We start from the raw sequence: 115,343 nt of genomic DNA on the forward strand, positions 1-115,343 counted from the left end.
AAACTCATCATAAGGGAGCTGCTCTACTTGAACGACATTGATCTGTACGAAGGTGCGTAATTGGGCCGAAAAGTACGTTGTAAGATAGCGGGCAAAGTTATCATGGATGCGCGTTAGGCTTCGGATATGATCCTTTGAAAAGCGTACAGCCCGTTTGAAATCATAGGAGCGGATTTTTTCCTGAGTTTCTTCTTTTTTCAGCTCATCGGCATCCATTTCACCCGAAGAAAGTGCGGCAAGCAGAGCATCAATTTCATTTTGTGATAGTACATCAACCAATTTATTCACCCCCCCATCAAGGAATTATCCTGTAAGCAGCTAAATTGAAGTCATGATGAAGTTCGTTACTTCAACCTGGGTCAGCTTGCCTTCAGTTAAGGTCTTGTTTATCAGATTTACCAGCTTGCTGCTCAGCTGATCCTTGCCGTTGGCCCCGTTGAGCTCCTCCGGCTTCGTATCGGAAAGCGTCTTGATCAGCAGCGGCTTGATCTTGAGGTCTTTGATCTTTTCGAAATCTTCCTTGGCACTAACGCTATCCAGCTGGAATGCGAAATTTATTAAAACGATATAATCGGGGTCGGCAAGATTAGTTTTGATGTCCGTGATTTCTGAACTCAGCTCAACGATTTCATCTGCGCTCAGTTTTTTGGCTTCCACATTCTGGACAGCCGTATTTACATCACTTGCATCACTCGGAAAAATTTTATCCATCAGTAAAAAGGCGGCAACCACAATAAGCGTAATCGCCAGTAAAATCGTTATGAGCCACGGCAGCATTTTTTTCATGAAAGCTCCTCCATTGACTGGACTTTAATGGTGGCAGCATATGTGCCTATGTCCCTGTTATAATCCCGAATCTTTGTTATTACCTCTTCGGCCTTCTCAAGCACGATTAATCTTTTGCCTGTTACAAGGGTGATATACGTATCCGGACTTTCTTCTACCATTTCGACGAGCAGCGCGTTAAGCCACATAGGCGCCCCGTTCAATCTTGTTACCGAAATCATAACAGGCCTCCTAACAAAAAATAGGGGGAGGAGTTCTCCCCCACAGACTGTGCAATAACGGTACGCCGCGAGGCGAAACGTTATTGTTATACAGCAAGTTTATGATGCTGGTCCAAATAAATTAGCGTTTCAGGTTTACAACTTCCTGAAGAACTTCATCGGAGGTGGTGATGATCCGGGAATTCGCCTGGAAACCGCGCTGTGTTACGATCATTTCCGTAAACTCGCCGGTCAGATCGACATTGGACATCTCCAGCTGGCCGGCTACGATTGAGCCTGTGCCCACCTCGGCGTTATTCGCTGTTGTCGGAGCAAGCTCACCTTCAGCATTGGCATTCAGCGTCATCCGGAACAGGTTGCCGCCGATCTTTTCCAGACCCTGCGGGTTACTTACCTTCGCTACGCCAATCTGTACACCGGCCTCAGTAGTTCCGTCAGCCATTGTCTGCACAATAGTACCGTCACTGGAAATTGAGAATGCTGTTACATCCTCGCCCAGCTGAATGGCTTCACCATCTGAATCCAGGACATGCAGCCCGTCCGATGTGATAAGATTGCGGTTAGCATCCACATGGAAATCTCCGGCACGTGTCAGGAAAGGGGTTTCCTGATCGTCAGACAGCCTTACCAGGAAGAAGCCGTCCCCGTCGATCCGCAGATCGGTAGGATTGTTGGTAGTCATCGCACTCCCTGCCAGATGAAGGGTATCCACTGAACCAATGCTCACACCAAGACCGATTTGCTTGGCATTCACCCCACCCTGTCCGCCGTCTACAGGTGCAGAAGCGCCTGAGGTCGTCTGGCTCATAATATCCTTGAACATTACGCGGCTCGATTTGAAGCCGATTGTATTCACGTTGGCAATGTTGTTACCGATAACATCCAGCTTTGTCTGGAAACCGCGCATACCCGAAACGCCTGAATACATAGATCTTAACATTGTTATTGTCCTCCTGGATTAAGAGTCAGCTGACTCTTCGTATAGTAATGGAACGGATTCATTCAGTTATGGCCGCGTCAGTCGGTCGGCGGCCATTCCGGCTCTCCGGTTAGGACCGGCCGGTCAGGATATAATCACTGCACTGTCAATTTGCGTAAAAACATTGTCTTTCATAGAACTGCCGTCCATCGCTGTAACCACTGTACGGTTCGGCACACTGACAATCAGTGCCATGTCCTTCAACAGGATCAAAGATTCCTTGCTGCCTTTGGCGGCTGCCTTCTCTACTGCATTCGATATTTGATCCAGCTGGCGGCTGCCAAGCTCAATTCCCCGCTGCTCAAGCCGTTTGGCGGCATGATTGCTGAACTTAAGCATATTCTTTTGCAGCACGCTCTCAAAGCTGGCTTCAGTGCCTGCAGCGTTTTTAACCGTTTGTGATCTCTGAAGCACCTGAGGGTGGACTGTACCGGGATACAGCTGGCCTATAGTCAGCCGATCACTCATATACTCGCCCCGCTCTCCTCGCTGCTTCCTGATGACTCTGTGCTGTTAACAAGATCAGCTTTTGGAGCTGCGTTCTGAATTTGGATAATGTCGGTCAGAGCAATGCGCTCACTGCCAACAACCGCATAGTGTATTCCGCTGCTGACTACGATTGACTCAACGTTGCCTGACTTCGGCAGTTCTGTCGAAGCATCATTCCAGGTAATGTCCTTGCCGATCAGCCCGGAGACCGAACCCAGTGACTGATTCATTGCTGTAAGCTGAGTTGAAATATTCATTAGCTGTTCAACAGATGAGAACTGCGCCATCTGGGCTATGAATTCCTTGTCCTCCATCGGCTGCATCGGGTCCTGGTTTTGCAGCTGGGTGATCAGAATCTTCAGGAACTGGTCTTTACCGAGCGTAGAGTTGCCGGTTGTTTTGGCGGTTCCGGAAGTATTCGCCACATAATTCCACTGGTCATTGTTTGAGACCGGATTGGTTGATGCCATATTTCTTCACCTCGCTCTTCATTAAACTATGCTTCAGCCGAGAACCTTCCATCCGGGTTACGGATGTCCTGTCCACTGTTAGCAGCCCATTCCTTAAATTCACCGTTCAGCTCAGCTGCAAGCACTGCATCAGCTATATCCTCACGGCGGTCTCTGGAGTGACCGTTTTGTTGCCCTCCTGAATTCGGCTGGCGTCCCTGCTGTCCATTGAATTGTGAGAAAAGTGGCGTATTATTCTGTGTTACCTCAAGCTTTTCTACTTGAATTCCCTGCGACTGGAGAGCTGCCCGCAGCTGGCTCATCTGCTGCTCCAGCATTTCCTTTGCGCCGGAATGTGTAGTAGCGAACTGGGCAATCAGATTGCCGTTCTGCATAGTGAGCTTAACATCGACCTGTCCCAGATTTTCGGGGAACAAGGTTATAACGGCCTCAGCAACTCCGCCCTTGCGGACGATTTCCAGCTTGCCGCTTATGAATGTATCCATCTGCTGAGCAAATTGGGTGACCGGCACCCGGGCCGTTTCAGCCTTTAGCGGTGCTGTAAGGCCTTCTCTGATTGACAATTGTCCGGCAGTCACTACGTCATTGTTGTCTTCGGCTGTCCCCGCCTCAGTCAAGGTTTCCTCTGCTGTTGCAGATTGCTGTCTGCTTCCGGCTATAGCTGCTTTGGTCACCGGTGTGTCAGGTGTCTCTTCACCGGTCTTGGCAGCTGCGGAAGGATCAACCAGTACCGGGACTGTCTTATCAGCTGACTGCGTTTTAGCCCCAATCTCTGAATGCTTGCCTTGTACAGCAGCCTCCGCATTATTCAAGCCTTTACCTTTGGTTTTATTGTCAGGAACAATTGCTTCATCCAGGATTGCCGAAAACTGCTTGAGAAGTTCGGCGCCTTGGGTAGCCAACGCTTCGTCTCCATTCACTGCCGCCTGCTGCAGCATAGTGACCAGGCTGTTAAGCTCATCCTGCACAACAAAACGGATAGTCTCAGCGTTCTGGGCAAGCGGCGACAATGCAGCCGTCACAGTACCTTCAGCAGCTTTTTCTCCCTGTCCTGATGTGCCAGTAGCCGTAAGCATCTGGTCAAGCGCCGGCAATGCAGCCGTCACTGTGTCTTCACCGGATTCTCCTTTGGCTTGTGTCGCAGTTCCAGATAGCAACTGTGCAACCTGCATCAGCCAGCCCTGGAGAGCCGCCAGCAGAGCAGGATCAGCACTCAGACTCTCATCAAGCTTATCCATATCCTCTGTAAGACTCTTCAACAATTCTATATGCTTGACTTCAACCGTACCGCTTGTCTCTTCATCACCGGACTGCACTGCAGCCAGCAGACCTTGAAGCAGCGAAGCCATAGTTCCGGCCTGAGCAGTCGTTTCAGCATTGCCGGTTGCTCCGGTCATAGTCTGAATTAGGGTCTGAGCAAACGGCTGGGCTGTTGAAGCGCCTCCCGCGGAAGCTGTTGTTCCGGATGTCCCGGCTGCTCCGGCAGTCCCGTTAGTCTGTAGCATATTGCCGCCTGAAAAGGATGGTATAACTAAACTCATCTTTGTTTTCACCTCCTCTCAGGAACATTATTTACCGCCCATTAGACGGTTCAGAATTTTTGCTGTAAGTGCGCTGTCCTTTTTGGTCATCTCACCCAGGATCGATGATCTTACAGAGTCGCCCACTGTATTCAGCACCGTGATAACCTTGTCGGGACTGACACTGTACATCGAGCTCAGCAACGTTGCTGCTTCCGCAGCAGGCATTGAGGTGAACGTCTGGCTAAGCTTTTCCTGATCCAGATTAGCGGTAGCCGCAGGCGTTGTAGCCGTAGCTGCCTGGTCCTGTTTGAGTCTTGATTGAAGGGCTGCAATAGCCATATCGGTTGAATTTGTTGATTCTTTTAGCTTAATTGATACTTCTGCGGCTTTTTTCGGATCCATTTTTTCCAGAATGGCCGTTTTGCTCGCTGTATTCATTGCACTCAGGATCTGCACCTGCTCCTCAGCGGTCAAGTTCTCCATAATCGGCGCTGCCTTGGAAGCCTTCATCCCCGAATACAGCTTGGCCAGTTCAGTGACTTTATCCTGGTAGGGATCCTCTTCCTCCGTGGCTGCCTCTGCGGCGGCGGCTTCTGCCGTCATGGTATCAATCTGCTTTTGCAATGCTTCGACCTGGGTAGTCTGCGCCGTCTTTTCTTCGTTAAATTGCTTCAGCTGTGCATCCTTTTCGGCAAGCTGGGCCTTCAGCTCTTTGATCGTGGAATCCGAGCTTTTTGCCTGCTCCTCATTCGGGGAAGACGCATCTTCCTGTGCCGCTTCACTTCCGGGCTGGACAGCCGGATCAGGAATCCATTGATTCACTACGGGAATCTTGTTTGCCACTTCCAGCGCTTTGTTGCGGATATCCATATTAAAAAGAGTCAGCAGCACACCAAGCAGCACGAGGGTAAAAATAATAGGGATCATCAAAAATAAAAACCGCTCGAATTTGCTTGCTGACTCTTCGTTTTCAAGTTCCAAATCATTATTAGCCACTAGCGGAAACCTCCCGGGTTAGAGGGATTTCATCGCGAAGCGGACGGTAGCCATCTCATCCAGTTCGTTTTGTTCCCGTAAAATCATATTTTGCTGAAAAATCGTCTTCGCCTTGTCTCTGGCTTTTAGCCAGACCTTCTCATCCAGCACTTTCGTGCTAAGGTGATCCTGCTTATGCTGAACCTCCTGATGAGCCCTGTTAATGTCCGCATGCTTGCGGGCAATGCAGGTGTCGAGATACTGCACGTAATTCTGCATTTCAATAATTTTGGCCATAGGTGTTTTTTGCTCGGCTGCACTCTGAAGCGACAGCAGCAGCGAACTCCGCTGAATCAGTAGTTCATCGAGGCTTTTTTCCTGTGCCTGCAGTTCTCCAAGTGCAGTCGAGAGCATCCACTCCGCCTGTGTTTTCTCGTTGCCCTTTAAGTCCACAACTTTTTGAAAAGTATAATGGAACCTCATTGCCTATCAACTCCTTGAGAACTGTGAAATTAAAGATTGCTGAACTTCCGACAGAGTAACCTTCTCGTTCACTTTTTGTCTGGTGAATTCCCATATACTATCAATGTAGTGCATCGACTCGTCAATCTGCGCGTTAGAACCGCGCTGGTAGGCCCCGATATTGATCAGGTCTTCGGAATCCTTATATACAGCCATTAGCCGCTTCACATTCTCGGCTGCTGCAATCTGCTCCTCGGGAGCGATATCCTTCATTACACGGCTGATGCTGGCCAGCACATCGATAGCCGGAAAATGGCCTTTATTTGCAATGTTTCTGTTAAGGACAATATGGCCGTCGAGAATTCCGCGCACTGCATCGGCAATCGGCTCATTCATATCATCACCGTCAACGAGGACCGTGTAGAAAGCAGTTATAGACCCCGTAGGACCTGTTCCTGCCCGTTCCAGCAGTTTGGGAAGACTGGCAAAGACAGAAGGCGTGTAGCCTCTCATAGCCGGCGGCTCCCCGACAGCAAGCCCTACCTCACGCTGTGCCATTGCGTAGCGTGTAACCGAGTCCATCATCAGCATAACGTTAAGCCCGCGGTCGCGAAAATATTCGGCAATGGTAGTGGCGATCAGTGCCCCCTTGATCCGGATCAGCGCCGGCTGGTCCGATGTGGCTACAACGACAACCGACCGCTGCAGGCCCTCAGGCCCCAAATCCCGCTCAATAAAGTCAAGCACTTCTCTTCCCCGTTCGCCGATCAGCGCGATCACGTTGACATCAGCCGAGGTATTACGGGCAATCATCCCCATAAGTGTACTCTTGCCGACCCCTGAACCTGCAAAGATGCCGACGCGCTGTCCTTTACCAATCGTAAGCAGGCCGTCAATGGCTCTGACTCCAATGCTGATCGGCTCATGCACCCTTGGCCGGGTTAACGGATTGGAAGGAATATTGAAGGTCGAGCTATGCGGCATCCGTGCCGGAATCAGCGAGCCGTCCAGCGGCTGTCCAAGCCCGTCAAGCACTTTGCCCAGCAGCTCCGAACCTACCTGCACGCTAAGCGGTTTGCCGGTACCAACCACGTCACAGCCTGGACCAATGGCCTGCAATTCGCCAAGCGGCATCAGCAGTACCTTATTGTCCCTGAATCCCACTACCTCAGCCTGCAGAGGTTTGTTTCCTTTCGCAGGATAGATATAGCATACATCCCCGATGCTGGCATCCGGCCCCTCAGACTCTACCATCAACCCGATAACCTGGGTGACTTTTCCGTTAATTCTTACCGGATCAAAATTCCTCAAATATTCTTTATAGCGTCCACTGTCAAGCATCGGCTTCCCCATTTCTCTGCTCGTCGGAGTCCAGCGCGATTCTTACCAGCGATTTTTTGATTTCGGCAAGCTGCGTATCAATCCGGGCATCAATGCTGCCGAAGGAGGATCGGATGACGCATCCCATATCCTTCACAGTCGAATCCGGCAAAATCTGAAGCTCGGCCTGAGAATCTACAGCTAGTGCAAGCTCTTCCCTTGCAGCATTGACAAAGGCGAACTGCGAAGGTGAGACACACAGGGAGATAAGGCCCTGCTCACGTTTGCGCGCCAGATTCTTACGGATCAGATCCATGGCAAACTGCGGTTCAACGGTAAGCTGCTTGTCCACAATCTTCTCGGCGATGGAGCAGCTCAGTTCTACCAGAAAAGGCTCGGCTTCCTGAATAATCACGTCACGTGACCTGTAGGCTTCCTGCAATACCGCACGTGCCTCTTCCATCATTTCAGCCATACGTTTAGCCATTTCATGCCCGGCTTGTGTGAGGCCCTCCTGATACCCTTGCTGAAAAGCTTCAGATTTGACAGCCTCTATAAGATGCTCGTCCTGTTCCCGGCGCTGCCGCCACCATTCTTCTGCTTCCGTCCGTGCCGATTCCACAATATTTTCAGCTTCCAGAGATGCACTGCGTACCTGTTCTTCTGCAAATTGCTGAGCATCCTTCAGCATTTGCCTGCGGCTCTGCTCTGCCTCTTCACGGGCCGGGTCATGATAATGCACCTCACCTGCCGGTTCCTCCGCAGCGGAATGCTCGGCAATTCCGGCATTCTGTCTGGCCTGTTCCAGCCGCTTTAGCACATCTACCGGAACATATTGGGAGTGTTTAATCAGCTTAGACAATTATGTCATCTCCTCCGCCACGGGCGATGATAATTTCACCAGATTCTTCAAGTCTGCGGATCGTTCCTACAATACGGGTCTGAGCTTCTTCGACATCACGCAGCCGCACAGGTCCCATGTACTCCATTTCCTCGCGGAAGGTTTCGGCCATCCGTTTGGACATATTGCGGAAAATAACATCCCGCACCTCTTCGCTTGCAACCTTGAGCGCCAGCTGAAGGTCGGCATTTTCGATATCCTTGATGATGCGCTGGATAGAACGGTTGTCCACATTGACAATATCCTCGAACACGAACATCCGCTTCTTAATTTCTTCAGCCAGTTCCGGATCCTGTATTTCAAGCGAATCCAGAATGGTACGTTCAGTTCCGCGGTCAACCCCGTTCAGAATCTGGACGATAGACTCGATGCCGCCGGCATTTGTATAATCCTGAGTCACGGTAGCCGAAAGCTTCTGTTCCAGCACCCGTTCAATCTGAGTAACAACCTCAGGCGAAGTGCTGTCCATTATCGCAATTCTTCTGGCTACCTCCGCCTGCTTCTCTTGCGGAAGGGAGGACAGAATGCTGGCAGCCTGTTCAAACTGCAGATAGGACAGAACCAGGGCGATTGTCTGGACATTCTCATTCTGAATGAAATTCAGAATCTGGTTAGGGTCAGCCTTACGGGCAAAATCGAAAGGTCTGACCTGCAGCGTTGCTGTCAAACGGTTAATGACCTCAAGCGCCTTGGTGGAGCCCAGTGCTTTCTCCAGAATTTCTTTGGCGTAGTTGATACCGCCTTGTGAAATATATTCCTGTGCGAGACAGATCTGATGAAACTCGGACATGATCGACTCTTTTTCCACACTGTCCACCTTGCGGACATTGGCTATCTCCAGAGTGAGCTGTTCAATTTCTTCGTCTCGTAGATGTTTGAATATTTGCGCCGATACCTCGGGCCCTAGTGTAATAAGCAGGATTGCAGCCTTTTGGCGGCCGCTGAGACCCTGCTGGCTAGCTTTTGCCATTAGTTCACCTCTGTTCGTCTGCAAGCCATGTACGCAGCAGGTTTACGAATTCATCCGGCTTCTTCTTAGCGAGGCTTTCCAGTTGCTTGCGAACCTGACTTTCGTTAGTCACGCTCTCCAAGTTAATGGACGGGAATTCGGTAGGAACCTGCAGCGGAATGTCTTCTTCCACTTCTTCCTCTTGCTTGTTCTTGCGGCTCCGGTAAATCAGGAACCCTCCGCCTGCACCAACAAGCAGCGCAGCTGCTGCAATTGCCCAGATCATCCACGTCGCCAACCCGCCAGTCGCGGTTTCAGTCGCGGTGCCACCGAACTGTTGCGAGTACACCGAAACTTTTTTGGTCAAATCAGCGTCTGTATAAGTGACTCCTGAATCTGCCAGGGAAGCCCGAACAATGTTGACCAGAATATTCTGGATTGCACCTGAAGTCGCCTCATCCAAAGTTGTTTGTCCGGCAGGTGGTTCAACTGCGACGTTAATGGTTAAATCTTTAACAGTATATGGGCTTGCGATGATATCCTTTGTAATCCGGTTGACCTCATAGTTTCTGGTCTCCGAAGACTCTTCAGAAGTAGAGGTGCCTGTGTCCGTCCCCGCAGGATAACCCGAGACATCTTCCGACCCTGTACCTGCAACTCCCCCGGTAGTGTTACCCTGACCCGAATAGGTATTGCTGATGATCTGTGAGCTTATCTCAATCCCTCGTATATTCTCCGTATCCACAGGTGTAACGAGGTCTTCCTTCCGGCTTTCCTTATCAAAATTTAACTTAGAAAAGACCAGAACATCCACTTTGTCAGGGCCTGTTAATGTACTGAGAAATTGCTTGACATTCTTTTTGACTTCCTCTTCAAATTTTTTCTGAAGGGCAAAGTTTTCTTCAACTTGACTGGATACACCAGCTTGACCGCCCTTTGCAGTCGGCATTAGCTCAGTCTCATTACTGGTAATCGTAATGTTGTCCACCGGCAAATTCGGAACAGCAGTCTTTACAAGATTAAAATATCCGTCAATATTATCCTGTGACGGCCTGAATCCCGGATCAAATGTAAGCACTATAGAGGCATAAGCCTGCTCCTGGCCCTCCTGTGCGACGAAAACAGTCTCTTTGGGAAGGGTAACCAGCACTTTAACATCCTTGATCCCCTGCATCCGCCTCATCAGCTGCTCAACTTCCCCATTCAGCGCATTGTTGTATTTAACATTAAACTCGCTGTCTGTCGTTCCGATCATGGATGAAGACTCATCAAAGACTTTGTATCCGATCGAGCCCTCCTGCACAATCCCCTGAGAACCAATATCCACCTTAATGCGGTTTGCCTGGGTGCTTGGCACTGAAATGCTTCTGCCATCCGGACTCAGCCGGTAAGGAATGCCTGCGGAATCCAGGTAGGTCATGACTCCTGCAGAGTCCGTATTATCCAAATCCTGAAAAGCCACTTCGTATTCCGTTTTCGATAGCTGCATCGTCAAAACTACGACTATAATGATGATGATAAAAAGAGTAGAGAAAAATAGTATTTTTTGTTTACCGCTGAATCTGTTCCAATACTGGACTGCCTTCTCCCTGTATTGGGCAAATCTTTCATTCACAGTGTCACCCCATCCGAAACTAAGCTAGGATTATTTAGATCTGAGTTCTCATAATTTCCTGATAGGCTTCAATCACTTTGTTCCGGACTTGTGTAGTCAGCTGCAAACTCAGCAATGCCTGTTGTGAAGAAATCATCGCCTCATCGATATTGACTTCCCCCAAAACGAATTTGTTGCTCATATCCTTGGCCTGCCGCTCCTGGGCAGCCACCTGATTCAATGCATCCTCCAGATAAGAGCCAAAGCTCTGACCGGAACCGGTCACTGTTCCTGCCTGTGCAGTTGCGGACTTCATGGCAAGCGGCTGAACGGCTTGTGTTCCAATCATAAAATTCTGTATCAATGATTACCCTCCTAAATGTCAATTAAGCTTATTTTCCGATTTCGAGCGCCTTGCTTACCATTGCCTTGGATGCATTCAGCATCGTTACGTTAGCTTCATAAGAACGGGAAGCAGACAGCATATCCACCATCTCTTTGGTCAGATCGACGTTAGGCATGTACACATAGCCCTCAGCGTCCGCATCCGGATGGGACGGATTGTAGACCGGCTTCAGAGGTGAGGAATCCTCAATGATTGACTTTACCTTAACGCCCTCAGTCCCGTTACCGCTATTCATTTTTGAATTTAAAATATTCGAAAAGCTGTTATTTTGCTCTGTTCCGAGAACGACAAGCTTACGCTTGTAGGGTACAGCCTTACCGTCTACTACGGAGGCCCTGGTTGTCTCGGCATTGGCAATATTGGAGGAAATAACATCCATTCTGAGCCGCTGGGCGGTCAAGGCTGAAGCGCTGATTCCAAAACTGCTACCAAAGTTCACTATATATTACCCTCCCTGCACAACTGTACGCATCATAGTAATCTGGCTGTTCAGCTGCTCGATATACGAATTATATCTGAGCTGATTCTCCGCACTGAGCGCCATCTCCCGGTCCATATCCACATTATTGTCGTTATTGTTCATCGAAGTAGATACATCTTTGCTAACGACTGCAGATGGTACACCGGAAACATAACCGAATTGGAAGTGGCGGGAATCCGTTACCTTCGCACCCAGCGTCGGTTTCGCTCCGTTTTCCTGCGCGGCAAGTACACTTTCAAAAGAAACATCAGAGCGTTTAAATCCCGGCGTATCAGCATTTGCTATGTTATTAGCTAGGACACTTTGTCGTTTCGTGGCAGCCTCAAGACCGCCCTGCAATCTCTGAAAACTGACACTGTTCAGCAAACCCATGGTAACCCCCCTTCCAAAACTATCATAATGAAAAGAATTCCACAACTTTTTACGGATTTCCTGCTTGTTTCGACAAAAAAAGCTAATTTTCTTGCCATTCTTTCAATTAAGCAGTCGAAAGGTGTCGATGGATGATTTTATTAGCAATCTCACATACATTGATTCTCGTAGAATTTGTATATTATTACAATAAGAAATAAGCCCTATCTTTTCTGAAAAGAGAGGGCTTAAAGCATGGTTTTTCAATTTTCTACCATTTTTCATCCAAAATATTCTTTAATATGGCATTAAGTTACATGATTTGACCGTTTTTCCGGGCTTTTATGCAAAGAACTAATTCAATATACCCAAATTTAAAGTAAATGCAGTCGTTGCACTTTACAGGATGTATTGACTTAAATCGCGGTCCTGCGCGATTCCTGACAGTTTTTCGCGAACATACTCTGGCGTAATGACCATAGTCTCAAGCGTCAGCTCAGGCGCCTCAAAAGAAAGGTCTTCCAGCAGCTTCTCCAGAATGGTGTGCAGACGCCGGGCTCCGATATTCTCCATGTTCTGGTTGACAGAAGCAGCAATTCTGGCGATCTCCTGGATGGCCTCGTCCTTGAACTGAATCTCGATATTCTCTGTTTTGAGCAGATTTACGTATTGCTTGGTCAGCGCATTCTGGGGCTCGGTCAGAATGGATACAAAATCCTCCAGTGTTAGGCTGCTCAGCTCTACCCGGATCGGGAAGCGCCCTTGAAGCTCGGGAATCAGATCCGAAGGCTTGGCGATATGAAAAGCTCCGGCTGCGATAAACAGCACGTAGTCGGTCTTCACAGGGCCGTATTTGGTCATAACCGTAGAACCTTCAACGATAGGCAGGATATCGCGCTGTACGCCTTCTCTCGAAACATCGGGACCGGAGCCCTTCCCCTGGCTGGCCACTTTGTCAATCTCATCTATAAAAATAATGCCGGATTGCTCCGCACGGGCCACCGATTCCTGGATGACATCGTCCATATCAATCAGCTTCGCAGCCTCGTCCTGAATCAGCACCTTGCGCGCCTCCTTAATAGGCAGCTTGCGTTTTTTGGTGCGTTTGGGCAGAAGGCTTCCGAACATCTCCTGCATATTCATCCCCATCTGATCATTGCCCTGTCCGGCAAACATATCCAGCATCGTCGGAGCCGTATCCTCCACGTCAATTTCGATGATGTCTTCTTCGAGCTGTCCTGCCAGCAGCTTGAACTTGATTCCGCGGCGGCGTTCACTCAGACTGCCATCCTCAGGCTCTTCCTTGCTGTCTTCGGCATTGCCGCCGTTCCCGCCGAATATCATCTCAAACGGATTACGCTGGGATTTATTCTTGGAGCTGGACGGTGCGAGAATTGTGACGATCCGTTCATTGGCAAGCTCCTCAGCCCGGTCCTTCACCTTTTCCGTCCGCTCAAGCTTAACCATGCGGATAGAGGTCTCTACAAGATCCCGGACCATCGATTCAACATCACGGCCTACATAACCTACTTCGGTGAACTTGGTTGCTTCAACTTTAATGAACGGGGCATTAACCAGCTTGGCAAGCCGCCGGGCAATTTCGGTTTTTCCGACGCCGGTAGGACCGATCATCAGTATATTCTTGGGTACAATCTCATCACGCAGCTCTTCGCTGAGCTGGCTGCGGCGGTAACGGTTGCGCAGGGCAACTGCCACCGACTTTTTGGCCTGCTTCTGGCCGACGATATATTTATCAAGTTCAGCGACGATCTGGCGGGGTGTGAGCGATTGATTCACCATTACGACTTCCTCCCTCTTTCTGTGGCACCGTGCCTACAATTGTTCAACGATAATATTGGAATTGGTATACACGCAAATCTCGGATGCAATCTGCAGTGCCTCCCTGGCAATCTCGGCCGCACTCAGATTCGCCGCATGACGTTTTAGCGCCCGGCCCGAGGCTAACGCAAAATTGCCGCCGGAGCCGATGGCAAGCACATCGTCATCAGGCTCAATGATTTCCCCGTTGCCGGAGATAAGCAGCATGCCTTCCTTATCCATCACAATCATCAGCGCCTCCAGCTTGCGCAGAATGCGGTCCTGACGCCAATCCTTGGCCAGCTCGACAGCTGAACGCTGCAAGTTGCCGTGATGCTCTTCAAGCTTGCCTTCAAACTTTTCAAACAGGGTGATTGCATCGGCTACCGAACCCGCAAAGCCAGCGATCACTTGTCCTCTGTACAGCCGGCGCACTTTCTTGGCAGTAGTCTTCATAATGACACTCTCGCCAAAGGTAACCTGTCCGTCGCCTGCGATTGCAGCATGACCGTTATGTCTTACGGCACAAATAGTAGTTGCATGAAAGCTGGGTAACATAGTTTGGCAACCTCCTAGAATAAACTTAACGCTAAAATAAATAAACTTAAGAATGAAGTTCCTAGCATTCCTAAGTTCATCCTCTATAAATCATAAGCTTATGCTGTGCAAACTTCAAATTATGACAGTCCAGGCTCCGCAGTCTCCGGTTCTTTATAGGTAAGGCCTGTCCGGCTGGCAAATGCAGCCAGGCTGTCCAGCGCACGGTAGGCAAGCAGCTCATTCTTTTCTTTTTTGTTGCGGATCTTCTTTTCCAGCTTAGGCAGCAGCCCGAAGTTGGCGTTCATTGGCTGGAAATGCTCCGGATCAGCAGAAGTAATGTAGGCTGGCATACTGCCAAGCACACTGTCTCCTGGGAACACCAGCCCTTCCTCGCCTAGCGCCGCTCTGGCTGCGTTAATTCCGGCAATCATACCGGATGCGGCAGACTCGACATAACCTTCAACGCCTGTCATCTGGCCGGCAAAGAACAGTCTTTCATGTCCCTTCATCTGATAAGTCGGGTGAAGCAGCTTAGGGGAATTAATAAACGTATTGCGGTGCATTACCCCGTAACGGACGTATTCGGCATTCTCCAGGCCTGGAATCATGGAGAATACACGTTTTTGCTCGCCCCATTTCAAATGTGTCTGGAAGCCCACCAGATTGTAGAGTGTACCGGCAGCATTGTCCTGGCGCAGCTGAACAACCGCGTAAGGCAACTGCCCGGTGTGGGGATTCAAAAGTCCTACCGGCTTCATTGGTCCGAATAGCGCTGTCTGCTTACCGCGCTTCATCATAATTTCAATCGGCATACAGCCTTCGAAATAGATTTCCTTCTCAAATTCCTTGAGCGCTGCAGTCTCGGCAGTAATCAGGGCATCATAGAAACGGTCGAATTCTTCCTCATTCATCGGACAGTTCAGATAGGCCGCTTCACCCTTGTCATACCGGGACGCCAGATAGACCTTGCTCATATCGATGCTGTCCTTCTCGACAATCGGGGCTGCGGCATCGTAGAAGTAGAAATATTCTTCACCAAGCAATGCCTTGATCTCGGCGGACAATGCCGGGGAGGTTAGCGGGCCGGTCGCAATAACGACAATGCCTTCCTCCGGAATCCGGGTCAACTCTTCATTAACAACTTCTACCAGCGGATGACCGTGCAGGGTGCGGGTGATCTCTCCCGAGAATCCGTCACGGTCTACCGCCAGTGCACCGCCGGCAGGCACTGCATGACGGTCGGCGGCTCCAAGCACAAGCGAGTTCAGGCGGCGCATTTCCTCTTTCAGTACTCCTACTGCATTACCCAGTCCGTTTGCCCGCAGTGAATTGCTGCACACCAGCTCGGCAAACTGGTCGGTATGGTGGGCCGGCGTTTTAACCGCCGGTCTCATTTCATATAATTTAACGGGAACCCCGCTTGAAGCAATCTGCCAGGCAGCTTCACTGCCGGCGAGCCCCGCGCCAATTACTGTTACTTTTGCTGTGTCTTTCAAATTCATTTCCTCCTGCTAAAAATCTATTATTCTGCCAATTCTTCGCCCTCAATCACAGCTTCTGTATGATCACAGGAGGTGCATTGAAGCTTGGTGCCTTGTTTATTGCGCTTTTCTATCATCCAGGAGCCGCAAGCGGGACATGGTTTAAGCGACGGACGGTCCCAGGAGACAAAGTCACAGCCCGGGTACTGGTCACAGCCGTAGAACACACGCCCCTTCTTGCTGCGCCGCTCCACAACCTTGCCTTCGTTGCATTTAGGACAGGTGACCCCGATATCCTTCACAATAGGCTTTGTATTCCGGCAGTCTGGAAACCCGGAGCAAGCCAAAAATTTACCGAACCGGCCGAGCTTATAAACCATCGGTTTGCCGCATTTCTCGCAGAGCTCATCCGAAACTTCATCCTCAATCTCAATTTCTTTCATTTCTTCTTCAGCAAATTCCAGGCGCTTCTCGAAGGATTCGTAAAATCCGGCCAGTACTTTGACCCAATCCTCCGCACCTTCCTCCACATGGTCAAGATCACCTTCCATGTGGGCTGTAAATTCTACATCGAGAATTTCCGGGAAGAACTGTTCCATCTGCTCTATGATCAGCTCGCCAAGCTCTGTCGGCATAAACTTTTTCTCTTCAATTGCAACGTAGCCGCGCTTCTGAATCGTCTCCAGCGTAGGGGCATACGTACTCGGGCGGCCTATGCCCAGCTCTTCCAGCGTTTTGACCAGACGTGCTTCCGTGTAACGCGGCGGCGGCTGGGTAAAGTGCTGCTTGGGCTCAATTCCCTGCTTGTCGAGCTCGTCGCCCGCCTTAAGCGGCGGCAGGAATTTCTCCTCGTCAGTCGTTCCGTCATCATTACCTTCCACATAGACCTTCATAAACCCGGGGAAGGACACTTTGGAGCCGACAGCCCGGAAAATCGCTGTTCCTGCAGAAATATCCACAGAGAGGGTATCAAGAAGCGCCGAGGACATCTGGCTGGACAGTAATCGCTCCCAGATCAGCTTATACAGGCGGAATTGATCGCGGCTCATGAACTCCTTGACGAGTTCCGGCTCACGCAGTGCCGAGGTTGGACGGATCGCTTCATGCGCATCCTGGGCCCCCGCAGCTTTTTTGGAATACTGGCGCGGAGCTTCAGGAACAAATTTCTCACCGTATTTGGCCAGAATCAGCTCCTTGGCCTCATCCTGAGCCGTTGTGGAGATACGCGTGGAGTCGGTACGCATATAGGTAATCAGACCGACTGTACCTTCCTTGCCGAGCTCCACTCCTTCATACAGCTGCTGGGCCACTGACATCGTTTTGGCTGCGCGGAACCCAAGCTTGCGGGCAGCTTCCTGCTGCAGAGAACTTGTTGTAAACGGCGCGGAAGGATGACGCTGTCTTTCCTTTTCCTTAACTTCGGCTACCCGGAAATCAGCATTCTTAATCGCTTCCAGAACCTCCTGGACGTCGCTTTCCTTACCGAGCTCCTTTTTCTCACCGTTCAGCTTATGAAACTTTGCTTCAAAGTCAGTGCCCTTGATGCCCAGCTTCGCAGTGATACTCCAGTATTCTGTCGGTACAAATGCCGAAATTTCATTCTCACGGTCCATGATAATCTTAACCGCTACCGATTGCACCCGGCCGGCCGACAGGCCTTTTTTGACTTTCTTCCATAATAACGGGCTGATCTTGTAGCCTACAAGCCGGTCAAGAATTCGACGGGCCTGCTGGGCGTTCACAAGGTCCATATTAATTTTGCGCGGTGTTTTGAAGGCATCCTTGACCGCCTGCTTCGTAATCTCGTTAAAAACAACCCGGCACTCCTCAGTATTATCCAGATCGAGCGCGTGCGCCAGATGCCAGGCAATGGCTTCTCCTTCACGGTCCGGGTCAGCCGCCAGATATACTTTTTTTACTTTTTTGCTGGCGTCCTTAAGTTCCTTCAGAATAGAGCCCTTGCCGCGGATGGTGATGTACTTGGGACTGAAATCATTCTCTACCTCGACGCCAATCTGGCTCTTAGGCAAATCTCTGATATGTCCCATGGATGCCTTTACTATATATTTACTGCCTAAATATTTGCCGATTGTCTTCGCTTTGGCCGGCGATTCGACAATGACCAGTGTATCCGCCATAGGTTAATCCTCCTAAAAGTGATGTGAGCCTGGCCCTCATTCCGGTAAAAGGGATGGAGGGAATATGCTCAACTCTGTTCCTTCTATATTAAATTACCTTATAAATTGCACCCGGCAATTGTGTTACCGCTTTTTTTATGATTAAAGATAACAGAACTGAATGCAAATGTCCAAAATCCCAGCTTGTTCTGGAGAGCAGATCATCCAGTGTAAACGGGCCTTGATGCAGTATATGGTATAGGTGAGACTCCTCACTTGTCAATTTCTTTTCGGTGAGCCCGTCTCCGCGCCCGGGGTCAAAAGACGGATTTCCGCCCGTTTCCCCCTCCTTTACAGGCAGTATTGATATGTATTCTTCCAAAATATCTTCGGCGCCGGTTACTAGTTTAGCCCCCTGCTTAATCAGCTCAAGCGCCCCCCTGCTTTTGGGAGAGGTTACAGGTCCGGGAACGGCGAACACATCCCTTCCTGCCTCCAGGGCGGCATCGGCGGTAATCAGTGATCCGCTCCGGCTGTCCGCTTCCACAACCACCGTTCCCAGCGTGAGGCCGGCGATAATCCGGTTGCGCTGCGGAAAAAGTCCCGGATGGCTTTTGGTTCCCAGCGGATATTCGCTGAGGACAAGCCCTTTACGTGAAATTTCCCTTTCCAGCTCCCGGTTCTCCGGCGGGTAGACATTGTCGAGTCCTGTAGCCACTACCGCTACCGTATTTCCGCCGCAAGCCAGTGCAGCTTCATGGCAGATGCTGTCGATTCCGCGCGCCAGACCGCTCACTACAGCAAGACCGGACTGGCTGAGCTGCCCAGCCAGTATTTCTCCAATCTTCCGGCCGTAAGCCGTTGGTACCCGAGTCCCAACCATGGCGATAGAAGGCTGCGAAGCAAGCTTCAGGGAACCGCGGTAATAAAGCACCCAGGGTGGCTCAGCCGTTTCTTTGAGCATTGCAGGATATTCCTCATCCAGAATAGTGATCATCGCTGCACCGCTTTCTTCCATTAAAAGGCGGCGCCTTTGCACCCATCCGGCGTCGAACGTCTCAGCCAGCCACTGTGACATTTTCGCGGATAATCCGACCTCCTGCCAATCTTCAGCCCGGCAATGAAAGGCCTGATCCGACAAAAGTCCCGCTCTGCGGATTTTGTCGATGCTTTTCCAGCCAATCCCCTCCACTTCATTCAGCCCGAATAACAAATCACGTGTGTCCATGTGAACGCTCCCTTTAGATGGAAGGGTCAACCTTCCCTATTTTGTGATAATGCTGTAAAAAAAGCAAGCTGCCGCTGCAAAGAAGTGAAATCCGGGGACATAAACGCAAAAAAAGCAACCCTTTACCCTGCACGCAGGAATAAAAGGTTGCTTACCTTTAACAAATCATACTACTTGACAGATTAGAGCACAATGATTTTTTGAGCGAACCCTGATTGCCTTCAAATTAATGGGTGGTAAAGGCATTCAGAATACCGCGCTCCTCAAGAACACTTACAAGGGTGGAGCCCATTTCAGCAGGAGTTGGCGCTACTTTGATTCCGCAGGATTCCAGCACGGCGATTTTTTCGCTGGCAGTGCCTTTACCTCCGGAAATGATTGCCCCGGCATGGCCCATCCGCTTGCCCGGAGGTGCCGTAACACCGCCAATAAATCCAACTACAGGCTTCGTCATATTCTCTTTGATCCACAGGGCAGCCTCTTCCTCCGCCGTTCCGCCGATCTCGCCGATCATAATGACCGCCTTTGTACCGGGATCTTCATTAAAGAGCTTCAGTATATCAATAAATTCCGAGCCCTTCACAGGATCTCCGCCGATCCCGACAGCCGATGACTGCCCGATTCCGCGTTCAGTCAGCTGATGCACCGCTTCATAGGTAAGAGTTCCGCTGCGGGAGACCACACCGACATATCCAGGGGTATGAATGTAGCCCGGCATGATGCCGATCTTACACTCTCCAGGCGTAATAACGCCAGGGCAGTTAGGTCCGATAAGGACAGTGGACTTCCCTTCCATATAGCGCGAAACCTTGACCATATCCAGCACCGGAATGCCTTCTGTGATACAGATGACAAGGTCAAGCTCCGCATCCACAGCTTCCATGATGGAGTCAGCGGCAAAGGCAGGCGGAACGTAAATGACACTGGCCGTTGCACCGGTGGCTGCTTTAGCCTGAACGACCGTATCAAATACCGGCAGGCTGACCTCACTTCCATTTTCGAGCGTAATGTTGACAGAGGTTCCCCCTTTGCCCGGAGTTACGCCGCCTACCATCTGGGTCCCGTAATCCAGTGCGCCTTTGGTATGGAACAATCCGGTCGAGCCCGTAATTCCCTGTGTGATGACTTTCGTATTTTTATCTACAAGAATGCTCATCGTTTGGTCACATCCCTACTTAGTTTGTCGAATACGAGACTTGGGTTACACAAGAGAAACAATTTTACGGGCACCGTCCGCCATGGAATCTGCTGCCACGATATTGAGTCCGGAACCGGCGAGAATCTGCTTGCCGAGTGCCACATTGGTTCCTTCAAGCCGGACGACGAGCGGCTTGGTCAGTCCAAGCTGCCGGGCGGCTTCCACCACACCTTCAGCAATGACATCACAGCGCATAATGCCGCCGAAAATATTGACAAAGATGCCGTTCACCTTGTCGTCAGACAAAATAATTTTAAACGCTTCGGTAACCTTCTCGGTTGTCGCGCCGCCCCCTACATCCAGAAAGTTGGCCGGCTCGCCGCCGTAATATTTAATAATATCCATTGTAGCCATAGCCAGTCCCGCACCATTAACCATGCAGCCGATATTGCCGTCGAGGGCAATGTAGCTGAGATCAAATTTGGAAGCCTCAATCTCCTTCTCATCCTCTTCATCAAGGTCGCGGAGCTCTTGAATATCCTTATGGCGGAACAAAGCATTGGAGTCAAAATTCAGCTTGGCATCAAGCGCCATTACATTTCCGTCAGCGGTCACGACCAGCGGATTAATCTCTGCGATCGAGCAATCTTTATCCACAAAAGCCAAATAGAGCGCTTGCATGAACTTGACCGCTTTATTGACCAGTTCATTCGGAATAGCGATGCTGTACGCCAGCTTGCGTGCCTGGAAGGTCTGCAGTCCTACAGCCGGATCAATGATTTCTTTGAAAATCTTCTCCGGATGGGTTGCTGCCACCTCTTCAATTTCCGTTCCGCCTTCTTCAGAGGCCATCATGACCACCCGGCCGGAACTGCGGTCTACAACAATTCCAATATAGTATTCCTTGGCAATCTGGCAGCCCTCTTCAATGAGCAGCCGTTTCACTTCCTTGCCTTCCGGTCCGGTCTGATGGGTGACCAGCGTCTTTCCGAGGATTTCTCCCGCATAGGTGCGGACCTCATCGAGAGACTTGGCGACCTTGACCCCTCCGGCTTTCCCTCTTCCGCCAGCATGAATCTGAGCCTTCACTACCACCACCGGCGTACCGAGTGATGCTGCAGCCTCTACTGCTTCCTCCACTGTATAAGCAACTTTTCCGTTCGGTACGGCAACGCCGTACTTCTTAAGTACTTCTTTTCCCTGATACTCGTGGATATTCATACCGGAAGCCTCCTAAAGTGTTGCGGCGGCTTTTGCAGGCAGCCTGCAGCCATGCCGCATTCCGTTTTGATCAGCGGGGTACAGATTTGCACCTACCTATAGTATATAAAGTGAAACCCAGAATATTGTAACATGATTCAATTCCGCTTTCCTCAAAAACTTTCACTATTTATACATATATTTTCGCTTGATTTCATGCCGGAATGCGAACGGTTGCATTGACACAGGCTTGTACTTCTATTTAGTCGCATTATTATTCGCTTCGTGGATCCGGCCGAGCAGGTCCTTGAACTGGCCCAGCAGATGGACAAATTCGTCCGCCGAGAGCATTGCGCCTTCCGCCATCTTCGCCGGTATACAGACGGCTTCGTTTTTGAGCCCCCAGCCCTTCTCGGTCAGCGAGATGAGCACCTTGCGCTCATCCTGCAGGGAGCGTTCGCGAAGAATCAGGCCTGCGGCCTGCAGCCGCTTCAGCAGCGGAGTCAGCGTCCCGGAATCCAGAAACAAAGCTTCGCCAAGCTCCTTGACCGTGCACTGCTGCTTCTCCCACAGCACAATCATAACCAGGTACTGCGAATAGGTTAGTCCAATTTTGTCCAGATGAGGCTGGTACAGCTTCGTAAATTCACGCGAACACGCGTAGATCGTAAAGCATAGCTGATTATCAAGCATCAGTTCAGGGGTAGTTGTTGGTTCTTGCATTTCTTCTTCACCTGCCTTTATGTCGCTATTTTATCACAATTCATCTGCAATATCATGTTAATAGCAAAAAATATATTGACTATTATTTTTATTGTGTTAAATTAAATTGTGTACAATACATTTAATAAAACGAACGGGAGCGATTTATAATGATGACTATCCAGCAAAAAATGTATGAAACAACTGTAAAAGCAGTCGGCGGAAGAAACGGATATATTGAATCGGAAAGTCCAAAGCTGAACCTGACCATCAGCACCCCACGCGAAATGGGCGGAGCCGGCGGAGAAGGTACCAACCCTGAACAGCTGTTTGCAGCCGGATATTCCGCCTGCTTTGACAGTGCGCTGAACATGGTGGCACGGCTCGGCAAAGTGAAAATTGAAGGCAGTGAAGTTACCGCAACCGTAAGCTTCGGTAAAGTCGAAGACGGGGGCTTCGGGATTGCCGTTAAGCTGGATGTGCTGGTTAAGGGTGTCGACCGCGAAACAGCCGGGAAGCTGGTAGAAGCCGCCCACGGCGCCTGCCCTTATTCCCGCGCTACACGCGGCAACATTGCTGTTGAGATTAATGTACTTTAATCTTCATTCTTGCCGCTGAACCAGCGTTGCATAAAATAAGCCGTCCCGGTATACCCCCGGACGGCTTATTTGTTTGTGCAGTAATTTTTCATAGCTGTTAACAAGATTTTATAGGGATATATTATAATGAAGGAAAAGATTCAGAAAAAGGCTCCCCCCTTACTCTTCAGCCACAACCTGCCTGTCCAGATTGCGGTACTGTACAGCTTCTGCCAGATGGGCAGAGCTAATTACGGCTGCCCCTTCCAGATCGGCGATGGTTCTCGCGAGCTTAATAATCCGGTCATGCGCCCGCATGCTGAGGCCGAGACTCTCCAGGATCCCGTGCAGCAGCAGGCTGCTCTCTTTATTCAGAGCCGCATAGCGGCGCAGCGCTGCCCCGGACAGCTCACTGTTCCAGGAAATCGGCAGTTTGCTGTAACGCTCTGCCTGAATCTGCTGGGCTCTCAGCACATCCCTGCGCATTTCTGCTGAGGATAAGACTGGGCCCTGCCCGTTCCAGTCCGACGGTCGGGGAACATCCACCTGCATGTCAATCCGGTCGAGCAGCGGGCCTGAGATTTTGGCCCGGTACTGGGCAATCTTTGCCGGACTGCAAGTGCACCGCTGCTGCGTGCCTGTGTTCCCCAAGTATCCGCAGCTGCACGGATTCATGGAACAGGCGAGCAAAAAACGGGCCGGAAAGGTAAAGGCAGCACGGGCGCGGCTTATCGTAACTACGCTATCCTCCAGCGGCTGCCGCAGCACCTCCAGCACATTCCGCGAGAACTCAGGCAGCTCATCCAGAAAAAGCACTCCCCGGTGAGCCAGGCTCACCTCCCCCGGCTTCGGTATGCTCCCCCCGCCAATCAGCCCTGCCGCTGAAATGGTATGATGCGGGGCACGGAAGGGCCTGCTGCGTAAAAGCCCACTGGGGGTATCCGTCAGCTTGCCGGCCGCACTGAATATTTTGGTGACCTCCAGCGATTCGCTGTCATTCAGCTCCGGCATAATGCCGGGCAGCCGCTTGATCATCATAGTCTTGCCCGTACCGGGTGGCCCCGCCAGGATAATATTGTGCATCCCGGCAGCGGCTATCGTCAATGCCCGCTTCACATGGCTTTGGCCGAGCACATCACCAAAATCCTCCCTCAGTATCTCATCTGCCGTACCTGATAAACTGCGAATACTATACTGCGGGTGATACCGCAAATGTTCAAGATTAAGCGCCCTGACAGGCTGGTGATTACGGCCGGAATCGCCCTGGCCGCCCACTACAGTAACCGGAAACGGGAGCGCAGTTTGATTGTCCGGATGCCCAGCAGGAGCTTTCGGAATGTGCCGCTGTTTATCTGACACCACATCTGAATGGCCAGCAGATCCCGTTCCGGCATCAGCAGGATGCGGCAGCTCACGCAGATGACCGGCCGCATAGACAGCCATGCCGTTGATCAGCGCTGCCTCTGCCTCATTCCCGCGCGGCACCAGCACCTTGCTTAAGCCCGACCGCCGGGCAGCCTCTATCATCGGCAGCACACCGGTCACTGGCCTGAGGCTCCCGTCGAGGGCCAGCTCCCCGATCAGCAGCATCTCCTCAGCTGCCGGCATCATCAGCTGGCCGCTGGTCGTCAGAATACCCAGTGCAATGGCCAGATCGAAGGCTGAGCCTTCCTTACGCAGATCTGCCGGAGCCAGATTGACTGTAACCCGCTGCTGGGGATAGCGGTAGCCGCAATTTTTGACCGCTGCGCGCACTCTTTCCACCGCTTCACGGATCGCTGAATCCGGTAGCCCGATTATGCTGGTCTGGGGCAAGCCGTTGGCCAGATCTATTTCCACGCCGATCATCACGCCTTCAATACCGTACAGGCAGGCACTATGCATTTTTCCGTACATAAAAAAACACCCCTTCTCCTGAAATACGCCCCCCAATGGGCGTCATCCATTCAAGAAAAAAGGTGCTTCCTCATTTTCCATAGTCTGACTATCCCTAGTATACAGAGACAGCCGCGCTATTATCAAGCTTTTTGCAATCCATTACCCTTCCTCATTGACCACAACCGCATCCCTGATTGCAGCGAACGATAAAGGCTTATATCCGGTATGTTCAACGCAAATATTGAAATGATTGTTCCCTTCATATTTCTGGCCGTGAATATGACCATGCACATTTACGTATGGCATATGCTTGTTCATATACATGGGCTCATGGGAAAGGAAGAAAAAGTCCTTATACACCAGCGGGTATTCACTGACCTCATCGAAACCCGCCTCCAGCCACCAGCTCCGCCCGCGCCCGCGGTCATGGTTGCCGAGAATGAGTATTTTGTACCCGTTCAGGCGGCTGATAATGGCACTAGTCGCCTCAAGACCGAGAAAGGAGAAGTCCCCCAGATGAAAAACGGTATCCTCTGGACCGACCGCGGCATTCCAGTTTGCAATCAAGGCCTCATCCATCTCCTGCACATTTACGAAAGGCCGGGACTCAAAATCAATAATCAGCTTATGTCCGAAATGATGATCCGATGTGAAAAAGACATCCGGCATTGGATTTCCTCCCGTTATGTAATAAAAAATAGAACTTAAGAATCCGGCCGGCTGTGCGGCAGCCCTTCTGCAAAGGCACCGCCAGGCTCCCGGTAATCCTTAAGTTCAACCGGCATTAGCTTTAGCTTGGGCAGCCGTCATTTCGGCCATTCCCGTTTACTGGAGCGCTGATTGGCATCCAGATGGATCAATTCTGCCAAGGACGGGATTTCCTCATGCTCTACCAGCCATTTGCGCATTTCCTTGATGGCTTCGACCTGACCATTGCCCCTGTCGCGCCAGGTTAGCAGCTCAATCACCCGGATAACGAGATTCATCAGGCTGCTGTGGCTGCTCTGACTCTTTTCAGCCCTGATCTTCTGAATCAGCGCCTCATTCTCCCAGTCTATCAATATCTCCTCGGCAATGGCCGGGCGCATGATCGTAAAGCTTTTACTGCAATTACTGCAGCAGATAACGGCTGAAGGCCGAGCTCCCATATCCACTTCAATCTTGTGATCACAATATTGGCAAGCAAAGCTTACCTGTATATTAACCGGTTGGTTATTCACGGGAACCGCCTCCTCATGGTAGCATTAAAAGTCACAATAATGTTTACCCATTTACCAGGAGAAATGACCCAAAGTATGCAGTCCTGCCAAGGATAGAGGCTATAACTCCCCACCAAAGACAGGCTGAAATGACCATTGTTCAAAAAGCTTCACGGATATGGCGAAGGGCTGCGACGCTTAAATCCGGATTCAGCTGAACACTGATGACATCAAATGAAACGGTACGTTCCTGTTCGCCCTTCATATACAGATATACCTCTGCCGTGCTGCGCACCTGTCGGATTTTGCGGGTATCGACCGACTCCTCCGGCGTTCCCGGGAGCGGACTTCCGCTGCGGCTGCGCACCTCGATGAATACCAGAGCGCCCTGATATTCCGCAACCAGATCCAGTTCCCCGCTGCGGCAGCGCCAGTTGGCCTCCACTACAGTGTAACCCCTCGAAGCCAGATACAGTGCTGCTGCCGCTTCAGCCGCTGCCCCCTTTACCTTCCGGTTATAGGCTCCGCCAGCATGAGATTCCCTCATTGTATCTTCCGTTTCCCGGCCAATTTGTCGCTCTGATAGACAAAGCTAAGAATTTCCGCCACCAGATTGTAGAGCTCCGGCGGGATCTGCTGATCCAGATCCAGCTTGGAGAGAACCTCAACCAGGGCAGCATCCTCCTGTACAGCCACCCCGTTCTCTTTGGCCTTCTGCAGAATCATATCGGCAACCGCCCCCTGACCTTTGGCCACTACCACCGGAGCCTCGCTCTGGCCGGGGGTATATTTCAGGGCGACCGCTCTTTTCATCCGCTGCGATACTTCCTGCTTCTCCTGCTCACTCATATCCGGTAATCGACTCCTTTATAGGAATCTGGTGTATATTCGGCCAGTTTGGCTGCCACTGCGGCTGATCCGGACGCCGCCTTCATTTCCGGAAGCGGCTCGGTCCGCAGGCTCGACAGCTGGTACCCGATCGACTCTGCGGCAGCCGCCATTTCCTCCCGCCGCCCCTCCAGCAGCTCAAGCACCCACGGATCGTTATTGTGCAGCTTCAGGCTGACGATCCGGTCGACCACCTGGACATCCACCAGAGTCTGGCCCAGCTGCTTCATGTCCAGATCAAACCAGAGGCGGCAGTTCGCCGCATCCAGCTCACCTTTGCGGCCGCGCCGCGACTGAATATGCACCGAAGCTGTCTCTTCGCCGTCAGGTCCGCGCAGCGGCAGGAACAATGTGACCTGCGCGAACGGCGCCGTGCGGTCGGTGTTCAGCAGCAGCTGCTGGCCGGTCAGCTGCGCCACGATCTGGCCCGCGGCATCCTTGACCGCGGGCGGGGCGTCGCCGCTGCCCATGACCTGCAGCAGCACGCCCTTCAGCGTATCGGCGGCGGCCTCCGCCCCGCCGCCGGACGCTGCCTGCGCGGCCGCAGCGCCGCCGCGCACAGCCTGCTGCTCGTGCTCCGCACCGAGCAGCTTCAGCACCCGCCCGACCCAAGACTCCGTGTCTTGGGCAGGGGCGGGTGCCTGGCCCGGCTGCTGCGCAGCAGCCGGGCTGTCCCCGCGCGGCGTGCCGGCCGCGCGGGCTGGCTCTTGCCCCGCCGCGGCAGCGGGCGGGGCGCCCTCTTCAGGCTGGGCGGCAGCGCCAGCCTGATCTGTGAGCTGCGACAGGGTGCCGCGCAGCTCGGTGAGCACGCCCTGCAGCTTCGTGAGCAGGGCGCCTCCGGCCGCAGCCGCACCGGAGGGTGCCGGCTGGCCGTCGGCACTCTTCATAGCAGTGCCGCCTTTAGCAGCAACGTCCGCCGGCTCCTCACCGGCGGCCGGCTGCGGCTCCGCTGTGCCAGTATTTCCGGCGGTGCCGGCAGGCGCTGTATTCCCGGCTTTGGCAGCAGCGCTTTGCAATCCCGCTGTTTCCGTCGCCCCGGATTTGACAGGCACGCCAGTTGCCCCTGCAGTTTCTCCGGCATCCGCAGACTGCGGATTAACGGCTGCGCCAACAGCCTCTGCTCCGGCCCGGGCTGCCGGATTTCCAGGTGTCCCGGCCGCTGAAGGCCCTGAAGCCGGCAGTTCCTTGCCGGCCGCTCCTTTAGCAGCTGCCGGCTCTCCGGCTTCGTTCTCCGCTGTCGTTCCCCCGGCATTATCCTCCACTGCCATTTGCCCGGGATTATCCTCCACTGCCATTCCCCCGGCTGTACCCGCCATTGCACGCGCAGCGTGATCCGCAGCTGCGGTACCCGGCATCTGCGTGCCCGCTGATACCGTGCGGGAGCCGCTCTCAGCACCGGCAGGCGAAGCTGCGGTCTTGGATGTGCCGGCAGTTTCTTCCGGTTCTGCAGCCGCGTTGCCAGCCGCCACAGTTCCGGCAGTATGATCCACTGCCGGAGCCCCCGCGCCCTTATTCAAAGCCGGACCGCCAGCTTTTCCACTCTCCGCATCCCCTGCCTGCTGTGCCCATACACCAAGCTCCGTCTCAAGCTTGGACAACAGCTCATGCAGCTTCGGTCCAAAGACTGCCTGCTGAAGGCCCTTCACACTCTCAGCGGTTACCGGCAGCCCGCGCTTCACCGAGAGCACAGCCGCCTCAAGCCATTCTGAAGCCGGTACTCCCTGAGGCTTGGCGTTCATAATCGCGTCCAGTTTGGCTGCGGTTTCCTTGGTCAGCGGCAGTCCTCCGGACTGCATTGCTATTACAATCTCTTTACCGGCCTTCGCGTCTTTAAGTCCCAGTGATTCCAGCGCTTCCCCCATGCTTTGCGGAGAAACCAGCGCAGCTTCACCCGGCGTCAGCGGCTTCAGCACCGGCAGCCCGCCTTCCCCCGGAGGTTCGACCTGAAGAGTCAGCGACTGCCCCGGTGCAAGCGGTGTTTCCAGCTCAGCGCGGACAGGGGTTCCCTGAATCTGTACTACCGCTTCCTTGCCGGATTCCGAAACACTCAGCACTACACCCCGGACAACCTGACCTTCCTTCAGCTCCAGTGACTTGGCCTCCCCGGGTCTGCTGTCACCCAGCAGGCCGCGGAATAATGACCCGATATTCATGCCGCATTCCTCCTCTCTTCATATGCTGATATTTATTTTTATCGGCATTTACCATCCATTTTATAAAAGGTTACCGCCTCAAAATAAGGTCTGCTGCTCAGCCAGAATTTTTCCGATAAAGCTGCGCCGGTGCATCGGGGTTGGCCCCAGTGACAGAATCTGCTCCCGGTGCAGCTTAGTCGCATAGCCTTTATGTATTTTAATGCCATAGTCCGGATATAATTCCTCCCACAGGCCCTCACACAGCCGGTCCCGGGTCACTTTGGCGACTATTGAGGCTGCAGCGATAGACTGGCTGTTGGCATCCCCTTTAATGATTGCCTGCTGCGGCAGCGGCAAATCCACCTTTTCCGCATCAACCAGCAGATAATCGGCAGCTTCACCAAGTCCCTCAACCGCTTTTTTCATCGCCAGGCGTGAGGCTTGCTTAATGTTAATCTCATCAATTACTGCAGAGTCCACATGACCGACACAGACAGCCAGTGCCTGCTCCATTATGATCTCGTACAGCGCATCCCGCTTTTTCGCTGTCAGCTTTTTTGAATCGTCAACCCCGTCTATAATCAGGCCCTCCGGCAAAATCACTGCCGCTGCCACTACATCCCCAAACAGACAGCCCCTGCCTACTTCGTCCACTCCCGCAATCCTGCGGTATGACTGTTCCCAGCCCGCTTTTTCAAAACTCAGCATATCTATACTGCTCATCAATTTTCCACCGCCATGTCTATTTTTAAGGCCTTCTCTACTTGCCAGCTTATCACATGAGGACTTCTTGGGTCATCCATCTTTCTGCTTATAAAAAAACCAGGACTCCCTTAGTCCCCTTACCACACGCCCAACATAAAAAAGCCACCCAAATGAATTGGATGGCTCTCATCACTTTAATTCCTGCCTGTTATGGTGTTTCCAGCGTGAACGTCCCCAGCTTGCCGGCACGCAGCTCGTGCAGCAATGTACGGGAAGCTTTCTCCAGATCGACACGGCCGCCGCTGATCAGACAGCCACGCTTGCGTCCGACCGCTTCCATAACGGCCACAATTTCATCCGGATTGTCCACATCTTGAGGAAGCTTCTCAATGCCAAAGCGTTCCTGGAAACGTGAACCGTAATCCTTGATCAGATATTTTACCGCGTAGTAAGCAATGTCCTCAACGTTAAGAACCTCTTCCTTAATCGCTCCGGTGATCGCCAGACGGTAACCTACTTCCTGGTCCTCGAACTTTGGCCATAGAATTCCCGGTGTATCAAGCAGCTCGAGTGTGCCGTCCGTCTTGATCCACTGCTGGCCTTTGGTTACACCGGGACGGTCACCGGTAAGGGCAATATTGCGTCCGGCCATCTTGTTAATCAATGTGGATTTGCCGACATTCGGAATACCGACGATAAGCGCACGGTTCGCCCGCGGGTTCATGCCCTTGGCAATCTGCCGGTCAATCTTCTCCTTGAGCAGCAGCTTGACCTGTTCGGGAATTTCCTTTATGCCGGTTCCTGTGGAAGCATCCACCGGATGGGCAACATGCCCCTCAGCCCGGAAATGCGCCAGCCACTTACGTGTCGCTTCAGGATCGGCCAGATCGCTTTTGTTAAGAATAATCAGTCTTGGCTTATCCCGCAAAATATCGTCAATCATCGGATTGCGGCTGGAAAGCGGCAGACGGGAATCGAGCAGCTCAATCGCCACATCAATCAGCTTCAGCTTATCTTCAATTTGCCGTCTTGCCTTCGTCATATGACCGGGAAACCATTGAATGGCCATAGCCGTCACCTCCTCTGACTTTTGTCAGCATCATTTAGTGGTTAATAATTGAAATATCCTGAACCGGCCAGAATATCAGATCTGCACGGCCGACAATATCGCCCAGCGGTACATAACCGATCATCCGGCTGTCTGTACTGTCTGAACGGTTGTCCCCCATAACAAACACATGGCCCTCAGGTACAGTTCCGTCCGGAACCTCTTCATTCGGGAAATCCTTGTTATTATACAGGGCGTTATTAGCATGCCGGGCATCAATGGCCTCCTGAATATACGTTTCGTCTACCGGTTCGCCGTTAACAGTAACAACATCCCCTTCAACCTTTACCGTATCCCCGGCTACTGCAATAACACGTTTAATAAAATCTCTGCCTTCGGAAGGCACATGGAACACAATAACCTCACCGCGCTGCGGGGAACGGATGTCGTACAGAATTTCATTTACAATGACCCGCTCACCTGTATGGAAGTTCGGCTGCATCGAGGGCCCGTCCACAATAAACGGCTTGAATAACAGCCATCTGATCAGGACCACCAGAACCAGCGCAATCGCTATCGCCTTGACCCATTCCAGGACTTCATTTTTTTGCTTCTGGGGCGGCTGCCCGCCCGGGTCCACCGTTTCTCCTTGTCCCTGCTGTAAATCCTGCTGCATAGTTCACCGTCCTCTCTTTATGCTACTCTCACTTTACCTTCAATATACAACAAAAAAACTCCTGCCAAAAACGCCTCCACGAATACTCCTTCAGGAGGCCTTTTCGGAAGAAGCTGATCCTAAGGCATTTATGTTCAAGTCTGGCTTTGTATACAAGGGCCGGAGATGCCGGCAAGAATAAAGAAAAGGGCTTGAAATCAAGCCCCTTTCTTTGCCGCTGATTCTAGCGACGGATTTCTTTAATTCTTGCAGCTTTACCGCGAAGTTCACGCAGATAGTACAGTTTCGCACGGCGAACTTTACCACGACGAGCCACTTCAATTTTCTCGATCTTAGGCGAGTTGATTGGGAATGTTCTTTCCACACCAACACCGTAAGAGATTTTACGAACCGTAAAAGTCTCACTGATTCCACCGCCGCGACGTTTGATTACAACGCCTTCGAACAACTGGATCCGTTCACGAGTTCCTTCGATAACTTTTACGTGCACCTTCAAAGTATCACCTGGACGAAAACTAGGGATATCTTTACGAAGTTGCTCTTGTGTAATAGCTTGTAGGATATTCATTTAGGACTTCCTCCTTCCGTACAGGTGTTCATGCCTCTTCCGGAGAGACCCGAGCTCTCCCTCATTATCCGCAGCGGACCACCGTATTCCACACAACAGAAATAATCTTATCATAAAAGATAGGCTTGTGCAACAGTGAGTTTTTAGGTTATAGCGGCATCATATCCCGCTTCTTCGCTTTCACCTTGCAGTCTTTGCATAGTCCGACTACACTACCGTCATCCTGGGCATAAAAAATCAGCTTTCCGTTCTTTTTCCTGCACGAGGAACAGGGCTGTATGGCAGCACTCTGTTTGGCTTTGCGGTGTCTGTCCATGGATATAACATTGCTGGGCATGCCCTGCTTCGGGCTCTCCGGCTTGCTGCTGCGGCTCCGGGATCTGAAAGAAACAGCAACAATAACAAGCAATACCACAAAAACCGCTGCATATCCCATTTGCTCATCCGCTCCCTTAACCTTTACTGGCTGCGTGGTTGGCAATCTTCCTGCCGGCTGGCTCAACTGCACTTGACAGTTCATCTTTCAGCTATTTTACCATAAAAAAAGTTCGAATTACAGTTGGTCTGACCGCCCCCGACTTTAGTCCAGTTAGCAACCCGTCTGCGGCCTGTTATTCAATTATTTACCATAATATATACTTATGACTATACATAAGCAAATCAGAGATTACACTAGGAGGGTTACCATTGAAAAAAAAACATAACACAGCTATTATCGCTGCCGTTACCGTATTCTCGCTTGTTCTGCTTGCCGGCTGCCGTGAGCTTCCGGGCAAGGAAGCCGCTGATCAGCAGCTCGAAGAGAGCATATCCGGCAGCAACAGCGCAGGTTTTCTCGAATCACTAAGTCTGGATGCAGGCGCAGCTGCAGAGGATCTTGGCAGGGAGATTGCCGAGGCGGCAGACGGCGTGCATGACGCTGTTAAGGAAACGGCAGCAGAAGCGGCGGAACAGATTAATGAGAACAGCCTGAAGCAGGAGCTTACCACCTCGCTTACAGCGGGCGGGTCTACCAGACTTCAGCTGGACAATGCAGTGGGCAGGATAGAGCTTATTCCCGGTAAGGGCGACATCCTTACTGTATCCGCAACCCTCATCGCGCATAATCCGCTTACCCGTGACACAGACCGCAAAATTCTGGACAACGCCGAGATTTCAATCGAAAATAAAAGCGGCAGACTGACCGTCTCCGCTCATTCCAAAGACAATCCTGACAAAAGCCTCTGGACATGGGCACAAAAAGAATACGGCCACTCCGATTTCAGCATCAATTTTGTAATTGAGGTTCCTGAAACGGTCACAGCCTATGAAATTGCCAATAACGTCGGCTCCATAGAAGCAACCGGCCTTGAAGGCGGCTATGATATTACCAGTGATGTCGGTACCATCACCCTTAAGGATGCCGTAATTACCGGCAAATCCAGAGTGCAGTCCGAAACGGGAAGCATTGTTCTGGACCTTGAGGGAATGGACAGCGGAAGCAGCCTTACAGCCAGCAGCACTATAGGTGCGATCAAAGCCAGTCTTGCCGGCGGTTTGAACTGCACGGTTAAAGCTGACAGCGAGCTTGGAGCTATTAACGGGGTAAGAGACGGCAGGCAGGATTACAACGGGGGCGGGCCCGTGCTCTCACTCTCTACAGAGATCGGAGCCATCTCTGTTCAGCAGTAGGCTGTAGTCTAGTCCTATCTGGTACCTGTTAATTCAGTCGTATGTATTAAAGAAGCGGGCTGTCCCGGGTAACCGGGAAGTCCGCTTCTTTGATGTCAGATCAGTGCAATGGCCAGCAGTGTGAACAAGCTCAGGGTTAAAATCTCGCTGCCATAGCCGTAATATCCGCCGTAATATCCGCCGGGATAAAAGGCCGACGTTTTCATCCGCCCGTTACCCTTGGTTTTCAGATACACATTATTCTGGTCAACATCGACGATGATCCCTTCATGCTTCTTTCCGTCTGTTGTCAAGATACGCACTTTTTTGTTTTTGCAGTACAGACAGTTGTAATAAGCTTCCACCAGAGTATCCCTCCTCCTTTGTTTGCTGTATTTTATGAGGGACGTGATATTGCGGCAACGGCAGGGGTACAGGATACGGTGGAAGGCATCTTTTTTTTTGAAGATGCAGCACAAAGTGAATTTATTGTGAAATAAAGCGCTTGTGAACAAAGTGTGTCTTTTTCTGCAGAAAAGGTTTATAATGATTACAAATAGTAAAACGCTTTCGGACTTGTACAGCTACTATTATAATGACTTTGAGGAGGCAGGAATCATGAGCACAGCAAGCAGAAAATTTATGAATGAAGGGGTCCTCCGGATTGCCATCTTCATCATGTTCGCGTCCCTCACTTATAGCGTGCGCAATTACACCTGGGCCATTGTTGCCCTGCTGGTTGTGGGAACCTATTCACTGGTTACCGGCATTGTTCAGCTGAGACGCAGCCGGCATACGATAGAGTAGCCGGACATTTCTACAACACCAAAAACCGCTTCCTCAGGACCACAGCGTCCTGCAGAAGCGGTTTTTTTATATGCTCCAGAAAGGGTTTTCATTCAAGAAAAATTTTCTTTTTCTGCAAAAATATAATTTGAAATTATTGTTTAAATTTTATAGATTTTCAGATTGGGCTGTGCTATACTCTTGTCACAAGGAAAGGAGGTGCGTTCACATCTATCATGATATGCTGAACGTATCCCTTACCCGGACCAACGGCTAATCAACTTAGCCTTGGTGGCGCGGGATACGGATCACAGTTTTACAAAGCGCCTCGGGTAGAGAGACCGTCTTCGGACGGTCTTTTTTATGTTTTGCGGTAATCCTTCGAATCAGAACAAAAAAACTTTAAAGCTGTACCCGCCGGGTACGTCTTTAAAGTTTTTTTGATAAACCCCGTCCTGCCTTATTCAACCTGTCGCCAGGTTATTCAAATGGAAAATTTCGATTTGCGGTTTGTATAAAACTCAATAATATCGTTAACGGTGCGGAGCGGCTCCGCTTCCTTGTGGACAGTGTCCACGTCAGGCTTGAGTGGTTCATGCGTATTCGTAGTCACTTGTGTTCATTCCTTTCAATAGTTAAACTGCTTCTGTAAGAGAGGTGTACTGCGGCACCTCTATTCATTACCCTAAAATAAGGATGATAACGCACATTTGCTCGCATTTCTTTGTGAAGCTTCTGTGTCTGCTCTCGCAGGTCTGAATCTGATCCGCTGAGATTTATATACCCGTTTGGACATAACAAAAAACGCCTCCTCAACGTAATATACGTTAAACAGACGTTAAAAATGACTATTTTTACAAAAATATGCTCAAGCCTGCCCGTGCGGCTGCTGCTTCAATTCCTCCAGCGTTTTCTTATCCTTGACTGTAAGCTCAGCCGTCTCCAGCAGATCAGGCCTGCGCTCCAGGGTACGCTTCAGAGCCTGCTCCCGCCGCCACAGCTCAATATTGGCATGATGGCCGCTCAGCAGCATATCCGGCACCTTCCAGCCGCGGAATTCGGCAGGCCGTGTATAATGAGGATACTCCAGCAGCCCGGTGCTGAACGAATCCGTTATGGCCGAGGTCTCATTACCGAGCGCTCCCGGCTGCAGCCGTACCACAGAGTCAATAACCGTCAGGGCAGGCAGTTCTCCCCCTGTCAGCACATAATCCCCGATGGACAGCTCATCGGTAACCAGATGCTCCCTGATCCGCTCATCATAACCCTCGTAATGACCGCAGATAAAGATCAGATGCTGCTCCTTGGCCAGTTCCTCGGCAATTTGCTGGTTGTACGTCTTCCCTTGGGGACACATGAGAATAATCCGCGGCTTAACATGCGCAGAAGTAACCGCAGCCGCTTCAGCCAGCTCTTCGACAGCCTGAACTGCCCTTGTTATACCGCCAGCTTCTTGGGCCCGTACAGATTCTGCTGTAACCGGAGGAATACCCAGCACATGCTCCACCGCTGCAAAGATGGGGTCCGGCTTAAGCACCATCCCTCCGCCTCCGCCGTATGGCGTGTCATCCACCGTATTATGCTTATTGCCGGAGAAGTCGCGGAAATTGACTGCATTCAGGGAGACAATGCCTTTGTCGCGCGCTTTTCCCAGAATGCTTGTGCTGAATACGCCCTCACACATCTCCGGAAAAAGCGTCAGCACATCGATCCGCATCATGGCAGCAGCCCTTCCATCAGATGCACAGTAATCTTTTTGGCTGCGGTATCTACATCCAGCACTACATCGTCGATAACCGGAATCAGAATGTCCTGCCCTTTGGCGGGTTTTACCACCCAGACATCATTTGCACCCGGCTGGAGAATATCTGTAATGGTTCCCAGCGGCTTGTCCGCATCCTGATCCGTATAGACCTCACAGCCAACGATGTGATGGAAATAGTATTCGTTCTCCGGAAGCTCGACCAGATCATCGCCTGGAACCTTCAGCAGGCTGCCTTTATATTTTTCAATCTGATTGATATTGGTATATCCCTTGAGCTTGGCAATATACATACCCTTGTGTTCTCTCGCTGATTCCACGATAACCTCAAACTTCGGGCTGCCGTCTGCCGGAATAACCAGCATTTTTGAGCCAGGGGCAAACCGCACTTCCGGAAAGTCGGTATGCGACAAAATCTTGATTTCTCCGCGGATGCCGTGTGTGTTAACCAGCCTGCCTACCGTTAATTCTTCTGCCATTGTATCCACTCCTTTAAGGTCATTTATCTATATTTGAACAAAAAGGAGCCGGGATATACTATCCCTAGCCCCTTCTTGTGCGTATCAGTTAAGATAAAATATCTACGGTTACGCGTTTATCGCTCTTGACTGCTGCTGATGTAACTACTGTGCGGAGCGCTTTGGCGATCCGTCCCTGCTTGCCGATGACCTTGCCGACATCATCAGGATGTACGGAGAGCTCATATACAATCAGGTGATCCTTCTCCACAGTCCGCACCGCTACATCTTCCGGATGATCCACTAAAGCCTTAGCAATTACTCCAACTAATTCTTCCATAGAGGACCCTCGCAATCAGTCATTATTTCTGTTGCTTCAGCTCATGGAACTTCTTCATCACGCCAGCTTTGGAAAGCAGGTTGCGGACGGTATCAGATGCTTGTGCACCTGTCTGAAGCCATTTAAGAGCTTTTTCCTCATCGATCTTAACTACTGCCGGTTGTTCAACCGGATTATAGTAACCGATTTCCTCGATAAAACGACCGTCACGAGGGGACCGGGAATCGGAAACCACTACACGGTAGAAAGGCGCTTTATGTGCACCCATTCTTTTCAAACGAATACGTACTGCCACGAAATTCACCTCCTTAAAAGAATATCAAAAAGTATGGGAAGAGTTTAGTGATAAACCCCTTTACAAAGCTTTTCGAACCCTCCCAAACCCTCCCTTCCAAGGGAGGGCCCCAAGGGCTCTGCCCTCTGGACACCCGCTTAAGTGCAACTGGCGTGGGCGTTCAGACTGGCGGAATCTTGGGATGGGGGAGCAAGGATCGCTTTCCGTCCCTTACGGGACCCGCTTAACTGCGGCGGTACCGGGCGACGGGTTTAACACAAACTAAATCTCTCGATCATCTGATGTTGTACTATATCTGATCTAGGGTAAACCCTAAAGATTAAGATCAAAAACTTTAGATCAACGGAACGGGAATTTCATCCCGGCTTTGCCGCCAAGATTCTTGAGCTGCTTCATGGCGTTTTTCTTGCCGCCCTTGCCGCTCATTCCGCCCATCATGCCGGAGAACTGCTTCATCATCTTGCGCATTTCATCGAACTGCTTGATGAGGCGGTTGACCTCGGCCACGTTCGTTCCGCTGCCGGCGGCAATCCGCTTGCGGCGGTTATGGTTAATGATCTCAGGCTGGGCTTTCTCGGCTTTGGTCATGGAATGAACAATCGCCTCGACACGGCCCATCTGCTTGTCGTCCACCTTCAGGTCCTTCATACCCTTGGCTTTGTTCATGCCAGGCAGCATATCAAGAATCTGGTCGATCGGTCCAAGCTTCTTGACCTGATCCATCTGTTCAAGAAAGTCATCGAACGTGAATTCCGCATTACGCATCTTACGTTCCATTTCCTTCGCTTTCTCGGTATCGATGTTGGCCTGGGCCTTCTCGATCAGGGAGAGCATGTCACCCATACCCAGGATACGGGAGGCCATACGTTCCGGATGGAACGGCTCCAGCGCGTCGATCTTCTCGCCGAGAGCGGCGAATTTGATCGGGCAGCCGGTTACGGCCTTGACGGACAACGCGGCACCACCGCGGGTGTCGCCGTCGAGCTTGGTCAGCACAACGCCGGTAAGCTCAAGCTGCTTATTGAAGCTTTCTGCTACATTCACGGCATCCTGACCGGTCATAGCATCGACTACAAGCAGTACTTCATCAGGATTCACCACACTGTGAATTTGCTTCAGCTCATCCATCAGCGCTTCATCAATATGCAGGCGGCCTGCGGTATCGATGATCACATAATCCAGATTATTATCCTTCGCATGCTGGATAGCCTGTCTGGCAATCTCTACCGGACTGACCTGGTCGCCGAGCGCGAATACCGGAACTTTAATCTGCTCACCCAGGATCTGCAGCTGCTTGATCGCTGCCGGGCGGTAAATATCGCCTGCAACGAGCAGCGGGCGGTGATTGCCCTTCTGCAGCAGCTTGGCCAGCTTGCCTGAGGTGGTCGTCTTACCGGCCCCCTGCAGACCCGCCATCATAATCACGGTCGGCGGCTTGTTAGCCTTGGCCAGCTTGGACTGGCTTCCGCCCATCAGCTCGGTCAATTCCTTGTTAACGATGTCGATGATGACCATACCGGGAGTAAAGCTGTCCATTACTTCCTTGCCAATGGACTTCTCTTTCACCTTGGATACGAAATCCTTGACGACTTTGAAGTTAACATCGGCTTCCAGAAGCGCCAGACGCACCTCGCGCATGGCTTCGTTTACGTCATCCTCGGATACCTTGCCTTTGCCGCGCAGCTTGCTGAACACATTCTGCAATCTTCCGGTTAAACCTTCAAATGCCATATGCGGCTTGCTCCCTTCATGCTACTCTAACCTCTGCAAACGATCCACGAGCTCCGTGAACCGCTGTTTATATTGCTCAGGCAGCGTCCCATTATCAGGCAGTCTGCGCAGTTCTTCTAAATACCGGTTACGGTCGTCATGCTTGGCCAGCAGGCCAAGCTTCTCTTCATAATTCTCCAGCACCTGCTCGGCGCGCTTGATATGCTCATACACGGCCTGGCGGCTGATTTCAAATTCCGCGGCAATCTCTCCCAGGGAGAAATCATCATGGAAATAATATTTCAAAAACGTTTGCTGTTTATCAGTAAGCAGCCGTTCATAGAATGCGAATAACAGGTTGATCCGGTTCGTCTTCTCGAGCCTATTCTCCTGACTCATCAAGGGCACTCCCTTCGTCAAGGAAAAACACTTTACAGCTTCACAACGTCCCTTATGATACCGAAAACAAAGAAAGATGTCAAGCTTTTTTGCTTGTCATCTTTCTTTGAATGTAAACTGTAGCATTATCCTATTATTTTACCGGCTTATAGCGGCTTTTAGCGGATCGGCAGCAGATAAATCAGTACGGCGAAGAAGTGCGTTACACTGCCGGCAAGCACGAAAATATGCCAGACTGCATGGTGGAACGGAAACCCTCTCCATACATAAAAGATCGTTCCCAGCGTGTACAGAATACCGCCGGTCATCAGCAGCGCCATTCCGCCGCCGGCCACAGCCGCTGACAGCGGACTCCAGGCGATTACGATCAGCCAGCCCATGGCGATGTAAAAAATAGTTGACATGAACAGGAATTTTTTGACGAAGAAAGCCTTGAACGCTACACCGAACAGCGCCACTCCCCAGACGATGCCGAACAGGCTCCAGCCCAGCGGCCCGCGGATTGCAACAAGCAGAAACGGCGTATAGGTGCCGGCAATGAACAGATAGATGGAGGAATGATCGAAGAACTCAAACAGATCCTTCGCCTTGCCTTCCCGCAGACTATGCACCAGCGTAGAGTTAAGATACAGCAGCAGCATCGTTGTCCCGTAGATTGAGAAGCTGACAACATGCCAGGCCGTCCCCTTCAAGCTGGCAAAAACAACAAGCAGAACAAGTGCAGCTACACTCAGTACCGTACCGATACCGTGTGTAATGGCATTAGCGACCTCTTCCCTGCGGCTGTAAGTATAAGTATTTGCCATAACAAAATCCTTCCGTGTGCGTTTCCTTCTATTATACCGTTAATCCGGAGCCCATTCCAGCCTATCTGCGCACAGACAGGCCGGAGCACGGTTACAGATTATAAAGCTCGGTATATTTAGCTTCCAGATAGTCGGCAAGATAATCAGGGTTCAGCGGCTCACCGGTCACCTGCTCAATAATCTGCGACGGGGTGAGGCTTTTGCCGAAGCGGTAGATTTTGTCCGTCAGCCATTCTTTAATCGGGATCAGGTTGCCTTCGGCAATCAGACTGTCGAATTCAGGCAGCTCTTTGCGCAGTGTATTGAGGATTTGGGCAGCATACATATTCCCCAGCGAGTAGGAGGCAAAATAACCGAAGTCACCGCCGGACCAGTGAACATCCTGCAGGACACCCAGCGCATCAGATGGCGGAGTAATGCCCAGATATTCCTGATATTTGGCATTCCAGGTCTTAGGCAGGTCCTTGACCTCCAGCCCTTCATTGAAGATCAGCTTCTCGATCTCATAACGGATGATGATGTGCAGGTTATAGGTCAGCTCATCCGCTTCAATCCGGATAAAGGAATTCGCTACACTGTTGATCGCCCGGTAGAACTGCTCCACTTCAACCTCTGCGAGCTGTTCCGGGAAATGCTGCTGCAGATATTCGTAATAGCGTTGCCAGAAGGCGCGGCTGCGGCCGATCATATTTTCCCAAAGTCTGGACTGGGATTCATGAATGCCCATGGAGGTGCCGCCGGACAGTGGCGTTCCAACCAGATCCTTGCTGATATTCTGCTCATAGAGGGCGTGTCCGCCTTCATGCAGGGAGCTGAAAATTGCACTCGTCACATTATCCAGCAGATAATTGGTCGTAATGCGCACATCGCCCGGGTTGAGGCCGGTAGCGAACGGATGTACACTCTCGTCCAGACGTCCTGCATCAAAATCATAGCCCATCTGTTCCAGCACGAACAGGCCGAACTTTTCCTGCTGTTCTTTGGCGTAGATCTGGCTCAGGAATTCCGTATCCGGCTTGTTCGCAGAAGCGCTGATCGCTTCTACCAGCGGAACCAGGCGGCTACGCAGCCGGCCGAACAGCTCGTCCACCTTGGCTACGGTCAGATCCGGCTCATACATATCCAGCAGCGTGTCATAGCGGGTATCCTTAACGCCCCAATAGTCAATGAATTCCTGCTTGAAGGCGACAATTTTGCTTAAGAAAGGTTCAAAGGAGGCAAAATCATCATTTGACTTGGCTTCCTCCCACATGCTTTCCGAATGAGCGGCCAGAACGGCGTACTCTTCGAATTTTTTAGAAGGAATGCTCTTGCTGCGTTCGTACTCCTTGCGGCAGTCCTTCACAATCTTGTTCTGGATATCACTGAGCTGGCCCGCTACCTCCGGAGCACTGAAAAACTCGGTAAATGCCCCCATCTCCTCCGACGTCTCCAGCCGGAACAGCTCACCCGAGAGTACACCGATCGTTCCCGAGCGGACCTCTACACCTTTACGGGGCGCACCTGTACGCAAATCCCAGTGAAGAAGACCGATGGCTTCGGCATAGCTGCTGATTTTAGATAATAATTCCTGAAAAGCTTCCCATTTGTCTTTAACAGCCTGATCCATTTCCATCCACCTGCTTTCTCTGTTTTCCTTATTCTTCTTGATGATACTTTTTTGGATGGGGATAAGCAACTTTGCCTGTCACATGCGAAAATGAACAGCTGCCGGCAGCTGCAATCACATCAGTTATTGACGTCCGTGTTTTATTATCCTTATAATCATTTCAGAGCTTTCAGTTTTAAATTTGAAATAATTCATTTTGCCAAACCGGTGAATAGACCTTACGTACATACGTAAAGCCTACATTACACAATATTATTTTTAGGAGGAAGCATGGTCATGACACACGTATCGGAGATTTTGAATTTTAACAAGCAGTTTGTTGAGGAAAAAGAATACGAAGCCTATCTGACCAGCCGCTTTCCGGATAAAAAAATGCTTGTCATCACTTGTATGGATACGCGGCTGGTAGAGCTTTTGCCGAAAGCGATGAATTTCAAAAACGGTGATGTCAAAATCATTAAAAACGCCGGTGCCGTCATCTCCCAGCCCTTCGGTTCGGTTATGCGAAGCGTTATGGTCGCGCTGTATGAGCTGGATGCAGAAGAGGTTATTGTAGTTGGACACTATGAGTGTGGTATGGCTTCCCTGAACGCGGACAAAATGATCAACTCCATCAAAGAGCGAGGCGTATCCGATGAAGTCCTGTCGACGCTTGAGAATTCGGGAATCAAGCTGACCAAATGGCTGCGCGGGTTTGACAATGTGAAGGACGGGGTAATTCAGACTGTGGAGCTTATTAAGCGCCATCCCTTACTCCCCCCAAACGTACCTATTCACGGCATGATCATCGATCCGGCTACCGGAGCGCTTGAGCTTGTCTCGGACGGGTATGTGGAGAACTAGGCAACTCTCTGAAAATGTTTTTGGCGTGGACTGATGTCCACGCATTTTTTTTGTCCAAACATCGGCCAAAAAATAATCCAAAATATTTTTATTTAAAATTGAAACCTCCTTGGGCATACTGCGTATTACCGGGCAGAACCACAAAATTTTGAGACAACCTTAGGAGGGTACTCGTACTAAATGAAATCCATGAAACGCGTAATGATGATCGTAATGGCCTTTACCCTGTTCTTTGCTGTAACCGCTCCCGATTTTGCGGATGCAAAACGCGGAGGAGGTTTTAAATCGGGCAGCCGCGGCTTTACCACGACTCCGAAGAAATCAACTACGGATAATGTTAGAAAAAGTGATAGCACTACTGGTACTACAGCCGGAACTGCGGGTACTGCCGGTACTGCAACTCGCGGATTTTTCAGCGGCGGCTCACTGATGAAGGGTATGATGATCGGCGGACTCGCCGGCTTCCTGTTCGGCAGCATGTTTGCCGGTATGGGCGCTTTCGGCAACATCCTCGGTTTCCTGGTTAATATGCTTGCCATCTATCTTGTTGTGGTGCTTGTAATGTCCTTCTTCCGCCGCAGAAGAGAAAGACGCAGACTTGAGGAAAGAGACGGCCGCTACTAATGTCAACAACTGTTCTCAGTATGGATGAAATTATTAACGCCATCTGCCTTCATATGGCTGAGCGTAAGGGCGTCCGGGTTCAGGAGGTCCAGGTTGAGCTTAGCTGGGAAGAAGATACCGGTTACACCGCAGAGGTCTGGATTCAGGGACGCAGCCAATACCTGGTGGAATCCAATATGATCGAAGCCATTCTCCGCTATCTGCACAGCGAGTACGGTATCCGTGCTTACCGCGAGAACGTACGGCTGGATCTGGATGAGGAAATTACCGCAATTGTGAATATCTAAAGCAGAATTTGTAAAGAGACAGCCCGCCAGCTGTCTCTTTTTTTGTGATGTTTATACAGCTCAGTTGCTATTCATGGAAATATTGTATCAATGTGCCCCGGCCCCCTGCCATCTCCACCTCGGCATAAGCACCGTTAACCAGCGTCATCTGAGGCGGAACATGACCAAAGTCCAGATCATAAAGCACCGGCAGCTGCAGCTCCTCCGCCAGATCCCGGTACACTTCCTCTGTGGTATACCCGTACAGCGGCTGATTGCCCTCGCTGCGCCCGAACAGAATCCCCGAGCAATTGTCAAACCAGCCGGCATATTTCATATGTACAAGCGATCTGCGGAGATCCGCTGTATTCAGCTCGCAATTTTCCAGATACCAGAGAATCGGCTCCCCCTGGATAAAATGCCGGCTGAAGTGCTGCACATTGCCATACGGCGTTCCAATGATATGCCGGATAATGTCAACACAGCCGCCGAGCAGACGGCCTTTTAGTGAAACATCCTGGCCCGATACGCTCTTCCAGAGGGTGGGAGTGTTCAGGTTAAACAAGTAAGGAGACGGGCTGCCCCCTCCATCTCCTGCTCCCTGATGCTTCTGTGAGGATTGCTGTACAATGCTGCCGCCGGACGGGGTTGAGAGCACCTTTTGCCACATGACGGTAGTCTCATCGGTCTGCTTTCCGCGCAAATCCCCGAGACTCGGGCCGTGTGCGGTAGCTATGCCCGTGCGCAAGGTGATCGCAAGCAGCAGCAGGCTGATGTCGGAGAATCCCAGCACCCATTTGGGTCTAAGCAGGTCAAAATCAATAAACTCCAGCATCTCAATCAGCAGCTCGCCGCCCCAGGGCGGAATAATCAGTCCGATTGATTCATCCAGCATCATGTCGTTGAACTCGTCCCCCCGCTCCCTGCCCGGAGCAGATCTTGCTTTGTCATGCTTATACACCGTCTGTCCGATACTCAGCTGGTAGCCTCTTTCCGTCATCCGCTCCACAGCCTCGTCAAAAAGCCCCCGGTGCCGCTCGTCCGCGCCAAACGATGAAGCTGTTACACCTATAACCGCTCCAGGTTTAAGCATTGGATATGTAATCACTCCGATTCCTCCCTTGATTAGCCGAATCTGACCCTTGAACGGCCAAGACCATGCCTTGAAAATCTTACCGTTAAAGACTATTCCCAGTTTATCACCTTACCGGCTCGTCCTGAAAGCAGAATGATTTCACTAAAAATATTACTGTGCACATAAGCCGGATTTTCAATTTTCTTTCAGAATAGGCTGGTATATTATCTCAGAACGTTGGCATCCCCTGGGCGGAGCAGCATACATACATAAGGAATTTGATCAAAAAAGCCTGGAATGCCGATGCTCACAAAACTTAGCGTATGCTTTCGAAGCGAGTTTTGCCGAAGGAGCTCGCGGAAGCCGATGCTTACAAAACTTTGAGGAGGTTCAAAGAAGATGTATGAAGTAAAACGTCTCTTCACAGGGGTGCTTCTGGCGGCGCTTCTGCTCAGCGGCTGCGGGAATGCGGCCCAAAATGAGACGGTTCCGGTCGCTACCCAGAACCCAGCCGCAGTTACGGCAGAGAGCTTTACCGGTAAAATTGTCAGTATCAGCGGCAGCGAGATTACGTTGTATAAGGCGGTTGAAGGCGGTATACAGGATTCGGCTGCAGCTTCGCCCGCTGCTGATAATCTGGATGAGAGACAAGCCTCAGGGGCGGTGACAGCAGCTGATGTTAGTGCTGAGACAACTAGTGAGGCGGCTAATTCAGCGGAGAACGCAGCTATAACCGATACTTCCGGTCAAGCGGAAGCGGCAGAGAATCCGGCAAGCGGACAGGCAGATTTGCCTGAGGCGGGACAGGGAAAAGCTGGAATTCCTGAACCTGTCATGCAATTTTCAGATGAGATAATCCTGATTACAGTGGCTGAGGATACGCAATTTATTGTTGCTGTAAGCTCTGTTGATTCTGAGGCAAACGGGACCGGTGTGGGTAATGATGGAGCGGAGAGCAGCGAGCCAGATAGCGGTGCTGCTGACAGGTTGACCATAGCCGATCTGCAGGCCGGTGATATCATCACGGTTACACTGAGGCCGGAGACATTGACGGCTTCGGTTATTGAACTGCAGACGCCGGCGGTAATCGGCGGCGGCGGGAACACGGGCACGGAGCACGGCCTGGGCACCAGCCCTTCACCGCAGCCGACGCCAGTTGCGGATGGCCTGCCGCAGCAGAGCCCCGGCGCTGCGCAGGGTAATGGCGCGTCCGGCCCGCCACAGGGCGGCAAGCCGGGTGCCGCTCCCGCAGGCGGCACAGGCGGCGGAGCGCCCGGCAAGGGCGGCGCCGGCGGTAGCAGCGGCAGCCCGGCGGCGCAGCCGGGTGCGAGCGGTAAGCCGGCGGCGGGCAGTTCGCCGGCAGCCGGCGCAGGCGCGGGCAGCGCCCCCGCGGCGAGCCCGGCAAACGGCGCCGGGGCCGGAGCGGCGGCCAGCGCCAGGCCATCCGCCGGTGCGAAGCCGGCGGATGGCGGAACTGCCGCCGGGGAGGGGAACCCCGGCGGGATGATGAGCATCGGCAAGATCAAAAGTATCAGCGGCAGCACGATTACAATTTATATAGCCGATATGCAGGCAAGGCCTGCACAAGGCGGAGCCGCCCCGGCAGGCGGTGCTGATGGAACACCCCCGTCCAGCCGGCCTGCCGGCGAAACCGGAGACGGCGGCGGGGAGCAGCGGGGAGCGGGCCCGCAGGGCGGCGTCCAGATGAGCTTTACGGAAGAGACGGCAGTCATTACCGTAACCTCAGGCACCAAGCTGCTGTCCGTCTCCTTTACAGACGGCAAACGTACTGAAGCTGTACTCAGCCTCTCCTCGCTCCAGGCAGGCGATGTCATTCAATACACGCTGAAGTCAGGAACCGCGCAGGCAGAAAGCATCAGCCTCAGCAGCGGAACTCCGGGCGCAGGACAACAGTAAGGTTGCTGCTGCAGATTTTATAATAGCTATGTGATGAAGCCCTCTAAAACATAAAAAGACATGACCGTTTATGCTGCACCGTTGCAGCAAAGCAGTCATGTCTTTTTTATCACAAAAACCTGCAGTCAGATCAATGAGATGGCCAGCAGCTCGAACAGGACCAGCGGCAAAATGACATTGTTGTTAACAGGACCCGGATAAGGCGGATAAGGGTAAACCGGTCCAGGGTACGGCTTGTAGTAAGGGCTATAGAATCCGCGCGGCGTGTCCATCGTAACTGTGACCATCAGGTACATATTTTTGCTGTCCATCCCGGCAATGATGCCTTCATGCGTCATTCCGTCGAGAGTCTGGACCCTCACCTTATGATTTAAATAGGGTTTACAGGAATGATGCAGGGACTCGCGAACCCCATGTAAATGCTGCACAACCGCCGGATCTGCCTGATAGATTACTGTAGCCGTCTGGCCGGCATTATATGTCGACATAACATCCTACCTCCGTTATTGGATTTGCTCCATTCTATGCAGATGCCTATATGATGGTGTCTTTGGAGCATCCGCCCCGTTGTCCGGCGCACAGCCGTATCCGGGTATTAGCTGCTTCCGCCCACGCCAAAAAACCGCACATCGGCAGCAGGCCAGGTACGGTTCTAAGGGCTTTTAACACTATGCAGAGCAGACCCAGACGCAGCTTAAAAAGCCACTCCAATCCCGCCTTCACCGGCATATGTCCCCATAACCGGGCCCATGCTGGAGAATACCACCTCTTTGAAGGGGTGTTTTTCGAGAATACGTGCTTTGATCTCCAGTGCCAGCTTCTCGCAGTTGCTGTGAACAATGGCAATCGCTGCTTTCTCGTAATCGTACTGCTTCTCGTCGAGTTTGCTTAACAGCAGATTCAGCGCTTTAGGCAAACCGCGTGTCTTCTCTACTACCTCAACTCTGCCCTCATCGCTGATCTTCAGCAGCAGCTTTATGTTGAGTACAGAAGCTACTGCGCCGGACAAACGGTTCAAGCGTCCGCCTTTTATAACGTTTTCTAAAGTATCCAGCGTGAAATAGGCTGTGGTTTCTTCAACTTGCTTAAGTACGCTTTCCTTCAGTTCGGCCAGGCTGCTAGTGAGTGACAGACGCGCCGCCGTTGCCACAAGAAGCGACAGACCTCCGGAAAATCTTCTCGTATCTATAACTTCGATCGCGTTCGGATGCCCTTCTTCCTCATACATCTCCTTGGCAATCGTGGCTGTCTGATAAGTACTGCTGATATTGGAGGACATACAGAGGACCATGATATCCGTGCCCGGTTCCACCTCCTTGAATGCTTCGAGAAAACTTTGCGGGCTTGGGCTGGCTGTTGTCGGCAGCTCCTTGGACTCACGCATCATTTCATAAAAGGCTTTGGTCTCCGTGTGCTCAGGCATCAGATCATGCCCGAAATGAACCGGCAGATGAACAATAGTCACATTATACTTCTCAACATACTCAAGGGGCAGATCGGAACCGCTGTCCGTAATTATCTTGATGGCCATCAGGGTGCTCTCCTTTCAAATTCTATATCATTATAGACAGGAGGCCGGATTATCAATAGTACATTTTATAACTTGTCAAAATTGCGGTTTTGTGCTTAGGAATTACAATTTGGAATGATTCCCTTTATTACCCTGTGTACTGACGATAATATACAGCGGTTTGCGGTCGTCCGGTGCTTTCTAACCTATTCCTGATATGATATGGTGTATAAATCAGCTAAAAAGGGAGTGTAGCAAGTGAGCAAGAACAGAGTATGGAACCGGGGCAAGCATAACGGCGGGGGTCTGCAAAAACGGCAGCATCCGGAAGCAGTCTCGGCAAGCTCAGAGACGCCTGACGGAAGTGTCCAGGAACCGGTTAATCCGCGGATTGACGCCGTTAAGCCGATGAACCGCAGCAACTGGGTCAGCCGCCCGGCACGGGTGGCTCCGAAGGATAAAGGACGGCCGGAAAAATAATATATGTTACAGGAACGGGGCAGCCTGCTTGAATATAGCTAATTTGCCAACAGATAAACATGATTTCAAGAGTGTTGAATTGCTGTCTGGCCTGGAGGAGTCGCAGGTGATTCCGCAGATCCCGGAGCTTCTGGAATGGGTGCAGGATATGAACTGGCCGATAGCAACTGCTGTTGCTGATCTGCTGGCTGTTGAAATGCTCTATAAACATCGTGTGATTACAAAAAAATGCTGCCGCCATCCTGCTTGAGACAAAGCTGAGTGATGATGAAACCTTTACCCGGAAGTGGGAGCTTGAAAATCTGCTTCGCCGCCAAGAAGAAATAGCAGAAACCTAAACAGAATTTTGAAATTTTTGGAATAGTCTTATACGACTTCAAGTTCAATCTACTTAGTTGGATTTTTGCTACTTAGTTTCAATGATTCTGCTCATCCGCAATGATTAGGTGGAAAAACGTCATCTAATTTGTATCATTTACAGGTATGAGGGCAATTTCGACGGAATGAAGTGGCGTTTTTCCAACTAGATTTTCGATAGCGGGGGTTAGCGGGGAATTAGATGGCATTTTTCCACTTAGATAAGTTTTATCGTGACCTTCTATCGGGATAGCCCGTAGCGGTTATCCATAGTTTGCACTATCCAGACATGTACATGACTTCTCGGCAAAAAAGATGACTCCGTTATACCGGAATCATCTTTTTTGGGTTATTTACATTCTGTTTAGGGTCAAGCTTACTCCTCCAGTTGCGTTACAGGCTTACGCTTCTCATCCCCTGCTCCGGATAACGTGTTCCTGCCGCGCTGCCTTTGGGTGCTGCCTCATTAATACGCGCCAGCTCTCCTTCGCTTAGCCGGATCGCCAGTGCACCGGCGTTCTCTTCCAGGTACTTTGTCCGTTTGGTGCCGGGGATCGGCACGATGTCATCGCCCTGTGCGAGCAGCCAGGCCAATGCCAGCTGGGACGGCTGAACCTCCTGTTCAGCAGCAATTTCCTTGATCCGCTCTACAAGCTCAAGGTTCTTATTAAAGTTCTCGCCCTGAAAGCGCGGGGAATTGCGGCGGTAGTCATCCTCGGCCAAATCCTCAAACGTGCGAATCTGCCCGGTAAGAAAGCCTCTGCCGAGCGGGCTGTACGGCACAAAGCCAATGCCGAGCTCACGGCAGACCGGCAGGATCTCATCCTCCACATCCCGGCTCCAGAGTGAATATTCCGTCTGGAGCGCTGTAATCGGATGTACCTGGTGTGCACGCTGAATAGTAGCCGCTCCGGCTTCCGACAAGCCGAGAAAACGGACTTTACCCGCCTGAACCAGATCAGCCATGGCACCTACGGTTTCTTCTATTGGCGTATTTGGATCGACCCGGTGCTGGTAGTACAGGTCGATATGATCGACGCCCAGCCGGCGCAGGCTGGCATCACAGGCAGACTTCACATATTCCGGCCGGCCGTTGATGCCAAGCATCCTTCCGTCACTGCTGCGCACATTGCCGAACTTGGTGGCGATAATGACATCGTTGCGGCGGCCTTTGACCGCCTGTCCTACCAGCTCCTCATTTCGGCCGACGCCATACATATCTGCGGTATCCAAAAAATTAATGCCCAAATCAAACGCACGGTAAATCGTCCGCACCGACTCCTGATCATCCCGTCCGCTGTAGAAATCAGACATTCCCATGCAGCCGAGACCAAGCGCCGATACCTTCAGCCCTTCACGTCCCAGTGTTCTAGTATTCATTTACAACTCCGCCTCTCCTGAGCATTATTTGTACAAACGGCTTCTCAGATAATCACATTACTCCGCTCTGCGGTAAAAAGCAAAAAGGATGAGCGGCAGTACAGCCGCCCATCCTTTTGCTATTCATCTATTCATCTGCTCATCTATTCATCTGTTCATCCCGCATCTTTGCCTTACAAATCCCTGCCCTCATACCGGAAACACGCGAAATCCGCATAGCTGCCGGCGAACTGATTCATATCATGGGCAGCGATGCCGACGAAATTTCCGGTGAAGCCGCCGGAGAGGAAGCCGAGCTCCTGCGGCCCGTACAGGGCTGTCCACTCCTCCGTATCACTGCTGCGGTAGAAGAATTGCCCCGTGGCCCCATCGACGGATACAGCGAGCTGTACAGGCGACTGATCATCTAACGCAATAGCCTCAAGCTCATAGCTGAAGCTGTCCGCTTCGCATTTCATCAGCCGCAGCACCCTGCCCTGGCCCTGCTCATGCGAGACATACGCGTACAGGTAATTGTCCTCGTTCAGATACAGCAGCAGGCCTGCCATTTGCAGATAGCTCTGCGGCTGATATTCCAGCGCCGTTTCGGCGCGGAAGCTTATATCACTCTGGCGTACTGCCAGAATATGATGCTTGAACAGGCTCTGAACTGATTCACCGGCAGTAAGCCGGAGATAACCGGGACGCGCTGAAAATGAACACCAGCTGTCGTCCGCCAGAATCCGCAGGGTGTTCCATGTCTTCTTCAGCTGCGGGCCGTCGAAGCGGTCCTCGAAAACTGTACTGCGGCCAGTCCCGCTTACAGTCACCCCCTGTGGAGCAGGCAGCGTAAGCTGCGGCTCATTGCCGCCGGCGCTTAGCCGCAGCCAGCCTGCTTCATCCCAGTACACCTGCTGCAGCGCTGTCTCGCGGCCCAGTATGGCGTACTTGCCATCGACCGGACGAGTACAGAGATGAGCCATGTACCACTGTCCGCCCGGCGTCTCCACCAGGCTGCCGTGTCCGGCACACTGCAAGGGCAGATCCGGATTATTGCGCGAGGTGAGCATCGGGTTGAGCGGATCTACCTCATAGGGTCCGGCCAGCTCCCGGGAACGGGCAACTGTAACGGCATGATCTGTACCTGTTCCGCCCTCGGCGGTAATCAGGTAGTAATAGCCGTTCTGCTTGTAGATATGCGGCGCTTCCGTCTTCTTCAGCGGCGTACAGTCAAACAGCTTGGCCGGCTCGCCGATCAGCCGCTGCGCAGCAGCGTCATACTCCTGAATCACAATGCCGCTGGATTTGTTGCCCTCCAGAATGCGGTAATCCCACAGGGCATTGAGCAGCCATTTCCGGCCGTCGCTGTCATGGAACAGGGAAGGATCGAAGCCGCTGCTGTTCAGATAAACCGGCTCTGACCAAGGGCCTTCGATGGACGGCGCCGTCATCAGATAGTTGTGACAGTCCTTAAACGGGCGTTTGGTGCTTTTAACATCCGTATACAGCAGGTAAAACAGATTGTCATGATAGCTCAGCTGCGGCGCCCAAATGCTGCAGTTCTTGGGATTACCGCGCAGCTCGACCTGCGAGGTAAGAATATCGGTGCAGTGCTCCCAGTCCGCGAGATTACCCGATGTGTAAATCCGTACTCCAGGCAACCATTCAAACGACGAAACAGCAATATAATAAGTATCCCCGACACGCAAAATGCACGGGTCCGGATTAAATCCTGGTAGTATCGGATTACGGATGATTGCAGTCATAAGCCACTTAAACCACCTTTCAAAATTCCTTTGCAACTAGTCTCTTCCCTACAAATGCTCCGCCAAAAAAGCCTGCCAGGCCACGCGCATCTCCAGCGTCTCCATATGCCCGCCGGTTGCCGTGACGTTCCGCCAGTGCTCCGGCTTGCCGGCAGCCTCATAGGCTGCCGACAAGCCTTTGTCAAGCAGCTTTACGCCCTCAGCCGGACACATCCGGTCGCTGCGGCCGTTCAGGCTCATCCGCGCCCGCGGAACGATCCGCTGCTGGATCTCAAGCGTCGTGTAATGCTTGAGCAGCCCCGGAACATAGGAGTAGAAGCCGTGATGATCCAGGCCTCTTTTATCGATCAAAGTCTGTGCCTCCACCTGTCCGCAAATATCGACCGTTACCTTGACCCGCTCATCCAGCGCCGCCAGCCACCAGGCCATCAGCCCGCCCATCGACATGCCGATGGTGCCGATCCGCTCAGCGTCGATGTCTTCACGAGAGCACAGATAATCCAACACCCGGCGGCTGTCGTAGAGCATCATGCCCCACAGGACTTTTCCCGTCCAGAGCATTTCCTTCACCAGCTCGCTCTCGGCCTTGCCGCCGCGCTCGTTAAAGCCCCACATATCAATGCAGCAGACGGCATAGCCCATGTCTGTCAGCGTCTTGGCGAAGGAAGGCGACTGCAGATAAGAGCTGCAGTTAAGCAGCTCCTTGCGGCCATTCGTGTAATTCCCGCCGTGCGAATGGTTGAACAGCACCAAAGGGAACGGCCCGTCACCTTCCAGCGGCTTAACGAGCGTTGCCGGCACCTTCTCCAGCCCGTTCAAATCCAGCAGCAGTGATTCCATGCAGAAGCCGTCATGAATCTCCTGCTTCAGCAGCACTGCTTCAACCGGTCCCGGACCAAGCACCGGCAGATCGCCGAGCAGCGACTCCAAAGGAACTTTTTGATTACTCATCTTAAGCACCGTCCTATCCCTTAAGATTCAGATCAGCCCCGGTAAGCGTTACCCGCTCTTCCAGCTGCTCCGGCTTGCGCGTGTTCCGGGACTCGCAGCCGATAAGCTCAACCCGGTCCCCGTTCTCAATATAGAAGGCCGGTCCCTCATGATTCTCGACTGTCACCTGATGGAATTTCACGTTCCGCACATTGCCGAGGTAGAACCCGCGGTTATTCATATTCTCCATGCCGGTCATCATGTCCGGATGGCCCGGCACCGCATTCTCCGCCATGGAAATATCAACATTGCTGAACGTTACTTCGGATACATACTGCTCAGCCAGCCCGTACAGGAATCCGGCAGCGGCATGCACATTGCGTGCGGTAATGTTGGCAAAATGAACCCGGCGGAAGCACGGCGTCTCCTCCGTAATCGGGTACGGATTTTTGTCCCAGACATACTTCTCCTTGCCGCGCGGGCCGCAGAAGTAATAGAGATTCATCGTAAACGGACACAGCACATGGTCCATTACTATGTTGGAGATGCGGATATCTTCAACCGTTCCTCCCCGGCCGCGACGCGACTTCATGCGGATCCCGCGGTCCGTCTCCTTGAAGATACAATTGCTGATTACGACATTGCGGATGTCCCCGCTCATCTCGCTGCCGAGCACTACAGCGCCGTGGCCGTGGGCCATGGTGCAGTTCGTGATCGTAATATTTTCACATGGAATCCGCTCTGCCGTATCCTCGGTTCCCGCCTTGATCGCAATGCAGTCGTCCCCGACGTCAATGCTGCAGTTGCTGATCCGCACACCGTTGCACGATTCCGGATCGATGCCGTCCGTATTCGGGGAATCCTCCGGGTTCACAATAGAGACATTGTCCACAGTGATATTGCTGCATTCGATCGGATTCACTGTCCAGCTAGGCGAGTTGAGCAGCGTAACATCCTTGATCGTTACCCGGCTGCAGCGGTCAAAGCTGATCAGCTTCGGACGCGGATACGCCAGCTCCCCGCGGCGGTTACGGAACACATCCCACCACGGCCCGCCGTTGCCGTCAAGCGTTCCGCTGCCTGTGATGGAGATGTTGACCAGGTCGCTGCCGTAGATGCAGGAGGCATAGACCTGCTGCCGGACGCCCTCCCATCTGGATTCCACTACCGGGTAATCACTATGATCCGTACTGAAGGATAGCACGGCCCCCGGGCTTAGATGCAGCTCAATGTTGCTTTTCAAGATAATAGCTCCGCTCAGAAACCGCCCTGCCGGAACATACACCGTCCCGCCGCCTGCTTCACTTGCCGCCGCAATCGCCTCATGAATCGCTGAAGTTGCGAGAACTCCGCTGTCCCGCTGTGCGCCGTAATCGGTAATGTTATACATCTGCAGCATGTGAACCTCCTTGTCCAGACAGCCCGGAAACGCCGGAGCCCGCTCTTAACTGCTCATACTCCGCACAAGCCTGCAGGAATGCCCCCAGCCCCTTCTGGTCGTTCGTAATAATCGGCTCGCTGATATAATACGCATACGTTCCGTCACGTTTGTCCGCACCGCCGAGTCCGGCTACCTGGCAGTTTTTGTTCAGGTTGACCCGGCCTTCCTTCGTTACAAGCACAAATTCGGCAATCAGCCCGGCGTAAGCGCGGTCCAGCACCTCAGTCCAGCTCTCATCCAGAGCGCCTAACCGGATTCCCTTGCCGATTGCATACACGATCATGCTGGAAGCTGATGCTTCCAGATAGTTGCCCTTGCGCTCCCCAAGATTAACGACCTGATACCACACGCCTGCTTCGGCATCCTGAACCTTCTTTAACGCGCCGAGGGTATCCTGCAGAATGCGCACCAGTTCAGCATAGTCGGCATGATCTTCCGGCAGCATTTCCAGCACATCCACCAGAGCCATCAGATACCAGCCCATCGAGCGGCCCCAGAAATTTTCGGACAGGCCGGTTTCAGGATTGCACCACGGCTGAACCTTTTTTTCGTCCCAGGCATGGAACAGCAGTCCGGTTACCGGGTCTTTGGTATGCTTTTCGCACAGGATAAACTGCTTCGTCACATCACCCAAATCTGCCCCTTCCTCAAAAGCCAGCAAATACTGCAGATAGAACGGCGAACCCATATAGAGGCCGTCGAGCCAGATCTGATACGGATAGATTTGTTTATGCCAGAATGCGCCCTCAGAAGTCCGGGGATGGGTCTGCAGCTGATCGCGCAGGTTAGCGGCCGCCAGCTTGTATTTGTCAAGTCCGGTCTCTGCATACAGCGTAAACAGCAGCTTGCCGTTATTGATATGATCAATGTTGTATTCATCCTTGCGGTAGCCGCGGATACTGCCGTCCTCCTGAATGAAATAGTCCATATTTTCTGCGATATAGTTGAAATATTTGCGTTCACCCGTCTGCTTCCACAGCAGCTCATAGCCCTTTAGCACCACACCGTAATCGTATGACCATTTGCCGTTGTAACCCTTATCCTCATACAGTCTCGGCAGACGCTCCATCAGCGTATCCGCCGTCTTCACAGCCCATTTTTCTCCCACTTTGCAGCCTCCTCTTATTGTCAAAAAAGTCCTCTAACCTTCAACGAATCCAGTCTGTTTCCCCGCTAAAAACGGCCTCAAGCGCAAACCGCTCCAGCTCACTCTTACGCAGTTGCTTAGACCAGCCCGCCCGCTTGTCCGCGTGTGCCCCCGGTCCCTCAGAACCGGCCTCGCCGAAATGCACGGTATGCCATGCACTGGCCTTATCCCAGTCATTCCAGCCCTCACGGGAAATATGTGCACCCAGCCAGCAATCAATAAATGCAGTGCGCGCATAGTCACGCCACGGTCTTCCCAGGTACACAGTGCCTTCGGCCGCATCGCTGACCAGCCGGCATTTATGAAACACAAAGCCTGTCTGCTTATCTTCAGGAGTAGCGGCAGCCGTAATGTAGCCGTTAATCTCCTTGCCCAGATCCAGGCTGACAATTTCGCATTCATGAAAATAAGCCGTAGCCGAGCCGAAAATAAAATCGATATCCCCGGCGATCCGGCAATGCTCAAAATAATTGCGCCCGCTCCGGTTCACCTTTTCTTCCTTGGGTTTCGCCAGATACAGCGTATCCTGGGCCGCAAGAAAGGTGCAGTTCCTGAATGACACCTTGTCGGCATCGACATAGAGCGCTACCGCCTGGCCGACCTCATCGCTGCCGCCGGCTGTATTTTCAAAAATAATATTCTCCACCGTGATATTGTCACCGGTAATGTAAGTACTGCATGAAGCGAAGGTGCCCATCGGCGTTCCTTTAATGCCCGGCTTGCGCGCATAATCGTCGTAGACGAGCCTGACTTCGCCTTCGCCGATCAGCCGCAAATTTGACTTGTTGATGCGCAGCTTCTCATAATAAACCCCGGCTTCAATGTGCAGGACGGTCACGTCCCCGGTTCCTTCCGGTATGCTGTCCACCGCGGCCTGAACAGAGCTATAGTCGCCCCCGCCCGTCCTGCTGATCACCATATGCTTCATCCTTTATCACCTCAAATCCCGTAGATCCTGCACAACGAACCCACCCGGTGCGGGTGGGCTCGCCAAACTTGACGCAGGTCTTAAAGTCTTACTTCTGAGTCAGCTTGTACGCTGCTTCATACTCTTCCGTAATCTTGGTGCCGCCGGAATCCTTCCAGGTCTGAACCGCTTTTTTGAAATCAGCTTCAGTCGCCTGTCCCATAATGTACTTGAACGTGGCATCGGTAATGATTTTCTGCAGCTCTGTACCCTGCTCGTTGTTTGTTGCGGAATCAAGCGGCACAGTCGGATCAAACACGGCATATTGGTCATTCTCACGAATCAGTTCGTTGGCCAGCTGCTTCTCCGGATTGGCATCCTTCAGCGTATAAGAGATTTCGCTTGGTCTGCTGGAGGAGAAAGGCTGCACATCTGCCTGCCAGAGCTCGGTATTAAGGACTTTATAAGCGCCGTTTTCATCAAATTCATAGTGCGTGCCTTCAATACCGCCAGTCATCAGCATGAATGCCTCTTCATCGATCAGGTCATTGATGAACTGCAGCAGTCTTTTCAGCTCGGCTTCGGTTTTAACCTCGGATTTCGGGAATGCCATCAGACCGCCGACGCCGCTGCCTTCGGACCAGATGTGGTACTCGCCGTCACCGTTGGAGATTTTGTTCACCGGCACGAGTTCAAGGCCTTCCTGCAGATCCTGGGCCAGTGTTCTCAGACTGGATATGTCGACCATACCGGTGTAGATCCCGGTTTTACCCTGGGCAAACTGCTGCTGCTGGTCGGTTTTGGCTGTAACGGCAAAGTCCTGCGCCAAGTATCCGTTTTCATAAAGCTTTCTGGAGAAGTTCAAGGTATCCATATATTCCTGAGTATCAAATTCCGGCGTGAACTTGCCGCTCTCATCCACTTTCCAGCCGTTTGGTGTGCCGAAGTAGGAGCTCAGTGTTTTGAAGCTGCTGTAGCGCAGATCGTTACGGTCACCGAAGCCCGTTGTATCGTCAACACCGTTGCCGTCCGGATCATCCTCGGTAAAAGCTCTCGCTACCTCATACACTTCATCAAGTGTAGTCGGAACCGGCAGGCCCAGCTTATCCAGCCAGTCCTTGCGCATGATCAGGCCGGAGCGCGCCAGGTTCTTCTGGAACGGTACGCCGTACAGGACACCTTCGATGGAAGCCGCTGCACGGACTTCCGGAGCGATTTTGGCCAGATTGTCGTAATCATCAAGGTAAGGGCCCACATCCCAGAATAGCCCGGATTTCAGCGAGCTCCGCACCGAGGAGTTGGTCATCATCGTCAAGGTAACGATATCAGCCAGTTCACCGGAGGCCAGAGCCGTTGTGATCCGTTCCTCCTTGGAGGCATCAGGCACCCAGTTGAAGGTGATTTTGGTATTGGTGTATTCCTCAAGCAGCTTCTTGATTGTATCGGTCGGCGGTGATGCCGTGTGCAGGATGTTCAGCCAGGTTAATTCCAGCGGGGCATTTTCATCAGCTACGGCAGCGTTTTTCTCTGCTTCTTTATCTCCCCCGCACGCTGACAGTAATGTGGAAAGCACGGTAACGCAGGCAAGCATACTGACCCATCTTTTTTTCATAATTCTTCTCCTTTAAAAGTAGATTAATTGGCACTGCCTTAGTAAACGCCGTCTTCGCCCATCTTTTTGGCCAGCTTGTTGGAGGCCATTACGAGAATCAGACCGACTACGCCTTTGAACAAGCCTACCGTGGTACTGAAGCTGAGCTGGCCATTCTTCAAGCCCGCCGTATAGATGTAGGTGTCAAAAATTTCGGCCACTTCGCGGTTGAGCGAGTTGAGCAGCAGATACATATGTTCAAAGCCAAGATCCAGCGTGCTGCCGATTTTGAGGATCAGCAGAGTGATAATGACTGGACGGATGGCCGGCAGTGTCACATGCCAGGTTTTGCGCAGACGGGCAGCGCCGTCCATTTCCGCAGCTTCGTACAGCTGAGGATCTACTACAGTAATGGCGGCCAGATAGATGATCGTAGACCAGCCGAGCTCTTTCCAGATGATCTGGCCGATATAGATCGTGCGCAGCCATTCCGGCGAGGTCAGGAAGCTGATTTTTTTGAAGCCCATGCTTGCGATCATTTCATTGATGACCCCGCCGTCCACAGTCAGGAATACATAGGTAATAGAGACAATGATAACCCATGACATGAAGTGGGGGATGTACACAATGGTCTGAATCCAGTTTTTGAGATGACGGTTCTTAAGTTCATTTAACATTAAAGCGACAATAATCGGCAACGGAAAGAAAATCACGATATTCAGCGCGAACAGGATCAGCGTGTTGCGCAGCAGCATCATAAAGGTTGGCTCCGTGAACAGCCGGATGAAATGCTTGAACCCTACCCATTCGCTGCCTGTGATTCCGAGGAACGGCTGATAGTTCTGAAACGCTATTACAAGTCCGCCCATCGGCAGGTACTTAAATATGACGAAGTACACCAGTCCGGGCAATATCATCAGATATAAGAGCTTGTATTTCTTTACTGCGGTCAGGAACGCGCTGCCTTTCCTCTTGTCCAGATTCAGATTTGATGGTGCGGTGATGCTTGAAACTTTCACTTGTCAGCCTCCTTTGGTCATTCGGGGATTACGCTCCCTAGACTAAAGAATTTCTGGCGTTACGTATATAATCATTATGTGATTGCGTGGTCAAAACCCTTATGGCTGCAGCATTTCTGCCCTTTTGACCTCCTGTGATGATTACAGGGTAAGATAATGATTATAGGCTGGCCAAGGCGCTTATTCCGGCGGTAGACCCAACACCTCATGCCCGGATTATATACGTAATTTGTCCCTCTTGTTACAGTTGAAAGGTAACCGAATACGAGGAGGATATGAAATGAACCACAGCTCACGAAGAAAAGAATCACTCGGCGGACAGATCTTCACGGTCGTAAATGCCGGTATCCTGATTCTGATCGCACTAGCCTGTCTGTTACCTTTTGTAAACATTATCGCCAGCTCATTCGCGACCACCCAGGAAGTGATTGCCAAGAAATTCATCCTGTTCCCGACCACCTTTTCACTGGATGCATACCGCTACATTCTGTCCACACCGACGATCTTCAAAGGTCTGGCCGTATCCGTAGGTGTCACTATTGTAGGTACCATTGTAAGTATGATTCTGACGGCGCTGATGGCCTACGGCCTGTCCCGCAAATATCTGCCGCTCAGAAACACCATTAACTTCATCGTCGTATTCTCCATGCTGTTCAGCGGGGGCATGATCCCAACCTTTCTGGTTGTAAAATCGGTCGGCCTCATCAACTCCTACTGGTCCCTCGTCTTCCCAGTGGCGATCAATGCCTTCAATATGATCATTATGCGTAACTTCTTCCAGGCGCTGCCAGACAGCCTTGAGGAGTCAGCCAAGATTGACGGAAGCAACGACTTTGGGATTTTCCTGAAAATCATGCTGCCGCTGGCCCTCCCGTCCATCGCCACTATATCGTTGTTCTACGCTGTTGCTTACTGGAACACTTATATGAACGCCATTCTCTACATTAACGATTCGGTAAAATGGCCGATTCAGGTGCTGCTGCGCCAGATCGTTATCGTCTCCAGCGGCATGCAGGCTGAGGGCACCTCGGTCGATATTATCCCGCCGGCCCAGACGATCAAGATGGCGGTTATCGTAGTCGCTACCGTTCCGATGCTGATCGCTTATCCGTTCGTGCAGAAGCATTTTACCAAAGGTGCCTTGATGGGCGCTGTGAAGGGTTAATTGTATAGTAGTAAAAAGAAACGGTACCGCCTTTACTAAAGGGCGATACCGTTTTTTTGTACCTGAGCAGCTAAAAATGTTCTGATGATTATTGCTGTGACCTTAGGATCATGCCCTTATCCTATGCGCCCTGCTGCAGCTTGCGGTAAGTGCCCGGTGTAACCTGCTCCTTCTTGCGGAAGGAACGGATAAAGTTCTGCGGATTATGGTACTGCAGCCGCTCAGCAATCTCGCGGATCGTCATGTCTGTCTCCGACAGCCATTTCTTGGCCATCTCCAGCCGGTAATTCATCAGATACTCGCTGAATGAGGTGCCGTATTCCTTCTTAAAGATGCTGCTGAGATAATTCGGATTGTAGTGGAGCCGCTCGCCGATGCCCTCCAGCGTCAGCTCCTGGTCGAACTCGGAATGGACAATAGCGGTAATCTTGTCGGACAGGCAGCGGAACTGCTTGCTCGTCTTCTCTTTCATAGCCATGGTCATCGGGTAGATGACCTCCTGCACCAGCAGGTGTTCAATCTCTTCGGGATTGCGGATGTCCAGCACCCGGTGATATAACTTGTTGTTATCCTGGGTCAGCAGAACCTGAATGCCGAGATGCTGCTCGAGCTGAATCAGATTGTTCACCAGTCTTACCAGCATGACCTCAAAATTCAGTGTGCTCTTGTTCTTGCCGATCAGCTGGGCCAGGAACGGGTAGAGCGCTTCTGTTACCTGCTCCCTGTCCCCCAGCCGGATGCCGTTGAACAGCTGCAACTCCAGCTCAGCCGGATAATGGAGCAGCACCGGACCGGAGACAACCTTGTATATATCCTCATAAAAGATAATCGATTCCTTGCCGAGATTCAGCCGCTGGTGCAGCGCCTGCTTGCCCATCTCGCAGGCTTCCTTGCTCTCCAGCAGATCACTATAGGACATGCTGAATCCGATGCTGATCGGAACCTTCAAATAATTGCGCACTGCCCTCAGCAGCGCTGTTGCATATTCCAGCAGCTCCTTGTTCAGCTCCTGGTCGCCCAGCTCAGGCAAAGAAAGGATCGTCGCCTGGGTATCATCGTTCAGGATAATCGGCAGCATCCGCTGCGTCTTCGGAATAACCTCCTCTACCATCTTGTTGATGGCCAGCAGCAGCACATCCTTGTTCGAAGCCCCCTGATCACCGAGGCTGTCCAGCTGAATCAGCATCGTGATATATTTCCGGGTCCCATTAGGCGGATAGCCGAAGCGCTGCAGATTCTTCTCCAGCTCCTCGGCTGTGACGCGGCTGCGGAACAGGTTGAGGATGAGCTGGGTCTCCAGCTGCGGCATCTCCGCTTCAATCAGGCTGGCCAGCGATTCCTTCTCCAGAAGGATCGTATCAATGGACTGGATAATATATTCGAACTCGTTTTTGGTGTTCACCGGCGGGACGACAGCTAAACTGCGCTTGATCCGCTGTATGGGCTTTGTAAAATAAGTAGCGACAACATAAGCGACAACCAGAATCAGCAAAATACTCAGCAGCCCGAGGGCGTACAGGCCGAATTTGGTCATTTTGAGCGTACCGGCGATTTCTTCCTGATCCAGCTCTGTAAGGTAAATCCAGTTATTATAAGAGGACTTGGAATACAGCAGCTGGAGCGGCTGGTGTCCGCCCGTCTCCAGCTCAGTCTTGCCGTTCTCCTCACCTGCGGTAATGATACCGCTGAGTTCCTCAAGCTGACCGGGTGTAAGGCTTGTTTCTTTCTGCCCGGAATCGTACAGCAGCTCCCCGGATTTGTTCAGGATATAAACCTGCGTCTTCTCGTCTGTCTTAATGATGGAATCCAGCGTGTATTGGGAGATGTCGGATAAGGCAATCGCCTGCTTTTTGCTGGAGAACACAGGCAGTGTATTTACGAACCTTATGCCCTTATCCGTCTTGACCCAAAATAAACTCTGGTTCTGGTTGTCGATATACTGCTCTCGCAGCTGTTCCACATCTGCTTCGCTCAGGCTGGTCAGCCGCTCATTCATAATCTGCCAGTTCTGCTCCAGACTGATCAGCGAATATTCCGTCCCCTCCGCCGTCATGGAGGCAATATAGTTCAGCTGCGAATTGACACTGCGGTAAGCCTCAAAGTCTTTGATTGTAATCGGATTCGTGACCAGGTCCTGAAAAGAGCTCGTTGTACTGAACGTATTGAACGCATACTCGATGCTCTGGATCTTGTGCTCCAGGTTGTTCTTGATCTGCTCAACATAGCTCTGCTTGCTGCTTGAGAACTGCCCGACCACCGACCGGATCGTACTTATATAAATGTAGCTGCCGAAGCTGGCAACCAGTCCCACCCCGAGGATCAGAATAGGAATGAAAATCCCGTAGAACATTCTCCCTTTTTTCATTGCACTGCCCCTTTTATTTCTGCTCATTACTTTTAATTATAGCGCTTTCAAAAAGGGGTTGCCATGATTTTTTTAACGTGTGCAGCAGGTTTTTCCACTTTTCTGCCAAGCATGGCCGGTCATTGAGCACGTTAACAATTCAGATATTGAATTGGCGGCCGGGGCTGCGGAACTATATATAATCTTATTTAAATAATCGGGCTTGTTACTGCAAATTAATGCTTTATAGCAGACGGCTTCATCCTTCGTGCGGGCGTTCCTAGGTAAAATAGCTCTATTAGCAGCTGAATCGAAATTTAATTGTTAACGTGTTCATAATTGATTAATGATTATATATTTTATCCATAGTATCCAGTTTATCCAGTATATGAATTGAGAGGCGGAAGTTATAAAAGGCCCTCCGCACTTTCCTCCCAACCAACAGATAACTGCATTTCGTACAACTAAAACGCCGCCTAATCTGGTTTTTGGACAAATCGGGCTCTTTTAGCTGTATAGAATGCAGTTATATGGTTCAAATGCAAGATTTCGCCGGGTTATATTCTATATCCCTGATAAATCAGCAGCCCCTCCTTCCGCATTCGTTAAGCCGTATACTCCGCCGCGGCTTCATCCCGCGAAGGAGCCTCACCCGCCATCTGCTTGAGCAGCTTCTTCATCATGACTGAGCCTTTGACCTTCGTGTTCAGGCAAGGTGACACTTCAATGGTATAGCTGCCCCGTTGTACAGCTGCTCTAAGCTCCGCAACGGTTGAGCAGTCCTGCTCCAGCCGGTTCACGACACTGCCGTACTGCAGGCACTGATGGCTGTCACTGCCGGCAATCACCGGGATACCAAGACGCGCCGCAAACGGTTCGATCAGCGAACGGTAAGGCTGCTCGCCCTGCATGTAAATATCCTTGGCATTGAAGTCAAAAGCGTCCAGCCGGGCCAGCAGCGACGGGTCCAGATGATGCAGCGGTGTTGAGGTGCGGAACGGGTGGGCGCCGATTTTCCATAAGCCGCGGGCGTCGGCCAGATCCAGCAGCTGGCGGAACGGGATAAAGCTGTCTTCATGCGTATTGCCCTCAAGGGCGCAGCGTGCTTCCAGGATGTCCTCTTTCAGCCCGATCAGCAGGATGTGGCCGGTTTCGGCAATATCGACCTCCATCCCCGGAAAAATCCGCAGGCCGTCAGCCTCGTAATAATGTCCGTTGTACGGGTACATCCGGTCCAGCGTCTCATACATTCCGAAGAAATTGGAGGTGTTGAAGTGCTCCGTAAGCGCCAGCGCCTGCAGGCCGTTCGCCAGCGCCTCCCTGACCATTTCGCGGAAATATTCTTCCGAGAAGGCGGATTTCTTCGACAGCTTACCGTGGGTATGCAGATCTATTTTCATATAGGGATGATCCTCCTTAGTTTTCTGGGTTAATAGGGCAGATTAATAGAGCAGATTAATAGAGCAGATTAGGAAAAGCGGCTCCCAGCGGGAACAGCAGGCTGATATATGCAGCGGAGAAGGCAGCAAACAGCCAGTCCCGGCGCTGCATGGCCAGATAGGACAGACGCAGCTTTTTGACCTTCGGATTGTTTACTGCATAGGTGTAGCCCCTGGTCTCAAGGGCTTCAACCGTGGTGCGTGAACGCTTGGCTGTGTTCAGCATCAGCGGATAGAAGACCAGTACGAGAATCCGCAGGTAATACGCGGCGGTTCGCAGGTAGAGAAACCCGTGCTTCGCCGGCCGTTGCCCCCTGAGCCTGAACGAGAGCAAAATCTGGTGGAACTCCTCCAGCAGCGTCGGCAGAATGCGGTAACCATACGACAGGCTAAAGGCAAAAGCATCCGGAACACCGAGCGCGGATAGCCCGTCACTCAGGCGCTCAGGGTCAAGGCTGGAGAATACCGTAATGCTTGCCAGCGAAATCACCGACAGCTTGAGCGTCAGGGTCAGCATCGGCAGCAGCGATTCAGCGCCTCCGCCGAAGAACAGCGACAGCAGGAACATCCAGCCGATCTGGCTGACCAGACCGAGACAGAGGATAAAGACAATATACGGACTGACCTTGGACAATACCGTCGTAACCACCATAAAGACAAACATTCCGAGCAGGATCGTGCGGTTATAGATGAACCACGGCGTAATGGCAAAAAATAAGTACCAGATCAGCAGCATCCGCGGGTCAAGCCTGCCCAGAAACGTGCTGCTGCTGTTATACGCGGTGCTGAGCAGCTCCAGCTTGATGTGCTCAACGGAGATTTTGCCCAGCGCCCGTTTAACGGCTTCCACCATGTACAAGCTCCCCCTTTCTACATTCCGCCGCAGCGGTGAATGCCTCCAGGCTGCTGCAGATTTGCGGCAGGTTCAGCAACCGGCTCATTTCCATCAGCTGGGTTTCGGCTAGTCCGGCGCGCCGCAGCAGCTGCCCGTCTGAAAATATAGCCTTCTTATCGCCGTCGGCAAGAATCCGGCCTTCGCTCATCACGATGATCCGGGTAGCCCATTCGGCCACCAGAGCCATGTCATGCGTAGCGATGACAACCGTCTCGACATGGCCGCGCAGCGCCTCCAGCACCCGTGTCATCTCCTGCTTCGTTGAAATATCGAGATTGGCGGTCGGCTCATCCAGCAGCATGACTGCCGGACGGACGGCGGCGCCAATTGCCAGCGACACCCGGCGCTGCTGCCCGCCGCTGAGCAGCCGGGCATCCCGCTCGGCCAGCTCCTGCAGGCGGAAGGCCTGCAGCATCTCTTCAACTCTTTCGTCCAGATCTGCGAGCTTTCTCGCTTTCAGGTAATAAGCGATCTCTCCGCGTACCGAATCGTCGATGAACATATCCTCGGGGTTCTGGAACACATAAGACACGATGCCTGACAGCCGCTCCGGCGGCAATCCGTTCACGGTAATGTCTTTGACCTGTACAGTACCGCCGGTCGGGACAGTGATGCCGGCAATCAGCTTCATCAGCGAGGATTTGCCCGCTCCATTGTTGCCGATCAGCGCCACGCGCTCCCCGGCGTACAGCTCCAGGCTAATGCCGCCGATCACCGGCTGCAGCGTCTTGTGGATTGTCCGGTATGAGAGCTTGATCTGCTCCATCCGGACAATCGGTTCTGCCTTATGGGAGCCGACCCCGGCTGCAGTAGTACCCGCATGCGGTGTGGCACCCGAAGGAACTGCTGGATCAGCTTCGGCTGAAGCTGCAGCCAGAGTCTGGGCATTGGCAGCATTGACAGCATTAGCAGTATTAGCGGCATTCACATCAGCAGCCCGACTCCCAAACCAAGCCCGCCCCTCCTTACAGCTGAGCGGATAATCCCCGGCTGCCTGCCGGTCCGGCTGGAGCAGCCAGGCCGCCCGGGTCACATCGGGCGGGTAAATCCCTAAAGCGAGCAGCTCCTCCACCGAGGTGAGCGCTTCGCGGACCGGCTTCTGCCAGCGCAGCCGCCCGCCGTCCATGAGCACCACTGAGCGGCAGTACTCCGCAATGAACTCCGCGTGATGCTCAATCACAACTATCGTCTTGCCGTGGTGCTCATTCAGCCGGCGCAGGATTTCATAGATCTGCCGCGCATGCTGCGGATCGAGCTGGGCCACCGGCTCATCGATGACCAGGATGTCCGGGTCCATCGCAAGGGCCCCGGCCAGCGCCAGCAGATGCTTTTGCCCGCCGCTGAGCTGCCAGATGAATTCACGGCTCAAACCGCTCAGGCCCGTAAGCTCCAGAGCACGCCGTCCCCGCTCCCGGTAATCGGCCAGCCCGTAATTGAGCGGCGTGAAGCACACATCATCCAGCACCGTCGGCCGGACCAGCTGGTTCTCGAAATCCTGATACACATATCCGATATGCCGGGACAGCTCGCTGACCCGCTTGCCTTCCGCTGATTCTCCCAGCAGCTTAAGCTCACCTTCAAAGTCACCGGTGTAATAATGCGGAATCAGCCCGTTGAAGCATTTGCACAGTGTCGATTTGCCCGAGCCGTTGCTGCCGATGACCGCCACGAAATCCCCCTGCTGGAGGGTCAACGAAACCTCCTGCAGCACCGGCTGTTCCGCACCGGGATAGGTAAAGGATACATTGCTCAGTTCCAGCAGCGGCTTATCCATCCAGCTGCCCCGCTTCCTGCCGCCTGCGCGAAGCCTTCCGCAGGATTACCGCCAGCACTGCTGCTGCAACTACTGCTGCTGCAACTACTGCGGCTGCCAGCATGCTGATCCAGATCAGCAGCCCTTCATGCGACTCTGCCCCCGGCAGCTCGAATTCGCCGATGCTCCAGCCGGACTCCGACAGCAGCTCTGCCCCCATCGCAATCAGGGCCAGCAGAATGGCGCCGCCCAGCAGCTTCGGCGACAGCCACGATTTGCTCCCGGAAGCATACTGCATATTCCGTTCGCGCGGCTTCATGCCGAGCAGCGGTTCGATTTTACCGTACAAGCGGGGTACCAGATACATCGTCGGCAGCAAAGCGAACAGAATGCCCGAGAACAGTACATCATTCAGAAATCCGACACCTTCGATGATGACAATACTTTCAGCTAAGCCTTGAACCGCTTCAAGCTCCTCCACACCGACCCACACCTTGGCAATGTCGATGACCGAGCTGCAGAACTGGTGGATCGCCACCCCGCTGATCGCCGCGATGCCGACCTGCCTGCGGTTTTTGGGATCGGACACCATCCGGCCGGCGATGTACATTGCGAGCGAGAACGTAATGAATTTTTCCAGCTCACCCAGCCCGCCGAACTGCCCCAGCATCAGCTCACCGAAGATCACTTCGCCAACCGCCGCCCCCACCGCCGCATACAGCGGGTGAAACAGCATACAGAGCGTCAGCGGAATGAAGGCGAAATACTCGACCGACAGCTCAATCGGCCCCAGCTGGACACTTGGAATCAGCTCCGTGAACATGTTGGACAAACCGTAGAGCGACATGGACAGCACGAAGATCATCATTTTCTGGGATTGGGTCAGCGTGTAGCGCGTTTTTAACGTACTCATTTCGTAATGGCCCCCTTCAAGAATTTAACTTAAGTATAGAAAGAGCATGTCAGCACAGCTTTTCCCGTTTGTTAAGAGGGTGTAATCTTTTTTCCATGTTTTTTAACGCTGTAAAAATATTTACAACACACTGGCAGGCTATAGTGGAGGAGCATCATCATTCCAGGAGGTCAACTGCCTATATGTATAAGGACTGGAACCGTCGTCCCTTTTCCCCGAACCAGCGGGTAATTGCCGATTTCATTCAAAAAAATGAGCTGCGCGTCCTCTACATGACCGAGCAGGAAATGGCCGACGAGCTGGGCATCAGCATCGCCTCGGTCTCCCGCTTCTGGAAAGCGGCCGGCTACCGCCACGCCAAGGATTTCAAGAACAGCCTGCGCTTCCGCTTCGAGTCCACCCCGTCCGAAAAAATGCGCGATGCCATGCAGCGGACCGGCGGCAGCTCCCTCCCGCAAATGCTGCTGGATGTAGCCTCGCATCACCTGCAGGAGACGAACCGCTACCTGAACGAAGCCATTCTTGAGCGCGCGGTAGCCGCCCTGTCCGCTGCCCGGCATATTTACATTTACAGCCCCGGCCCGTGCGCCGGTCTCGCCGAGCTGATGATTTACCGGATGGCCCGCTACGGGCTGAACCTGAAAAAGATGGCACCCAGCGGCCATGAGCTGATGGAGTCCCTGATGCATGCCGGCAAAAAGGATGTCGTACTCGTCTTCGGCTTCGTCCAGCTGCTGCCTGAAACGGATGTCATCCTCGACTATGCGCAGGAGGCAGGCTACTTCGTCATCCTGATTACCGACAGGCTGGTCTTTCCCCGTTCGCAGGATGCCGATATTGTGCTGTACGCCGGGCGGGGTGAGGTATGGGAATTTCATTCGATGGTCGGACCCATTTACATTATCGAAAATCTGATCCTCGGCGTCGGCCTGCTGAGCAAGGACCGCAGCTTGAAGAAGCTCGACAAGCTCCAGCAGCTGCGGGCAAGGTACGGGAGCAGGCTGCCGCGGAGCTGATTATGTGCGCAGCAAAAAGACGCCTGGCGTAGGACTTATTGGTCCTGGTGCGGGCGTCTTTTTATGGATCTCATTAATCTAGTTGGATTTTTGCCACTTAATTTCAGTACTTTTCGATATTTACATCATTTAGTTGGAAAAACGTCATCTATATGGAGCCATTTACCGTTCTAAAGGCCATTCGGGCGAAATGAAGTGGTGTTTTTCCAATTAGTTTCCTGATTTCGGAATTTATCAGAGAATTAGGTGGCGAATTTCCACTTAGTATGAATTCAGATCAATAAAGTGCTCCATCAGACAGCTCATTCTGCTTCATTTACACCGCATCCGGCTCCGCCGTAACAATACTAGGCAGCGTCTCTATCGCTACATTTCCCGCCACGGCCCGCGAGATCATACAAGACTGCTCGGCCTTATGCGCCAGCCGTTCTGTTTTCGCAAGCTCAGCCTCAGTCACATCTGCTCTGAGCACAATACGCGGCTTATGCACAATCCGTTCGTACGTAAACACATTATTCGTCACATCCACGGTCGCCTCGGACTCCAGCGTCAGCTCCTGAGGTGTAATATCGGAACGCTCCAGCATCGCTGCCAGTGTAATCAGATAACAGGTAGCCGCTGCCCCCAGCAGCATTTCATCAGGATTGGTCCCCGTTCCCGGCCCGCCCATCTCCTGGGGAATCGATATGACTGTTTTCAGCCCGCCTGCGTCAATATGCCCCTCACTGTTACGTCCGCCGTTCCAAACCGCTTTTAGATGAAAAGGATGTTTCATGTTCTAGCCTCATTCCTCTCTTTAAAGTTACTGAACCCCCGCTGTACCTAACGTAGACTCAATAGCGCTTTTATAGTTTGTCCATTCAAAATAAAAAGGGCCAGATCATACTTTATAAGCTTCTGGTACAGGGGATGTCCGTCAATAATCAGATCAGCAAACTTAGTATTTTTATTCCCGTCCTGCGCAGGATCGGATTCATCGAACCGGGTTCCGGGTCTGGTCTCCAAGTAATTTATTGTGTTCATTGATTCTCCTTACAGGTGGAATAATGAAGCAAAGGCTAAGCCGTATTATACCATGGCAAACCAGCATCTCAATATTTTAGACTATCTTCGTTTTTCCATTCTCCATATATTTACATCTTTTGTTACATATGCTATATTTTCTATGAAAGCGCCATCATGAATCAGTAGACTATAAGTTATTCATCCTATTTCATTATGGAAAGGAAGATGACGATGAAAGATTTAGTCAAAAAAGCAGGCGCAATGGTGCTCGTAATTACTCTGCTGCTTGGAATGGTGAGGCTTGCCCCCGCTCATGCAGAAGCCCCGCTGTACACGATTGAAAGTGAAAATGCCCAGCTCAGCTCCGACCTCCAGGTAGTTACGCAGATTTACGGAACACCCAAGCCTGGCTACTCCGGAAGCGGCTTTGTCTGGATGCAGAACTCCGGCACATTAACCTTCTCAGTCACTGTCCCGGAAACCGGCATGTATTCGGTCAGTACCCGGTATATGCAGGAGCTTAGCGCTGACGGCAGGCAGCAGTCTTTAACCGTAAACGGCGTTACCAAAGGCACGTATATGCTGCCCTACACAACCACCTGGAAGGATTTCGATTTCGGCTTCCACAAGCTGAACCAGGGCGTCAACACCCTCCAGATCAAGGCAGGCTGGGGCTTCGCCTATTTCGATACCTTCACTGTCGATTATGCTGATCTCGATCCTCTGAATGTGCAGCCGGTCCTCACCGATCCCCAGGCCACCCCGGAAACACAGCTGCTGATGAACTATTTAACAGAGGTTTACGGCAATCATATCATCTCCGGCCAGCAGGAGATTTACGGCGGCGGGAATGACGGTAATGCCGAGCTTGAGTTCGACTGGATTCACAATCTGACCGGCAAATATCCGGCGATCCGCGGCTTTGACTTCATGAACTATAATCCGCTGTATGGCTGGGAGGACGGAACAACGAGCCGGATGATCGACTGGGTCAATAACCGCGGAGGGATCGCAACCGCCTCCTGGCATATCAATGTGCCCCGTGACTTTACCACCTATCAGGCCGGCGAATTCGTAGACTGGAAGAAAGCCACCTACAAGCCGACAGAAACCAATTTTAATACGGCCAATGCAGTCATTCCCGGTACCAAAGAATATCAGTATGTGATGACGGCTATCGATGATCTGGCGGAGCAGCTGCTGATTCTGCAGGATAACAACGTTCCAGTCCTGTTCCGTCCTTACCATGAGGCAGAGGGTAACGCGGGCTGAACGGGGAAGGCGCCTGGTTCTGGTGGGCATCGGCCGGGGCTGAGGTCTACAAGCAGCTATGGGATCAGCTCTATACCAGACTCACAGAAACGTATGGCCTGCACAACCTGATCTGGACCTACAACAGCTATGTATACAGCACTTCTCCGGCATGGTATCCGGGCAAGACCCAGGTCGATCTGGTCGGTTACGATAAATACAATACAATCTACAACCGCTATGACGGATTGTCCGGCGTGCCTAATGAGGATGCGATTACTTCGATTTTTTATCAGCTGGTGGACTTAACCGGCGGTACCAAAATGGTAGCGATGACGGAAAACGACACCATCCCGAGCGTAAAGAACCTGACAGAGGAGAAATCCGGCTGGCTCTACTTCCTGCCTTGGTACGGCGAACATCTTATGAGCTCTGCTTTTAATTATCCGGCGACCCTGACAACGCTCTACCAGAGCAATTATGTCATTACCCTGGATGAGCTGCCTGACCTGAGTGTGAATAACCCCATTCCAAATGCGTCTATCACACCGGCAAACGTCGAATTTGACAAAAATACGCCTAATCAGAGTGACAAAGCTATAACCGTAATTCCTAACGGCAATACGCTAACCGCTCTCCGGGCAGGCACTACCGCCTTGACTGCAGCTCTGGATTACACCCTGAACGGAAATACGCTGACTCTGAAAAAAGCGTACCTTGCCCAGCTGCCGGTCGGCGAGCATTCCATCGTGCTGGACTTCAATCAGGGACAAGACCCTGTTATTGAAGGTTAAAATCATTGATACAACACCGGGGCCGGGGCCGGACGCTTCAATTGCGCCGGTAACTTCAGCCTTTGACAAAGCGGCAGCCCTGCAGCAGGACATCTCCGTAGCTCTCTCCTTGAACGGACATCAGCTGACAAGTGTGACCAAAGGAACTGCCGCGCTTGCCTCCGGCCAGGATTATACGGCAACAAGCACTGCTGTTGTTCTGAAAAAATCGTATCTTGCTACTCTGCCGGTCGGCCAGCATGTGATAACCTTTCATTTTAACGCGGGGAATAATGCCGTTCTTACTGTAAATGTGACGGACAGCAGTGTTACCGTACCGGCAGGAAACCTGACGATCCAGGCCTTTAACGGCAACACCAGTGCCTCCAGCAGCGGCATATCGCCAAAATTCAAAGTAACCAACAACGGAACCTCGGCGATCCAGCTTAGCGACGTCAAGCTCCGGTATTACTACACCATCGACGGGGATAAAGCGCAGAGCTTCTGGAGCGACTGGGCCAGTGTCGGAAGCGCAAATGTCACCGCCAATTTTGCGAAGCTGGAAACCCCGGTAACCGGAGCGGACTATGCGCTGGAGATCGGCTTTACTAGTGCAGCGGGAATCCTTAATCCCGGCCAGAGCGCAGAAATCCAGACCCGCTTCTCCAAATCCGACTGGTCCAATTACAATCAGGCTGACGATTACTCCTTCAAGGCCTCCGGCACCCAGTTCGCCAACCATGATAAAGTCACCGGTTATGTGAGCGGCCAGCTGGTGTGGGGAATTGAGCCTTAAGCAGGTAAAAAAATGGACCAGGGGATTTCCCCTGGTCCACTCTTCACTTTGTACTTAAAAACGTATTAGTGATTTCCCCTCACAACCTGGATGTTATTAATAAACCCGTCCTCAGGCGTAAATAGTGCAGTAAAAGTATTATTTTGCACATTATATTCATGTAAACCACGCTTGTTTTTAACAATCGCTATCGCATATATTTTATTTCCGTCACTTGAGTAATTAGCTTCCCCTCTTTGCAGCCGTGCAGTCCCCCATTTGGTCTCATTCATTGTTTTCATAGCAATATCATAATCAACAACTGTAGAAGGGTCTTGGCCCTTATTGTACTCCTTGTCACAAAACGCATAAATATGCCCATCTGTATTCATTAGCATACGAATCCAGTAATTTTTACTAAATAGCTTAGTTTTCTCTTTCAAGTCATAGTCTGTTTCATAGACCGTATAAGTTGGCATTTTAAAATTGTTCTGGCCCGCTGGTCCATCCTGATGGGTCTGACTATAATTTCTTTGTTCTAACGAATAGGCAGAGACATAGATTTTCTGCTTCGAATGATCCAGGGTTATTGCCTCCACAAGCATATCCTCGTCTCCCCAAAGCGTCATCACATTGGTATTAAGATCAATAGCTCCTAATCGGATAGCCTGCTCTCCTTTCACATTAGCCACAAAGAACAGCTGGTTTCCCGAAGGGATAATGTAGTTAACTGCAAATAAGCTTTCCGTTAATTGAATGCTTGTTCCCTCCGCTAAATCTCTAACAAATATCTGGTCACCATAGTCTTTTTCAGTATCTACCCTTTGGGTGTAATACACTCTTTCATTAGACTTATCATAAAAGCCCAACGGATATTGAGCTGTGTAGTCAAATTCAAATACCTTTTTCATTACTTTAGTATCCGGTTCATAGCTTAAAATTTGAGTCTTGATGGCTCCGTTATCATCTGTTGTGGCGTACTGTGAATATGACATTGTTATGTAATCTGCTATACGGGGCGCTGTTGTTGATTCAACCAGTGGGCTGAGACCCGGTGTGCTTGTAACTGTTACTGAAGCTTCCTTGGACTCGCAAGAAATTAGTATCATTGATATCCATATAAAACAAAATAAAAGCTTTACTCCTTTTTTCAAATTGTCTTCCTCCTTCATATCCGTTTCTATAATTAACTATGCCTATGGGATAAAACCATAGGCATAGGCCAGACATTTTAAAACTGATAATAATATCTACCTGAAAATGATAGGGTATCACTGTAAGTATAACCAAACTGAACATTATTCCAGCCCCAGAAATAGTTATCAAGTACAGCATCAGGAAGTGAGCCTATATCGTTTTTATATACCGTTTTAACAATATTAGTATCTAGTGCTCTAGCAGTGATTGGGGTTCCATGGACAGCATTATCAATCTGCCTTTTGGTTGCTACATCTCCTGCTCCCAATACTTTGTTACTTGATCCCACTGTTCCAGATCCCCCTACACCAGCACGAAAAACAGTAAATCTTCCTTCGCCCGTTACTGCACCTGCTGAAATAATTACTTTTTGTCCTGAACCGTATGTGTATGTCCCGGCTGGCAATCGTCCTGGATAAGGAACTGTCGACGTTGGGATGTCAGCTGCTACAATAGCTTGTTTCGAACCAATATTCTCATCTTGATAAATACGGTTGATATGTCCATCAGATCCATAAATAACTACAGTTCCAGGGGATGGTTCAGGAAGATCATACCCTAGGTCAGTCACTGGCAGATTCTTAACAGATTCCGCCACTGTTTTGAAAAACTCATCTTCAGCTGCTCTTCCTTCAATATCAGGAACTTCTGCTTGTAAAAGATTCGGCTTACTTTTATTAGTAGCATGATCTACTGCACTTGTATCATATGTTATAGTAGGCTCTTGCTCGACATCATAGGTCAATATTGCTCCAGGTTCTAAAGAAGTTGGTATTTGAAATTTTATTGTCTCCAAATCAATTTTTGGCACACCTGAGGTAGAAATTCCAGTGGCATTCACCGTTACAACATTAGATGATAGTAAAATGAACGCTGATAGGCCCACAGTAATGCACTTCATACTTTTTCCTGCTTTCATTCTAATCTCCTCCTTGGTATTGGTAATTAACCAACCGCAAATAGTAATACATACGTTCAACTCTAACATCTGCTATGACGAATGATGTATAAACACCCCCTTCAATGTCCAATATTGGTATTATATAGTATTTTGATGTAAAAAAATGTTGCAAATATATTACTTTTTCCCATAATATTAATTTATTAGATTTTTTTTTTTACAAATAATAAAAATAGTATTAATACCTCGCCATATTTACTATGCTTCTTTAAGTGACATATGATAAATATTTTTGATGCAAGTACATTTTTATGACCATCCCTAATCTCTTATTTATCCAATTTTGCTATCTCAACCATACGCTTCCCCGTGTCTTATAGGCATATGCTTACAAAAAAGCCCCCGCCAAAATCAGCAGAAGCTTTCCCCTCTTATTATTCATCTTGTAAACCCTACACAGCCTACCGGTTCAAAATCACATTCACTTCCTCAGCCAGCTTATCCAGGCTCTCCTGAATGTTCAGGTTCTCCAGCCAGATCTCGTTGATCCGGCCGCCCATCAGGTCCTCGATCTCGTGGTATGCACCGGTCATTGGACGCATTTGGCTGAATTCGAGCTGGTCGGAAGCTACCTGGTAGCCGGGGAATGCCGCGATTGTTTCTTTCATCAGGTCCGTGTCCAGTGAAGACAGGCGGGTCGGCAGGTAGCCGGTATTGGCAGAAGCGTAAGCAGCCTGCTCTGTATCGGACAGCCATTTCATGAATTCGAAGGCAGCCGCTTTTTCCTGATCCGATCCGGTATTAGCCAGGTACGTATTGGAGCCGCCCACCGGCACGCCCCGTGTTCCATCTTCTCCTGTAGGAATCATCGACACACCCAGCTCAATTCCGCTCTGCTGCGCCATCCCCGCAAACGTTTTGTAGCCGCCGATACTGGCGAAGATCAGCGCAGTACTTGGCTTGGCAATCGCGGCATAAAAGGCATCCGAGTCAGTTACGCCCAGCACCTTGACCAGTCCTTTGGACTCCAGATCCTCAATGAAGGTAATCAGTTTAACCGCACCCTCGCTGTTGATATTCGATTCTGTTTCTTCTTTATTAACAACCGTAGTATCGGAGTAGGAATGCAGCAGCGCCTCCATTACCCAAAAATCATAGTTGAACAGGTACATCGGCGGTTCGCCGGTAGCATCATGTGCTGCCTGCAGATATGCTTCCAGCTCGGCAAAGGTAGCAGGGCCGTTCGCATCCAAGCCCGCTTTTGCCGCCAGCGTCTTGTTCACATACATCACCGGCACACTTCTCATATGCGGAAAAGCGTACAGGTCCTCACCGACGTACAGGTTACCGAGATCCCCGATCTGAAAATCTGACCGGTCAAAATCCGTAGCCTTAATATAAGGCTCCAGGTTCACAATAATATCATTGTCGGCAAAACCCTTGGTCATCGCCACTTCGTCCACAAACACATTCGGCAGCGTACCGGCGATGGCTGCGGCATTCACCTTCTGCTGCATTTCCCAATAGTCGCCCTGATACTCGGCATTAACGTGGATGTTCAGCTCAGCGCCCTTGGTTTCATTGAACTGGTCCACCAGCGCCTGGTTCACCTCTTCGACAGCGGAGGTCCAGAATTGCAGCTGGATGGTTTCATCCCCCTTCTCATACGGTGCCGCCGACACTTCAGCATCTGTCTGTGCACAACCAGCCAACCCCATTGTTACAGGAACTGTCATCATTAGGGGCAGAACTTTCTTTTTCCACATACTCATTGTCCACTTCTCCTCCTAGAATCTTCTCTAATGTGTACTGCTGAAGCTATGGATCAGCACGGGAGCCTGCGGACGCTGCCGCTACTTCACTCCCATGTAAGTAAACGCCTTGATAATCTGCTTGCGAGCCACCACAAATACAAGCAGAATCGGCACAATCAGCATCATATTACCGGCCATCACAATCTGCGGGCTTAAGCCCTCAATATCCTGCAGCCTCTGAATCCCGAGCGGCAACGTCCGGACAGCATCTGTCGTCGTCCACACCAGCGGAAAAAAGTAACTGTTCCACGTCCCGATAAACGTCAGCAGCGCAAGCGTGGACAGGGTTGGAATCGCGGCGGGCATCATGATGGTGTAGATGATTTTGAATTCTCCGGCATTATCGAGCCGCGCCGCTTCAAGCTGGGAGTCAGGAACCTGCATGAACGTCTGCCGCAGCATGAAGATAGCCGTACCGCTGGCGATAAAAGGGACAATCAGCGACACATAAGTATTCAGCAGCCCGGACTTCGCAAACATAACGAAGATTGGCAGAAAGATCAGCTGTCCGGGGATCATCATCGTCGCCAGCACAGTGCCGAACAGCCCATTTTTCCCCTTAAAATCATATCTCGCAAACGCATAAGCCGCCGGAACAACCACCAGCACCTGACCAATCAGCGTTCCCAGCGTAATAATCAGGGAGTTCCGCGTATAATGCAGGAAATCAATCCGGGTAAAAGCATCCTTAAAATTCTGCCACTGTAGCGACTGGACCCAGAATTTCGGCGGCATCGCCAGGACTTCGCCCAGTGTTTTGAAGGCGGTCAGGATCATCCAGTAGAACGGCGTCAGGAAGATGACGATCAGCAGCACCGAGATGAGAGTTCGCAGCACTAGCCCGGGCGCTCTTATCAATGTTTTCACAAGTCTGCTCCTTTACCGGTAATGGACCCGTCTGTTCAGGGCCTTGAAGTAGAAAATCGTAATCAGCCCCACAATCGCCATCAGCACCACCGCCATCGCCGCCGCATAACCGACCCGGTAGTACTCAAAGCTCTGCTTGTAGATACTGAAGATCAGCGTGTTCGTAGCATTTGCCGGTCCTCCCTGGGTCATGATGTTAATCGTCTCGAATACCTGGAAGGAGCCGATGATGTTCATCAGGATCAGAAAGAACAGGGTCGGGGAGATCATTTTGAGCGTGATCTGGAAAAAGACCGACTGCTTCGATGCATTATCCAGTGCCGCAGCCTCATACAGATGAGCGGGGATTGAGCCGAGAGCCGAGGTGATAATCAGCGCATTGAAGCCGACCGACTTCCAGACCGACACGAGCACCAGTGAAAATAACGCCACCTGCTTATCCGTCAGCCAGCCCACCGGCCCGGCCCCGATCAGAGAGAGCAGATAGTTGAACAGCCCGGTATCGGTATTCATCAGCCACATCCAGATCAGCGAGACTGAGATTAGGGAGATGATGTTCGGCGTGAAGCTCAGCGTCTGGATGAAGCGGTTGATGAAGGTGTTTTTCTGCAAAAAGAGGGCTAACAGCATCGCCAGCACCATCACCAGCGTCACATCCATCACCATATAGAGCAGCGTGTTACTCAGGGTACCGAGAAAATCGCGGCCCTTGAACAGCTCGATATAATTATCCAGTCCGGCGAACTTCATCGGCCCGCGCATGTTCCAGGTGAAGAAGCTCAGGTATACGTTATAAAGAATCGGATAGATGTAAAAAATCGTCAGAATCAGCACCGCCGGCGCAACCAGCAGATAAGGCAGCAGCCTCATGCTTTTGCTACGGCTCTTCATGCTGTGCTCCCGATGGACGATACAGTCACGCCTGCTCTGCTGCCGTCTGCCGGAATCCGCTGCTCCTGTGCGTCGAAAAAGAATAAATGCTCCTTGTTTACATACAGCTTAACCGGCTCCAGGCTGCGCTCGGGACTATCGAAGCATTTGACGGCTACGTTCTGCCCGCTTGAAAGCACCGCTTTGTAAATCACTTCTGAGCCAAGCAGCTCGCGGCTGCTGAGGATGGCATCCAGCTCAAGCATCTGCTCACCCGCAAGTCCCGGCTCGGGCACAAATTTTGCTTTTTCCGGCCGGAATCCGAAGAATTTCGCCCCGTTCGGTGCTTCGCTAAGGCTGCCGCCTGACCGGGCAAGCTCCAGAATGTTCATCGGCGGCGTGCCGATAAAATGGCTGGTGAACATATTGCGCGGCTCATTGTAGATCCCGTGCGGCGAATCCTCCTGCATAATCCGCCCGCCGTCCATCAGCACAATCTGTGTGCCCATGCTCATTGCTTCCACCTGATCATGCGTAACATAGATGAAGGTCGCGCCCAACTTCATATGCAGCTCAATCAGCTCGATGCGCATCTGCTGGCGGAGCTTGGCATCGAGGTTCGACAACGGCTCATCCATGAGGAAGACCGCCGGTTTCTTGACCATCGCCCGGGCCAGCGCGACCCGCTGCCGCTCCCCGCCGGAGAGAAACTCCGGCTTTTTGTGCAGATGCTTCGTTAAGCCCACTGTCTCGGCAATTTCAGTGATCAGGCGCTTCCGCTCGGCTTTGGGTACCTTGTTATTTTTCAGTCCGTATTCGATGTTCTTCTCCACCGTCATTGTGGGATACAGCGCATAATTCTGAAAGACCATCGCCAGATTCCGTTTGCCCGGCTCCACCTGATTCATGCTCTTGCCGCCGATGGAGATCAGGCCGCCCGTCTGCTCCTCCAGCCCGGCAATCATCCGCAGCGTCGTCGATTTACCGCAGCCTGACGGCCCGACCAGCACGGTGAAGCTTCCGCTCTCAATCGTCAGATTGAGTCCTTCTATGATGCTTTTATCGCCGTAGGCTTTGCTTACGTTCTCCAGTACAATGCTGCTCATGTTTTCCTCCTTTGGCGGGGTTAGTATGCATTATTAACATTTGGGCTTCGCCGTGACTCCAGAGAATGTTTGGACTTCCGGCTGCTGCCCTTCTGCAGATTTCTTGGATTGTACCGCTGTTCGCGGTTGAAATCCGCAGACAAAGGCGGACGCTCCGCTCCTCCAGTTCCAAAATTCCCCTCCGCCACTTTCCCTTATTGTTAGAATTCAGTCCAAACTATACCGTCACCGTCTGCAGCGCTGCCACACCCACATCCGGCCGGTTGGTCATAATCCGTGTCACGCCAAGCTGCTGCAGCCGCAGGATCTCCGCTTCATCATCCACCGTCCACGGATTCACCTCATACCTGTTGTTCTTGGCTATTTCCATGAACGCTGCGTCCACGCCAAGATAATACGGATGCAGCACATCTGCCCGGCAGCTGGCCGCATATTGATCCAGCCGGTAATAGCTTTCCATAAAAGCAATCGCTGTCCGCAGCTCCGGATATTCGCGCTTCAGCCAGGCCATTGCGTTATGGTTAATCGAAGAGATTAGCGTCTGCTCCTGATAGCCGCTGGCTTTTACCAGCTCTGCCGTGCGGACATTCACTTCTCCGTAAGGGTTCGCGTAATCCTTTGTCTCAATGTTGATGTACAGCTGATGCTCCTTGGCGAACTGCATGACTTCCTTAAGCTCGGGAATCCGGCTGCCCTCGGTGCTGTACTCACCGTGGAAGGTGTAAGAGAAATCGTATTGCCGCAGCTCCGCCAGCGTCATGTCGTTGACCCGACCTTTGCCGTCCGAGGTACGGTCGATCGTGTGGTCATGAATGACAGCCAGCTTGCCGTCCCGGGTCAATTGCACATCCAGTTCAATCCCTTGTGCCCCCATACGGCGGGCCAGTTCAAAGGAAGCCATCGTGTTCTCCGGGGCATAGGCGCTTGCTCCGCGGTGGGCCAAAATGGTTGTCTTGTTCATCCTGCTAACCTCTCAGCCCGATGCAGACATCCGGCCGGTCCGTAATAATCGCATCCACTCCGGCGGCCAGCATCCAGCCGATATGCTCCGGCTCATTCACCGTCCAGGCATTAACCTGCACCCCGGCGGCGCGGGCCTCATCTACAGCCTCACGGTTCACTCCGAAGAACACCGGATGCAGCGCATCAGCCCTGGTCAGCCGGGCATATTCAGCACCCTGATACAGTCCGGCAATGTACAGCAGCCCTGTTTTCATCTCAGGATACTCATTCTTCAGCTTTACCATTGAATAATGATTGAACGAGGAGAAAATCACCTGATCCGTCAGCCCGTATTCCCGCACCAGCTCAGCAGCCGCGCCGGGAAGTCCGGCGTACAACTCCATTTTGGACAGGATGTCCTTGACCTCAATGTTCAGGTACAGACCGTGCTCCTTCACCAGTCCCAGCACCTCCCGGAGCGTTGGGATCCGTGCGGTTGTATATTGTTCTGCGAACCCTTTATTGAAGTTGAAGGCTTTAAGCTCCTCCAGCGTGTAGGAGGTAATATCACCCTGTCCATCAGAGGTCCGGTCAATGCTGTCATCATGAATGACGACGATTTCCCCGTCTTTGCTGAGGTTAATATCAATTTCAAAACCGTCTGCCCCCTGCTCAACCGCCAGCCGGAAGGCTTCCATCGTATTCTCAGGAGCATAAGCGCTCGCTCCGCGGTGGGCCAAAACTTTGCAGTTATTCATAATCTGTTCAACCTCCTCGTGAATGGGTCTATATAAAACATCATTAAGAGACTAGCAAAACGGCTCTTGTTCCCGCTTTAGGATTAGCGGCAGGCAGCGGTGGATCTCCCCTGCTAAAGCGCCATCCTCAGTCAGTCGGTTCAGAGTCAAATCGGTTTAAGTGTACTTTGTACAATTAAAACAGCAGAAATTAATCATTATTAGAGAATAACTGTATTCCGTGCATCTATTCTCCTTAAAAAGGCCTGTTCCGGGCGTTTTCGGAAAATATAAATGTATAGAGTGCAGTTAAAACCTGCAGCGGAGCTATTTAGCCAGGTTTAGTTGCAGAAAGTACAGTTATTTCAGCCCGGCGCATTCATTATGCCGTTCCATTGCCTACGAACAGGACAAGTGCATCTCCGAGAAGAAGAAAGGGCGGGCACTGCCGCCTTTATTTGCTTTCTCAGGATCTTCTCACTGTGGAAGCGATAGATCGTCTTCTCATCAGGTTATACATTTAGTTGGTTGCTAGATAGCTTGTTCTTTCAGGTATGATCCCTGGCAAAACAATATCGGCCAGCGTGTCCAGCACATAATGCGGCTGAATCTGCATCTGCTCAATATCCGTGAGGGAGCTTACTCCCGTAAGCACCAGTGCAGTATGCATGCCGCTGCCGGTGCCCATCAGAATATCTGTCTCCAGCCGGTCGCCGACCATCAGGCACCGCTCCGGGGCAAGCCCCAGCTTGTGCAGTGCTTCCCGGGCGTAGTACAGTGACGGCTTGCCCATCACCAGCTCGGATGGTTTCCCCGCTGCGATCTCCAGCGCCTTGACGATGGCCCAGGTATCAGGGATATATCCGCCCGGCACCGGGCAGACCGGATCGGGATTCACAGCCACCAGCTTTGCCCCCGATCTTGCCGCCGTCATTCCGAGCCGCAGCTTCTCGTAAGTGAAGCTCCGGTCCATGCCGATCAGCACATGGGTTGCCGCTGCCGGTTCGTCCGTAACAGCCACGCCGCACAGCTCCATCTGCCTGCGCATCACCTCTTCACCGACCAGGTACAGCCTCGCCTCCGGCTCCTGCCTGGCAAAATACATTCCGCTGACATACAGCGCAGTCAAGATCTCCTCTTCCCGGCAGCTGAGGCCCATTGCGGCCAACCGGTTCAGGCAATCCAGCGGGGTGTGCACCGCACTGTTGGTGAGAAAAAGAATTTTTTTGCCGCGCCTGCGCAGCTCTGTCACTGCCTGCTCCACTCCCGGAAGCAGCTGGTCGCCAATGAACACAGTTCCATCCAGATCAAAGCAATAGGCTTCATACGAAGCGATGTCCATCTGCGGCCACCTCATTTCTCTCATGTTGCCGGAACAACCGGAATTTTGCGCACAAAAAAACCAGCTCCAGAAAGGAGGCCCTCCTCTACGCGTATAGGCATACGTTAGATCGGAACACCAATTTCTGACCGCTGGGTTTTCTCATCGTCTCCACCCCGGGGTGCTGTATGTAGTTTCGGTTGTTTCCATAATGACGCGTCGCCGATGGATACATAGTCTGCGCCGCTTTCTAGTGCACTGCAAATTTCTTCCTCGTGCCGGATCAATCCGCCGACAATTAACGGCTGCTTGATACGCTGCTTCATCTCCCTGATAATCCTCGGCATAAGACCAGGCATCAGCTCAACTTCATCAGGATTGCTAGACTTAATCATGCGCAGCGCCGTTTCTATTGCCGCCGAGTCGATCGCGAACACCCGCTGGATACTGGCGAGCCCGTGCTGTCTGGCTGTGGCGATGGCGTTGCTTTTGGTAGTAATAATCCCGTCCACCTTAAAGGCTTCAGCCAGGTACTGGATCGCCGCCGCATCCCGCCCGATTCCGCCGACCATTTCGACGTGTACAAAAATCTGCTTACCCGCTTCCTGCAAAGGCCGTACAATCTGTCCCAGATTGTTTATGTTGCCGGTCATCAGGTTCACCCTTTTTACCGGACAGCTTATGGCCTGCCTGATCTGCGATTCTTCTGTAATGGAAGCAATGATGGGGTTATGCTTCATGCCGAGGCACACTCCCTTTCGCTTATCGCCTGGTCACCGGCTTGTATGGCTTCCGGCCCTGAAACCAATGTTACAGCTCTTTTGTTGGCCCCGTATTCGGGCTATGTAAAAGTTAGTGTTAACGGGGAAGCAGTCATTTTTCCTTCTTTTAACCAAATGATCGAGAACCTGTCTGCATTCCCGCACATAAAAAGGACACCACCGCAGTGATGTCCCTCTACAAACCTTATGCTGTTACAGCTCCAGACTCTCTCCATATTCAAGCGCTATACCGGCAATACCTGCCTTGTTAAGGGAGTCAACAAAGCTGGCCACATCCTGGCGGATCGGCGGGAAAGTGTTGTAATGCACCGGCAGCACCTGCTTGGCGTTCAGCCATTTGGCGGCAATCAGCGCATGCTCCGGTCCCATCGTGAAATGCCCGCCCATCGGAAGAATCGCCAGGTCGATGTTATATAGCTCGCCGAACATTTTCATATCGCTGAACAGCCCGGTGTCGCCGGCATGCAGTACGGTTTTACCTTCTGCTTCAATAATGAAGCCTGCAGGCATCCCGCCGTAAACAATCCGCTGCTCATCGTCCAGCGTAATGCCGCTGGTGTGGAAAGCGTGAATCATCGTTGCTTTGGCAAACCCAAGGTCTACCGTCCCGCCGATATTCATTCCGATTGTCTGCTCTACACCCTTCCACCCGATATACGTAGCCAGCTCCACAGTCGCGACCACTGGCGCATTGTTGGCGATGGCAATCGGAGCAGCATCCAGAATATGATCCGCATGTGCATGGGTCAGCAGCACCGCATCTGTCTTAATATCCTCAGGCTTCGTCACCGCAGCCGGATTACCGCTAATAAATGGATCGATAATCAGCGACTTGCCGCCTACCTCAAGCTGTACACAGGAATGGCCGTGAAAAATAATCTTCATCTCTTATCTCTCCTCTTCTTCTATTAAAATAATGGACCTGCCGTGCAAAACCATACCGTTTACGTTACAATGACAAATGAGCATGGACGAACTTCGCTACAAAAGTTGCGGTTTCCTTTTCCCGCTGCTCAATATATCTATTTTTATAACGAACGTCTATATTTATAATATATTCATTATTACTACCTGTCAAGAGAGGCGTGAGAACGTGCTGTCTGTCGAAAAAACGATGCTCTTCCTGCTGTCCCGCGTGGACCGGATGGGCGCCCAGCAATTTGTCGAAATCTATGAACAAAGAGGCTACACCTCTACCTATATCCGCAACAGCCTGTCCCGCCTGAAAAAAGAGGGCTACATCGCCTCTCCGGTCCGTTCCCAGTACTGCATCACCTCTGCCGGCCGCGCCTACATCAAGTCCATTAACAGCAAACCGGCCCGTTATGAGCAGCAGTGGGATCATACCTGGGATGTGGTCATGCTCGAAGTGCCGGAACAGGAGCGCAAGAAACGGGATGCTTTTCGCACCTCTATTCTGCAGCTTGGTTATGGGCTTCTATATAACAGTGTCTACATCTCCCCCTGGAATTACCGCCGGGAAGTGACGGACTATGTTGAGAGCCTGCAGCTCACCGGCAATGTCTCCATTCTGCGCGGCGAGTTTGCGGAAGGAACCATTACTCCGGCCAAGGCCTGGGACATCTGGCAGCTGGACAAGCTCGAAGCACTTTACTTAGACAAAAGCGCCTGGATTTCCCGGGAGTTTGTCCCGCTTGCAGATGAGGCCATCCGCAATGGTAAGGCACTGCCGCTGTTCCTGCTGTTCCTGCAGATCGGCGAAGAAATGAGCGGCCTGATCATGGCCGATCCTTCCCTGCCGGATGAGCTGCTGCCGGCCGGCTGGCCCGGCAAAGCCGTTATCGCCGAGCTTCAGGCTGAGTGGCGCAGGCTGGCTGCGGCGATTCCGCGGGATTCCTTTTACGCTCAGTTTACCTGAGTTAGCAGGCTCGGTGAGAAACCAAGGGAAAAAGGGGCAGCCCCATTGCGGGCTGTCCCTTTTTGTTTATTTTATACCTGCCGGCCGGTGGCCAGCAGCTCTTTGACTGCATCAAGACTGGTAAGCGGGGCCCGGCAGGCAAAATTGCGGCATTCGTAGGCCGTAGCCTGCCCGTCCACTGCCGGCTTATCCTGTAGATGAGGCAGAAGCGTGTGCAAGTCTTCACCGTCACTGCCTGCATAGTTGACGATCAGCGAGGCATCCGGCAGGTAAGTCTGCTGGACCTGGGCCAGCATGCTGTGCAGCACAGGGTCCTCCAGCTTGCCGGACAGCACCCATTCGCGTCCGCCGGACAGCAGCGCCAGATGTGCCTGCAGGTACATCGAATAACCCGGCGGATATTCCCCCGCCGCAGAAGCCAGTACCGCTGCCGTCCGCTCGGCTATCGCCTTCAGCTCCACATCCTGTGTAATTACAGACAGCTTGTAGAGCTGCTTGGCTGCTACCGAGTTGCCGGACGGCAGCGCCCCGTCATATAGCTCCTTGGAGCGGATCGGCAGCTCTTCCCCGTCTACGCCGGTGAAGAAAAAGCCGCCGCCTTCCTCGTCGCTGAACAATGCAAGCAAACCATCCTTCAGCTGCAGCGCCCGGTCCAGATGGACCACTTGGCCTGTTGCCTCATACAGCTCAGTTAGGCCCCAGATCAGGAAAGCATAGTCGTCCACATAGGCCGGAATCGCCGCTTCCCCGTCACGGTAGCGGGCCAGCAGGCGGCCATCCTCACGCCGGCGCAGCTGCTCCCAGATGAAATCTGCCGCAGCAGACGCAGCCTTGGCATACTCCGGCTTTTGCAGTGCCTTCGCACCCTTTGCCAGCGCCGCGATCATCAAGCCGTTCCAGGCTGTGAGCACCTTATCATCCTTCAGCGGATGAATCCGCTCCTCCCGGTAAGCGAACAGCTTCTCACGCCACTCCCCGGTCCGCGTCTTCATGCCAAGCGGATTCATGCCCAACCGTTCAGCCATGTCCTCCGGCAGACCCTGCAGCAGGTTCGGAATATTCGCACCCTCGAAGTTTCCCTCAGGTGTAATACCGTACACATGGCAGTAGGAGTGCATATCCTCCAGATCCAGCGCTTCCGCCAGCTCATCCCGGGTGAAGACATAGAACTTGCCTTCTACACCTTCGGAATCAGCATCCTCAGCCGAGTAAAACGCCCCTTCAGGCGAAGTCATATCACGCTGCACATACGTAAAGATCTGCTCGGCAATCTCCGCATACAGCGGCTTCCCGGTAATCTGGAAAGCCTCGAGATAAGCGATAGCCAGCAGCGCGTTATCGTAGAGCATTTTCTCAAAATGCGGTACCAGCCACTCCCGGTCTGTCGAGTAGCGGGAGAATCCGAAGCCGATATGATCGTAAATCCCGCCGCGGTACATACTGTCCAGCGTCTTCTCCACCATCCGCAGCGCTTCCGGCTGCTGGTAAGTCTGGCTGTACGCCAGCAGAAACGACAGGTTATGCGGCGTCGGGAACTTCGGCGCATTGCCGAACCCGCCATACTCCTCGTCGAACTGGCGCTGGTACAGCTGGAACGCTTCATGCAGCAGTTCTTCGCCGGGCAGCGCTCTGCTATCCCCGCCTGCCTGCTGGGCATTCTTGCGGTCCAGCTCCTGCAAGCTTGCGAGCAGATCATCGCCGAGCTGGTCCAGCGCATCGCCGTCCTGCTCCCACTTCGTATGGATCTGCTCCAGTATATCCATCAGCCCGATCCGCCCCAGCATCCGCCGTTTCGGGAAATACGTCCCTGCATAAAACGGCTTCTTGTACGGCGTCAGCAGCACTGTTAGCGGCCACCCTCCGCTCCCGGTCAGCGCCTGACACACCGACATATACAGCCCGTCAATATCCGGCCGCTCCTCGCGGTCAACTTTGATGGCTACGAAGTTATCGTTGAGAAGCTTGGCGACGTCGTAGTCCTCGAAGGATTCTCTTTCCATTACATGACACCAATGGCATGTGCTATAGCCGACTGAAAGGAAGATCGGCTTGTTCTCCGCCTGCGCCTTGGCAAAAGCCTCCTCGCCCCATGGATACCAATCCACGGGGTTGTGGGCGTGTTGTAACAAATACGGGGACTTTTCATTTATTAGTCGATTAGGCTGTTTGTCTTCTTTGATCTCCACTTATGTAGCCTCCTTATACGGAATGTGCCTTTGTTAGTATTACCCATTGAATGGCAAAAAGACACTAGCATGGGTTAGTGCCTCGGTTCGCTTATGTTCGAGTCAAACAACGGTGTACTAACCTCTAAGCCTTGTTACCACAACTAACAGTACAATAATTCCGAGCAAAATCAGCCAGCTTACTGGGTAACCGAAATTTAATCCCCAGCCGACTCCGAACCTCTTCTCGACGATTAGGTTTGGATCCTTACGATTGAAATAAATCATACCTAACTTTATCATCATCATGGACAGGTCTGACAATGGAGTAATCGGCAGATCGCTCCAAGCGGCTTCCGCCCTGACCAGCCCAAAACAGGATAACTAACTAATAAGAAGCTTGCTGTAATCATAAAACATGACCAAGTACGGTGGAAAGTTACGTCTTGTCTAATGGAACGGTTCGGATCAGTGGGTTGAGCCTGCTGCTTTACTCTGCGAATACTCCCATTCTCAAATGTGAACAAAAGTGTTATAAACACTTGTATTATCGTAGTCATAAACACAGAACTATAAGATTTATCTGCATAGCGGTCAACGTTCCAACTGCTGTTGTAAAGGATGTAGCATCTAGTCCATTAAAGCCATAACTTTTTCGGATTGTATTGTTGCGCCTAAACAATAGAAAAAGGAGCCCTTTTACAGGCTCCCCCTTCGACGGTGTTTGATCGTTCGAGTATCTTTAAAAGTCACACTTCACATCATTAGAAATACTTGGGCACCGCTTGTTCACTTTCCGTTTTAAAGGAATGCTACTAGGCATGTGTGTTCAGAGATGCTCTGCGACACAACCCCTCGCTTTCAGTTGACTTAGTGATTAGTTAAATTCCTCTTGTAGCCCTAGCACCGAATGGTCCAACGGAACCACACCTCTCTTCACACCGTCAAAAATATCTTGCACAGATTTCAAGCTTCTTATACATCGTATGCTCAAACAATTTTAAAGGTGGGGGAAGGCCTCAATTAATCAAAGTTCTCTTCCAGAGTTGTCTAATTAATCACATTCAGACTTCACCTGAGAATGCAGGAACCGCATCAGCTCACCTGTTGCAATGAGAGCCGTATGGCTTCAAGAATGATTGGAGTGCCTGCCAGTATCGTATCTCCAGCAGCTTGAATCACCAATGAGTTACTCTTTACTGTATACAACCTGCCCTCCTGCAAGACACCATTAATATATAAATTAAGGATGCTATTCGTATCTGTTCCAGTAAATTGACTGATATTGGCGCCATTGTCATTCGTGAATTGGGCTGCCGGAATAGTGATAGAGCTTGTAATATTGGATGGTGCAAAATAAAAATATCTGAAAACTGCAGGGATGACAGCTATATTGGCAATGTCAACGGGCGGGCCCGTCAGTCCTTGTGGGCCTTGCGGTCCAGCGGGGCCTTGCGGTCCGGCGGGGCCCTGAGCTCCCGCTGCACCTTGAACACCTGCCAAACCCTGAGGACCTAAGAATCCTGGAGGTCCTGGAGGTCCTGGGGGACCTGCACTTCCGTGAGCCCCCGCACTTCCAGGAGCGCCATCCGTGCCTTGGTTCCTTGTCACACGTTGTGATCCGCCATCGCCCTTAAGGCATCTTAATTCACTCTGAAGCTGCTCCCATTGGGCTTCTGTAATGCACTGTACTCGTTGCTTTTTATACACCACACGTAATTTTGGGGTGCCTTTTGCTTTTCTGCATTTACGTTTTGGCTTCAATGATGGATTGCTTTCAGCTTTTAATACACAGTTCTTTCCTGTTCTCCGTCTTGACCGCTCCGTCTGCAAGACCGGTTGTCCCTTACCTGCATACCGTATTTTCTTTATTATTCTGACTTTGCATTTTTTATTTATTAGACAGCTTGAATTTTGAATGAGTGTCAAGCTGATTACCTCCTCCTACACACAGTTTCATTATTTTACACTGGATATCTGTAGCTGATTGGACCAATGGTACTGTTCACATAAATTCAACGAAACAAATTTTCCAACAAAGAGATGATCATTTTGCCGTGGCACTAGTTTTTAACATTCATATCGTATATAGAATCTTCAAAAGGGAGGTGAAAAAGATGCCCCTTATAAAACCTGTTTTTACAGCCACTTCGACAACTCCTGTTGCAACAGGAGGTGCAATTGGTACTGTTGTAACTCCAGCAGCAACCCGGTTCTTCGCTACAGTAGCAGCCGGTGATGTTGGCCCAGTCGTTACAACCATAACTGCTGCCAGTTTTGTTGATGACGCTAATGCTCCTGTAGTGGATCTCCCCACTTTGACATCCAATGAGTATTTCAACGTGTACGTCAATGGGGTGCTACAACAAAAATCTCTGTCAACCGTTTCTCCAGCAAGTTTGGTACTCGATACAAATGCTATTGCTGTTGGGGTACCAGTAAGCCTTGAAGTAGCCAGCTTTGCCAATGTCGCATCAAGCATCACAACACAGCCTACAATTTCCACACCAGTTATTACTATTGTTACGTAGTACGTTGGGTTCTTGGAGGTTGTATCACAACCGCTCGGAGATATTCAAGCGTGGTCTGGACTACGTGCACTGCAGTTCAGGCCATGCGCGCTCCGTGGCTGTCTATACTCCCATTAAAAAAAGTGAACTTCCATGCCTGTTCAATTACCCTTTCAAGCTTCAAGGTTTTCAAGACTTTGTATGTCGCTTCGGCCACGGCATTGTCATAGGGACAAGCCTTCTTCCTGAGGGAGCGTCCGATTTCAAAGGTAAGCAAAAGCTCGTCCATCGTTTCATTTTTAAACTCATTGCCACGGTCCGTGTGAAACCACTCGATTTGGCTCAGATCGCCTTTACCGTAGCAAAGACGCGGGAAACCAAAGCCGCATCCTTGTTTGGCCCTGTGCTGTGTCCCACAGTTTCTCGATTGAACAGGTCGATGAGCACGCAAATAAAGTGCCATTTGTTCTGAACCTTTACACTTCTGCTTTTGCTTTTATAAAAGCTTTATCATTCCAAGCATAATTTGTTTGATTAAGTCCATCTTAAAATAAAAACACCTCACAAAAATTAATGAGGTTTAGGTTTTCAGAATGTTATTTACACTTCTAATATGTGGACTTATTCCACAGAATGTTTCCCATTCAAATTAAGCCACTCTATAATATAATCAAATCTTTCTTTCGTCAGTCCATGACCACCTTGATATCTCTTGTGGTACAGGTTATGTAAAGCTTTCAGTTCCAAATAGGTTGGACTGGCTTTTTCAACAATATATGAAGCATCTCTTGAATATTTATCGTCATCCGCAGAAACAATAAGCAGTCGTCTTGGTGCAATACAAGATACTAAATCATATATATCGTATTTACTGTGGAAGTTCGGAATTACGCTCGCCATTTCAATCCCGACATTGTTTAGCATGCGATTTGCATAAGTACAAGCACTGCCGCTGGCACAGCTAAAGGCTATTCGTTCATCTAACGCAGAATGAAATAGAACAGTATTACCACCATATGAATGTCCAAGTGTGCCAATACATTGATTGTCAACAAAAGGAAGATTAGCAAGCAACGTTATTCCATTCATGGCATCAGCGATCACTTTTTTCATCAAAGAATCGCCTTTTATTATCCGATAGCACATTTCATTATAATGCTGCCAAAAGTCACTGTCGTCTGGGAGAGGTCCAATACCGTGTGCATTTTTACGTCTCTCCTCAAAGCATATGGAGTCAGGAGCTAACACAACAAATCCCTTTTTGACCAATTCAGGTCCGAAAGCTTGCAACGGATTTCCTGCTAAACCGCAAACCTCGCTCTTCCCTAAATGATGCTCCCTATTGTGCTGGTGATTGATCAGAATCGCTGGGTTTTTATCAAGGAGTTCCGGAAGCAAAAGAAAAGCAATGACTTTGTCACCGTAAGAATCATATTCAATTAACTGTCTTGTATATCCTTCCTCATTTGTGGAGTTTAGCAGTCGATACTCAATATGAGGTGTGGCATTAGGAGATATAATTCCAATTGCTTCTGCTATCTCATTTCTTGCATTTACTATAGTACTCACCTCCCTTTAAATGACTCTCTGCAAGCTCCCATATCTGATTAGCCGTATTAAAACATTCCTCATACCCAAATGGCTCACCAAAACTGGAAGAAAATATATCTTGTATTCTTCTTGCTAATTCTTCGACTGTAGTAGCATCTGTTAGTGAAAGGGCGACTTCTTCAATTTCTGAATCAAACTCATCAACAGGTGCATGTGGTAATAAACCGAAAGGATTCCATTCATGAATTACTTGTCTAACAATTTTTTTCATATTTATTCGCCTCCTATTATTTGGTAATCAATTCTTTATTCAGTTAACCCATTAAGACAGATATCCGTATAAAGTCCACATTCAGTAAATCCTTATAAAATAAATATAATTGCAATCATCATATACGAATACCGGATATTCTTTTTCAACATTATGTATACAAGGCCGTATAGAATCGACATAAAGAAAGCATAAACACCTGTTAAACTTCCCTGAAGCAAAATGTGTATGAGTCTCCATGTGAGCGCAAGAAAAATCCCTCCATAGGGCAGACCGCCTCTTTTTAAGAGCGTTTCACCAAACTTTTGTCCAAAAGCAATTGTTAGCAGAATCAAGGCAGCTTCAAACTAGTAATAAACATTTTGAAAAATGAATTCAACGATCCCATTGTATTCTTGAATCGATTTAAAGCCGCCCATACAATAGTTGTAACTGTAAGGGCTATAATAGAAACTAGAACTGCGATTAATCATCCCTAGGAGTCTGCGTTTCGTTTAGCTTCATAATGTCAAAGGTGTACTTCTTCCTTGAAAGCCTGATCAGAAATAGTGCCATACTCCCCCACAAAATACATGTAAGCACCCAATGTATACAATGATAGATAACGGTTTATTCAGACTATCCCACCCCAAATATTACAGGCAAAAGCATTGACAGGACAACTTCAAGACCGAACCCTGCAAAAGCATACAAGCCTAACGCCAGATAATCGCTTGCTCCAATTTTCTTTTCTTCCATAAGCTGAACCCTCCATCTAACATAAATTTCCTACTCTTTATATCATACTCCGAGTTCGACGGTAAAAGTATTTTTCTTCCATATGGAAATAGTTAGCCATGCTCTTTTGTGTTTCTTTTATCTGTTTCCATCCCGAAATAAATAATGCTCCCACCAATTTCATTGGCAGGAGCATCTGTATTAATTGATCATTGATCTAGGTAAGAACATCATATAAATGTCAAATCGATTAAAGCCACACTACGAATAGCCCAACAGATAAGAAGACATATTTTTCTCCCTCCTAGCTTTATCAAAAGCTTCTTCTCACCAAGTCTTTGCTATATAAGTTGAATTAAAGAATTTCCATTATCTTATTTGACTCCATACGCACACAGAGACGGTCGATTATTACTTGAGGATTCTTCATAATTGACTCCATAAATGAACGAACATTGTTCCGGATTTCTGCCACCGTGTGATAAAAGACATTATTAATGACATCGCCTTTGAGCCATTTCCAGAGCCCTTCTACAATGTTGAGCTGCGGGCTGTAAGGTGGAAGAAATACGAATGTGAGTCGTTTGTTTTCATTCAGGAATGGCTCCATATGATAGAAATCCATTTTCTTCTCCTAAACAACTTACGCTAAAAATAATTTAACAAAACAACTTTTATTAAATTAACATACTAATTTCGTCATACTCAGGTGTCCCCTGAACTAATCGATTAACAAGCTTTTTTTTATCAATTGATATCAACTTTCCATCTTTGATATTCAATAAATCTCTATGTTCTTTAGTCAACAAGGCAGAAACGTGCCTAGAGAATCCCATGTTTTGCAAGTACACTGCAACAGTATCCCTTGTCCCATACTCTAAAAAAACGTTCCAGTTTGGACCAGCTTTTTTCTCACCTAAAATAGAAACTAATATAGCATGGTAGTTATTAAAATATTTTTCTAATTTATATCTGACTACATTTTCAATATCTGATATCAGATTATTTATTACTTTATTAATATGACGTTTGCTTTTATTGAAATCTTCAAATACTTGAATATTGTTCTCATAAAACATTAATTTTTTATTATTTCTCTCGTAGAAACGAAGAGCTTCATTAATCATTTCACTTAGGCTTTGACCATTTATCCACTGATTTACTAAAAGTGCGTAATACCTTAAAGAATTCTTATTAGCAATATCGTTTTTACTTTCGTTCACATCCCAATTATACCTTTCATATAGAAGTTCTAATGCAAAAACACAGTTATTGTAATTTATTTCATGTGGAAGTTTAATCTTCTCTTCAAAGGCTTGATTTTTAACAATAAACTCATAAACGTTATCTTGTTGTCTAACCATAATAGATTGATTATTATTTAGAACATCTACTGGAATCTTTAAATCTTTTATGTTGTCTTGAGCCTTTAATAGTAAATCTAGTTTCCCATCATTAATTAATTTCTTAATAATAGGGCTCTTGTAATCATTATCACTGTCAATCGTATCAATACTAATAATATTCGCTATATATTTCAGAACTTCTTTTTCAGCTTCTGAAGATGTAATTTGTTTTGATTGAAGTAGCTGTTCAATATTTTTTGCATTTTTATCTATCTGATGTGTAGCATTGATTTGTAGTTGTGTGGTTGATTTACCATTAAGTACAGTTGTGTTTTTCCAATCCTTAATTTCTTCACGGATACAAAATACATTTCCAAACAACTCAAAATTCAATCTACCTGCACGACCTGCTAAATTCCAAAAGTCAATCTTTGACATATTTGATCTATGTTTTTTGTTGCTTAAAATAAAGATATTTTTCGCTGGTAAATTCACGCCTTCCAATAAGGTTGAGGTACAAAACAAATATTTAATTTCTCCTTTTTTAAAAAGTTTCTCAACTTTGTTTCGTATTACTTGAGGTAAACTTCCGAAATGAAAAGCTACTCCGTGAGCTAGACAATCAGCTAAATAATAATCTTTATGTATCATTTTTTTAGTTTCTAATATTAATTCATCTAGCTCTTGTTGACTTGGATTAGGCGGTTTCGCCAGGTTATTAGGTAAAAATCTTATAAAGTCTTTTGCTTTATTTATTGTATTTTCAACTGAATTGCAATATATAACGTTAGAAGAGGATTGTCCAATATTATGTATTAGTTCAAATGATGAAGAATACTTACTAATGGAAATATCCTCAAAGTCATATTTACGTCCTTCATTGTAGTAACTAACTATCCTACTAATTAAATCTATAAAGAAAACATTTTGTGTAACAGGAGACTCAATAGTACTGAATGTCTTTGTTGCAGATTTCTGAAATAATTCTAAAAAAGCTTCTGGATTTGATACATTAGGAGAAGCAAAGTATATTTTTAAGTCAGAGAATTTCTTCATGCTTTTCTCAATGGCTAAATACATTGTAATGCTTCTATAGTCTTTTTCAGCAGCTAACTTATGTGCTTCATCTACAAATAAATAATTTATTCTCGGATTTTCTTTACTTGAGATGTAGCTCAAAAGTCGTTCCGGAGTTAGAACAAGAATATATCTCTTCCCTTCGTTTTCTTCTTCAACTGTGACTACAGAGTTTGTTGTTACTTTATAATTACTATTGATAATAAGTTCTTTTAAATCCTCTTTAATTTCATAAGAAAATTGATTTATTAAAGCTCTTGTTGGAACAATTACCACAAAGTTCCCTGTATCTTTTTTGGAGATTTTATCACGTATGAATGTCTTTATGATAAATGACTTTCCCATTGAAGTTGGGCCAGAAAAACTATAGAAATTTGATTCTTTTATTTTTTCAAATAAATCAAACTGTGAATCTGTAAAATATTTGTTCTCGGCTCCAGGTATTTGTTGAATCTCTTTTTTCACAACAGTCTCAATTTCTCTTACGAATGGAAGTTCCACATTATGATTAAGATTGTTTATGGCAGGGAAATTCCCTAGTCTACTTAATATAGCCGTAGAATATGTTTTAAAAATAGAATTACCTTTGTAAGTAGGGCTTAGAAAAGCAACAATTCTATATGCCATATTTCTACAGTCATTTAATGTTGAATTAGATAGAATATCACTAAATCTCAATAAGTGAACCAATTGCTTTTCGCTAATAGTCACGGGACTATCGACCACTAGTTCTATAGAAGCGATATTTTTTAACAATCGTTCGTATAGTTGATTAAAATAATCATCTATCATTACATCTCTAGACAGTTTGTCAAAAATCATTAGTGGCCTCCATTAAGTTTCTAATAATTCGCTTTCTAGTGTTGCTGATTTCAACAAATGGAAAGGCATAAACATAAAATGTTGTTCCATATAATTTATGTTCATCAATCTTCTTCTGTATATAACTGTACTGACTCTCGACTTCTGATTTAATTTTGGCTCGTATCATCTTTCTGAATTCGGAGTTACTTAATTTCCGCGAATCTTCATCAACTGTAATCTCAAATCCAGCAAAAATCCCAAAAGCATTATCTTTAAATATTTCTTCCTCTCTGGCACTTGGAATAATTATTTTCTTTAAAACATTATAAAGAGCAGGTGAAATACTTTCTTTTTCCAAATGAGTATTCAACAATCTTATTTCATCATGAATATTATTTGTATTTCTAGTTATGAAATCATTAATTGAGTTGAAAGCATCATATAAACATCGTTGAAATGTCTTTTCTAACTTTGATTCCCCAAATATTAGTTGAAAATTATTTTTATCCACCTGCAAAACATGCACTCCATCAGATCCTTTTACGTAATCATTAGGTGAAGTTTTCAGCTCCATTTTTGTAAAAATCTTTGGTGCACGTAAATGTGACTCTAAAAAACAATAAAGCAGGACTTCGCCTAGTTCTCCGTCGTTATTTTCCCATTTTCGCAATCTCTGAATTGCTTTTACGTAAATCCCTTTATTATTTTTATATATTTCAAGTTCCTTTCTCGATAAACAATAGGTTACAATGCAGTCAAACAGTTTTTCCACTAATTCGGAATATACAAAAATATTATTTTCAATTTTAAGTGTATGGAGATTAATTTTGGTGTTAGACCCATCTAATTCAAAACTTTGGATTTCATGATAAAATAAATCCAAAAAATTCTCATCCACATGAGGACTAAATTGATTAAGCAATACATCTACCTCCACAGTGCTTCTGTTGGAATTATTATCAGGTCTGCCCAGAACAGACTCATATTTACAACATTCGCCAAATGACTCTGATTCCCTTCCAAATACCTATATAAAATAAGTTATTTTTGAAACTATCGACCCATTCTTTGTTTTTTTTCAAAAAAAATGGTTACAGACTTGTAAAAGCGACTCTTAAAACTGTACCCATAAGCGCTTATATAGTAAATTTTTTATACCAAGTCCTATGCGCCTTAGAAATTATCCTTCTTCAATAACTTCTTCTAAGGCCACTTTTTCTTTTTTGTCACCTTTACATTCATCAATTTCTTTCTACTCAACGAGAAAATCATGTTTTCCTGATTCACAACCTATCAATTTTACCTTCCTTTATTCGTTCCTTTTATATGCATACAAAAACCGAAGCAAATTCCTTCGCCCCGATTTATTACACTCAATATTCATGTAATTTTCCAACTTCATTCTCCCCCACTAAACACCTCAATCATCATCAAAGCACCAATCTTATACCCCTGAATAAATGATAATGCCGACTGCAGAGAAGCCATTTCTATCTGTAAATCAAGCAGCTTCTCTAATTGCTATAAATCCTGATTACCTAAGTTTTGTTGTAGCTTCTGTAAAGCATCCGTAATCTTGCCGTTAAGCTGTTGAATTTCCGGATTACTTGGCTTAAGCAACTCATTTGGATACTACTTCCCATAATAAAAATCCTCCAGGATAATATTCATCAGGCCTCCTTTTACTTGAGTAGCAGACTCTTTCTTTGTATAAATTTTATGCGAAAAACGCATAAATAACAATATGCATTTTTCGCATAAAGTACACTTGGCGTGGGTGATAACTATGTACATAAGAATCCGCAATCTGCGCGAAGACAAAGACCTGACGCAACAGCAAATGGCTGAGCTTTTGCATATTACACAAACTACTTATTCCCGCTACGAAAACGGGAACCTGGACGTTCCAAGTGCTGTCCTTATCACTCTCGCCAATTTCCACAAAGTAAGCATAGACTACTTATTAGGGCAAACCGACACTCCCAAACGTTACCCGCCAACTAAATAATCCACAACAAAAAAGCTCCAGCGACAGCCACAGGAGCTTTTTCCTTTACATCTTCACTTCGCCAACAGATCCGCCAGCTCCTCCGAATTCTTTTTTCTTAAATCCAGCATCCTCTCACTATTGCTGTCTTTAATCAGGAAGCCGTTTTTGGTTTGAAAATCCATGTATATACTGTATTGCACAGCCTCAGAATCATCATAGGTAACGGTCATCCGGTAAGATGGAGGGCCTACATCAACAGCGCCGGGCACTTTTTTAACAGTCCGTATGGCATCTCCGATAATTTGAAGGCTTTCAGCGTCGGTGTAGGTGATTGTGGCTGTGTCAGAAACGAGGCTAACACTAACAATTTCTCGCTTAGGCAGGATCATTACTATGATTACAGTCACCAGTAGAATCAATGAAATCATGTAGATGATTTTCCTCTTCATAAGCTCCTCCTCCATACCTCAATCCAAGAGCGCCCATAAACATCCCACAAGAATAGCAGCAACTAAATGAATCAAGGGCAACAGCGGCAGCTTGGATAACAGAACAGCACCATTCTTGTTTTTGTTTTTGATTTTTTTTATCAGATACAGCACTAAACAAATAATATAGGTTATAGGATATGAGCTCGTTAATATTATGAATAAGAGCACGACTGCTTTTAATACTAACTCTTCTTGCCCTGACCAGCTTCCCGCTAAGGACATTATGTTAGCTATCAAAACGAATGGATAGATAAGCAAGGGTACTGCACCCAATACAAAAAACGTTATATACCTTATATTCCTTGACATTAATACACCCCTGATATTCAAATACCCCATCATCTCGGCGATTCCCTTAAACTGCAGCCTAAGCCGCTCATTCAAACTCTCCAGCGCCACCTGAAAAGAATGCTCGATCCGCTCATTATCCTGAGTATCTAAATTATTTAGCAGGCTCTTCATGTTGTCTATATAATAGACGGTCTTTCTCAGGCTGCTGATGACCAGTATTTTGCGCAGCTCCGCTATGGAGAACATTCTGAACCCATTCTCCTTATGACGTTCCGACTGGATGAGTCCTTCGGATTCCCAGTGACGAATCGCCGAGGTGTTCACACCTGCTATTGTGGCCACCTCTCCAATGTTCATCTTTTCTTTCAGGTTTACGTTTTGGTATCTGGTAAAATCGGCACCCCTGATCATTGTGAGAATCTCTTCTACCCGCTGCTTCTCCGCCTGAATCTGGTACTGCTGGTTCTCGGTACAGCAGGAATCAGCCCCTGCTCTTCATACCTTCTCAGCATTGTGGTGCTGACCTGCAGGGTGCCGGCAATTTGGTTCGGGGTGTACGTCTCCATCGGCTCTCCCATCCTTATGGGTTTTATTTTTTGACTATGAAGGGCACCGGCTGCAGCATCCGAATTCGGATAACCTCACACCTGAGAGCATTGTGCACGACCTGCTAACGATTGCTGATGAAATGAACGTTGAGAGGTTTAGCTATTACGGTTATTCGTGGCTGGCCTTGGTTGGATTGCAGTTGGCTATCCGTAGCGATCGAGTCGAAAGCCTGGTTATGGGTGGATTCCCGCCGTTAGTCGGTCCATATAAAGAAATGCTGACCGTAACCAACAAAACATACCAGCAGGCTTCCAGTAACCAGAATCCCTGCGTGGCAGATGAGCAGATCCCTATAGACCCGGAACAGGTCGATTGGGATAACATTCAGGTTCAGATCGATCCGAATCAGACGAAGCAGTTTGTTACGATGTATGAGCATTTGCGGAATTTGATGACCTGGCGATTCAGCAGCTGCTGGAGCTTCCGAGACTGGCTTTTGCCGGGGAAAAGGATACGATTGTATATGGTGAGAACTTCGGCAGTGTAACCGTCGATATTGTCGGCAAGCTGGAGCAAAATAAAGCTGCACTAGAACAGCTTGGATGGGATGTAGAAATCATAAAGGGCAGCGGTATGGACCACACCAAAACGATGCAGCCTGCAACCGTCCTGCCCTTGCTGAAGCCATGGCTGATTAGAAAGCTGTACACAACTCATTAGATCTATTTCTCTACCAGCTTTTGGCGCTTAACAAAGAGGTCATCTTCGACTTTTCATTACTGCTTCCCCAACGTATAACTAAACACCGTCTTTACTTTCTTCCCGTTCGTGAATTCAAACTGCAGCTCTGACCCGTTCGCGCCACTTCCGGTAAACCGGAGGCCATCATACTTGAAGCCCGGCATATCGGTAGGGTTGATTCCGAATTCAGTATAGAGCAATATCGCTTTATTAGCCTCCAGATCAATTAATGTCAGCAGTCCTTCCGAAGATGACCGGGCTACTAAGTAGTTCTCGCCAATAGCTTCAATAGCGTAGCTGACATCAGGTGTGCCTGCTAACTTGGAGATATTCCAGGTTTGTTTTACAGAAGCATCTGGAGCAATCAACCGGACGGTATGGCCATCGTTCATAACCGCGTTACCGTTATACGTCTTCAAATTGTCGGGAGAAAACTGCCAATAATGAGCCGCCGACTGACGCAGAATGACCCCTTTTTTCACAAAAAGATTAATGACCGTCAGGTTTATAGATGGCTCGCCGCTGGAATTCTGGATGGTTACCAGGTCGGCATCTTCGGCAATTTGCACCGACGAAATCTGGGTAGCAGCAATATAACCCGGCTCAAGCTTAGCCGCTGCGGATACTCCCACAGCATGAACAACACCTGCAGCATCCCGTTTATATACAGCTCCGTTCACCCCATTGATAAAATAGGCATCCTTGCTAGTCCTGCCGTCGCCAACAAATTCCGGATAGCCAATCATCGCCTCACGGCTGTCCGCCCTCCAGTTCAGTGTGCCTCCAATCGCATCATTAACGAATCGCAGGGGTACATAAAGCTGCTTATGAATCTGCTGAGGAGCTGCGGAATAAGTAACCTTTTTCCCGTTAACGGTAGCGTTCCGCTCCCCGGCCTTCATGCTGCCTTTTGTAAACATGTTTTCAATAGAGATCACTTTCGTACGTTCATCATACTTAACGGTTAAGCCGCTAATATAATAGAAGCTGTCCAGCGGGAGCATGACCGTCCCGTTTAGGAGTGAAGGAGCACCGGAGGAGGAGGTTATTTGATTGTTGTTAAGATAGACCCTGATCACGGGCAATGCCGAGGACTGGGCTTTACCTGCTGCTGCTGATACGATGGATGGAGTAGACTGCATTAACCAGATGATTAGAATACCAAGCCCGAATACTCGAATAAATCTTTTCAAGATTTTCATTGAAGGCCCCTCTTTCTAGTTTCAGGAATTATTTTCTTTAATATAACATATTACCATTGATAATCCCTTGCTGCGTTACAGTGTTATTCGTATGGTTGAACAGACCAAAGCCATGCTGGTCGTTGTAGCCATTGTCCCAGTATATCGGTACTGCGCCGTATTTCTTCGCCGCTGCTGTTACCGCTTTGGCAAAAGCTGTACGGTACACGTTATTGCTGGAATCATAAGCCGTTTTGTCAATGGAGCCGAACTCACCGATCACGACCGGGTAGCCTTGAGCCACAAATATATTGTACATCGCTTGAAGCTGCGAATTCAGGTAATCCTCCTGACCCCAGGACGATTTCTTCGACGGGTTCGTGGCCGAGGCCCCCCACTGCGTAATAGTCCCTGATTCCTCACCTGCAAAATCCCACGGGGAATAGTAGTGTGCGGAAATCATGATTCTCTTCGTATTCCAGCCCGGAATCAGCAGCCATCTTGCGCTATTGTTGCCGCTTGTTTGTCTGACTGTATCCACACAAATTTGATTGTAAGCATTCAGGTTGGCGTAGTAAGCTTCATTCGGATTGCCATAATTGCCGTCAAACACCTCGTTCATGGGTTAGAAAATATATAGAATAGGCTAATAGTATAATCCGCAGTAAAAAACTCCTGTGATAACCACAAGAGCTTTTGCCATTCGTCTATGAAAATCTTATTCCCTACCGGCTTGTTCCGCTCATGCCAGCAACATACCTTCCACCTGGTCCACGATGTAATTAATTCCCGTCGGTCCATAGCAGCCAATCCAGGTAGCGGCATCCACCGCATAAATCTGCGGCTGCTCCTTTGCATGCAGCATGATCCGGGTACTCTGCTCTGTCGCAGATATCTCATCCTGCACCCGCTCACTGCTAAGCAGAAAATAGTGATCCGCATGCACCGCAGGCAGTCTGTCGACCGGGATATGATAGGCAGTATCGCTGGTATCTGCTACAAATAGCGGAGCTGGCAGCCCCAGATCCCGGTACAGCACAGCACCGGTGCGGTGCGAAGCGGTGTGAACCCGTACCAGCGATTCACGCGGACGGATCAGGGCCACACTCTGACCTGCCAGCACAGCTGCAAGCTCTCCTGACAGCAGGGCTGTCCGGCGGTGGTAATCCGCGATAATGGCTTCCGCCCTAGCCTGTTTACCCGTTATAATCCCGAAGAGGCGTAATATCGTCTGCCAGCTCTCATTCCTTCTGAACATCAGGGTTGGAGCAATCCGGCTTAACCGTTCATAATGCGGGGCGTGCACCTCGGTGCAGACTATAAGGTCAGGCTGCAGCCGTTCGACCGCTTCCAGGTCCGGGTACTCATAGCTTCCGGTCATTTCCGTAGCCTTAAGCCTGTCCCTGATATATTGGGGAAATTGTAATGAAGTACTGCTGCCCGTGCCAACACTTCCTGCCGGAGCTACATCCAGGGCCAGAAGATGGTCGGCATACTGCACGTCGAGCACGGCGATACGCCTTGGAGCAGCGGTGACCCCGTATTCGCCCCGCATATGGCAGATTACCGGGCCTTGAAGTGACTCGTATGAGGCAGCAAAATGGTCGCTCAGCCCGTTATAAGCCGGGAGCTCCCCTGTTCCGACAGCGGCGGCGCTGCGCCGGTACAGCTGCGGAGGAACCCCGTAAACCTTCTTGAATGCCCTGCTGAAGTAATACATATCTCGGTAGCCCGTTCTTTCGGCGATTTCACTGATCGGAGCATCGGTATGACGCAGCATCCGCTGTGCACTCTCCATCCGCAGCCGGATCACATATTCCATCGGCCCGAGCAGCTTCTCCTGCTTGAACCGCCGCTGCAGCTGTCTTGCGCTGCAGCCGGCAAGTGCAGCCAGCTCTTTAAGCTCCAGCTCCTGGCGGTAATGCCCCGCTATATAGGCTGTGACAATATCCACCATATCCGGACCGGCACCGCCCCGGCCGCGTTCAACCTCCATCATTAGCTCGTACAGCATGCCTTGCAGCAGTGCATTTACATGAAATCGCTCCAGCCCTTCCCCCCTGTTCCATTTCGCTTCGATTTCTTCTGCCGCCTGGTGCAGTCCTGCCGGCAGCTCCAGGCGGTGAACAAATGAAGTGTACAGCGGGTGCTTCCGCTGAGAAAACTGTTCATGGGCGGCGTCCGCCATTTGGACAGCCTTATATGTAATCACGGTATAATGAATGCTTTCTGCTCCGGCTGTCAGAGTAAAGGCTGAGCCTTTAGCCGCATGGCAGGCAAAAAAGGCCTGGATACGGCAATCCCCGCCGTTCATCACAAGCCTTCCCTGCCCGCCTCCTGCCAGCAGCAGCAGATTGGCAGTTAATTCTGTTTCGCTTAGAACGCTGCCGGGCGGCACAGTACCGCTGCTCACGTCAAGCGTTTTGATTGCCAGATCACTCCATATACTTGCCTGGTCCTGCAGCGGCATCTCTCTCATCTCCTGACAATAGCATCTTCATTCACAGCCGCTCTGAACAGAATGCACTTTTCTGGTTATGCGGCCGCATTATAGATAATATGTTGCTGTTGTCATTTTAATTGAGACTCATTCTCATTGTCAATTTTCGGACATTTCAGGCAATATTCTCCCGACATCCGGTAATAGAAGCAGCAAGTGATCCGCTTGCTCTTGGCAACCTGAATCCCGTCATGTTGTTCAGTGAAACGTGTTAACGGATTACGTCTCATCCCAAACAATGAACCAGGCGCAGTCTTGGTCAGGTAAGTAAAATCCTCGCTCATCCGCTGCTGTTCTTGCCCGGATTCTGCTGTTCCGGGAGCATATAGCGGGGCAATGCGCACCATAATATTTTCCCAGAGTACCGCCATGGAGACGGGGCCAACTGCGGCAAGGATCTGCAGCAGCGGCGCAAGGTGTTCTGCAAAAATCTGCTTCACAACCCCTTCCCGCCATACGGTTCTATTGTCCAGCGGTGCAGCCGCCGTCCGCAGTCCCTCTAAAGCGAGAAATGGAAAACGCGTATCCCCTTGTCCGGCGGACATATCCTTATGATAAAGATAGCTTTTGTCCAGGACAATAGATACTTCCCGGTTATGAAACGTTATCGCCGTCAGCAGCGGCGCAATCCACAAATATCCGATCCGTTTAGCCAGCATGGAAGCGGCAACCTGTGTATCCGGTGCACCGATATAGTCTCTGAACCAGCTAATATAATCACGGCATGCTGCCTCATCATGCAGATGGCTCAGAGCAATCGTACGGATGCTGCTTGCGGGCGGTTCACCGGGCCATATGCGGTAATCCGCCGTCAATTGCTTCCAGGAGGCAGATGACAGATAGCTGTCCATTTTACTGCGCTCCCAGCAGTGCTTCCGCAGCCTGATCGACAATGATGTTAATCGCAATCGGGCCATAGTAGGCGATCCAGAGTGTTGCATTTACGTCGTAGGCACGGTTGTTTTTGACGGCATCCATCGACTTCCAGACCGGACTGTTCGCCAGCTCCGCTGCGTCTTTGGCAAACAAGTCATCCGACAGCAGGAAATAGCGGTCCGCTCCGATATCAGCGACAGTCTCCATAGAAATCTCAACAGAGGTGTCCTCGGTAATGGCTTTAACAAATTCAGGGGCGTTCAATCCCAAATCCTCATACAGAATGCTGCCTGTCCGGTGCTCTGGCCCGTGCACCCGAATCCCTTCCGGTCTTGGACGAATCAGGGCTACCGTATCATCACCGAGCTTCGCTGCCAGCTGCTCCCGCAGACCGACAATTTTGTCCTCGTAAGCCTGCTGTACAGCCACAGCCTCTGCCTGCTTGCCTGTGATCTTGCCGATTGTTGCCAGCGTATCCCGCCAGTCCTCGTAGAAGTCGAGTACGATTGTTGGCGCTATTTTGCTGACACTCTCGTAAGCCTCTTCCTGGAAGTCAGTCATCAGGATCAGATCCGGCTTCAGCGCTACAATAGCTTCCAGGTTGGGCTCATCCCGTGTGCCGAGGACCTGTACATCGCTCAGCTGATCCATCAGATAATCCGGGAACGTTGCTCCTTTTGCCCCAGCGACAACGCTGCCTGCAGGCTGCTCGCCGAGCGCTACCAATTGATCTACGAATTTCACATCCAGCGCGGCAATCACCTTCGGCTTCTCATTCAGCTTATATTCGCCCTTCATATGCTTGATGGTAACCGGGAAAGCCGCAGCAGTCTGCGTCTCCGGTGTTGGCGAAGCCTGCGTTTCGGATGCCGGAGACGGCTCGGCCGACGCGGCAGCAGTTGCCTGTGCAGCATTCCCCGTATTGGCGTTCCCTCCATTGGTACCGCAAGCTGTAAGTACAAGTACCAGCGCCAGCATCCATACCATTAATAGTGATGATGACTGCTTTTTTGTTGCTCTGTTCATGCTGACTCCCCCTATTTATATGATAATGATTTTCATTATCAGATTTATAAGGTGAGTATACTCTACCTTTACACACCGGTTCCATGTACTTTTGCGACATTGCAGCCGGATTATTGCGACATTTGTTACTTCAGGAGCGGATCAAGCTATCCACATCAAACCTCTTTCCTGACCCTTCCTCATCATAAAAAATCATATGCTCCTTCTCTGCCCGGTAATAGTCCAGCCGGTCCTGCAATGTACCCGTGTGAAACTCAAACAAATGTCCATCCGGGTCATAAAAGTAGATAGATTCCTTATCTCTGGCATCCCTTACCCGCCCGGGCAGCACCTCAACGTGCAGCTCCTTCAGCTTATTCAGCAGGTTCTCATAGTCATTTTTATCAATAGTAAAAGCTATATGCGTGTATATCCGATTGTTCCTGTCACGAACCACATCCTCCTGATTGAGTGCGATCCACAGCCCGTTCAGATCAAAATAAGCCAGCTTCCTGCCTTTAACCAGAATCCGGGCACCGAACACCTCTGAATAGAACTTAATGGACCGATCCAAGTCCGAGACGGAAAAGCAAAAATGGTTGATTCCCTGGATATTCATGTCTTGTGATCCTTTCGTTCGCCCAATGATTTTCACGTTCTCAGAAACTCCTCAATCTTCATCCTTATCTCTTCAAAGCTTCTCGATCTGTATTCTATTAGTTTATTCCAATAAAATGATCCTTCGCCGTTCTCCTCACTAACATCAACAAGCATTAGCATATATTGACCCTCTGCATCGAATTCAGGATACCAGCCGAGATCAATTACTCTTTTCTTATGATCGCTTTCAAGCTGCAGTATATCCTCTTTAAATTCCCAGCGATATTTATAGTTATCATCAGTAAATTTATCTGGAAAAGACTCTGTAAAATCATTCAGATTAACTTTCCATCCTGCCGGTATTCGCAGCGGTACCAGATTAAGACTCATATAAGCTATCTCCCTTTCACCTTATTCACAATATATATCTTTGCCTCTGTACGGATTAAATGGATTGCTAGAACGGACACAACCAATTCTTTCTTCGTTCCGTTCACCTTCATCTATCGGCATAGTACATATAATTATAAGTACCTTCAAACTGAACTTTATCCCAGCCTAGAAAATAAACCTTGGTCAATCGACTTAACTGCACTCTATACAACTAAAACGCCAATATTTCTGCCAATCCAGCATTTAGATGCACTTCATACACTTATTCTTCTGGAAAAGGGTACAATTACGCCAAATCCCCTATTTTAGTTGCACCAAATACAATTAAAGCTGCCCACGCCCGATTTTCACCGGATATAGATGTACAAACTACACTTAAATTAATTCCAGCTCGCCTGCGGTGCTTATCCAAACTAAAGTAGCTTCGCTCTCCTGCATCATACCTTTGACAACCATCCATCTAAACCATTATATAGAACAAATTATGGAATTTCGTTTCATTTTTATTACATTTTCCTTTACCACTCTCTGTCTGCACAAAAAAAGCCCCCGGCACATAGTCCAGAGGCTCCCTCTTATTCCCGTCAGGCTGTAATCAGGTGAATACATATTCACCTTCGCCCACCTGAATGGTCTTACCTTTTAATGCTGCTGATTCTGCTGCAAAAATAACCTGCTTGAACTCGTTCTCGTCCCCCTGCACAAAATCAAACGACTGCACTCCAACCTTCAGGCTGTATTTGCCGCCCTCTGACTCTGTAACCGGAAGTCCGAATAACGTGCTCCAATGGTTGGCGGCCGCGGCCGGATCGGAGACGCGGAACACCGCGCTCACCATCTCGACTGCTCCAGCGGGGTGAGGCTGGATGATACCAGAGGCCGTCATATTGGCCAGCCGCTCCTCATCGGTTCCATTCCACTGGATGATAAACGGATAGACGAGTCCTGCAAAATCACCGTCAATCGTCATCATCCGCCACTCGATCAGTCTGCCGGCATTATCCAGACGCTTGCCGTCGATGATCGGCGATAAGGACAAACCCGCAGCATTCAGGGAAGCAGCTACGGCATCTATATCATCCGTCCGGAGCACCACTCTGCTCAAGGCTTCATGCTCAGGCAGCAGCTGTACCGCATCGCGCACAACGACATTGTGTGCTGTGGCCTTCGCCAGCTCCAGGTTCTCAATAGCCAGAAACTCGATGTACGTCAGCCCGAAGTAGCTTAAGGAATTATACGTTCCCCAGGCTTTATGAGCGCCCCCTCTAAAGGCAACCAGTCCATGCTCGCGGAAGCTTTCGACCGGCTGATCCAGATCGTTCACATAATGCACCAGATGATCCCAAGTGATGGTAGCCATTATTTCTTCACTCCCAGCTCCGTAGTCCGCTTAACGGCTGCGAGTACGCTGCGCTGCAATCCGGCCGCGAAGTCACTGTTGTTGAGCTCGTACAAGCCGTGCATGCCGACTCCGCCCGGTGAATTGTTAATATCCAGCAGCTGCCGCGGATGCAAGCCGGTCTGCCGCAGCATGGTGACTGCGCCCAGCATGTTCTCCAGCGCGACATTCCACGCCTGCTCACGCGGCAGTCCGGCCAGTACACCGGCATCCACAAGGGACTCAATGAAATAATAGATATAGTTCGGTCCCGCTACACCGTAGCCGGTGAAGATATCAATATAGCCTTCGTCCAGATATTGAACATTGCCGAAGCCGAGCAGGAAATCCTCTACTTGATCTCGGTCAGCATAGCTGTTCAAGGCCACGCCGCTATAGCCATAGCCTGTATCGGTCAAGGTGTTCGGAATGACCCGGACAATCGGGCGTTCTGCTCCAAAATAACCGCCAAGCTGCGCAATCGTCACCCCGGCTACAATCGAAACGATTGTAGCAGCAGGTGCAGCATGCTGCTGTACAAGCTCACCAAGTACAGCCAGATTATCCTGTGGACGAACGGCAATCACAATAATGGAGGCCGCAGACAGGCCATGCTCCTGTGAACTGCCGGTATTTACTTTATACTTGTCACTCAGCAGCTGCAGACGCGCTTCGTTGACATCTGTTACACTGATCTCATCTGCCGACAGGGTGTTGTTGGCGATACAGGCGCGGATCATGGCTTCCGCCATCTGTCCACCGCCGATAAAATGAATCTGCTTCTGTGCCACTTACATCCACTTCCCTTTCTTAGTTGTTATCCCATGCTTCCGGCAGGATGAAGCCGTCATATTTGTCCAGTCCCTTGATGTATTCTTCGAACTCTTTTGATTCATAGGCAGCCTTCAGATCCTTGGCCCACTGGGTGTTTTCATCCTTTTTGTTGATCGACACGATAATTCTGTGCTGCATAGGTGTGTTCTCGATTTTCAGCGCATCTGTAATTTTTCTGTCCGGCGAGTTAGCAATGTAGTTACCGTTAACCACACCGTAGTCCACGTCCTGCAGGGAAACCAGGATCTGTGCCGGGTCGAGGACTTTGATATCGATATTGAATTTGTCCGGCTCCATGCTGTTGATGTTGAAATCGGCAACACCGGCGCCTTCCTTGATTTTGATCCAGCCCAGCTCTTCCAGAATCCGCAGCGCGCGTTCCTGGTTAACCGGGTCATTCGGAACAGCTACAGTTGTACCGTCCTTTACATCATCCAGCGTCGTGTGATTTACGGAATATAGGCCTTGCGGAGCTCCAGGAACATAAGCAATTCCTGTCATGTCTGCACCGATTTCTTCATTAATAGCTTCCATGTAAGCTGTACTCTGGAAAACACTTGCATCAATTGAGCCTTCCTTCATTGCCGGGTTAACCTGCATGTTCTGCGAGAAGGTTTTGATATCTACCTTGTAGCCCTGCTCCTCCAGAATTGGCAGAATCGACTGGCGGAACTGCTCTTCATAGGTTCCCACACCGAATCCGACGGTGATTTCCTTCTTGTCTTCTCCTGCGCTCTCCGCTTCCTTATTGCCGCAGGCTGTCAGCACCGCCATAACCCCGATTAACATAACCAATAATAATTTCTTCATTACCTTCATCTCCTATTCCAATACTATGTTTTTAAATTGTACTAACGCCTCATCTTTTACGTTCAGGGGGATCGCACAGTTGGGCGAGAGAATAAACGGCTGGTCCTGCATGAAAGTCAAAGCATCTTTAGCCTGCTGCCTGATCTGCGCAATATCGTTCACGGCGAACAGGCCATGATCGACTCCGCCTACTTTGGTTGCTTTCAGGTTGGCTCCAAGACCCGGATTGCCTTCGGCAACGGTATCCCAGCTGATTCCGTCAATCCGGTAATCATTAAATTTCTCCGGCTGCGAATAGGCTCCGCAGGTATGCAGGATGTTTTTGCCGTAGCTGGCGGCTTCCAAGACGATAGAATCATATGGTCTGGACAGCTCATCGAAGATCGCTTCATCGAACAAACCCGGATGCGCTGTACCAGTCACTGCGTAGAACAAGCCGTCGGAACCTGCGTGCTGCAGCTCTTTTACATAATCGGCCAGGGTTAGCGAAATCACATGCAGCGCATGATGTGCTGCGGCCCGGTGCTCCTTGAACAGCGATTCCAGTGTCACAGGCTGCTCAATGCCAAATACCGTTTTGGTGACATAAGCGGAGCGCCCTACGATAAACAGCAGTACCGTCAGCGGTGAGAATATGGTCTGAATCAGCGGGGTGTCAGGCAGTCCCTGGCGGATCTGCTTAACGGCCTCCAAGTGCTCCTGGAAAACAGCAGTGTCCGCCGCTTTCTTTACTTCAAGCTCCCACAGGTTCTCTGCCGCCGGAATTACCGTTGTCTTTTGCCGCGGAAATACCGTCTGATAATCTGCAAAATCATACTGATTGCCCCAGGCTTCAGCCAGATAGGTCGCTCTCGGATTGATTTTGACCCAGTCCCAATCATATTGCTTGGTGAAGGAAATGGTCGTTGCCGCCAAATCCTCTGCTGTCTGTTCCTTGTCGATAAAATGGCGCCATCCGCTGACAATCGGACGATCTGCCCGCTCTCCGGATAATAAGGCTCTGAAACGGTCCTGCTTACTCCAATTACTCATCTGCCGGCTACCTCCAAGTATACGTAGTGTTTAGTGACGGCGAATTTTGCGCGCCAGCGTGTTGCCTAAAGATTGAATGCCCTGTACCAGAATGATAAGGATAATAACTGTGGCTACCACCACTACTGTGTCAAACCGCTGGTACCCGTAGACGATGGCCAAATCGCCGACCCCGCCGCCGCCGACTGTTCCGGCCATTGCCGTTGCCCCGATCAGACCGATCGTTGCCGTCGTTAAAGACAGAATCAAGGATGCGAAGGCCTCGGGCAGCATGAAGTGCCAGATTACCTGAAACGGGGTAGAGCCCATGGACTCGGCAGCTTCGAGAATTCCCGGGTTCACTTCAAGCAGAGAGTTTTCAACCAACCGCCCGATGTAAGGAGCAATATAGATGATCAGCGGTACAATCGCAGCGGCTGTCCCAATTGAAGTATGAACAATTGCTCTTGTTAGCGGAATAATAGCCACCAGCAGGATGATAAAGGGCAGCGAACGTACAATATTGATGATCGGATTAAGGATGGTATAGGCTGCCTTGTTCTCCAATATACCGCCCGGACGGGTGATTACCAGCAAGATCCCGATGGGAATTCCGAGCAGGGAACCGAAGAACAGGGACACACCCACCATTTGTACAGTTTCAATAAAAGCCGTTAAAAACTGCTCACCGGTTACTGTGGTCGAGAACATAAGCTTCCACCTCCTCTACGCTGACTCCATTGTTTTTCAGAAAAGCTACGGCCTTATTAATCTCAGCACCGTCGCCGTCAAGTTGAACAATCACGGTTCCTAGTGTCGTTTCCTGGATCTCCGTTGTATTCGCGAATAGAATGTTGACCTTTACCTCGTTCGTACGAATCATCTCATAGAGCAGCGGCTCAGTGGTGGATGCTCCGACAAAATTCAGCTTGCAGATCCGGCTGCCAAGCCCGGTTGTTATTGATTTTTGCACACTAGGGGTTATGGAGTTTTGAATGACGGTTTTCACAAAATTCTGCGTAGTCGGATGCTGCGGATGCCCGAACACATCGAGTACGCTGCCTTGCTCGATGATGCGCCCCTCCTCCATCACAGCCACCTTGTTGCAAATCTCCTGGATGACCGACATTTCATGTGTAATGATCATCACAGTGATTTTGTATTCTGCATTGACCCGCTTCAGCAGCTGCAGAATCGAACGGGTGGTTTGCGGGTCCAGGGCAGAGGTTGCTTCATCACAGAGGAGAATGGATGGATTGGAAGCAAGCGCTCTGGCAATCCCGACCCGCTGCTTCTGCCCGCCGGACAGTTCATTCGGATAGCTTCCGGCCTTGTCACTTAGTCCAACGAAAGCCAGCAGCTCCGTTACACGCTTACGGATTTCTTCTTTGCTCTTTTTCAGCAGGACAAGCGGGATCGCTACGTTATCAAATACCTTCTTGGATTCCAGCAGGTTGAAATGCTGAAAGATCATGCCGATATTCTTCTTGGCTGCACGCAGCTCTTTGACGCTGTAAGCTCCAAGATCATGTCCATCGACCAGCACCTGGCCTTCAGTTGGCCGCTCCAGGTAATTGACCAAGCGGATTAATGTACTTTTCCCGGCACCGCTGTAGCCGATAACGCCGAAGATGTCGCCCTTTTCAACCTTCAGGCTGACCCCCTTCAGGGCATCAATCGTGATCCCTTTCCGGGTGAATGTTTTGTGGACATTTTTTAATTCAATCATGTTCATTCCCCCTTATGCTTGCAGCTTCTCCAGTGCCTGTTCGGCCAACGCTGCAAAATATTTAGCTGCAGGCAGGATTGCCGCCTCATCTACATCAAACTGCGGGTGATGCAATGCGTAGCCCGGTCCGGCTCCGATATTTACGAACGCCCCGGGAATTTGCTGCAGATACAGTGCGAAATCCTCTCCGCCCATCTGCAGCGGAATATCCTCGACCTTGTATCCTGCATTCGACGCGACCTGTTTCGTAAAATCAGCCCATTCTCCATGATTCACCGTTGCCGGCGGCCCCGGATACCAGAGCAATTTCGCCTCAGCGCCGGCTGCTGCCGCAATGCCTTCGATGATACGGGTCATCTGGAGCGGAATTTCACGGCGGATCTCCTCATTGTAAGTCCGGACTGTACCTTCCAGCTCAACCAGCTCCGGAATCACGTTCCAGGTGAAGCCACCGTTAATTCTCGTCACGCTTAACACAACCGGCTCAATTGCACTGCTCTGGCGGCTTACCACCGTCTGCAGCATCGTAATCATTTGCGCCGCAGTGACAATCGTGTCCACCCCTTTTTCAGGAGTAGCCGCATGGGCGCCGACACCTTTTACCTTAATTTCAAACCGGTCTACGCCTGCTGTCAAAGCTCCTGACCTTGTTCCAAAGGTTCCTGTAGGCAGCTCCGGTGAATTATGTAATCCGAATATGGCAGCTACGTCATTCAGACCTCCGGATGCCAGTACACTTTCCGCCCCGTGCCCTGTCTCCTCCGCAGGCTGAAACAAGATTCTGACCCGTCCCGGCAATTCATTCTCACGGACTTTCAGCAGCAGTGCAGCCCCTAATATAACAGCAGTGTGAAAGTCATGGCCGCAGGCATGCATTTTCCCCGGTATTGCTGAAGCGTAAGGCAAGCCTGTCTGCTCCTCGATCGGCAGCGCATCAATATCACAGCGTATAGCAACTATCGGCCCGTCGCCTTGTCCGATTTCGGCAATCAGTCCGGTTGCTAGAGGCAGATCTAAAATATGTATGTGAGCATCTGCCAGCCATGTCCGCAGCTTCTCAGTGGTTCTGAACTCTTCATAGGACAGCTCAGGCTCCCGGTGCAGATTTCTCCGTACCCCAATTAACTCTCCCTCCAGCTCATGATCATTCTTATACGTCAGCTTCATAGGTTCATAACTCCCCTTTCCGTTGGCAAAAGCTTATGGATTGACCTCAGCTTCAATCCCGCTCATCCGTTCAAGTGCCGTAGCCAGACTGTTCAAAATATGTTCCCGCATTGCTTGCTCTGCGCCGTCTTCATTTCTGTCCGCGATCATCTGCAGGATGTCATTATGCTCTTCATCCGCCTGCGTATTCCAGTCTCCGTGCAGGGAGACATAACGGCAATAACGGAGCGAACGGTCTCTAAGCTGGTTCAGCACCTTCTCAAAGGTCATAAGCCCGCTTATTTCCGACAGATAATCATGAAATTCAAAGCCGTAGGAGACAAAGTCCTGTTTCTCGCCGAGCTGAAAGGATTGCTTGATATGTGTCATCATCACGGTCAGCTGCTGAATATCTTTATCGGTAGCATTCCTCGCTGCACTTCTGGCAATATGCCCTTCGAGCATGCTGCGAATCTGAAAAATCTCCTCAACCTCTTTAAGCGATAACGGAGCCACCTTCAACCTGCCGTTGGGCTGGCGGACGAGAAAATCCTCATTCTCCAGTCTCTGGATCGCTTCACGAAGCGGAGTCCGGCTGACTCCCAGCATTGCCGCCAGGCTTTCTTCATTAACCGCTTGGCCCGGCTCCAGCTCATTGTTAATGATTTTTTGCTTTAAGGCATAGTAGGTATTATCCTTTGACAGCCTTCGTGACCGTAGCTCCATACCTCTGATGCTCCCCTGTATGAGAATTTACTTGATATCATTAAATATAATTGTATAATTGTATACAATTATCATTTTAGTACTTTAACGGAGTAAGTGCCTGCTCGTTTGGAAACTTTTTTCTTCTTTCAAGCTTTTTTTCATACTATAAACCTATTATTCACACTAGTCAAGTATGATTTATAGGTGATAGCAAAGAGTCGCTCTTTAAGCATACAAAAAAAGCCTCTGTCCGCCAACGACAGAAGCCCAGTCTTCTACTTCATTCACCATCTCACAACGACATGATGTAGATCCTAAACCTTGAACAGCACAATGATCTCCGTCAGCAGCACCAGACCGGCTGCGGATACACCGAACGAGTTGATCAGCGTCAACGCCTCCGGATAGCTTTCTTTACGGAATTGGGAGCACAATGAAACAGTCCACAGAACGGTGAAAAAAAGCCCCGCCGAACCGCATCCCTGCTCTGCCAAAGCACGTCTTCTGCGCTTAAAGAAGGAGCCCAGTCCCGCAAAGGTGAACAGCATATAAATGACAAGCTCAGCAGTTGAAATGACGATAATCTCTCCGGCCGAAAAAAGATGCATCAAAGCGTACTGAATGCTCAATCCCATAAACACAAGCAGGTTAAAGGAAGCTTTGCTTAAGCTCAAGTCCTATTCCTCCATTTGCGTATTAATGTAGCAGCATTTAGATAACGCTTACATTATAATTGCAAACGGTTTCCTTTTCTGTGATTTATGATTCTTGACGCATACCTGTAGAAGCAGATTTCCTTATAGCATCCATAAGATGGTGTAGCCGCAAGGCTTGGGCGAAATCAGGCAGCTCTATCCCCTTTTCCCCTCCTAAACGCTGCGCAAACAATGCGTAGAGACCGGCAACATTATGTCCTGGGCCCGGGGATACATGCTGTATTTTTGAGCTATACTCTTCCGGTGTTTGCAGTAGCACGACCTCGCCGGAGGAACGGGCAATTTGCAGCTTCAGCCGGTCCATCTGGAACATTAGCTGATCCTGCGGAGTAATAACCAATTCCCCGCTGCTTCCGATAATCCGAAGCGTAAACCCTGGCGAACCTGCATTGACGAACTGGGCTGAAACGAGTGCATCCTGCGCCAGCCTGCCATGAACCAGCACATGATCCGGTGCATTTGCGCTCAGCGTCTCACCTGTCTCAAGCACGCGTACATGCGGGTATTGTGTCGCCAATGTGCCGGTGACCTCAACAAACGGCGCTACCATATATTCAATTGCATCCAGGACATGCGCCGCCCCGATGGTCAGCTGATCAGCCCCGTTAGCTTCATCCAGCAAATAGACATGCGCCTGGTCTACCGTCCCGTCCGATGTCGGAAATACAGGCAGAGTAACGATTGCATTCACAGCCAGTACGCGACCAATCTCGCCTTGAGCAACTAAGTCCCGAATGTAGCGGACCGCAGGATTGCCCCTTGCCTGCAGCCCGGCTACATGCTTAACACCCCGATCTTCCGCAAGTGCAAGCAGTGCCTGCGCCTCATCAGTATTCCGGGCCAGCGGCCATTCACTGTACACATGCTTGCCGGCCTTCATCGCTTCCCGCAGCAGCTGATCATGCGCCGGTACCTTTACAGTTACCGCTACAATATCAATTTCCGGTTGTCCGGCCATCTCTTCAATACTTGTATAGTATGAATCTATAGCGTGCAGCTCAGCCGCCGCACGCGCAGTTTCCGGCTGTGTTCCTGCTACAGCCCTGACCCAAAAAATGCTTACCCAGCAGCTAAAAGAGCTTGAAGCAGACGGGCTTATTCTCCGCACCGTTTTCCTGGAGGTGCCGCCAAAGGTTGTCTACGAGCTGACTGAAAGCGGCAGGTCCCTGCAGACGGTTCTCGATCCGCTTTGTGAATGGGGCAAACGGTTCGTTAATGCTATCCATCAGGACAGTAGCACAGATAGTGAGCCTGATCAGGGTAAACAGCAATAATTCCTCATGCGATTCCCAATCCTTTTATCCTAAGGCAACTCCAGCACTGCTGAGCAGCATTAATATCGAAACCGGTGCCCA

The 115,343-nt window shown here is 50.2% G+C and carries 117 protein-coding genes and 5 pseudogenes (2 of these 122 running past the window's edge); 19 read left to right on the forward strand and 103 right to left on the reverse strand.

What is annotated here, in order from left to right; translation table 11 throughout:
* The 24 genes from fliM to M2108_RS10955 all read right to left on the reverse strand — a co-directional run.
* Positions 1-279, reverse strand: partial view of a flagellar motor switch protein FliM gene (fliM, locus tag M2108_RS10840; RefSeq protein ID WP_277469362.1) — the beginning only. 720 nt of this gene lie to the left of the window's left edge; only the first 279 of its 999 coding nucleotides appear in the window; it begins with the start codon at positions 277-279; its stop codon lies off the left edge, out of view.
* Positions 280-318: 39 nt separating this feature from the next.
* Entirely contained in the window at positions 319-786 is a 468-nt protein-coding gene (locus tag M2108_RS10845; protein WP_277469363.1) for a flagellar basal body-associated FliL family protein, read from the reverse strand.
* Positions 783-1,007 (reverse strand): flagellar FlbD family protein, encoded by a 225-nt coding sequence (locus M2108_RS10850; RefSeq protein ID WP_039874275.1) that lies wholly within the window; start codon positions 1,005-1,007, stop codon positions 783-785. The genes M2108_RS10845 and M2108_RS10850 overlap by 4 nt, the downstream gene beginning before the upstream one ends.
* Before the next feature lie 121 nt (positions 1,008-1,128).
* Positions 1,129-1,947 carry a flagellar basal body rod protein FlgG gene (gene flgG / locus M2108_RS10855; protein WP_090713480.1) on the reverse strand — a complete coding sequence of 273 codons (819 nt, stop codon included), beginning with the start codon at positions 1,945-1,947 and terminating at the stop codon, positions 1,129-1,131.
* Between the two features lie 123 nt (positions 1,948-2,070).
* Positions 2,071-2,454: a TIGR02530 family flagellar biosynthesis protein gene (locus M2108_RS10860; protein WP_277469364.1), complete on the reverse strand. Its 384-nt coding sequence runs from the start codon at positions 2,452-2,454 to the stop codon at positions 2,071-2,073.
* Entirely contained in the window at positions 2,451-2,945 is a 495-nt protein-coding gene (gene flgD / locus M2108_RS10865; RefSeq protein ID WP_277469366.1) for a flagellar hook assembly protein FlgD, read from the reverse strand. The genes M2108_RS10860 and flgD overlap by 4 nt, the downstream gene beginning before the upstream one ends.
* A gap of 26 nt (positions 2,946-2,971) precedes the next feature.
* Positions 2,972-4,486: a flagellar hook-length control protein FliK gene (locus M2108_RS10870; RefSeq protein WP_277469367.1), complete on the reverse strand. Its 1,515-nt coding sequence runs from the start codon at positions 4,484-4,486 to the stop codon at positions 2,972-2,974.
* 27 nt (positions 4,487-4,513) lie between these two features.
* A complete protein-coding gene (locus M2108_RS10875; RefSeq protein WP_277469368.1) occupies positions 4,514-5,464 on the reverse strand; it encodes a MotE family protein in 951 nt (316 codons plus the stop codon).
* A gap of 18 nt (positions 5,465-5,482) precedes the next feature.
* Complete coding sequence (gene fliJ / locus M2108_RS10880) at positions 5,483-5,926, reverse strand: flagellar export protein FliJ (protein WP_277469369.1); 444 nt, start codon at positions 5,924-5,926, stop codon at positions 5,483-5,485.
* Between the two features lie 6 nt (positions 5,927-5,932).
* Positions 5,933-7,246 (reverse strand): flagellar protein export ATPase FliI, encoded by a 1,314-nt coding sequence (gene fliI, locus M2108_RS10885; RefSeq protein WP_221797833.1) that lies wholly within the window; start codon positions 7,244-7,246, stop codon positions 5,933-5,935.
* Entirely contained in the window at positions 7,239-8,087 is an 849-nt protein-coding gene (locus M2108_RS10890; RefSeq protein ID WP_277469370.1) for a FliH/SctL family protein, read from the reverse strand. The genes fliI and M2108_RS10890 overlap by 8 nt, the downstream gene beginning before the upstream one ends.
* Positions 8,080-9,096: a flagellar motor switch protein FliG gene (gene fliG, locus M2108_RS10895; protein WP_068724022.1), complete on the reverse strand. Its 1,017-nt coding sequence runs from the start codon at positions 9,094-9,096 to the stop codon at positions 8,080-8,082. Before fliG ends, M2108_RS10890 begins: the two co-directional genes overlap by 8 nt.
* 4 nt (positions 9,097-9,100) lie before the next feature.
* Positions 9,101-10,690 (reverse strand): flagellar basal-body MS-ring/collar protein FliF, encoded by a 1,590-nt coding sequence (fliF, locus tag M2108_RS10900; RefSeq protein ID WP_277469371.1) that lies wholly within the window; start codon positions 10,688-10,690, stop codon positions 9,101-9,103.
* Between the two features lie 34 nt (positions 10,691-10,724).
* Positions 10,725-11,033, reverse strand: coding sequence for a flagellar hook-basal body complex protein FliE (fliE, locus tag M2108_RS10905; RefSeq protein WP_277469372.1), 309 nt, complete (start codon positions 11,031-11,033; stop codon positions 10,725-10,727).
* Between the two features lie 28 nt (positions 11,034-11,061).
* Positions 11,062-11,514 (reverse strand): flagellar basal body rod protein FlgC, encoded by a 453-nt coding sequence (flgC, locus tag M2108_RS10910; RefSeq protein ID WP_277469373.1) that lies wholly within the window; start codon positions 11,512-11,514, stop codon positions 11,062-11,064.
* 6 nt (positions 11,515-11,520) lie between these two features.
* Positions 11,521-11,928, reverse strand: a complete 408-nt coding sequence (flgB, locus tag M2108_RS10915; protein ID WP_277469374.1) for a flagellar basal body rod protein FlgB — start codon at positions 11,926-11,928, stop codon at positions 11,521-11,523.
* 378 nt (positions 11,929-12,306) lie between these two features.
* Positions 12,307-13,707, reverse strand: coding sequence for an ATP-dependent protease ATPase subunit HslU (gene hslU / locus M2108_RS10920; protein WP_277469375.1), 1,401 nt, complete (start codon positions 13,705-13,707; stop codon positions 12,307-12,309).
* A gap of 33 nt (positions 13,708-13,740) precedes the next feature.
* On the reverse strand, positions 13,741-14,283 hold the full coding sequence (gene hslV / locus M2108_RS10925) for an ATP-dependent protease subunit HslV (protein ID WP_221797844.1): 543 nt from the start codon (positions 14,281-14,283) through the stop codon (positions 13,741-13,743).
* Positions 14,284-14,402: 119 nt separating this feature from the next.
* Entirely contained in the window at positions 14,403-15,761 is a 1,359-nt protein-coding gene (trmFO, locus tag M2108_RS10930; protein WP_277469376.1) for an FADH(2)-oxidizing methylenetetrahydrofolate--tRNA-(uracil(54)-C(5))-methyltransferase TrmFO, read from the reverse strand.
* Positions 15,762-15,787: 26 nt separating this feature from the next.
* Entirely contained in the window at positions 15,788-17,884 is a 2,097-nt protein-coding gene (topA, locus tag M2108_RS10935) for a type I DNA topoisomerase (protein WP_277469377.1), read from the reverse strand.
* Between the two features lie 88 nt (positions 17,885-17,972).
* Entirely contained in the window at positions 17,973-19,091 is a 1,119-nt protein-coding gene (gene dprA / locus M2108_RS10940; RefSeq protein ID WP_277469378.1) for a DNA-processing protein DprA, read from the reverse strand.
* 226 nt (positions 19,092-19,317) lie between these two features.
* A complete protein-coding gene (sucD, locus tag M2108_RS10945) occupies positions 19,318-20,247 on the reverse strand; it encodes a succinate--CoA ligase subunit alpha (protein WP_068724040.1) in 930 nt (309 codons plus the stop codon).
* A gap of 45 nt (positions 20,248-20,292) precedes the next feature.
* Positions 20,293-21,450 (reverse strand): ADP-forming succinate--CoA ligase subunit beta, encoded by a 1,158-nt coding sequence (gene sucC / locus M2108_RS10950; RefSeq protein WP_068724042.1) that lies wholly within the window; start codon positions 21,448-21,450, stop codon positions 20,293-20,295.
* A gap of 237 nt (positions 21,451-21,687) precedes the next feature.
* A complete protein-coding gene (locus M2108_RS10955; RefSeq protein ID WP_277469380.1) occupies positions 21,688-22,152 on the reverse strand; it encodes a MarR family winged helix-turn-helix transcriptional regulator in 465 nt (154 codons plus the stop codon).
* 149 nt (positions 22,153-22,301) lie between these two features.
* On the opposite strand from M2108_RS10955, the gene M2108_RS10960 reads away from it, so the two are divergent.
* Complete coding sequence (locus tag M2108_RS10960) at positions 22,302-22,730, forward strand: organic hydroperoxide resistance protein (RefSeq protein WP_277469381.1); 429 nt, start codon at positions 22,302-22,304, stop codon at positions 22,728-22,730.
* Positions 22,731-22,889: 159 nt separating this feature from the next.
* On the opposite strand, the gene M2108_RS10965 is transcribed toward M2108_RS10960, so the two are convergent.
* From M2108_RS10965 to M2108_RS11015, 11 genes are all read right to left on the reverse strand, one after another.
* Positions 22,890-24,605, reverse strand: coding sequence for a YifB family Mg chelatase-like AAA ATPase (locus M2108_RS10965; RefSeq protein WP_277469382.1), 1,716 nt, complete (start codon positions 24,603-24,605; stop codon positions 22,890-22,892).
* A gap of 141 nt (positions 24,606-24,746) precedes the next feature.
* Positions 24,747-25,256, reverse strand: coding sequence for a metallophosphoesterase (locus M2108_RS10970; protein ID WP_221797858.1), 510 nt, complete (start codon positions 25,254-25,256; stop codon positions 24,747-24,749).
* Between the two features lie 137 nt (positions 25,257-25,393).
* Positions 25,394-25,807, reverse strand: coding sequence for a hypothetical protein (locus M2108_RS10975; RefSeq protein WP_277469383.1), 414 nt, complete (start codon positions 25,805-25,807; stop codon positions 25,394-25,396).
* 139 nt (positions 25,808-25,946) lie between these two features.
* The gene (locus M2108_RS10980) at positions 25,947-26,333 is read right to left on the reverse strand and encodes a YraN family protein (RefSeq protein ID WP_277469384.1); all 387 of its coding nucleotides are present in this window, start codon (positions 26,331-26,333) and stop codon (positions 25,947-25,949) included.
* Positions 26,330-26,635: an EscU/YscU/HrcU family type III secretion system export apparatus switch protein gene (locus M2108_RS10985; RefSeq protein ID WP_277469385.1), complete on the reverse strand. Its 306-nt coding sequence runs from the start codon at positions 26,633-26,635 to the stop codon at positions 26,330-26,332. Before M2108_RS10985 ends, M2108_RS10980 begins: the two co-directional genes overlap by 4 nt.
* Positions 26,632-28,827, reverse strand: coding sequence for a DNA ligase (locus tag M2108_RS10990; protein ID WP_277469386.1), 2,196 nt, complete (start codon positions 28,825-28,827; stop codon positions 26,632-26,634). The genes M2108_RS10985 and M2108_RS10990 overlap by 4 nt, the downstream gene beginning before the upstream one ends.
* Before the next feature lie 78 nt (positions 28,828-28,905).
* Positions 28,906-29,532: a ribonuclease HII gene (locus M2108_RS10995; RefSeq protein WP_277469387.1), complete on the reverse strand. Its 627-nt coding sequence runs from the start codon at positions 29,530-29,532 to the stop codon at positions 28,906-28,908.
* 190 nt (positions 29,533-29,722) lie between these two features.
* Complete coding sequence (gene ylqF, locus M2108_RS11000; protein WP_277469388.1) at positions 29,723-30,583, reverse strand: ribosome biogenesis GTPase YlqF; 861 nt, start codon at positions 30,581-30,583, stop codon at positions 29,723-29,725.
* A 34-nt stretch (positions 30,584-30,617) separates the two neighbouring features.
* On the reverse strand, positions 30,618-31,238 hold the full coding sequence (gene lepB / locus M2108_RS11005) for a signal peptidase I (protein WP_277469389.1): 621 nt from the start codon (positions 31,236-31,238) through the stop codon (positions 30,618-30,620).
* A 223-nt stretch (positions 31,239-31,461) separates the two neighbouring features.
* Positions 31,462-31,806 (reverse strand): 50S ribosomal protein L19, encoded by a 345-nt coding sequence (gene rplS / locus M2108_RS11010; RefSeq protein WP_042128973.1) that lies wholly within the window; start codon positions 31,804-31,806, stop codon positions 31,462-31,464.
* 148 nt (positions 31,807-31,954) lie between these two features.
* Positions 31,955-32,242, reverse strand: coding sequence for a hypothetical protein (locus tag M2108_RS11015; protein ID WP_277469390.1), 288 nt, complete (start codon positions 32,240-32,242; stop codon positions 31,955-31,957).
* Positions 32,243-32,493: 251 nt separating this feature from the next.
* On the opposite strand from M2108_RS11015, the gene M2108_RS11020 reads away from it, so the two are divergent.
* Positions 32,494-33,477, forward strand: a complete 984-nt coding sequence (locus M2108_RS11020; protein WP_277469391.1) for a hypothetical protein — start codon at positions 32,494-32,496, stop codon at positions 33,475-33,477.
* Positions 33,478-33,572: 95 nt separating this feature from the next.
* On the opposite strand, the gene M2108_RS11025 is transcribed toward M2108_RS11020, so the two are convergent.
* Positions 33,573-33,821: an LSm family protein gene (locus tag M2108_RS11025; protein WP_277469392.1), complete on the reverse strand. Its 249-nt coding sequence runs from the start codon at positions 33,819-33,821 to the stop codon at positions 33,573-33,575.
* 253 nt (positions 33,822-34,074) lie between these two features.
* Here M2108_RS11025 and M2108_RS11030 point away from each other — a divergent pair, with 253 nt between their 5' ends.
* Positions 34,075-34,263 carry a hypothetical protein gene (locus tag M2108_RS11030; protein ID WP_221797878.1) on the forward strand — a complete coding sequence of 63 codons (189 nt, stop codon included), beginning with the start codon at positions 34,075-34,077 and terminating at the stop codon, positions 34,261-34,263.
* Between the two features lie 463 nt (positions 34,264-34,726).
* Here M2108_RS11030 and M2108_RS11035 read toward each other — a convergent pair whose 3' ends face one another.
* The 9 genes from M2108_RS11035 to M2108_RS11075 all read right to left on the reverse strand — a co-directional run bounded on the left by M2108_RS11035 (position 34,727) and on the right by M2108_RS11075 (position 41,621).
* A complete protein-coding gene (locus M2108_RS11035; RefSeq protein ID WP_260509852.1) occupies positions 34,727-34,855 on the reverse strand; it encodes a hypothetical protein in 129 nt (42 codons plus the stop codon).
* Positions 34,856-35,110: 255 nt separating this feature from the next.
* Positions 35,111-35,959: a tRNA (guanosine(37)-N1)-methyltransferase TrmD gene (trmD, locus tag M2108_RS11040; protein ID WP_277469510.1), complete on the reverse strand. Its 849-nt coding sequence runs from the start codon at positions 35,957-35,959 to the stop codon at positions 35,111-35,113.
* Entirely contained in the window at positions 35,959-36,483 is a 525-nt protein-coding gene (rimM, locus tag M2108_RS11045; RefSeq protein WP_277469393.1) for a ribosome maturation factor RimM, read from the reverse strand. The genes trmD and rimM overlap by 1 nt, the downstream gene beginning before the upstream one ends.
* Positions 36,484-36,571: 88 nt before the next feature.
* Complete coding sequence (locus M2108_RS11050) at positions 36,572-36,802, reverse strand: KH domain-containing protein (RefSeq protein WP_020432321.1); 231 nt, start codon at positions 36,800-36,802, stop codon at positions 36,572-36,574.
* A 22-nt stretch (positions 36,803-36,824) separates the two neighbouring features.
* A complete protein-coding gene (gene rpsP / locus M2108_RS11055) occupies positions 36,825-37,097 on the reverse strand; it encodes a 30S ribosomal protein S16 (protein WP_091066196.1) in 273 nt (90 codons plus the stop codon).
* Between the two features lie 339 nt (positions 37,098-37,436).
* The gene (gene ffh, locus M2108_RS11060) at positions 37,437-38,828 is read right to left on the reverse strand and encodes a signal recognition particle protein (RefSeq protein ID WP_277469394.1); all 1,392 of its coding nucleotides are present in this window, start codon (positions 38,826-38,828) and stop codon (positions 37,437-37,439) included.
* 21 nt (positions 38,829-38,849) lie between these two features.
* On the reverse strand, positions 38,850-39,206 hold the full coding sequence (locus tag M2108_RS11065; RefSeq protein ID WP_277469395.1) for a putative DNA-binding protein: 357 nt from the start codon (positions 39,204-39,206) through the stop codon (positions 38,850-38,852).
* Between the two features lie 158 nt (positions 39,207-39,364).
* Complete coding sequence (gene trhA, locus M2108_RS11070; RefSeq protein ID WP_277469396.1) at positions 39,365-40,012, reverse strand: PAQR family membrane homeostasis protein TrhA; 648 nt, start codon at positions 40,010-40,012, stop codon at positions 39,365-39,367.
* A 91-nt stretch (positions 40,013-40,103) separates the two neighbouring features.
* Complete coding sequence (locus M2108_RS11075; RefSeq protein WP_277469397.1) at positions 40,104-41,621, reverse strand: carboxypeptidase M32; 1,518 nt, start codon at positions 41,619-41,621, stop codon at positions 40,104-40,106.
* A 276-nt stretch (positions 41,622-41,897) separates the two neighbouring features.
* On the opposite strand from M2108_RS11075, the gene M2108_RS11080 reads away from it, so the two are divergent.
* From M2108_RS11080 to M2108_RS11090, 3 genes are all read left to right on the forward strand, one after another.
* Entirely contained in the window at positions 41,898-42,464 is a 567-nt protein-coding gene (locus tag M2108_RS11080; RefSeq protein WP_277469398.1) for a beta-class carbonic anhydrase, read from the forward strand.
* A gap of 180 nt (positions 42,465-42,644) precedes the next feature.
* Complete coding sequence (locus M2108_RS11085) at positions 42,645-43,088, forward strand: hypothetical protein (protein ID WP_277469400.1); 444 nt, start codon at positions 42,645-42,647, stop codon at positions 43,086-43,088.
* Positions 43,088-43,375 carry a YxcD family protein gene (locus M2108_RS11090; RefSeq protein ID WP_277469401.1) on the forward strand — a complete coding sequence of 96 codons (288 nt, stop codon included), beginning with the start codon at positions 43,088-43,090 and terminating at the stop codon, positions 43,373-43,375. The genes M2108_RS11085 and M2108_RS11090 overlap by 1 nt, the downstream gene beginning before the upstream one ends.
* A 67-nt stretch (positions 43,376-43,442) precedes the next feature.
* Here M2108_RS11090 and M2108_RS11095 read toward each other — a convergent pair whose 3' ends face one another.
* Entirely contained in the window at positions 43,443-44,462 is a 1,020-nt protein-coding gene (locus tag M2108_RS11095) for a S66 family peptidase (protein WP_277469402.1), read from the reverse strand.
* A 366-nt stretch (positions 44,463-44,828) separates the two neighbouring features.
* On the opposite strand from M2108_RS11095, the gene M2108_RS11100 reads away from it, so the two are divergent.
* On the forward strand, positions 44,829-46,346 hold the full coding sequence (locus M2108_RS11100) for a hypothetical protein (protein ID WP_277469403.1): 1,518 nt from the start codon (positions 44,829-44,831) through the stop codon (positions 46,344-46,346).
* A 125-nt stretch (positions 46,347-46,471) separates the two neighbouring features.
* Here M2108_RS11100 and M2108_RS11105 read toward each other — a convergent pair whose 3' ends face one another.
* Both M2108_RS11105 and M2108_RS11110 read right to left on the reverse strand, forming a co-directional pair.
* Complete coding sequence (locus tag M2108_RS11105) at positions 46,472-46,834, reverse strand: hypothetical protein (protein ID WP_277469404.1); 363 nt, start codon at positions 46,832-46,834, stop codon at positions 46,472-46,474.
* Positions 46,835-47,040: 206 nt separating this feature from the next.
* Positions 47,041-47,877 carry a DegV family protein gene (locus tag M2108_RS11110; RefSeq protein ID WP_277469406.1) on the reverse strand — a complete coding sequence of 279 codons (837 nt, stop codon included), beginning with the start codon at positions 47,875-47,877 and terminating at the stop codon, positions 47,041-47,043.
* 237 nt (positions 47,878-48,114) lie between these two features.
* On the opposite strand from M2108_RS11110, the gene M2108_RS11115 reads away from it, so the two are divergent.
* Both M2108_RS11115 and M2108_RS11120 read left to right on the forward strand, forming a co-directional pair.
* Positions 48,115-48,336 carry a hypothetical protein gene (locus M2108_RS11115; protein ID WP_277469407.1) on the forward strand — a complete coding sequence of 74 codons (222 nt, stop codon included), beginning with the start codon at positions 48,115-48,117 and terminating at the stop codon, positions 48,334-48,336.
* A 28-nt stretch (positions 48,337-48,364) separates the two neighbouring features.
* On the forward strand, positions 48,365-48,586 hold the full coding sequence (locus M2108_RS11120; RefSeq protein ID WP_280777010.1) for a DUF5071 domain-containing protein: 222 nt from the start codon (positions 48,365-48,367) through the stop codon (positions 48,584-48,586).
* Between the two features lie 500 nt (positions 48,587-49,086).
* Here M2108_RS11120 and M2108_RS11125 read toward each other — a convergent pair whose 3' ends face one another.
* The 8 genes from M2108_RS11125 to M2108_RS11160 all read right to left on the reverse strand — a co-directional run bounded on the left by M2108_RS11125 (position 49,087) and on the right by M2108_RS11160 (position 58,853).
* Positions 49,087-50,073, reverse strand: a complete 987-nt coding sequence (locus M2108_RS11125) for an aldo/keto reductase (RefSeq protein WP_277469409.1) — start codon at positions 50,071-50,073, stop codon at positions 49,087-49,089.
* A 173-nt stretch (positions 50,074-50,246) separates the two neighbouring features.
* Positions 50,247-51,818 (reverse strand): glycoside hydrolase family 43 protein, encoded by a 1,572-nt coding sequence (locus M2108_RS11130; protein ID WP_277469410.1) that lies wholly within the window; start codon positions 51,816-51,818, stop codon positions 50,247-50,249.
* A gap of 48 nt (positions 51,819-51,866) precedes the next feature.
* On the reverse strand, positions 51,867-52,769 hold the full coding sequence (locus M2108_RS11135) for a dienelactone hydrolase family protein (protein WP_277469411.1): 903 nt from the start codon (positions 52,767-52,769) through the stop codon (positions 51,867-51,869).
* 13 nt (positions 52,770-52,782) lie between these two features.
* Positions 52,783-54,144 carry a glycoside hydrolase family 28 protein gene (locus M2108_RS11140; protein ID WP_277469511.1) on the reverse strand — a complete coding sequence of 454 codons (1,362 nt, stop codon included), beginning with the start codon at positions 54,142-54,144 and terminating at the stop codon, positions 52,783-52,785.
* Positions 54,131-55,297 (reverse strand): glycoside hydrolase family 88/105 protein, encoded by a 1,167-nt coding sequence (locus M2108_RS11145; RefSeq protein ID WP_277469412.1) that lies wholly within the window; start codon positions 55,295-55,297, stop codon positions 54,131-54,133. Before M2108_RS11145 ends, M2108_RS11140 begins: the two co-directional genes overlap by 14 nt.
* A gap of 40 nt (positions 55,298-55,337) precedes the next feature.
* Entirely contained in the window at positions 55,338-56,264 is a 927-nt protein-coding gene (locus M2108_RS11150) for a pectinesterase family protein (RefSeq protein ID WP_277469413.1), read from the reverse strand.
* An 88-nt stretch (positions 56,265-56,352) separates the two neighbouring features.
* Positions 56,353-57,855 carry an extracellular solute-binding protein gene (locus tag M2108_RS11155; RefSeq protein ID WP_277469414.1) on the reverse strand — a complete coding sequence of 501 codons (1,503 nt, stop codon included), beginning with the start codon at positions 57,853-57,855 and terminating at the stop codon, positions 56,353-56,355.
* 38 nt (positions 57,856-57,893) lie between these two features.
* Complete coding sequence (locus M2108_RS11160; RefSeq protein WP_277469415.1) at positions 57,894-58,853, reverse strand: ABC transporter permease; 960 nt, start codon at positions 58,851-58,853, stop codon at positions 57,894-57,896.
* Positions 58,854-59,133: 280 nt separating this feature from the next.
* On the opposite strand from M2108_RS11160, the gene M2108_RS11165 reads away from it, so the two are divergent.
* Positions 59,134-60,018: a carbohydrate ABC transporter permease gene (locus tag M2108_RS11165; RefSeq protein WP_090716449.1), complete on the forward strand. Its 885-nt coding sequence runs from the start codon at positions 59,134-59,136 to the stop codon at positions 60,016-60,018.
* A gap of 121 nt (positions 60,019-60,139) precedes the next feature.
* Here M2108_RS11165 and M2108_RS11170 read toward each other — a convergent pair whose 3' ends face one another.
* The 5 genes from M2108_RS11170 to M2108_RS11190 all read right to left on the reverse strand — a co-directional run bounded on the left by M2108_RS11170 (position 60,140) and on the right by M2108_RS11190 (position 67,362).
* Positions 60,140-62,383: an AraC family transcriptional regulator gene (locus tag M2108_RS11170; protein WP_277469416.1), complete on the reverse strand. Its 2,244-nt coding sequence runs from the start codon at positions 62,381-62,383 to the stop codon at positions 60,140-60,142.
* A 584-nt stretch (positions 62,384-62,967) separates the two neighbouring features.
* Entirely contained in the window at positions 62,968-63,762 is a 795-nt protein-coding gene (locus tag M2108_RS11175; RefSeq protein ID WP_277469417.1) for a PHP domain-containing protein, read from the reverse strand.
* 55 nt (positions 63,763-63,817) lie between these two features.
* Positions 63,818-64,654 carry an energy-coupling factor transporter transmembrane component T family protein gene (locus M2108_RS11180; protein WP_277469418.1) on the reverse strand — a complete coding sequence of 279 codons (837 nt, stop codon included), beginning with the start codon at positions 64,652-64,654 and terminating at the stop codon, positions 63,818-63,820.
* A complete protein-coding gene (locus tag M2108_RS11185) occupies positions 64,638-66,470 on the reverse strand; it encodes an ABC transporter ATP-binding protein (protein ID WP_277469419.1) in 1,833 nt (610 codons plus the stop codon). Before M2108_RS11185 ends, M2108_RS11180 begins: the two co-directional genes overlap by 17 nt.
* Entirely contained in the window at positions 66,463-67,362 is a 900-nt protein-coding gene (locus M2108_RS11190; RefSeq protein WP_277469420.1) for a DUF8171 family membrane protein, read from the reverse strand. Before M2108_RS11190 ends, M2108_RS11185 begins: the two co-directional genes overlap by 8 nt.
* A gap of 182 nt (positions 67,363-67,544) precedes the next feature.
* Here M2108_RS11190 and M2108_RS11195 point away from each other — a divergent pair, with 182 nt between their 5' ends.
* A complete protein-coding gene (locus tag M2108_RS11195) occupies positions 67,545-68,378 on the forward strand; it encodes a MurR/RpiR family transcriptional regulator (RefSeq protein ID WP_277469421.1) in 834 nt (277 codons plus the stop codon).
* Positions 68,379-68,694: 316 nt separating this feature from the next.
* On the opposite strand, the gene M2108_RS11200 is transcribed toward M2108_RS11195, so the two are convergent.
* Entirely contained in the window at positions 68,695-69,153 is a 459-nt protein-coding gene (locus M2108_RS11200) for an OsmC family protein (protein WP_277469422.1), read from the reverse strand.
* Between the two features lie 461 nt (positions 69,154-69,614).
* On the opposite strand from M2108_RS11200, the gene M2108_RS11205 reads away from it, so the two are divergent.
* Genes M2108_RS11205 through M2108_RS11215 form a run of 3 tightly spaced genes read left to right on the forward strand, consistent with a single transcriptional unit; the run spans position 69,615 to position 72,203 of the window.
* On the forward strand, positions 69,615-70,655 hold the full coding sequence (locus M2108_RS11205; RefSeq protein WP_277469423.1) for a glycosyl hydrolase: 1,041 nt from the start codon (positions 69,615-69,617) through the stop codon (positions 70,653-70,655).
* Positions 70,652-71,428, forward strand: coding sequence for a X2-like carbohydrate binding domain-containing protein (locus M2108_RS11210; protein ID WP_277469512.1), 777 nt, complete (start codon positions 70,652-70,654; stop codon positions 71,426-71,428). The genes M2108_RS11205 and M2108_RS11210 overlap by 4 nt, the downstream gene beginning before the upstream one ends.
* On the forward strand, positions 71,418-72,203 hold the full coding sequence (locus M2108_RS11215) for a cellulose binding domain-containing protein (protein ID WP_277469424.1): 786 nt from the start codon (positions 71,418-71,420) through the stop codon (positions 72,201-72,203). The genes M2108_RS11210 and M2108_RS11215 overlap by 11 nt, the downstream gene beginning before the upstream one ends.
* A 65-nt stretch (positions 72,204-72,268) precedes the next feature.
* Here the strand turns inward: M2108_RS11215 and M2108_RS11220 are convergent, their stop codons facing one another.
* The 11 genes from M2108_RS11220 to M2108_RS11270 form a co-directional block, all read right to left on the reverse strand.
* A complete protein-coding gene (locus M2108_RS11220) occupies positions 72,269-73,336 on the reverse strand; it encodes a TolB-like translocation protein (RefSeq protein WP_277469425.1) in 1,068 nt (355 codons plus the stop codon).
* 77 nt (positions 73,337-73,413) lie between these two features.
* Positions 73,414-74,298: a hypothetical protein gene (locus M2108_RS11225; protein ID WP_277469426.1), complete on the reverse strand. Its 885-nt coding sequence runs from the start codon at positions 74,296-74,298 to the stop codon at positions 73,414-73,416.
* Positions 74,299-74,741: 443 nt separating this feature from the next.
* The gene (locus M2108_RS11230) at positions 74,742-76,052 is read right to left on the reverse strand and encodes an ABC transporter substrate-binding protein (protein ID WP_277469427.1); all 1,311 of its coding nucleotides are present in this window, start codon (positions 76,050-76,052) and stop codon (positions 74,742-74,744) included.
* An 81-nt stretch (positions 76,053-76,133) separates the two neighbouring features.
* The gene (locus tag M2108_RS11235) at positions 76,134-76,961 is read right to left on the reverse strand and encodes a carbohydrate ABC transporter permease (protein WP_277469428.1); all 828 of its coding nucleotides are present in this window, start codon (positions 76,959-76,961) and stop codon (positions 76,134-76,136) included.
* 12 nt (positions 76,962-76,973) lie between these two features.
* The gene (locus M2108_RS11240) at positions 76,974-77,852 is read right to left on the reverse strand and encodes a carbohydrate ABC transporter permease (protein ID WP_277469429.1); all 879 of its coding nucleotides are present in this window, start codon (positions 77,850-77,852) and stop codon (positions 76,974-76,976) included.
* Positions 77,849-78,937, reverse strand: a complete 1,089-nt coding sequence (locus M2108_RS11245; protein ID WP_277469430.1) for an ABC transporter ATP-binding protein — start codon at positions 78,935-78,937, stop codon at positions 77,849-77,851. Before M2108_RS11245 ends, M2108_RS11240 begins: the two co-directional genes overlap by 4 nt.
* Before the next feature lie 217 nt (positions 78,938-79,154).
* Complete coding sequence (locus M2108_RS11250; RefSeq protein WP_277469431.1) at positions 79,155-79,898, reverse strand: glycerophosphodiester phosphodiesterase; 744 nt, start codon at positions 79,896-79,898, stop codon at positions 79,155-79,157.
* A 4-nt stretch (positions 79,899-79,902) separates the two neighbouring features.
* Positions 79,903-80,637: a glycerophosphodiester phosphodiesterase gene (locus M2108_RS11255; protein WP_277469432.1), complete on the reverse strand. Its 735-nt coding sequence runs from the start codon at positions 80,635-80,637 to the stop codon at positions 79,903-79,905.
* A gap of 499 nt (positions 80,638-81,136) precedes the next feature.
* Positions 81,137-81,958, reverse strand: a complete 822-nt coding sequence (locus M2108_RS11260; RefSeq protein ID WP_277469433.1) for an HAD-IIA family hydrolase — start codon at positions 81,956-81,958, stop codon at positions 81,137-81,139.
* 104 nt (positions 81,959-82,062) lie between these two features.
* Positions 82,063-82,677, reverse strand: a complete 615-nt coding sequence (locus M2108_RS11265) for a glycerol-3-phosphate responsive antiterminator (protein WP_277469434.1) — start codon at positions 82,675-82,677, stop codon at positions 82,063-82,065.
* 234 nt (positions 82,678-82,911) lie between these two features.
* Positions 82,912-83,604 (reverse strand): metal-dependent hydrolase, encoded by a 693-nt coding sequence (locus tag M2108_RS11270; RefSeq protein ID WP_277469435.1) that lies wholly within the window; start codon positions 83,602-83,604, stop codon positions 82,912-82,914.
* 208 nt (positions 83,605-83,812) lie between these two features.
* On the opposite strand from M2108_RS11270, the gene M2108_RS11275 reads away from it, so the two are divergent.
* A complete protein-coding gene (locus M2108_RS11275) occupies positions 83,813-84,598 on the forward strand; it encodes a PaaX family transcriptional regulator C-terminal domain-containing protein (protein ID WP_277469436.1) in 786 nt (261 codons plus the stop codon).
* Between the two features lie 71 nt (positions 84,599-84,669).
* Here the strand turns inward: M2108_RS11275 and M2108_RS11280 are convergent, their stop codons facing one another.
* The 3 genes from M2108_RS11280 to M2108_RS11285 all read right to left on the reverse strand — a co-directional run bounded on the left by M2108_RS11280 (position 84,670) and on the right by M2108_RS11285 (position 88,692).
* Entirely contained in the window at positions 84,670-86,778 is a 2,109-nt protein-coding gene (locus M2108_RS11280) for a thioredoxin domain-containing protein (RefSeq protein ID WP_481856898.1), read from the reverse strand.
* Between the two features lie 123 nt (positions 86,779-86,901).
* Positions 86,902-87,072 (reverse strand): DUF5808 domain-containing protein, encoded by a 171-nt coding sequence (locus tag M2108_RS31600; protein WP_481856893.1) that lies wholly within the window; start codon positions 87,070-87,072, stop codon positions 86,902-86,904.
* 786 nt (positions 87,073-87,858) lie between these two features.
* Positions 87,859-88,692, reverse strand: a complete 834-nt coding sequence (locus M2108_RS11285; RefSeq protein ID WP_277469438.1) for a DUF4183 domain-containing protein — start codon at positions 88,690-88,692, stop codon at positions 87,859-87,861.
* A gap of 188 nt (positions 88,693-88,880) precedes the next feature.
* Between M2108_RS11285 and M2108_RS11290 the strand changes: the two genes are divergently transcribed.
* A complete protein-coding gene (locus tag M2108_RS11290) occupies positions 88,881-89,294 on the forward strand; it encodes a DUF4183 domain-containing protein (protein WP_277469439.1) in 414 nt (137 codons plus the stop codon).
* A 163-nt stretch (positions 89,295-89,457) separates the two neighbouring features.
* Here M2108_RS11290 and M2108_RS11295 read toward each other — a convergent pair.
* The 7 genes and pseudogenes from M2108_RS11295 to M2108_RS31425 all read right to left on the reverse strand — a co-directional run.
* Positions 89,458-89,753: pseudogene (locus tag M2108_RS11295) on the reverse strand (DDE-type integrase/transposase/recombinase); the annotation flags it as partial.
* A gap of 141 nt (positions 89,754-89,894) precedes the next feature.
* Entirely contained in the window at positions 89,895-90,842 is a 948-nt protein-coding gene (locus M2108_RS11300; RefSeq protein ID WP_277469440.1) for an alpha/beta hydrolase family protein, read from the reverse strand.
* Positions 90,814-91,095 (reverse strand): DUF1871 family protein, encoded by a 282-nt coding sequence (locus M2108_RS11305; RefSeq protein ID WP_277469441.1) that lies wholly within the window; start codon positions 91,093-91,095, stop codon positions 90,814-90,816. Before M2108_RS11305 ends, M2108_RS11300 begins: the two co-directional genes overlap by 29 nt.
* Before the next feature lie 1,072 nt (positions 91,096-92,167).
* Positions 92,168-92,422: pseudogene (locus M2108_RS11310) on the reverse strand (transposase); the annotation flags it as partial.
* A 67-nt stretch (positions 92,423-92,489) separates the two neighbouring features.
* Positions 92,490-95,057: a DEAD/DEAH box helicase gene (locus tag M2108_RS11315; protein ID WP_277469442.1), complete on the reverse strand. Its 2,568-nt coding sequence runs from the start codon at positions 95,055-95,057 to the stop codon at positions 92,490-92,492.
* Positions 95,047-95,961, reverse strand: a complete 915-nt coding sequence (locus tag M2108_RS11320; protein WP_277506176.1) for a HamA C-terminal domain-containing protein — start codon at positions 95,959-95,961, stop codon at positions 95,047-95,049. Before M2108_RS11320 ends, M2108_RS11315 begins: the two co-directional genes overlap by 11 nt.
* A 476-nt stretch (positions 95,962-96,437) precedes the next feature.
* On the reverse strand, positions 96,438-96,548 hold the full coding sequence (locus M2108_RS31425; protein WP_346780554.1) for a DUF6809 family protein: 111 nt from the start codon (positions 96,546-96,548) through the stop codon (positions 96,438-96,440).
* Between the two features lie 277 nt (positions 96,549-96,825).
* On the opposite strand from M2108_RS31425, the gene M2108_RS11325 reads away from it, so the two are divergent.
* The gene (locus tag M2108_RS11325) at positions 96,826-97,047 is read left to right on the forward strand and encodes a helix-turn-helix domain-containing protein (RefSeq protein WP_277469444.1); all 222 of its coding nucleotides are present in this window, start codon (positions 96,826-96,828) and stop codon (positions 97,045-97,047) included.
* Positions 97,048-97,100: 53 nt separating this feature from the next.
* Here the strand turns inward: M2108_RS11325 and M2108_RS11330 are convergent, their stop codons facing one another.
* Together M2108_RS11330 and M2108_RS11335 are read right to left on the reverse strand one after the other, a co-directional pair.
* Positions 97,101-97,478 (reverse strand): YhfM domain-containing protein, encoded by a 378-nt coding sequence (locus tag M2108_RS11330; protein WP_277469445.1) that lies wholly within the window; start codon positions 97,476-97,478, stop codon positions 97,101-97,103.
* Positions 97,479-97,844: 366 nt separating this feature from the next.
* Positions 97,845-98,377, reverse strand: a pseudogene (locus tag M2108_RS11335) (MerR family DNA-binding transcriptional regulator); the annotation flags it as partial.
* Positions 98,378-98,397: 20 nt separating this feature from the next.
* Here M2108_RS11335 and M2108_RS11340 point away from each other — a divergent pair.
* Positions 98,398-99,080, forward strand: a pseudogene (locus M2108_RS11340) (alpha/beta fold hydrolase); the annotation flags it as partial.
* A gap of 56 nt (positions 99,081-99,136) precedes the next feature.
* On the opposite strand, the gene M2108_RS11345 reads toward M2108_RS11340, so the two are convergent.
* The 17 genes from M2108_RS11345 to M2108_RS11425 all read right to left on the reverse strand — a co-directional run bounded on the left by M2108_RS11345 (position 99,137) and on the right by M2108_RS11425 (position 115,096).
* Positions 99,137-100,303: a stalk domain-containing protein gene (locus tag M2108_RS11345; protein WP_277469446.1), complete on the reverse strand. Its 1,167-nt coding sequence runs from the start codon at positions 100,301-100,303 to the stop codon at positions 99,137-99,139.
* 37 nt (positions 100,304-100,340) lie between these two features.
* On the reverse strand, positions 100,341-100,904 hold the full coding sequence (locus M2108_RS11350) for a cellulase family glycosylhydrolase (RefSeq protein WP_277469447.1): 564 nt from the start codon (positions 100,902-100,904) through the stop codon (positions 100,341-100,343).
* 120 nt (positions 100,905-101,024) lie between these two features.
* Complete coding sequence (locus M2108_RS11355; RefSeq protein ID WP_277469448.1) at positions 101,025-102,752, reverse strand: helix-turn-helix domain-containing protein; 1,728 nt, start codon at positions 102,750-102,752, stop codon at positions 101,025-101,027.
* A gap of 101 nt (positions 102,753-102,853) precedes the next feature.
* A complete protein-coding gene (locus M2108_RS11360; RefSeq protein ID WP_277469449.1) occupies positions 102,854-103,633 on the reverse strand; it encodes an IucA/IucC family C-terminal-domain containing protein in 780 nt (259 codons plus the stop codon).
* A 1-nt stretch (position 103,634) separates the two neighbouring features.
* Positions 103,635-104,684: an ABC transporter substrate-binding protein gene (locus M2108_RS11365; protein ID WP_277469450.1), complete on the reverse strand. Its 1,050-nt coding sequence runs from the start codon at positions 104,682-104,684 to the stop codon at positions 103,635-103,637.
* 130 nt (positions 104,685-104,814) lie between these two features.
* A complete protein-coding gene (fosB, locus tag M2108_RS11370) occupies positions 104,815-105,282 on the reverse strand; it encodes a metallothiol transferase FosB (RefSeq protein ID WP_277469451.1) in 468 nt (155 codons plus the stop codon).
* 32 nt (positions 105,283-105,314) lie between these two features.
* The gene (locus tag M2108_RS11375) at positions 105,315-105,653 is read right to left on the reverse strand and encodes a hypothetical protein (protein WP_277469452.1); all 339 of its coding nucleotides are present in this window, start codon (positions 105,651-105,653) and stop codon (positions 105,315-105,317) included.
* A gap of 598 nt (positions 105,654-106,251) precedes the next feature.
* Positions 106,252-107,016: a VOC family protein gene (locus M2108_RS11380; protein WP_277469453.1), complete on the reverse strand. Its 765-nt coding sequence runs from the start codon at positions 107,014-107,016 to the stop codon at positions 106,252-106,254.
* Complete coding sequence (proC, locus tag M2108_RS11385) at positions 107,016-107,825, reverse strand: pyrroline-5-carboxylate reductase (RefSeq protein ID WP_277469454.1); 810 nt, start codon at positions 107,823-107,825, stop codon at positions 107,016-107,018. The genes M2108_RS11380 and proC overlap by 1 nt, the downstream gene beginning before the upstream one ends.
* Positions 107,826-107,844: 19 nt before the next feature.
* The gene (locus tag M2108_RS11390; protein ID WP_277469455.1) at positions 107,845-108,678 is read right to left on the reverse strand and encodes a MetQ/NlpA family ABC transporter substrate-binding protein; all 834 of its coding nucleotides are present in this window, start codon (positions 108,676-108,678) and stop codon (positions 107,845-107,847) included.
* A gap of 12 nt (positions 108,679-108,690) precedes the next feature.
* Positions 108,691-109,710 (reverse strand): uroporphyrinogen decarboxylase family protein, encoded by a 1,020-nt coding sequence (locus M2108_RS11395; RefSeq protein WP_277469456.1) that lies wholly within the window; start codon positions 109,708-109,710, stop codon positions 108,691-108,693.
* 30 nt (positions 109,711-109,740) lie between these two features.
* A complete protein-coding gene (locus M2108_RS11400) occupies positions 109,741-110,400 on the reverse strand; it encodes a methionine ABC transporter permease (protein ID WP_277469457.1) in 660 nt (219 codons plus the stop codon).
* A complete protein-coding gene (locus tag M2108_RS11405) occupies positions 110,375-111,418 on the reverse strand; it encodes a methionine ABC transporter ATP-binding protein (protein ID WP_221798954.1) in 1,044 nt (347 codons plus the stop codon). The genes M2108_RS11400 and M2108_RS11405 overlap by 26 nt, the downstream gene beginning before the upstream one ends.
* A gap of 12 nt (positions 111,419-111,430) precedes the next feature.
* Positions 111,431-112,585 (reverse strand): amidohydrolase, encoded by a 1,155-nt coding sequence (locus M2108_RS11410; RefSeq protein WP_277469459.1) that lies wholly within the window; start codon positions 112,583-112,585, stop codon positions 111,431-111,433.
* A gap of 33 nt (positions 112,586-112,618) precedes the next feature.
* Positions 112,619-113,290 (reverse strand): GntR family transcriptional regulator, encoded by a 672-nt coding sequence (locus tag M2108_RS11415; protein ID WP_277469460.1) that lies wholly within the window; start codon positions 113,288-113,290, stop codon positions 112,619-112,621.
* 296 nt (positions 113,291-113,586) lie between these two features.
* Positions 113,587-113,946 carry a hypothetical protein gene (locus M2108_RS11420; protein ID WP_068725491.1) on the reverse strand — a complete coding sequence of 120 codons (360 nt, stop codon included), beginning with the start codon at positions 113,944-113,946 and terminating at the stop codon, positions 113,587-113,589.
* Between the two features lie 85 nt (positions 113,947-114,031).
* Complete coding sequence (locus tag M2108_RS11425; RefSeq protein WP_277469461.1) at positions 114,032-115,096, reverse strand: Gfo/Idh/MocA family protein; 1,065 nt, start codon at positions 115,094-115,096, stop codon at positions 114,032-114,034.
* On the opposite strand from M2108_RS11425, the pseudogene M2108_RS11430 reads away from it, so the two are divergent.
* Positions 115,032-115,262: pseudogene (locus M2108_RS11430) on the forward strand (winged helix-turn-helix transcriptional regulator); the annotation flags it as partial. The gene M2108_RS11425 and the pseudogene M2108_RS11430 overlap by 65 nt on opposite strands.
* Positions 115,263-115,286: 24 nt before the next feature.
* Here the strand turns inward: M2108_RS11430 and M2108_RS11435 are convergent.
* Positions 115,287-115,343, reverse strand: partial view of a hypothetical protein gene (locus M2108_RS11435; protein WP_277469462.1) — the 3' end only. Its footprint extends 327 nt past the window's final position; 57 of the gene's 384 nt are visible here — the last part of the coding sequence; the start codon falls outside the window, past its right edge; it ends in the stop codon at positions 115,287-115,289.

It is taken from the genome of Paenibacillus sp. PastM-3, assembly GCF_029893965.1.
Taxonomy (GTDB): domain Bacteria; phylum Bacillota; class Bacilli; order Paenibacillales; family Paenibacillaceae; genus Paenibacillus_AQ.

Excerpts from the sequence above, each read along its gene's own strand:
- M2108_RS10845 (WP_277469363.1), bottom strand. The coding sequence starts at position 786 with ATGAAAAAAATGCTGCCGTGGCTCATAACGATTTTACTGGCGATTACG.
- M2108_RS10850 (WP_039874275.1), bottom strand. The coding sequence starts at position 1,007 with ATGATTTCGGTAACAAGATTGAACGGGGCGCCTATGTGGCTTAACGCG.
- flgG (WP_090713480.1), bottom strand. The coding sequence starts at position 1,947 with ATGTTAAGATCTATGTATTCAGGCGTTTCGGGTATGCGCGGTTTCCAG.
- M2108_RS10860 (WP_277469364.1), bottom strand. The coding sequence starts at position 2,454 with ATGAGTGATCGGCTGACTATAGGCCAGCTGTATCCCGGTACAGTCCAC.
- flgD (WP_277469366.1), bottom strand. The coding sequence starts at position 2,945 with ATGGCATCAACCAATCCGGTCTCAAACAATGACCAGTGGAATTATGTG.
- M2108_RS10870 (WP_277469367.1), bottom strand. The coding sequence starts at position 4,486 with ATGAGTTTAGTTATACCATCCTTTTCAGGCGGCAATATGCTACAGACT.
- fliJ (WP_277469369.1), bottom strand. The coding sequence starts at position 5,926 with ATGAGGTTCCATTATACTTTTCAAAAAGTTGTGGACTTAAAGGGCAAC.
- fliI (WP_221797833.1), bottom strand. The coding sequence starts at position 7,246 with ATGCTTGACAGTGGACGCTATAAAGAATATTTGAGGAATTTTGATCCG.
- fliG (WP_068724022.1), bottom strand. The coding sequence starts at position 9,096 with ATGGCAAAAGCTAGCCAGCAGGGTCTCAGCGGCCGCCAAAAGGCTGCA.
- flgB (WP_277469374.1), bottom strand. The coding sequence starts at position 11,928 with ATGGGTTTGCTGAACAGTGTCAGTTTTCAGAGATTGCAGGGCGGTCTT.
- hslU (WP_277469375.1), bottom strand. The coding sequence starts at position 13,707 with ATGGTGAATCAATCGCTCACACCCCGCCAGATCGTCGCTGAACTTGAT.
- hslV (WP_221797844.1), bottom strand. The coding sequence starts at position 14,283 with ATGTTACCCAGCTTTCATGCAACTACTATTTGTGCCGTAAGACATAAC.
- topA (WP_277469377.1), bottom strand. The coding sequence starts at position 17,884 with ATGGCGGATACACTGGTCATTGTCGAATCGCCGGCCAAAGCGAAGACA.
- dprA (WP_277469378.1), bottom strand. The coding sequence starts at position 19,091 with ATGGACACACGTGATTTGTTATTCGGGCTGAATGAAGTGGAGGGGATT.
- sucD (WP_068724040.1), bottom strand. The coding sequence starts at position 20,247 with ATGAGCATTCTTGTAGATAAAAATACGAAAGTCATCACACAGGGAATT.
- sucC (WP_068724042.1), bottom strand. The coding sequence starts at position 21,450 with ATGAATATCCACGAGTATCAGGGAAAAGAAGTACTTAAGAAGTACGGC.
- M2108_RS10955 (WP_277469380.1), bottom strand. The coding sequence starts at position 22,152 with ATGCAAGAACCAACAACTACCCCTGAACTGATGCTTGATAATCAGCTA.
- M2108_RS10960 (WP_277469381.1), top strand. The coding sequence starts at position 22,302 with ATGATGACTATCCAGCAAAAAATGTATGAAACAACTGTAAAAGCAGTC.
- M2108_RS10965 (WP_277469382.1), bottom strand. The coding sequence starts at position 24,605 with ATGTACGGAAAAATGCATAGTGCCTGCCTGTACGGTATTGAAGGCGTG.
- M2108_RS10970 (WP_221797858.1), bottom strand. The coding sequence starts at position 25,256 with ATGCCGGATGTCTTTTTCACATCGGATCATCATTTCGGACATAAGCTG.
- M2108_RS10980 (WP_277469384.1), bottom strand. The coding sequence starts at position 26,333 with ATGAGGGAATCTCATGCTGGCGGAGCCTATAACCGGAAGGTAAAGGGG.
- M2108_RS10985 (WP_277469385.1), bottom strand. The coding sequence starts at position 26,635 with ATGAGTGAGCAGGAGAAGCAGGAAGTATCGCAGCGGATGAAAAGAGCG.
- M2108_RS10990 (WP_277469386.1), bottom strand. The coding sequence starts at position 28,827 with ATGAATATCGGGTCATTATTCCGCGGCCTGCTGGGTGACAGCAGACCC.
- M2108_RS10995 (WP_277469387.1), bottom strand. The coding sequence starts at position 29,532 with ATGAGCAGTATAGATATGCTGAGTTTTGAAAAAGCGGGCTGGGAACAG.
- ylqF (WP_277469388.1), bottom strand. The coding sequence starts at position 30,583 with ATGGCCATTCAATGGTTTCCCGGTCATATGACGAAGGCAAGACGGCAA.
- lepB (WP_277469389.1), bottom strand. The coding sequence starts at position 31,238 with ATGCAGCAGGATTTACAGCAGGGACAAGGAGAAACGGTGGACCCGGGC.
- rplS (WP_042128973.1), bottom strand. The coding sequence starts at position 31,806 with ATGAATATCCTACAAGCTATTACACAAGAGCAACTTCGTAAAGATATC.
- M2108_RS11015 (WP_277469390.1), bottom strand. The coding sequence starts at position 32,242 with ATGGGATATGCAGCGGTTTTTGTGGTATTGCTTGTTATTGTTGCTGTT.
- M2108_RS11030 (WP_221797878.1), top strand. The coding sequence starts at position 34,075 with ATGAGCACAGCAAGCAGAAAATTTATGAATGAAGGGGTCCTCCGGATT.
- trmD (WP_277469510.1), bottom strand. The coding sequence starts at position 35,959 with ATGCGGATCGATGTGCTGACGCTTTTTCCGGAGATGTGTGAGGGCGTA.
- rimM (WP_277469393.1), bottom strand. The coding sequence starts at position 36,483 with ATGGCAGAAGAATTAACGGTAGGCAGGCTGGTTAACACACACGGCATC.
- M2108_RS11050 (WP_020432321.1), bottom strand. The coding sequence starts at position 36,802 with ATGGAAGAATTAGTTGGAGTAATTGCTAAGGCTTTAGTGGATCATCCG.
- ffh (WP_277469394.1), bottom strand. The coding sequence starts at position 38,828 with ATGGCATTTGAAGGTTTAACCGGAAGATTGCAGAATGTGTTCAGCAAG.
- M2108_RS11065 (WP_277469395.1), bottom strand. The coding sequence starts at position 39,206 with ATGAGTCAGGAGAATAGGCTCGAGAAGACGAACCGGATCAACCTGTTA.
- trhA (WP_277469396.1), bottom strand. The coding sequence starts at position 40,012 with ATGGCAAATACTTATACTTACAGCCGCAGGGAAGAGGTCGCTAATGCC.
- M2108_RS11075 (WP_277469397.1), bottom strand. The coding sequence starts at position 41,621 with ATGGATCAGGCTGTTAAAGACAAATGGGAAGCTTTTCAGGAATTATTA.
- M2108_RS11080 (WP_277469398.1), top strand. The coding sequence starts at position 41,898 with ATGACACACGTATCGGAGATTTTGAATTTTAACAAGCAGTTTGTTGAG.
- M2108_RS11085 (WP_277469400.1), top strand. The coding sequence starts at position 42,645 with ATGAAATCCATGAAACGCGTAATGATGATCGTAATGGCCTTTACCCTG.
- M2108_RS11090 (WP_277469401.1), top strand. The coding sequence starts at position 43,088 with ATGTCAACAACTGTTCTCAGTATGGATGAAATTATTAACGCCATCTGC.
- M2108_RS11100 (WP_277469403.1), top strand. The coding sequence starts at position 44,829 with ATGTATGAAGTAAAACGTCTCTTCACAGGGGTGCTTCTGGCGGCGCTT.
- M2108_RS11105 (WP_277469404.1), bottom strand. The coding sequence starts at position 46,834 with ATGTCGACATATAATGCCGGCCAGACGGCTACAGTAATCTATCAGGCA.
- M2108_RS11110 (WP_277469406.1), bottom strand. The coding sequence starts at position 47,877 with ATGGCCATCAAGATAATTACGGACAGCGGTTCCGATCTGCCCCTTGAG.
- M2108_RS11125 (WP_277469409.1), bottom strand. The coding sequence starts at position 50,073 with ATGAATACTAGAACACTGGGACGTGAAGGGCTGAAGGTATCGGCGCTT.
- M2108_RS11130 (WP_277469410.1), bottom strand. The coding sequence starts at position 51,818 with ATGACTGCAATCATCCGTAATCCGATACTACCAGGATTTAATCCGGAC.
- M2108_RS11135 (WP_277469411.1), bottom strand. The coding sequence starts at position 52,769 with ATGAGTAATCAAAAAGTTCCTTTGGAGTCGCTGCTCGGCGATCTGCCG.
- M2108_RS11150 (WP_277469413.1), bottom strand. The coding sequence starts at position 56,264 with ATGAAGCATATGGTGATCAGCAGGACGGGCGGGGGCGACTATAGCTCT.
- M2108_RS11155 (WP_277469414.1), bottom strand. The coding sequence starts at position 57,855 with ATGAAAAAAAGATGGGTCAGTATGCTTGCCTGCGTTACCGTGCTTTCC.
- M2108_RS11165 (WP_090716449.1), top strand. The coding sequence starts at position 59,134 with ATGAACCACAGCTCACGAAGAAAAGAATCACTCGGCGGACAGATCTTC.
- M2108_RS11170 (WP_277469416.1), bottom strand. The coding sequence starts at position 62,383 with ATGAAAAAAGGGAGAATGTTCTACGGGATTTTCATTCCTATTCTGATC.
- M2108_RS11175 (WP_277469417.1), bottom strand. The coding sequence starts at position 63,762 with ATGAAAATAGATCTGCATACCCACGGTAAGCTGTCGAAGAAATCCGCC.
- M2108_RS11180 (WP_277469418.1), bottom strand. The coding sequence starts at position 64,654 with ATGGTGGAAGCCGTTAAACGGGCGCTGGGCAAAATCTCCGTTGAGCAC.
- M2108_RS11185 (WP_277469419.1), bottom strand. The coding sequence starts at position 66,470 with ATGGATAAGCCGCTGCTGGAACTGAGCAATGTATCCTTTACCTATCCC.
- M2108_RS11190 (WP_277469420.1), bottom strand. The coding sequence starts at position 67,362 with ATGAGTACGTTAAAAACGCGCTACACGCTGACCCAATCCCAGAAAATG.
- M2108_RS11195 (WP_277469421.1), top strand. The coding sequence starts at position 67,545 with ATGTATAAGGACTGGAACCGTCGTCCCTTTTCCCCGAACCAGCGGGTA.
- M2108_RS11200 (WP_277469422.1), bottom strand. The coding sequence starts at position 69,153 with ATGAAACATCCTTTTCATCTAAAAGCGGTTTGGAACGGCGGACGTAAC.
- M2108_RS11205 (WP_277469423.1), top strand. The coding sequence starts at position 69,615 with ATGAAAGATTTAGTCAAAAAAGCAGGCGCAATGGTGCTCGTAATTACT.
- M2108_RS11225 (WP_277469426.1), bottom strand. The coding sequence starts at position 74,298 with ATGAAAGCAGGAAAAAGTATGAAGTGCATTACTGTGGGCCTATCAGCG.
- M2108_RS11230 (WP_277469427.1), bottom strand. The coding sequence starts at position 76,052 with ATGAGTATGTGGAAAAAGAAAGTTCTGCCCCTAATGATGACAGTTCCT.
- M2108_RS11240 (WP_277469429.1), bottom strand. The coding sequence starts at position 77,852 with ATGAAGAGCCGTAGCAAAAGCATGAGGCTGCTGCCTTATCTGCTGGTT.
- M2108_RS11245 (WP_277469430.1), bottom strand. The coding sequence starts at position 78,937 with ATGAGCAGCATTGTACTGGAGAACGTAAGCAAAGCCTACGGCGATAAA.
- M2108_RS11250 (WP_277469431.1), bottom strand. The coding sequence starts at position 79,898 with ATGAACAAGACAACCATTTTGGCCCACCGCGGAGCAAGCGCCTATGCC.
- M2108_RS11255 (WP_277469432.1), bottom strand. The coding sequence starts at position 80,637 with ATGAATAACTGCAAAGTTTTGGCCCACCGCGGAGCGAGCGCTTATGCT.
- M2108_RS11260 (WP_277469433.1), bottom strand. The coding sequence starts at position 81,958 with ATGGACATCGCTTCGTATGAAGCCTATTGCTTTGATCTGGATGGAACT.
- M2108_RS11265 (WP_277469434.1), bottom strand. The coding sequence starts at position 82,677 with ATGAAGCATAACCCCATCATTGCTTCCATTACAGAAGAATCGCAGATC.
- M2108_RS11270 (WP_277469435.1), bottom strand. The coding sequence starts at position 83,604 with ATGAAGATTATTTTTCACGGCCATTCCTGTGTACAGCTTGAGGTAGGC.
- M2108_RS31600 (WP_481856893.1), bottom strand. The coding sequence starts at position 87,072 with ATGATGATGATAAAGTTAGGTATGATTTATTTCAATCGTAAGGATCCA.
- M2108_RS11290 (WP_277469439.1), top strand. The coding sequence starts at position 88,881 with ATGCCCCTTATAAAACCTGTTTTTACAGCCACTTCGACAACTCCTGTT.
- M2108_RS11305 (WP_277469441.1), bottom strand. The coding sequence starts at position 91,095 with ATGAAAAAAATTGTTAGACAAGTAATTCATGAATGGAATCCTTTCGGT.
- M2108_RS11315 (WP_277469442.1), bottom strand. The coding sequence starts at position 95,057 with ATGATTTTTGACAAACTGTCTAGAGATGTAATGATAGATGATTATTTT.
- M2108_RS11325 (WP_277469444.1), top strand. The coding sequence starts at position 96,826 with ATGTACATAAGAATCCGCAATCTGCGCGAAGACAAAGACCTGACGCAA.
- M2108_RS11330 (WP_277469445.1), bottom strand. The coding sequence starts at position 97,478 with ATGAAGAGGAAAATCATCTACATGATTTCATTGATTCTACTGGTGACT.
- M2108_RS11345 (WP_277469446.1), bottom strand. The coding sequence starts at position 100,303 with ATGAAAATCTTGAAAAGATTTATTCGAGTATTCGGGCTTGGTATTCTA.
- M2108_RS11350 (WP_277469447.1), bottom strand. The coding sequence starts at position 100,904 with ATGAACGAGGTGTTTGACGGCAATTATGGCAATCCGAATGAAGCTTAC.
- M2108_RS11355 (WP_277469448.1), bottom strand. The coding sequence starts at position 102,752 with ATGCCGCTGCAGGACCAGGCAAGTATATGGAGTGATCTGGCAATCAAA.
- M2108_RS11360 (WP_277469449.1), bottom strand. The coding sequence starts at position 103,633 with ATGGACAGCTATCTGTCATCTGCCTCCTGGAAGCAATTGACGGCGGAT.
- M2108_RS11365 (WP_277469450.1), bottom strand. The coding sequence starts at position 104,684 with ATGAACAGAGCAACAAAAAAGCAGTCATCATCACTATTAATGGTATGG.
- fosB (WP_277469451.1), bottom strand. The coding sequence starts at position 105,282 with ATGAATATCCAGGGAATCAACCATTTTTGCTTTTCCGTCTCGGACTTG.
- M2108_RS11375 (WP_277469452.1), bottom strand. The coding sequence starts at position 105,653 with ATGAGTCTTAATCTGGTACCGCTGCGAATACCGGCAGGATGGAAAGTT.
- M2108_RS11380 (WP_277469453.1), bottom strand. The coding sequence starts at position 107,016 with ATGGCTACCATCACTTGGGATCATCTGGTGCATTATGTGAACGATCTG.
- M2108_RS11390 (WP_277469455.1), bottom strand. The coding sequence starts at position 108,678 with ATGAAGAAATTATTATTGGTTATGTTAATCGGGGTTATGGCGGTGCTG.
- M2108_RS11395 (WP_277469456.1), bottom strand. The coding sequence starts at position 109,710 with ATGAGTAATTGGAGTAAGCAGGACCGTTTCAGAGCCTTATTATCCGGA.
- M2108_RS11400 (WP_277469457.1), bottom strand. The coding sequence starts at position 110,400 with ATGTTCTCGACCACAGTAACCGGTGAGCAGTTTTTAACGGCTTTTATT.
- M2108_RS11405 (WP_221798954.1), bottom strand. The coding sequence starts at position 111,418 with ATGATTGAATTAAAAAATGTCCACAAAACATTCACCCGGAAAGGGATC.
- M2108_RS11410 (WP_277469459.1), bottom strand. The coding sequence starts at position 112,585 with ATGAAGCTGACGTATAAGAATGATCATGAGCTGGAGGGAGAGTTAATT.
- M2108_RS11415 (WP_277469460.1), bottom strand. The coding sequence starts at position 113,290 with ATGGAGCTACGGTCACGAAGGCTGTCAAAGGATAATACCTACTATGCC.